At 71.6% G+C, this 113,140-nt stretch carries 104 protein-coding genes and 3 pseudogenes (1 of these 107 only partly in view); 61 read left to right on the forward strand and 46 right to left on the reverse strand.

Features of this window, described 5'->3' with window-relative positions; genetic code table 11:
* Positions 1-138: 138 nt before the first annotated feature.
* Positions 139-447 (forward strand): 4a-hydroxytetrahydrobiopterin dehydratase, encoded by a 309-nt coding sequence (locus ACFYPS_RS26100; protein ID WP_089019073.1) that lies wholly within the window; start codon positions 139-141, stop codon positions 445-447.
* 24 nt (positions 448-471) lie between these two features.
* Here the strand turns inward: ACFYPS_RS26100 and ACFYPS_RS26105 are convergent, their stop codons facing one another.
* Both ACFYPS_RS26105 and ACFYPS_RS26110 read right to left on the reverse strand, forming a co-directional pair.
* On the reverse strand, positions 472-906 hold the full coding sequence (locus tag ACFYPS_RS26105; protein WP_354963682.1) for a VOC family protein: 435 nt from the start codon (positions 904-906) through the stop codon (positions 472-474).
* The gene (locus ACFYPS_RS26110) at positions 903-1,256 is read right to left on the reverse strand and encodes a DUF1801 domain-containing protein (RefSeq protein WP_354963681.1); all 354 of its coding nucleotides are present in this window, start codon (positions 1,254-1,256) and stop codon (positions 903-905) included. Before ACFYPS_RS26110 ends, ACFYPS_RS26105 begins: the two co-directional genes overlap by 4 nt.
* A gap of 118 nt (positions 1,257-1,374) precedes the next feature.
* On the opposite strand from ACFYPS_RS26110, the gene ACFYPS_RS26115 reads away from it, so the two are divergent.
* The 7 genes from ACFYPS_RS26115 to ACFYPS_RS26145 all read left to right on the forward strand — a co-directional run bounded on the left by ACFYPS_RS26115 (position 1,375) and on the right by ACFYPS_RS26145 (position 6,409).
* The gene (locus ACFYPS_RS26115; protein ID WP_354963680.1) at positions 1,375-2,265 is read left to right on the forward strand and encodes a LysR family transcriptional regulator; all 891 of its coding nucleotides are present in this window, start codon (positions 1,375-1,377) and stop codon (positions 2,263-2,265) included.
* Positions 2,262-2,411 (forward strand): hypothetical protein, encoded by a 150-nt coding sequence (locus ACFYPS_RS26120; RefSeq protein ID WP_387327720.1) that lies wholly within the window; start codon positions 2,262-2,264, stop codon positions 2,409-2,411. The genes ACFYPS_RS26115 and ACFYPS_RS26120 overlap by 4 nt, the downstream gene beginning before the upstream one ends.
* A gap of 269 nt (positions 2,412-2,680) precedes the next feature.
* On the forward strand, positions 2,681-3,043 hold the full coding sequence (locus ACFYPS_RS26125; RefSeq protein WP_007464929.1) for a PH domain-containing protein: 363 nt from the start codon (positions 2,681-2,683) through the stop codon (positions 3,041-3,043).
* Positions 3,044-3,272: 229 nt separating this feature from the next.
* Positions 3,273-4,004 carry a class I SAM-dependent methyltransferase gene (locus tag ACFYPS_RS26130; RefSeq protein ID WP_354963678.1) on the forward strand — a complete coding sequence of 244 codons (732 nt, stop codon included), beginning with the start codon at positions 3,273-3,275 and terminating at the stop codon, positions 4,002-4,004.
* A 118-nt stretch (positions 4,005-4,122) separates the two neighbouring features.
* Complete coding sequence (locus tag ACFYPS_RS26135; RefSeq protein WP_354963677.1) at positions 4,123-4,404, forward strand: hypothetical protein; 282 nt, start codon at positions 4,123-4,125, stop codon at positions 4,402-4,404.
* Between the two features lie 64 nt (positions 4,405-4,468).
* Complete coding sequence (locus tag ACFYPS_RS26140; RefSeq protein WP_354963676.1) at positions 4,469-4,843, forward strand: VOC family protein; 375 nt, start codon at positions 4,469-4,471, stop codon at positions 4,841-4,843.
* Between the two features lie 60 nt (positions 4,844-4,903).
* Complete coding sequence (locus ACFYPS_RS26145; RefSeq protein WP_354963675.1) at positions 4,904-6,409, forward strand: hypothetical protein; 1,506 nt, start codon at positions 4,904-4,906, stop codon at positions 6,407-6,409.
* A gap of 14 nt (positions 6,410-6,423) precedes the next feature.
* Here the strand turns inward: ACFYPS_RS26145 and ychF are convergent, their stop codons facing one another.
* The 3 genes and pseudogenes from ychF to ACFYPS_RS26160 form a co-directional block, all read right to left on the reverse strand.
* A complete protein-coding gene (ychF, locus tag ACFYPS_RS26150) occupies positions 6,424-7,509 on the reverse strand; it encodes a redox-regulated ATPase YchF (RefSeq protein WP_354964657.1) in 1,086 nt (361 codons plus the stop codon).
* Between the two features lie 95 nt (positions 7,510-7,604).
* Positions 7,605-8,339, reverse strand: a complete 735-nt coding sequence (locus ACFYPS_RS26155; protein WP_354964658.1) for a peptidase E — start codon at positions 8,337-8,339, stop codon at positions 7,605-7,607.
* A gap of 328 nt (positions 8,340-8,667) precedes the next feature.
* Positions 8,668-9,096: pseudogene (locus tag ACFYPS_RS26160) on the reverse strand (hypothetical protein); the annotation flags it as partial.
* Between the two features lie 137 nt (positions 9,097-9,233).
* On the opposite strand from ACFYPS_RS26160, the gene ACFYPS_RS26165 reads away from it, so the two are divergent.
* The 9 genes from ACFYPS_RS26165 (at position 9,234) to valS (ending at position 22,080) form a co-directional block, all read left to right on the forward strand.
* Positions 9,234-9,743 (forward strand): SigE family RNA polymerase sigma factor, encoded by a 510-nt coding sequence (locus ACFYPS_RS26165; protein WP_354964876.1) that lies wholly within the window; start codon positions 9,234-9,236, stop codon positions 9,741-9,743.
* On the forward strand, positions 9,740-10,192 hold the full coding sequence (locus tag ACFYPS_RS26170; protein ID WP_354964659.1) for a hypothetical protein: 453 nt from the start codon (positions 9,740-9,742) through the stop codon (positions 10,190-10,192). The genes ACFYPS_RS26165 and ACFYPS_RS26170 overlap by 4 nt, the downstream gene beginning before the upstream one ends.
* A 214-nt stretch (positions 10,193-10,406) precedes the next feature.
* Entirely contained in the window at positions 10,407-11,849 is a 1,443-nt protein-coding gene (locus tag ACFYPS_RS26175; protein ID WP_354964660.1) for an FAD-dependent oxidoreductase, read from the forward strand.
* A gap of 101 nt (positions 11,850-11,950) precedes the next feature.
* Positions 11,951-13,447, forward strand: coding sequence for a DNA-3-methyladenine glycosylase 2 family protein (locus ACFYPS_RS26180; RefSeq protein WP_387327727.1), 1,497 nt, complete (start codon positions 11,951-11,953; stop codon positions 13,445-13,447).
* Positions 13,444-13,953 carry a methylated-DNA--[protein]-cysteine S-methyltransferase gene (locus tag ACFYPS_RS26185; protein ID WP_354964662.1) on the forward strand — a complete coding sequence of 170 codons (510 nt, stop codon included), beginning with the start codon at positions 13,444-13,446 and terminating at the stop codon, positions 13,951-13,953. The genes ACFYPS_RS26180 and ACFYPS_RS26185 overlap by 4 nt, the downstream gene beginning before the upstream one ends.
* A 37-nt stretch (positions 13,954-13,990) precedes the next feature.
* Positions 13,991-15,847 carry an ABC transporter ATP-binding protein gene (locus tag ACFYPS_RS26190; protein ID WP_387327730.1) on the forward strand — a complete coding sequence of 619 codons (1,857 nt, stop codon included), beginning with the start codon at positions 13,991-13,993 and terminating at the stop codon, positions 15,845-15,847.
* Positions 15,844-17,721 (forward strand): ABC transporter ATP-binding protein, encoded by a 1,878-nt coding sequence (locus ACFYPS_RS26195; protein WP_354964664.1) that lies wholly within the window; start codon positions 15,844-15,846, stop codon positions 17,719-17,721. Before ACFYPS_RS26190 ends, ACFYPS_RS26195 begins: the two co-directional genes overlap by 4 nt.
* A gap of 127 nt (positions 17,722-17,848) precedes the next feature.
* On the forward strand, positions 17,849-19,408 hold the full coding sequence (locus tag ACFYPS_RS26200; protein WP_387327733.1) for a trypsin-like serine protease: 1,560 nt from the start codon (positions 17,849-17,851) through the stop codon (positions 19,406-19,408).
* Between the two features lie 107 nt (positions 19,409-19,515).
* Positions 19,516-22,080: a valine--tRNA ligase gene (gene valS / locus ACFYPS_RS26205; protein WP_387327736.1), complete on the forward strand. Its 2,565-nt coding sequence runs from the start codon at positions 19,516-19,518 to the stop codon at positions 22,078-22,080.
* Positions 22,081-22,126: 46 nt separating this feature from the next.
* Here valS and ACFYPS_RS26210 read toward each other — a convergent pair whose 3' ends face one another.
* The 5 genes from ACFYPS_RS26210 to ACFYPS_RS26230 form a co-directional block, all read right to left on the reverse strand.
* Positions 22,127-22,771, reverse strand: a complete 645-nt coding sequence (locus ACFYPS_RS26210; RefSeq protein ID WP_354964667.1) for a hypothetical protein — start codon at positions 22,769-22,771, stop codon at positions 22,127-22,129.
* Between the two features lie 93 nt (positions 22,772-22,864).
* Complete coding sequence (locus ACFYPS_RS26215; protein WP_354964668.1) at positions 22,865-23,575, reverse strand: ABC transporter permease subunit; 711 nt, start codon at positions 23,573-23,575, stop codon at positions 22,865-22,867.
* 1 nt (position 23,576) lies between these two features.
* Complete coding sequence (locus ACFYPS_RS26220) at positions 23,577-24,488, reverse strand: ABC transporter ATP-binding protein (protein ID WP_387327740.1); 912 nt, start codon at positions 24,486-24,488, stop codon at positions 23,577-23,579.
* Positions 24,488-25,393, reverse strand: a complete 906-nt coding sequence (locus tag ACFYPS_RS26225) for an ABC transporter permease subunit (protein WP_354964670.1) — start codon at positions 25,391-25,393, stop codon at positions 24,488-24,490. The genes ACFYPS_RS26220 and ACFYPS_RS26225 overlap by 1 nt, the downstream gene beginning before the upstream one ends.
* Positions 25,386-26,300, reverse strand: coding sequence for an ABC transporter ATP-binding protein (locus ACFYPS_RS26230; protein ID WP_387327743.1), 915 nt, complete (start codon positions 26,298-26,300; stop codon positions 25,386-25,388). Before ACFYPS_RS26230 ends, ACFYPS_RS26225 begins: the two co-directional genes overlap by 8 nt.
* Before the next feature lie 252 nt (positions 26,301-26,552).
* Here ACFYPS_RS26230 and cysC point away from each other — a divergent pair, with 252 nt between their 5' ends.
* The 3 genes from cysC to galT all read left to right on the forward strand — a co-directional run bounded on the left by cysC (position 26,553) and on the right by galT (position 30,088).
* Positions 26,553-28,082: an adenylyl-sulfate kinase gene (gene cysC / locus ACFYPS_RS26235; protein ID WP_354964672.1), complete on the forward strand. Its 1,530-nt coding sequence runs from the start codon at positions 26,553-26,555 to the stop codon at positions 28,080-28,082.
* A gap of 108 nt (positions 28,083-28,190) precedes the next feature.
* Positions 28,191-29,015: a DeoR/GlpR family DNA-binding transcription regulator gene (locus ACFYPS_RS26240; protein ID WP_354964673.1), complete on the forward strand. Its 825-nt coding sequence runs from the start codon at positions 28,191-28,193 to the stop codon at positions 29,013-29,015.
* Positions 29,012-30,088, forward strand: coding sequence for a galactose-1-phosphate uridylyltransferase (gene galT, locus ACFYPS_RS26245; RefSeq protein ID WP_354964674.1), 1,077 nt, complete (start codon positions 29,012-29,014; stop codon positions 30,086-30,088). Before ACFYPS_RS26240 ends, galT begins: the two co-directional genes overlap by 4 nt.
* Positions 30,089-30,414: 326 nt before the next feature.
* Here galT and ACFYPS_RS26250 read toward each other — a convergent pair whose 3' ends face one another.
* Positions 30,415-31,632 carry an NADP-dependent isocitrate dehydrogenase gene (locus tag ACFYPS_RS26250; protein WP_354964675.1) on the reverse strand — a complete coding sequence of 406 codons (1,218 nt, stop codon included), beginning with the start codon at positions 31,630-31,632 and terminating at the stop codon, positions 30,415-30,417.
* 138 nt (positions 31,633-31,770) lie between these two features.
* Here ACFYPS_RS26250 and ACFYPS_RS26255 point away from each other — a divergent pair, with 138 nt between their 5' ends.
* Positions 31,771-32,595, forward strand: a complete 825-nt coding sequence (locus ACFYPS_RS26255; RefSeq protein ID WP_387327746.1) for an MBL fold metallo-hydrolase — start codon at positions 31,771-31,773, stop codon at positions 32,593-32,595.
* Between the two features lie 132 nt (positions 32,596-32,727).
* Here the strand turns inward: ACFYPS_RS26255 and ACFYPS_RS26260 are convergent, their stop codons facing one another.
* Both ACFYPS_RS26260 and ACFYPS_RS26265 read right to left on the reverse strand, forming a co-directional pair.
* On the reverse strand, positions 32,728-33,678 hold the full coding sequence (locus ACFYPS_RS26260; RefSeq protein WP_387327749.1) for a malate dehydrogenase: 951 nt from the start codon (positions 33,676-33,678) through the stop codon (positions 32,728-32,730).
* A 150-nt stretch (positions 33,679-33,828) separates the two neighbouring features.
* Positions 33,829-34,689 carry a bifunctional methylenetetrahydrofolate dehydrogenase/methenyltetrahydrofolate cyclohydrolase gene (locus tag ACFYPS_RS26265; protein WP_387327752.1) on the reverse strand — a complete coding sequence of 287 codons (861 nt, stop codon included), beginning with the start codon at positions 34,687-34,689 and terminating at the stop codon, positions 33,829-33,831.
* A 447-nt stretch (positions 34,690-35,136) separates the two neighbouring features.
* Here ACFYPS_RS26265 and ACFYPS_RS26270 point away from each other — a divergent pair, with 447 nt between their 5' ends.
* The 5 genes from ACFYPS_RS26270 to ACFYPS_RS26290 all read left to right on the forward strand — a co-directional run bounded on the left by ACFYPS_RS26270 (position 35,137) and on the right by ACFYPS_RS26290 (position 40,878).
* The gene (locus ACFYPS_RS26270) at positions 35,137-36,735 is read left to right on the forward strand and encodes an ABC transporter substrate-binding protein (RefSeq protein WP_354964679.1); all 1,599 of its coding nucleotides are present in this window, start codon (positions 35,137-35,139) and stop codon (positions 36,733-36,735) included.
* Positions 36,736-36,930: 195 nt separating this feature from the next.
* Complete coding sequence (locus ACFYPS_RS26275) at positions 36,931-37,869, forward strand: ABC transporter permease (protein WP_089019049.1); 939 nt, start codon at positions 36,931-36,933, stop codon at positions 37,867-37,869.
* Entirely contained in the window at positions 37,862-38,818 is a 957-nt protein-coding gene (locus ACFYPS_RS26280) for an ABC transporter permease (RefSeq protein WP_354964680.1), read from the forward strand. Before ACFYPS_RS26275 ends, ACFYPS_RS26280 begins: the two co-directional genes overlap by 8 nt.
* Positions 38,819-38,825: 7 nt before the next feature.
* Positions 38,826-39,863, forward strand: coding sequence for an ABC transporter ATP-binding protein (locus tag ACFYPS_RS26285; protein ID WP_354964681.1), 1,038 nt, complete (start codon positions 38,826-38,828; stop codon positions 39,861-39,863).
* Positions 39,847-40,878: a dipeptide ABC transporter ATP-binding protein gene (locus ACFYPS_RS26290; protein ID WP_354964682.1), complete on the forward strand. Its 1,032-nt coding sequence runs from the start codon at positions 39,847-39,849 to the stop codon at positions 40,876-40,878. Before ACFYPS_RS26285 ends, ACFYPS_RS26290 begins: the two co-directional genes overlap by 17 nt.
* Before the next feature lie 116 nt (positions 40,879-40,994).
* Here ACFYPS_RS26290 and purH read toward each other — a convergent pair whose 3' ends face one another.
* Positions 40,995-42,566 (reverse strand): bifunctional phosphoribosylaminoimidazolecarboxamide formyltransferase/IMP cyclohydrolase, encoded by a 1,572-nt coding sequence (gene purH / locus ACFYPS_RS26295; RefSeq protein ID WP_354964683.1) that lies wholly within the window; start codon positions 42,564-42,566, stop codon positions 40,995-40,997.
* Positions 42,563-43,183, reverse strand: coding sequence for a phosphoribosylglycinamide formyltransferase (gene purN, locus ACFYPS_RS26300; protein WP_354964684.1), 621 nt, complete (start codon positions 43,181-43,183; stop codon positions 42,563-42,565). Before purN ends, purH begins: the two co-directional genes overlap by 4 nt.
* Positions 43,184-43,361: 178 nt before the next feature.
* On the opposite strand from purN, the gene ACFYPS_RS26305 reads away from it, so the two are divergent.
* Both ACFYPS_RS26305 and ACFYPS_RS26310 read left to right on the forward strand, forming a co-directional pair.
* The gene (locus ACFYPS_RS26305; protein ID WP_354964685.1) at positions 43,362-43,661 is read left to right on the forward strand and encodes a CD225/dispanin family protein; all 300 of its coding nucleotides are present in this window, start codon (positions 43,362-43,364) and stop codon (positions 43,659-43,661) included.
* 26 nt (positions 43,662-43,687) lie between these two features.
* Entirely contained in the window at positions 43,688-44,242 is a 555-nt protein-coding gene (locus ACFYPS_RS26310; protein WP_354964686.1) for a DUF4190 domain-containing protein, read from the forward strand.
* Between the two features lie 69 nt (positions 44,243-44,311).
* On the opposite strand, the gene ACFYPS_RS26315 is transcribed toward ACFYPS_RS26310, so the two are convergent.
* Positions 44,312-45,601: a DUF6350 family protein gene (locus ACFYPS_RS26315; RefSeq protein WP_354964687.1), complete on the reverse strand. Its 1,290-nt coding sequence runs from the start codon at positions 45,599-45,601 to the stop codon at positions 44,312-44,314.
* A gap of 201 nt (positions 45,602-45,802) precedes the next feature.
* Between ACFYPS_RS26315 and ACFYPS_RS26320 the strand changes: the two genes are divergently transcribed.
* Positions 45,803-46,069, forward strand: a complete 267-nt coding sequence (locus ACFYPS_RS26320; RefSeq protein ID WP_354964688.1) for a DUF4190 domain-containing protein — start codon at positions 45,803-45,805, stop codon at positions 46,067-46,069.
* Between the two features lie 9 nt (positions 46,070-46,078).
* Here ACFYPS_RS26320 and ACFYPS_RS26325 read toward each other — a convergent pair whose 3' ends face one another.
* From ACFYPS_RS26325 to ACFYPS_RS26340, 4 genes are all read right to left on the reverse strand, one after another.
* Positions 46,079-46,309, reverse strand: coding sequence for a GNAT family N-acetyltransferase (locus tag ACFYPS_RS26325; RefSeq protein WP_354964689.1), 231 nt, complete (start codon positions 46,307-46,309; stop codon positions 46,079-46,081).
* 67 nt (positions 46,310-46,376) lie between these two features.
* A complete protein-coding gene (sucD, locus tag ACFYPS_RS26330) occupies positions 46,377-47,264 on the reverse strand; it encodes a succinate--CoA ligase subunit alpha (RefSeq protein WP_354964690.1) in 888 nt (295 codons plus the stop codon).
* 2 nt (positions 47,265-47,266) lie between these two features.
* Positions 47,267-48,445, reverse strand: coding sequence for an ADP-forming succinate--CoA ligase subunit beta (gene sucC, locus ACFYPS_RS26335; RefSeq protein ID WP_354964691.1), 1,179 nt, complete (start codon positions 48,443-48,445; stop codon positions 47,267-47,269).
* A 431-nt stretch (positions 48,446-48,876) separates the two neighbouring features.
* A complete protein-coding gene (locus tag ACFYPS_RS26340; RefSeq protein WP_074314422.1) occupies positions 48,877-49,281 on the reverse strand; it encodes a cobalamin B12-binding domain-containing protein in 405 nt (134 codons plus the stop codon).
* A gap of 448 nt (positions 49,282-49,729) precedes the next feature.
* Between ACFYPS_RS26340 and ACFYPS_RS26345 the strand changes: the two genes are divergently transcribed.
* Positions 49,730-50,440, forward strand: coding sequence for a M23 family metallopeptidase (locus tag ACFYPS_RS26345; RefSeq protein ID WP_354964692.1), 711 nt, complete (start codon positions 49,730-49,732; stop codon positions 50,438-50,440).
* Positions 50,441-50,713: 273 nt separating this feature from the next.
* Positions 50,714-51,481, forward strand: a complete 768-nt coding sequence (locus ACFYPS_RS26350) for a M23 family metallopeptidase (RefSeq protein ID WP_354964693.1) — start codon at positions 50,714-50,716, stop codon at positions 51,479-51,481.
* 172 nt (positions 51,482-51,653) lie between these two features.
* On the opposite strand, the gene ACFYPS_RS26355 is transcribed toward ACFYPS_RS26350, so the two are convergent.
* A complete protein-coding gene (locus ACFYPS_RS26355; RefSeq protein ID WP_354964877.1) occupies positions 51,654-51,809 on the reverse strand; it encodes a hypothetical protein in 156 nt (51 codons plus the stop codon).
* A 302-nt stretch (positions 51,810-52,111) separates the two neighbouring features.
* Positions 52,112-52,651, reverse strand: a pseudogene (locus ACFYPS_RS26360) (alanine racemase); the annotation flags it as partial.
* 206 nt (positions 52,652-52,857) lie between these two features.
* On the opposite strand from ACFYPS_RS26360, the gene ACFYPS_RS26365 reads away from it, so the two are divergent.
* The 8 genes from ACFYPS_RS26365 to ACFYPS_RS26400 all read left to right on the forward strand — a co-directional run bounded on the left by ACFYPS_RS26365 (position 52,858) and on the right by ACFYPS_RS26400 (position 59,855).
* Positions 52,858-53,514: a response regulator transcription factor gene (locus tag ACFYPS_RS26365; protein ID WP_354964694.1), complete on the forward strand. Its 657-nt coding sequence runs from the start codon at positions 52,858-52,860 to the stop codon at positions 53,512-53,514.
* On the forward strand, positions 53,511-54,080 hold the full coding sequence (locus ACFYPS_RS26370) for a HAMP domain-containing protein (protein WP_354964695.1): 570 nt from the start codon (positions 53,511-53,513) through the stop codon (positions 54,078-54,080). Before ACFYPS_RS26365 ends, ACFYPS_RS26370 begins: the two co-directional genes overlap by 4 nt.
* Positions 54,077-54,670 carry an ATP-binding protein gene (locus ACFYPS_RS26375; RefSeq protein WP_354964696.1) on the forward strand — a complete coding sequence of 198 codons (594 nt, stop codon included), beginning with the start codon at positions 54,077-54,079 and terminating at the stop codon, positions 54,668-54,670. Before ACFYPS_RS26370 ends, ACFYPS_RS26375 begins: the two co-directional genes overlap by 4 nt.
* A gap of 222 nt (positions 54,671-54,892) precedes the next feature.
* Entirely contained in the window at positions 54,893-55,468 is a 576-nt protein-coding gene (locus ACFYPS_RS26380) for a hypothetical protein (RefSeq protein ID WP_354964697.1), read from the forward strand.
* The gene (locus tag ACFYPS_RS26385) at positions 55,465-56,520 is read left to right on the forward strand and encodes a peptidoglycan-binding protein (protein ID WP_387327765.1); all 1,056 of its coding nucleotides are present in this window, start codon (positions 55,465-55,467) and stop codon (positions 56,518-56,520) included. The genes ACFYPS_RS26380 and ACFYPS_RS26385 overlap by 4 nt, the downstream gene beginning before the upstream one ends.
* Before the next feature lie 2 nt (positions 56,521-56,522).
* Positions 56,523-57,230, forward strand: a complete 708-nt coding sequence (locus ACFYPS_RS26390) for an ABC transporter ATP-binding protein (protein WP_387327768.1) — start codon at positions 56,523-56,525, stop codon at positions 57,228-57,230.
* Positions 57,227-58,429 carry an ABC transporter permease gene (locus ACFYPS_RS26395; protein WP_354964700.1) on the forward strand — a complete coding sequence of 401 codons (1,203 nt, stop codon included), beginning with the start codon at positions 57,227-57,229 and terminating at the stop codon, positions 58,427-58,429. The genes ACFYPS_RS26390 and ACFYPS_RS26395 overlap by 4 nt, the downstream gene beginning before the upstream one ends.
* Before the next feature lie 472 nt (positions 58,430-58,901).
* Positions 58,902-59,855, forward strand: coding sequence for a D-2-hydroxyacid dehydrogenase family protein (locus tag ACFYPS_RS26400; RefSeq protein WP_354964701.1), 954 nt, complete (start codon positions 58,902-58,904; stop codon positions 59,853-59,855).
* Between the two features lie 579 nt (positions 59,856-60,434).
* Here the strand turns inward: ACFYPS_RS26400 and pcrA are convergent.
* A complete protein-coding gene (gene pcrA, locus ACFYPS_RS26405; protein WP_354964702.1) occupies positions 60,435-62,840 on the reverse strand; it encodes a DNA helicase PcrA in 2,406 nt (801 codons plus the stop codon).
* 458 nt (positions 62,841-63,298) lie between these two features.
* On the opposite strand from pcrA, the gene ACFYPS_RS26410 reads away from it, so the two are divergent.
* Complete coding sequence (locus tag ACFYPS_RS26410) at positions 63,299-63,604, forward strand: chorismate mutase (RefSeq protein ID WP_354964878.1); 306 nt, start codon at positions 63,299-63,301, stop codon at positions 63,602-63,604.
* A 161-nt stretch (positions 63,605-63,765) separates the two neighbouring features.
* On the opposite strand, the gene ACFYPS_RS26415 is transcribed toward ACFYPS_RS26410, so the two are convergent.
* From ACFYPS_RS26415 to ACFYPS_RS26435, 5 genes are all read right to left on the reverse strand, one after another.
* Positions 63,766-64,782, reverse strand: a complete 1,017-nt coding sequence (locus tag ACFYPS_RS26415; protein WP_354964703.1) for a dipeptide ABC transporter ATP-binding protein — start codon at positions 64,780-64,782, stop codon at positions 63,766-63,768.
* Positions 64,775-65,803 carry an ABC transporter ATP-binding protein gene (locus ACFYPS_RS26420; protein WP_354964879.1) on the reverse strand — a complete coding sequence of 343 codons (1,029 nt, stop codon included), beginning with the start codon at positions 65,801-65,803 and terminating at the stop codon, positions 64,775-64,777. Before ACFYPS_RS26420 ends, ACFYPS_RS26415 begins: the two co-directional genes overlap by 8 nt.
* A gap of 26 nt (positions 65,804-65,829) precedes the next feature.
* Positions 65,830-66,798 (reverse strand): ABC transporter permease, encoded by a 969-nt coding sequence (locus tag ACFYPS_RS26425; protein ID WP_354964704.1) that lies wholly within the window; start codon positions 66,796-66,798, stop codon positions 65,830-65,832.
* A complete protein-coding gene (locus tag ACFYPS_RS26430) occupies positions 66,791-67,717 on the reverse strand; it encodes an ABC transporter permease (RefSeq protein WP_354964705.1) in 927 nt (308 codons plus the stop codon). The genes ACFYPS_RS26425 and ACFYPS_RS26430 overlap by 8 nt, the downstream gene beginning before the upstream one ends.
* A gap of 148 nt (positions 67,718-67,865) precedes the next feature.
* Positions 67,866-69,503 carry an ABC transporter substrate-binding protein gene (locus ACFYPS_RS26435; RefSeq protein ID WP_354964706.1) on the reverse strand — a complete coding sequence of 546 codons (1,638 nt, stop codon included), beginning with the start codon at positions 69,501-69,503 and terminating at the stop codon, positions 67,866-67,868.
* 432 nt (positions 69,504-69,935) lie between these two features.
* Here ACFYPS_RS26435 and ACFYPS_RS26440 point away from each other — a divergent pair, with 432 nt between their 5' ends.
* Positions 69,936-70,199: a PIG-L family deacetylase gene (locus ACFYPS_RS26440; protein WP_354964707.1), complete on the forward strand. Its 264-nt coding sequence runs from the start codon at positions 69,936-69,938 to the stop codon at positions 70,197-70,199.
* Here the strand turns inward: ACFYPS_RS26440 and ACFYPS_RS26445 are convergent.
* Together ACFYPS_RS26445 and ACFYPS_RS26450 are read right to left on the reverse strand one after the other, a co-directional pair.
* On the reverse strand, positions 70,157-70,843 hold the full coding sequence (locus ACFYPS_RS26445) for a response regulator transcription factor (protein WP_172899192.1): 687 nt from the start codon (positions 70,841-70,843) through the stop codon (positions 70,157-70,159). The two genes, ACFYPS_RS26440 and ACFYPS_RS26445, sit on opposite strands and share 43 nt — an antisense overlap.
* Before the next feature lie 2 nt (positions 70,844-70,845).
* Positions 70,846-72,111 (reverse strand): PspC domain-containing protein, encoded by a 1,266-nt coding sequence (locus tag ACFYPS_RS26450; RefSeq protein ID WP_354964880.1) that lies wholly within the window; start codon positions 72,109-72,111, stop codon positions 70,846-70,848.
* 158 nt (positions 72,112-72,269) lie between these two features.
* Here ACFYPS_RS26450 and ACFYPS_RS26455 point away from each other — a divergent pair, with 158 nt between their 5' ends.
* The 3 genes and pseudogenes from ACFYPS_RS26455 to ACFYPS_RS26465 all read left to right on the forward strand — a co-directional run bounded on the left by ACFYPS_RS26455 (position 72,270) and on the right by ACFYPS_RS26465 (position 76,160).
* On the forward strand, positions 72,270-74,141 hold the full coding sequence (locus tag ACFYPS_RS26455; protein ID WP_354964708.1) for a PspC domain-containing protein: 1,872 nt from the start codon (positions 72,270-72,272) through the stop codon (positions 74,139-74,141).
* Positions 74,138-74,386, forward strand: a pseudogene (locus tag ACFYPS_RS26460) (hypothetical protein); the annotation flags it as partial. The gene ACFYPS_RS26455 and the pseudogene ACFYPS_RS26460, both read left to right, overlap by 4 nt.
* Before the next feature lie 520 nt (positions 74,387-74,906).
* Positions 74,907-76,160 carry a phosphatidylserine decarboxylase gene (locus ACFYPS_RS26465; RefSeq protein WP_387327775.1) on the forward strand — a complete coding sequence of 418 codons (1,254 nt, stop codon included), beginning with the start codon at positions 74,907-74,909 and terminating at the stop codon, positions 76,158-76,160.
* 64 nt (positions 76,161-76,224) lie between these two features.
* Here the strand turns inward: ACFYPS_RS26465 and ACFYPS_RS26470 are convergent, their stop codons facing one another.
* The 3 genes from ACFYPS_RS26470 to ACFYPS_RS26480 form a co-directional block, all read right to left on the reverse strand.
* The gene (locus ACFYPS_RS26470; protein ID WP_354964881.1) at positions 76,225-77,163 is read right to left on the reverse strand and encodes a CDP-alcohol phosphatidyltransferase family protein; all 939 of its coding nucleotides are present in this window, start codon (positions 77,161-77,163) and stop codon (positions 76,225-76,227) included.
* Positions 77,164-77,507: 344 nt separating this feature from the next.
* Positions 77,508-78,413: an NUDIX domain-containing protein gene (locus ACFYPS_RS26475; RefSeq protein WP_354964882.1), complete on the reverse strand. Its 906-nt coding sequence runs from the start codon at positions 78,411-78,413 to the stop codon at positions 77,508-77,510.
* A gap of 157 nt (positions 78,414-78,570) precedes the next feature.
* Positions 78,571-79,521 carry an NUDIX hydrolase gene (locus ACFYPS_RS26480; RefSeq protein WP_354964710.1) on the reverse strand — a complete coding sequence of 317 codons (951 nt, stop codon included), beginning with the start codon at positions 79,519-79,521 and terminating at the stop codon, positions 78,571-78,573.
* A gap of 143 nt (positions 79,522-79,664) precedes the next feature.
* On the opposite strand from ACFYPS_RS26480, the gene ACFYPS_RS26485 reads away from it, so the two are divergent.
* Entirely contained in the window at positions 79,665-80,006 is a 342-nt protein-coding gene (locus ACFYPS_RS26485) for a PspC domain-containing protein (protein ID WP_354964711.1), read from the forward strand.
* A 7-nt stretch (positions 80,007-80,013) separates the two neighbouring features.
* Here ACFYPS_RS26485 and guaA read toward each other — a convergent pair whose 3' ends face one another.
* Both guaA and ACFYPS_RS26495 read right to left on the reverse strand, forming a co-directional pair.
* Positions 80,014-81,570: a glutamine-hydrolyzing GMP synthase gene (gene guaA, locus ACFYPS_RS26490; RefSeq protein ID WP_354964712.1), complete on the reverse strand. Its 1,557-nt coding sequence runs from the start codon at positions 81,568-81,570 to the stop codon at positions 80,014-80,016.
* Positions 81,571-81,641: 71 nt separating this feature from the next.
* The gene (locus ACFYPS_RS26495) at positions 81,642-83,342 is read right to left on the reverse strand and encodes an FAD-dependent oxidoreductase (RefSeq protein ID WP_387327780.1); all 1,701 of its coding nucleotides are present in this window, start codon (positions 83,340-83,342) and stop codon (positions 81,642-81,644) included.
* A gap of 146 nt (positions 83,343-83,488) precedes the next feature.
* On the opposite strand from ACFYPS_RS26495, the gene ACFYPS_RS26500 reads away from it, so the two are divergent.
* A complete protein-coding gene (locus ACFYPS_RS26500; RefSeq protein WP_354964714.1) occupies positions 83,489-84,607 on the forward strand; it encodes an LCP family protein in 1,119 nt (372 codons plus the stop codon).
* A 46-nt stretch (positions 84,608-84,653) separates the two neighbouring features.
* On the opposite strand, the gene ACFYPS_RS26505 is transcribed toward ACFYPS_RS26500, so the two are convergent.
* Positions 84,654-86,111 carry a M1 family metallopeptidase gene (locus tag ACFYPS_RS26505; protein WP_354964715.1) on the reverse strand — a complete coding sequence of 486 codons (1,458 nt, stop codon included), beginning with the start codon at positions 86,109-86,111 and terminating at the stop codon, positions 84,654-84,656.
* Between the two features lie 104 nt (positions 86,112-86,215).
* Entirely contained in the window at positions 86,216-87,637 is a 1,422-nt protein-coding gene (locus ACFYPS_RS26510) for a M1 family metallopeptidase (RefSeq protein ID WP_354964716.1), read from the reverse strand.
* A 392-nt stretch (positions 87,638-88,029) separates the two neighbouring features.
* Between ACFYPS_RS26510 and ACFYPS_RS26515 the strand changes: the two genes are divergently transcribed.
* Positions 88,030-89,151, forward strand: a complete 1,122-nt coding sequence (locus ACFYPS_RS26515) for a sugar phosphate isomerase/epimerase (RefSeq protein WP_354964717.1) — start codon at positions 88,030-88,032, stop codon at positions 89,149-89,151.
* Between the two features lie 101 nt (positions 89,152-89,252).
* Here ACFYPS_RS26515 and ACFYPS_RS26520 read toward each other — a convergent pair whose 3' ends face one another.
* Positions 89,253-90,371, reverse strand: coding sequence for a GuaB3 family IMP dehydrogenase-related protein (locus ACFYPS_RS26520; protein WP_354964718.1), 1,119 nt, complete (start codon positions 90,369-90,371; stop codon positions 89,253-89,255).
* A 27-nt stretch (positions 90,372-90,398) separates the two neighbouring features.
* Positions 90,399-91,961 (reverse strand): IMP dehydrogenase, encoded by a 1,563-nt coding sequence (gene guaB / locus ACFYPS_RS26525; RefSeq protein WP_354964719.1) that lies wholly within the window; start codon positions 91,959-91,961, stop codon positions 90,399-90,401.
* Between the two features lie 185 nt (positions 91,962-92,146).
* Here guaB and ACFYPS_RS26530 point away from each other — a divergent pair, with 185 nt between their 5' ends.
* Positions 92,147-92,563 carry a DUF5319 domain-containing protein gene (locus tag ACFYPS_RS26530; RefSeq protein WP_354964720.1) on the forward strand — a complete coding sequence of 139 codons (417 nt, stop codon included), beginning with the start codon at positions 92,147-92,149 and terminating at the stop codon, positions 92,561-92,563.
* A gap of 141 nt (positions 92,564-92,704) precedes the next feature.
* Here the strand turns inward: ACFYPS_RS26530 and ACFYPS_RS26535 are convergent, their stop codons facing one another.
* On the reverse strand, positions 92,705-93,514 hold the full coding sequence (locus tag ACFYPS_RS26535; protein WP_354964721.1) for a LuxR family transcriptional regulator: 810 nt from the start codon (positions 93,512-93,514) through the stop codon (positions 92,705-92,707).
* A gap of 252 nt (positions 93,515-93,766) precedes the next feature.
* Here ACFYPS_RS26535 and ACFYPS_RS26540 point away from each other — a divergent pair, with 252 nt between their 5' ends.
* The 3 genes from ACFYPS_RS26540 to ACFYPS_RS26550 all read left to right on the forward strand — a co-directional run bounded on the left by ACFYPS_RS26540 (position 93,767) and on the right by ACFYPS_RS26550 (position 96,084).
* Positions 93,767-94,150 (forward strand): WhiB family transcriptional regulator, encoded by a 384-nt coding sequence (locus ACFYPS_RS26540; protein WP_354964722.1) that lies wholly within the window; start codon positions 93,767-93,769, stop codon positions 94,148-94,150.
* A 134-nt stretch (positions 94,151-94,284) separates the two neighbouring features.
* Positions 94,285-95,184 carry a LysR substrate-binding domain-containing protein gene (locus ACFYPS_RS26545; RefSeq protein WP_354964723.1) on the forward strand — a complete coding sequence of 300 codons (900 nt, stop codon included), beginning with the start codon at positions 94,285-94,287 and terminating at the stop codon, positions 95,182-95,184.
* A 156-nt stretch (positions 95,185-95,340) separates the two neighbouring features.
* Positions 95,341-96,084, forward strand: a complete 744-nt coding sequence (locus tag ACFYPS_RS26550) for an SDR family oxidoreductase (RefSeq protein WP_354964724.1) — start codon at positions 95,341-95,343, stop codon at positions 96,082-96,084.
* A gap of 121 nt (positions 96,085-96,205) precedes the next feature.
* Here the strand turns inward: ACFYPS_RS26550 and ACFYPS_RS26555 are convergent, their stop codons facing one another.
* From ACFYPS_RS26555 to groES, 4 genes are all read right to left on the reverse strand, one after another.
* Positions 96,206-97,375, reverse strand: coding sequence for a low temperature requirement protein A (locus ACFYPS_RS26555; RefSeq protein ID WP_354964725.1), 1,170 nt, complete (start codon positions 97,373-97,375; stop codon positions 96,206-96,208).
* Positions 97,376-97,436: 61 nt separating this feature from the next.
* Complete coding sequence (locus tag ACFYPS_RS26560) at positions 97,437-99,200, reverse strand: molybdopterin-dependent oxidoreductase (protein ID WP_354964726.1); 1,764 nt, start codon at positions 99,198-99,200, stop codon at positions 97,437-97,439.
* A gap of 124 nt (positions 99,201-99,324) precedes the next feature.
* Complete coding sequence (gene groL / locus ACFYPS_RS26565) at positions 99,325-100,959, reverse strand: chaperonin GroEL (RefSeq protein ID WP_354964727.1); 1,635 nt, start codon at positions 100,957-100,959, stop codon at positions 99,325-99,327.
* Between the two features lie 70 nt (positions 100,960-101,029).
* A complete protein-coding gene (groES, locus tag ACFYPS_RS26570) occupies positions 101,030-101,344 on the reverse strand; it encodes a co-chaperone GroES (protein ID WP_084757526.1) in 315 nt (104 codons plus the stop codon).
* Between the two features lie 336 nt (positions 101,345-101,680).
* On the opposite strand from groES, the gene ACFYPS_RS26575 reads away from it, so the two are divergent.
* The 10 genes from ACFYPS_RS26575 (at position 101,681) to ACFYPS_RS26620 (ending at position 110,252) form a co-directional block, all read left to right on the forward strand.
* The gene (locus ACFYPS_RS26575) at positions 101,681-102,481 is read left to right on the forward strand and encodes a Scr1 family TA system antitoxin-like transcriptional regulator (protein ID WP_387327790.1); all 801 of its coding nucleotides are present in this window, start codon (positions 101,681-101,683) and stop codon (positions 102,479-102,481) included.
* Positions 102,472-102,660: a DUF397 domain-containing protein gene (locus ACFYPS_RS26580; protein ID WP_387327793.1), complete on the forward strand. Its 189-nt coding sequence runs from the start codon at positions 102,472-102,474 to the stop codon at positions 102,658-102,660. The genes ACFYPS_RS26575 and ACFYPS_RS26580 overlap by 10 nt, the downstream gene beginning before the upstream one ends.
* Positions 102,661-102,703: 43 nt before the next feature.
* Entirely contained in the window at positions 102,704-103,906 is a 1,203-nt protein-coding gene (locus tag ACFYPS_RS26585; protein WP_354964728.1) for a methyltransferase domain-containing protein, read from the forward strand.
* A 10-nt stretch (positions 103,907-103,916) separates the two neighbouring features.
* Positions 103,917-104,396: a Cys-tRNA(Pro) deacylase gene (ybaK, locus tag ACFYPS_RS26590; protein WP_354964729.1), complete on the forward strand. Its 480-nt coding sequence runs from the start codon at positions 103,917-103,919 to the stop codon at positions 104,394-104,396.
* Positions 104,397-104,574: 178 nt separating this feature from the next.
* The gene (locus tag ACFYPS_RS26595) at positions 104,575-105,669 is read left to right on the forward strand and encodes a substrate-binding domain-containing protein (RefSeq protein WP_354964730.1); all 1,095 of its coding nucleotides are present in this window, start codon (positions 104,575-104,577) and stop codon (positions 105,667-105,669) included.
* 115 nt (positions 105,670-105,784) lie between these two features.
* A complete protein-coding gene (locus ACFYPS_RS26600; protein ID WP_354964731.1) occupies positions 105,785-106,609 on the forward strand; it encodes an ATP-binding cassette domain-containing protein in 825 nt (274 codons plus the stop codon).
* Positions 106,606-107,868, forward strand: a complete 1,263-nt coding sequence (locus ACFYPS_RS26605) for a sugar ABC transporter permease (protein ID WP_387327798.1) — start codon at positions 106,606-106,608, stop codon at positions 107,866-107,868. The genes ACFYPS_RS26600 and ACFYPS_RS26605 overlap by 4 nt, the downstream gene beginning before the upstream one ends.
* 20 nt (positions 107,869-107,888) lie before the next feature.
* A complete protein-coding gene (locus ACFYPS_RS26610; RefSeq protein WP_354964733.1) occupies positions 107,889-109,070 on the forward strand; it encodes an ROK family protein in 1,182 nt (393 codons plus the stop codon).
* 19 nt (positions 109,071-109,089) lie between these two features.
* Positions 109,090-109,389 carry a DUF1707 domain-containing protein gene (locus ACFYPS_RS26615; RefSeq protein WP_354964734.1) on the forward strand — a complete coding sequence of 100 codons (300 nt, stop codon included), beginning with the start codon at positions 109,090-109,092 and terminating at the stop codon, positions 109,387-109,389.
* Between the two features lie 122 nt (positions 109,390-109,511).
* Positions 109,512-110,252 carry a DUF4142 domain-containing protein gene (locus tag ACFYPS_RS26620; RefSeq protein WP_354964735.1) on the forward strand — a complete coding sequence of 247 codons (741 nt, stop codon included), beginning with the start codon at positions 109,512-109,514 and terminating at the stop codon, positions 110,250-110,252.
* Here ACFYPS_RS26620 and ACFYPS_RS26625 read toward each other — a convergent pair.
* Positions 110,167-111,264, reverse strand: a complete 1,098-nt coding sequence (locus ACFYPS_RS26625; protein WP_387327829.1) for an IS481 family transposase — start codon at positions 111,262-111,264, stop codon at positions 110,167-110,169. The genes ACFYPS_RS26620 and ACFYPS_RS26625 overlap by 86 nt on opposite strands.
* Positions 111,265-111,388: 124 nt before the next feature.
* Positions 111,389-113,140 carry the 3' portion of an ABC transporter ATP-binding protein gene (locus ACFYPS_RS26630; RefSeq protein ID WP_354964736.1) on the reverse strand. 54 nt of this gene lie beyond the right edge of the window, so only the last 1,752 of its 1,806 coding nucleotides appear in the window; its start codon lies off the right edge, out of view — the gene reads right to left on this strand; the stop codon is at positions 111,389-111,391.

Here is a 113,140-nt window from a genome sequence, read left to right on the forward strand (position 1 = left end):
CGTCCGCTAGGCCAACAGAACACGGAAGTGTGGGCGTGGACACCCCTTCCGAGCGACGACAGACTAGAGGGCACCGACAAGACACGGGATGGCGACGATTTGGCCACAAGCCGGCAACGGCGCTTGGGGGGTGCGGTTATGCGCGTGCTGTTCAACAGCCGGGCCAAGCACGACTACCTTTCCGACGCGTTGACCTTGCTATCGGGTTGGACGCGTGAGGGCGAGCAGATCCGACGGACTCTGGAGATCGACGATACCCAACACGCGGCGCTGACTGAACGGGTGAAGGTCGTCGCCGACGCGCTGCGTCTTCGTCCCGAGATCAGCCGCCGGTCAGACAGTACCCAGATCCGGGTCGGGCACGGTAACGGCGAACCGTTGACCGAGGGCGAGGTCCTGCTGGCGGCCCGCATCGAAGACGCCTACCGCGCGGTCACCGAGTCCTGACCGCTCGTTGCGAGGCATTTTCCGTTAAGCACCGGCGCGGGCGTCCTGCGGATACCAGCGCAGCTCCACCGAGTTGCCGTCCGGGTCCCGCACGTAGATCGAGGTTGCCGAGCCGCGGGCGCCGAACCGGTTGACCGGCCCGGTCAGCACCGTGAAGACGCCCGAGTCGATCACCTGCGCCCAGTCCAGCGGCGCCACCACCAGGCAGAAGTGATCGACGTTCGTGCCCTGCGGGTCGCCCCGGACGAGGTCGATGATGCTCTCGGGACTGATCCGCACCGACGGGAACGGGACGGTTCCGGCCCGCCACTCATCGACCCGTACCGGCGCGAACCCGAGCCGGCCGCAATAGAAGTCCAGGGCCCGCTCCACGTCCGTGACGGTCAGCACCAGGTGGTCGAAGCCGGTTACCCGCACCGCGCTGCCGTGCCTGCTGGTTCGCTCGCTGCGCTCGCTCACGCCTCCTCCAGCGCGGCCGCCGCACGCAGCCAGTCGGTGAACAGGGCCGGGTCGATGTCCGCGACGCCGTGCAGCTTCACCACCGCCATCGCCCGCGCGGCGGGCACCAGTCGCCCGGAGGGGTCGGCGATCTCCTGCCCCCGCCACAGCCCGAAGGTGACGTAGGACCCGTACCCCTTGAGCAGGCAGACCGGGCGCTGACCGGGCCGGTCGCCCAGACTCCACACCGGGTGGCCGTGCCACATCGCGCCGGTCGCCCCGGGCAGGGCGTCCGCGATGACGGGCGTCAGCTTCTCCCCTATCTCGCGGAGCGGGCCGGCCAGGCCGGCCAGGTAGTCGTCGATGCTCATCTCGCAGCCTCTCAATCGGGCGGGTTTCCTTGCCGACTTCACGATCCGCCGACGGGGGCCGCGGACCAAGACCGGTTGCCGCTACGATCGTTGACCACAGGTCAACGGTGGGAGCGACGTGCTGGAGCGGTACGAGGTCGAGACGTTCCTGACCCTCGCCGAGGAGCTGCACTTCGGCCGGACCGCCGAGCGACTACGGGTCAGCACCGGCAGGGTCAGTCACGTCATCAAGAAGCTGGAGCGCCAGATCGGGGCACCGCTGTTCGCCCGGACCAGTCGGGTCGTCCGGCTCACCCCGATCGGGCGGCAACTCGCCGACGACCTGGCCCCGCACGTGGCCGGGATCGACGAGGCGGTCCGCCGGGCGGTCGACGCCGGCCGGGGCGTCACCGGGACGCTGCGGGTGGCGTTCCTCGGCGAGTGGACGGCGCCGGTGCTGCTCCGTGCGGTGGCCCTGTTCTCCGAACGGCACCCCGACTGCCGGGTGGAGGTGCACGAGGCGCAGTTGTCCACCACCCGGTCCGGCCTGCTCGACGGCTCGACCGACGTGCTGATCGCCTCGTACCCGTTCGACGGGATGGTCAACGGCCCGGCGCTGCTGTCCGAGGACCGGATGCTGGCGGTGGCCGCGGATCACCCGCTCACCCGGCAACGGTCCGTGTCGCTGGAGGTGCTCGCCGACCATCCCGTGGTGCAGTACCCGTCGGTGACGTCGGCGGAGTTCAAGCGGGACCGGACCCCGGAGAGCACCCCGTCCGGCCGGCCGGTGCCGAAGGGCCCCGCCGGGAACACCTTCTCCGAGATGCTGACGCTGGTGGCGATGGGCCGGGGCGTGCTGCCGGTGGGCGAGCACACCCGCCGCTACTACCCACGCCCCGACGTGGCGTACGTGCCGATCCACGACGCGCCACCCATCGAGCGAGGCCCGGTGTGGCTGGCCAGCAACACCACCACCCGGGTACGGGAGTTCGTCCGCGCGGCGACCGACGCGAACAACGCGGACCGATGAGACACGGCGAGTTCGGTCATCCCCGCCCGGTCCAGGTCTACGACGCCGAGTGCGCGTGGGGGCCGGACGACGACTTCTTCCGGGCGGTGGTCGACGAGACCCCGGCCGCCCGGGTCCTCGACCTGGGCTACGGCACCGGGCGCTGACGCCCGGCGGCTGATCAGGCTGCCGGACGGCGACGGCACGGTCAGCTTCACCCACCACTACCGCTTCGCCGACGGCGCGGAACTGCTCAGCTCGGCGTCGCTGCGCTTCCGCTCCGAAGCGCAGCTCCGCGACTCCCTGGCCGCCGCGGGTTTCACCGTGGACCGGATCCACGGCGGCTGGCACCGTGAGCCCGTCGGCCAGGGCGACGGCGAGTTCCTGGTCGTCGCCCACAGCAGCCGGCTGGCGCCGGTTGCCTAGCCTGGTCCGCATGGCGAACATCGCGTACGACCGCAAGGAGCAGGTCCAGCAGATCGAGAGTGGACTCCTCGACGGTGAGCAGATCATCGCCGTCTACGACGCTGTCGGCACCGGCACCGGATTCATCGGGCTGACCGACCGGCGCGTGATCATCCAGGACCGCTCGTTCGTCGGGAAGCGGCATGCGATCACCAGCATCCCGTACTCGAAGATCACCAGCGTGAGCGTGGTCAGCAACAAGTCCTGGGGCGGCACGTTCTTCTCCACCGGGGCGATCGCCATCCACGTCGGCACGCACACCTACGAGGTGGAGTTCCGTGGCGCGCAGAAGAGCCACCACGTGCACAACGTGATCCTGCACCACATCTCCTGACCAACCCGGTCTGCCGTGGCCCCGGCTGAGGTAAATGCCTTGCCGGGCCCGGCAGGCGCTGCTGTCTTGACTCGACAGCCGCGCGAAGGGAGCAGCCGCCATGCCCGACACAGCGAAGTCCCCCCGACCGAACGTCATCCGACCTGAGGAATCGAGACTTCGTGAGCACACCTGTTCCCCTGACCACGGCGCTGCTGGGCGCCACTGACACCAACCCCGGAGGCCGCTAATGTCGGTCTTCGACGATCCCGGCCTCTTCGGCCGGCTGTGGGCCGCCGGCTACGACGACGGCACCAACCCCGACCCGGCGCCCGCCGTGGATTTCCTGGCCGATCTGGCCAACGGCGGTCCGGTCCTCGAACTGGCGATCGGCACCGGCCGGGTCGCGCTGCCACTCGCCGGGCGTGGCCTCGGCGTGCAGGGCGTTGAGGCGTCCGAGGAGATGATGGCGCAACTGCGGGCCAAGCCCGGCGGCGACCAGATCCCCGTGGTGGTCGGTGACATGGCCGACGTAGGAGTGCCGGGCCAGTTCCAGCTGGCGTACCTGGTCTTCAACACGCTGTTCAACCTGGTGGACGCCGAGCGGCAGGCGGACTGCTTCCGCAACGTCGCCCGGGTGCTGTCGCCCGGCGGCGCGTTCGTCGTCGAGGCGTTCGTGCCCGACCCGCGCAGCTTCGACCGGGACGAGCAGGTGCAGGTCCGCGCCGTGACCGAGGACTCCGCGACGATCCGGCTGCACCGGTACGACCGGCCGGCGCAGCGGTTCATCCGGCAGACCATCACCTTCGACGGCGACGGCGTACACCTGAAGCCGTTCGCGATGCGATACGCCTGGCCGCACCAGATCGACGCGATGGCGCAGCAGGCCGGGCTCCGGCTCACCGAGCGGTACGCCGACTGGCACCGGCGACCGTTCGAGGCGGACAGCACGGCCCACATCTCCGTCTACCGAGCGGAGTAGCGGCGGTTGGTCGACTCCGGGGCCGGAAGCCGGTGGTGTCGATGTGTCACGGTGTCACTGACACCCGACCTCCACGGAACCGGAGTCGACCTCCGTCAGCGGAAGCGAGGTTCCCGCCATGAGCAGACGGACCCGCCTGGTCGTCAGGGCACTGTCGGTGATCCTGTTGGTCGTGGGCCTGGTCGTGGAGGGGTCCAACGACGGCCCGGTTTACTGGATCGGCTGGGGGCTGGTAGCCCTCGCCTGGGTGGGCGTCATCGTCGCCGGCATCCGCCCGAACCGCCGCGCCGCACGCGAGAACGCCCGCCTGCGGGCGGCGCTACTCGGCGGCGAGAGCCCACCGCGAGCAGACACACCTGCTGACCGTCCTCGCGTTGAGGACGACCACCCGGACCGGTGATCGCGCGCACCTGGGGGCCTGCGCCGCACTGGCCATGTCGTACCCGGCGGGCACGATGCGGAGCATGTCTGAGTCATCTGCGCACCAACACCACGCCATCGACTATGTGGAGTTCACGGTCACCGACCTCGACCAGGCCAAACGCTTCTACGCCGAAGCGTTCGACTGGCAGTTCAACGACTACGGCCCGGGGTACGCCGGCATCCGGAGCCCGCAGGGCGACTCCGCGCCCGAGGTCGGCGGCCTGCGCGTGGACCAGGCAGTCCGGGCGGGCGGCCCGCTGGTGCTGCTCTACTCGGCCGACCTCGACCGGTCGGTGCAGGCGGTGAAGGCCGCCGGCGGGCAGGTCGTCAATGGGCCGTACGAGTTCCCCGGTGGCCGGCGATTCCACTTCACCGACCCCAGCGGCAACGAGCTGGGTGCCTGGGCCGAGCGGTAGCACCGGGTCACCCGCGCGGCGGCAGCCCACGAGCTTGACCGGTCGCCTTACGATCCGCGCATGCACCGTGAGGAGATAGATGGAGTTACGGTCCTCCAACGAAATCTGCCGGGCATGCTGGCCGCATCGCTGACGTTCGGCTGTGGCACCCGCGACGAAGAGATCGACTCCGTCGGCCTGAATCATCTGGTGCAGCACCTGGTGGAATGGTCCGATCCTCACGTCGCGGAGAAATACTCGAACGACACCTGGGTGAACGAGACGTCGTTCCTCGCGGCCGGCACTCCCGAGCAGATCGCGGAACACTTCACCGCCATCTGCTCGGCTATCAGCGATCTTCCGCCGGAGGACCTGTCCGATGCTGTCGCGGACGTCGAGGCAGACAGCCGGGACATCTTCAACATCGACGAGGGCGTGCTCGACCCCTGGGGAGCACTGCTCGCGCGGCGTTTCGGGTCGCGCGGACATGGCCTGTCGCGCTGGCCCGCGGTGGATTACCGGCTCTTCACGGCTGACGAGATCAGACAACATGTGGAGAGGTTCTTCACTAGCGGCAACGCCGTCCTCGCCGTGACCGCCGAAGCGCCTGGGGCGATGCGACTTCGATTGCCCGCTGGTCCGCGAATCACCCACGGCACACACCTCGTGAACCACCAATCGGGTCCGGTCTGGTACGCCGATGAGGTTCGCGGGGTCGCGCTGGTCGTCGGTGCCGCACCCAGCGTGGAAGCGCTTCTGCTGATGCGGGCGCTGCAGTTGCGAGTCGGCCAAGCAGTACAGCGGGCCGGGCTCGGCAACGGCGCTGAACTCATGTTCGAGGTCGTCGACAGTACGCGGCACCAACTCGGGCTGAGGGTCACCCCGCAGGACGACAGGAAAGCCAAGAATTTCGAAGCTGCTACCGCGGCGGAACTGCTCTGGGCCGAGCTGCGAAGACTTGTGCACGAAGGGCTCGACCAGGTGGACATGGCCAACCCGGAGGCGATTAGGAACCTGGCCCTACCCGCGGTCCTCGTGCCCACGTATGAGGCGCTGGCCTGGATGCGGCCGATCCAAGAGCTCGAACCCGCGACCCACCTGGAGTTGTTCGGCACAACCGAGCATTACTACTCCGATTCACTCACCGAGCTGACTGGCCTCACTCCGACAGCGGCGCGGGACGTCATGTCGGACTGGCTCTCATCCGCCATGATCGTCGTGCCGTACGGATCGCGACCGGATCTTCTTGGCACCACCGATGTCTCCTGCCCCAGCACCCGCTTCGTGCCGGCAGGTGAGGTGGTCAGGCCGACGCTCATGAAGCGGTTCGGCAACAAGGGCTCGCTGATCATCGGCACGGACGCGATTTCCACGGTGGATGGTGACGGCAACGTGCACACCGTTCCGCTGTCTCAGGCGCTCGTCGCCGAGCGGGACGGCTCGCTCTGGCTCGCCCACATCGGCCATGGCTGCGTCACCGCCATCTCCGACTTCGCTCAGGCAGCCGACAAGCTCCGGTCCGTCCTGCCTCCGCGACGGTTCCGCCGAGCGACAGGGCGGGAGTCAGGATCGATGCGGCCGAGATAGCCGGTCCAGCCAATTCAGACGTTGAAGCGGAACTCCACCACGTCGCCGTCCTGCATGACGTACTCCTTGCCCTCGATGCGGACCTTGCCCGCCGCCTTGGCCGCCGCCATCGAACCGGCCGCGACCAGATCGCCGTAGGAGACCACCTCGGCCTTGATGAAGCCGCGCTGGAAGTCGGAGTGGATGACGCCCGCGGCCTCCGGCGCGGTGGCGCCGACCGGAACGGTCCAGGCCCGCGCCTCCTTCGGGCCGGCGGTCAGGTACGTCTGGAGCCCGAGGGTGCGGAAGCCGACCCGGACGAGCTGGTTGAGGCCGGGCTCGTTCTGCCCGATCGACTCCAGCAGCTCGCGGGCCTCGTCCTCGGGCAGGTCCACCAGCTCGGATTCGATCTTGGCGTCCATGAAGACGGCCTCGGCGGGAGCGACCAGCGCGCGCAGTTCGTCGAGGAACGCGGCGTTGGCCAGTTCGGCCTCGTCGACGTTGAAGACGTACAGGAAGGGCTTGGTGGTGAGCAGGTGCAGCTCGCGCAGGTGCTCCAGCTCGATCTTGGCGGCGGCGGCCCCGGAGTACAGGGTGGTGCCGCCGTCGAGCACCTCGATGGCTGCCTTCGCGGCGGCGACCGCTGCCAGGCGGTCCTTGCGGAGCTTGGCCTCCTTCTCCAACCGGGGCAGCGCCTTGTCCAGGGTCTGCAGGTCGGCGAGGATCAGCTCGGTGTTGATCGTCTCGATGTCGTCGGCCGGGGAGATCTTGCCGTCGACGTGCACCACGTTCGGGTCGGAGAAGGCCCGCACCACCTGGCAGATCGCCGAGGCGTCCCGGATGTTGGCCAGGAAGGCGTTGCCCCGGCCCTGCCCCTTCGACGCGCCGCGGACGAGGCCGGCGATGTCGACGAACGACACCGGCGCCGGCAGCACCTTCTGCGAGGAGAAGATCTCGGCCAGCTTGCCCAGCCGCTCGTCGGGCAGCCCGACCACGCCGACGTTGGGCTCGATGGTGGCGAACGGGTAGTTCGCCGCCAGCACGTCGTTCTTGGTCAACGCGTTGAAAAGCGTGCTCTTGCCGACGTTGGGCAGGCCGACGATGCCGATGGTGAGACTCACGACGGGCCAGCTTACGCCGGTGCTGGACGGGCCGGCCCACGCGGCTCGGTTTTCGACTCCAGCCGGCCCGTGCCGGCGGGGGTGAAGGGCGGCCGTCAGCCGAGCAGGCGTGGGGCGATGACCGCCTCCCGGACGCTGCCGTCCGCGCCGCGGCTGACCTCGTACGCCGAAACGCCCTCGCGGTCGGCGACCGCCTCGGCCAGTCGGGTGCCCCGGTAGACGAGCCCGACCCCGTCGTCGGTGCAGTGGCTGGTCGGCAACGTCTCGTCGCCGACCAGCTCGTGCATCAGCGGTCGCCGCTGACCCTCGCTGTCGTAGTGCACCCCGTTGCCGTACGGCAGCCAGCCCAGGCCGTCGGTGAAGCCGCGCAGCCGGGGGCCGAAGCTGTCGGTGGCGCCACCTACATTCCAGCAGATCGAGCCGGCGGAGACGCCGCCCAGCACCACGCCGGCCTGCCAGCACTCGTGCAGGATCTCGTCGAGCCCGTGCACGCGCCACAGCGCGACAAGGTTGGCCACGCTGCCGCCGCCGACCCAGATCACGTCCTGGGCGAGCAGGTGGGCGCGGACGTCCTCGACGTTCGGCATCGGGAACAGGGCGAGGTGCGACAGCCGGAAACGGGTGTCGGCGAAGGCGCCGTAGATGGCCGTCAGCGAGGTGGGCTGGTCCCCGACGGCCTGCCCCAGGTAGCAGATGCGCGGCTGCGGGCCGGCCTCGGCCAGCTCGGCCGCCAGCTCGAACACCGGACCGGGGCGCAGGTCGGTGGGGCCCCGGTCGCCCCGGAAGAAACCCATGCTGGTGGCGAGGATGGTCGGTTCGCTGGCGGGCATGCGGGTCCTTCCGTCGGTGCGGGACGGCCTTCATCCTGCCGCAGCCGACCGCGGGCCAATCACCCCGGCCACGGCGGCGCGAACCGATGCCAGCTCAGCCAGCGCGTCGCTGACGCGGCACCAGGGCCATCGCCCCGGCGGTCCTCCCGATCGGCTCGCTGCCGGCCACACGGCCCGGCGCGGGCTCAGCCGACGGGTCGGACTCGGCCTGCCGGTTCGGCTCCGACCCGGCGGGATGCCCCTCAACCGGTTTGGCGGTGCGCTGGCCCTCGGCCGGCTCGCTCTCCGGCCAGTGACCCGGGGGCAGCTCCCCGAACGGCCGTTCCTCCGGGGGCAGTTGCGCGGCGGCGGCCCGAGGCAGGGTGAACCGTTCGGCGGCGGCCGGGCCGGCCGAGACCGACTCGCGCAGCATCCAGCGCACCTCGTCGGCCGTCCAGCCCAGCCCCGGCCGGACCGCGATCTCCTGGACCAGCCGCCGGCCAACCCGGGTGTCGTCGTCGTAGAAGCGCATGCACCAGTGGTGCGTCCACATTCCGAGCGCACGCAGGCCCGCATCGTCGAGTGAGCGGGCCAGCCTGCCGCAGGCGGTGTCGGCGAAGGCCCGCTCGACGTCGGCCGCCCGGTCCCGCTCGATCGCGCCGACGGCGGCCGGCGCCACGGCCCGCATCCGGCGGTAGAAGGACTGCACCACCGCGCGGGGCAGCGGCGGGAACGCGTCCCGTGTCGATGCCGCCGCCCGACCCGCCACGCTCGCCATCACCGCACCCCTTCTTGAGTTGGTGGCCGGACGTTACCCGCCACGACCGACACTTCCGGGCGGAAAAGCCGCACCGAACGTGGATAGCGAGGATGACCTGGGGCGTCTGTATGGGTGACAACGAAACGGGGTGGTGGGTGGACGAGGACGAGCGCGCCCGGTTGGCCGAGTTCGTCGCCAGCCGGACACCGGCGTTGCTGCGGGTCGCGTACCTGCTGACCGGGGATCGCAACGCCGCCGAGGATCTGTTCCAGTCGGCGCTGGCACGGACCATCCCGAAGTGGGGAACCATCCGGCACGCCGACCCCGAGGGGTACCTGCGCGTGGTGATGTACCGCGAGCAGATCAGCTGGTGGCGGCGACTGCGGCGGTGGCGGGAGACGCCGCTCAACCCGGCGGACGAACCGGTGGGCGCCGACCCGAGCGGCGGGTCGGACGTGCGGCTGGCGATGCGTGCCGCACTGCGCCACCTGCCACCGGCGCAGCGGGCGGTGGTGGTCCTGCGCTACTACGAGGACCTGCCCGAAGCGCGGGTGGCCGAGCTGCTCGGCTGCTCGGTGGGCACGGTGCGCAGCCGCACCCACCGGGCCGTCAGCCGACTGCGGGAGCTGCTGCCGGAGGTCGCAATGCTGGAGGTACGGCGATGACCGATCCCTTCGAGCGCCTCATCCGCTCCACCCTCACCGACCTGGCCGAGGAGGCACCGATCGTGCATGACCAGTTGAGCCGAGCGGAACGGCGGGTGCGCAACCGGCGCCGTGCCACCGTGACCATGGGGGCGGTGGGCACCCTCGTGGCCGTCCTGATCGCCGCCCCGTTCGCCCTCGCCGGGACCGGGTCGGACCAACCCCGGCCGGCCGCGCCCAGCCCGAGCCCTTCGGTCGTGCCCAGCCTGCCCGCGCCCACCCCGTCCGCGCCGGACGCCGTACCCAGCCCGCCCGGCGTACCCGGCGAGCCGACGCCGGCGCGTCCGACCGTCGAGCCGAGTCCGCCCGGCCCGCCCGGGGTACCCGGGTTGCCGACGCCGACGCCGGCGCGTCCGACCGTCGAGCCGAGTCCGCCCGGTCCGCCCGGGGTACCGGGCCGGCCGAGCTGATCAGATCCGGTCAGGTCGGACATTGCCGCCCGATCTGACCGGCCGGCCGCCATCGCCCACCAGCTCCGTGAGCCGCCGTGCGAGCGGTCAGACCGAGATCCCGGTCACCCTCGCGCGGTTGTTTCCCGAACCGGCGCGCTCCCGCATCCCGGCGAACAGGCTCAATGGCCAACGCGAGTTTGTCGGGGCAGGTGCGACCGCCCACTCTTGGGCCATGACCGATTCAGGACACCGGCCCGCCTCCGGTCTGCGCCGCGCCCTGGCCCGGGTGCCCGACTCGCTCACCGGGCAGATCGTCACACCAGGCGACCGCAGGTACGCGCAGCTGCGCTCGACGTACACCACGACGGCTTCGCCGGCGGGCGTCCTGCTGCCGAAGAACGCCACGCAGGTGGTCGCCGCGATCCGGTACGCGCGGGAGCAGCGGTTGCCGATCGCCGTCCGCAGCGGCGGACACGGCCTCTCCGGCGCCTCCTCCAACAACGGTGGCCTGGTCATCGACCTGTCCATGCTCAACCGGGTGCGGGTTCTCGACGAACGGTCCGGGTTGGTCCGGGTCGAGGCCGGCGCCCGGTGGGCGAACGTCGCGGCGGCGCTGGCCCCGTACGGTCTGGTGATCAGCTCGGGTGACCACGGCAACGTCGGCGTCGGCGGCCTGGCCACCGGCGGTGGCGTCGGCTGGCTGGTCCGCTCCTACGGCCTCACCATCGACCGCGTCCGTGCCGTGGAGGTGGTGCTCGCGGACGGGACGCTGGTGCGCGCGGACGCGGAGCACGAGCCGGAGCTGTTCTGGCTGGTGCGGGGCGCCGGTGCGGGGGCGGGGATCGTGGTGGCGTTCGAGATCGAGGCCACCGAGCAACGCAACGTCGGGGTGGCGCAGCTCGTCATCGAGGCCCACCCGGACGGCCGCACCGTCCGGGAGTGGGCGGGCTATCTGGCGCAGGCCCCCCGGGAGCTGTCCGCGGCCGCCGTGCTGTTCGCGGAGGGGCGGTCGGCCCTCATGTCCGTCACCGCCGTGGTGGCCGCCGAGAGCCTGCGCCGGGCCCGGCCCCTGGTGGAGCCGCTGCTGGCCATCGGGAAGGTGCTCGAACACCGGACCGACCTGCTGCCCTACCCGACCCTGGTGCCGACCGCGCACCTGCACCCGAACGTCGGGCAACAGCGGGGCACGACCACCAACGGTCTGTTCACCGAGCTGGGCGAGGCCGGTGCGCGGGCGGTGATGCGGGCGGTCACCGGGCGGGCGGTGATCCAGCTCCGCTCGGTGGGCGGAGCGGTCAACGACGTCGCCCCGGAAGCGACCGCCTACCCGCATCGGCACCAGAGCACCCTGGTAATCGCCTCGGTGTTCCCTCCGCAGGGTGGCGCGGCGTTGGACGCCGCCTGGCGGGGTGCCGCCGGCCGGGCCGACGGCGCCTACCTCAACTTCGAGAGCCGGCCGGACCCGGCGGCGTTCGCCCGGATCTACCCGGGTGCGACCGGTGCCCGGGTACGCCGGCTGTGGCGGCGGTACGACCCGGACGGCGTGTTCCGGCCGGCCCTGCTGAGCGCCAGGCCCGCCCCAGTCGAGCGGGTGGCCCGGCCCGACCCGGCCGAAGGGGCCGGACGGTCCGGCCGGTCCGGCCGGTCCGGCCAGCCGCATCGGCGCCGCCGCTGAACGCTGGGCGGACCATCGGTTGATGCCGGTGTTCGGGGCCCGCATGGCCACGTCCGATTCCCGCCAGCCGATCGCCCGGGGATCGGGGCATCATCGGTGACGTGGAGATGGACTTCGAGCGGTGCTACCGGGCAGTGGACAGCCGTGACCAGCGGTTCGACGGCTGGTTCTACACCGGCGTGACGTCGACCGGGATCTACTGCCGGCCGTCCTGCCCCGCGACCACCCCCAAGCGGCGGAACGTCAGGTTCTTCCCGTCCGCGGCTGCGGCGCAGGGCGCCGGGCTGCGCGCCTGCCGCCGCTGCCGCCCGGACGCCGCACCCGGCTCGCCCCAGTGGGACGTCCGCGCCGACGTGGTCGGCCGGGCGATGCGACTGATCGCCGACGGGGTGGTCGACCGGGATGGCGTCCCCGGGCTGGCCGCCCGGCTCGGCTACACCGAGCGGCACCTGCACCGGATGCTGCGCGCCGAGATGGGCGCCGGGCCGCTCGCGCTGGCCCGGGCCCAGCGGGCGCAGACCGCCCGGATCCTGATCGAGACGACCGGCCTCGGGATGGCCGAGATCGCGTTCGCCGCGGGCTTCGGCAGTGTGCGGCAGTTCAACGACACGGTCCGCGAGGTGTACGCGACCGCCCCGTCCGAGCTGCGGGCGGCCCGTGGCCGGCACCAGGCGCCGGCCGGCGCGGGGACGATCACGCTCCGACTGGCGTACCGTCCGCCGCTGCACGCCCGGGCGCTGCTGGACTTCCTCTCGGTGCGGGCGCTGCCCGGGGTGGAGGAGGTCCGCGACGGGACGTACCACCGGGGGTTGCGGTTGCCGCACGGTGCCGGCCAGGTGGCGCTGACCCCGGCGGACGGGCACGTGGCGGCGACGCTGCGCCTGGCCGACCTGCGCGACCTGGCACCGGCGGTGGCCCGTTGCCGCCGGCTGCTCGACCTGGACGCGGACCCGGTCGCCATCGACGCCACGCTCGCCGCCGACCCGGCTCTGGCCCCGGCGGTCGCCGCCGAACCCGGCATCCGGGTCCCCCGTGCGGTGGACGGCTTCGAGCTGGCGGTCCGCGCCATCATCGGCCAGCAGGTCTCGGTCACCTCCGCCCGCACCACCCTCACCCGCCTGCTGGCCGCCCGCGACCGCACCGACCATGAGGTCGGCGGGCCGGACGGAGATCGAACCCCCGGCCCGCCTCATGACCAACGCGGTGAGCCTCCGGGGAGTCTCCGCGGCTTTCCCACCGCGGAGGAGCTGCTGGGGGTGCCGGATGCGGGGTTCGGGATGCCGGCCGGGCGGCGGGAGACGGTACGCACCCTGGCGCGGGCCGTGACCGACGGGGAGCTGGACCTCGCGTCGGGCGGCGACCGGGAGGAGACCGCCCGGCGGCTGCTCGCGCTGCCCGGCATCGGCCCGTGGACCGCCGGCTACCTGGCCATGCGCGCCTTCGGCGACCCGGACGTCCTGCTCCCCACCGACCTGGCGGTCCGGCGCGGCGCGACCGCGCTCGGCCTGCCCGACACCTCGAAGACCCTCGACGCGTACGCCGAACGTTGGCGCCCCTGGCGGTCCTACGCCACGATCAGACTCTGGAGAGCGGCATGAGCATCGACAGCACCGTACTGAGCACACCGACCGGCCCGCTGAGCATCATCGCCGGTCCGGACGGTGAGGTCCGGGCGGCCGGCTTCACCCCCGATCCGGCGGCGCTGCTGCCCCTGGTCCACCCCACCCTGCGGGCGCCACTACGAGCGCGGGCCGACCTCGGCCCGGTCAGCGTGGCCGTCCGGTCCTACCTGGACGGTGACCTCACCGCCATCGACGCGGTGCCGGTGCGGCAGAGCACCGGTGGCGAGTTCATGGCCCACGCCTGGCAGGTGCTGCGCGAGGTCCCGCCGGGCACCCCGGTCACCTACACCGGGTACGCCGCGCTGGCCGGCCGGCCGCCGGCGGTGCGGGCCGCCGCGGCCGCCTGCGCCCGTAACGCCGTGGCGCTGTTCGTGCCCTGCCACCGGGTGCTGCGTACCGACGGCACGCTCGGCGGCTACCGCTGGGGGCTGGACGTGAAGAAGTGGCTTCTCGGTCATGAGCGGCGGTTGACAACAACCTGACACAAGCATCGACACCCATTGACGCTACCGTCGGGTAGTGCCTGTGGAGAGCGACGGCGACCCGGCCGCCCGGGTCGCCGCGGGCCCCCACCCCGTGCACAACCTCTGGCGGCTGCGCCGCTACCTGCGCCCGTACACCACCGAGTTCGCCTGGCTGTTGGTCGCCGGGCTCGCCGGCACCGCGGCCGGAATCGCCGTACCGCTGGTGGTGCAGCGGGTGGTGGACGGGCCGGTGGCCCGGCACGATCCCGCCGGCCTGCTCCAGCTCGGTGGCCTGGCGCTGCTGCTCGGCGTCGTCGAGGCGGTGCTCATCTTCATCCGCCGCTGGGTGCAGTCCTCCTCGGCGGTGGGCATGGAGGCGGCGCTGCGCGCCGACGTCTACGCACATCTGCAACGGTTGCCGGCCAGCTTCCACGATCGCTGGCAGTCCGGCCAGTTGCTCTCCCGGATCACCAGCGACCTCTCGGTGATCCGGCGATTCCTCTCCTTCGGCGTGTTCTTCCTGGTGCTCAACCTGACCACCTACCTGGTGGTGGTGCTGCTGCTGATCCACCTGCACCCGGCGCTCGGGCTGCTGGTCGCGGCCAGCGCGGTGCCACTGCTGCTGATCAGCCGCCGGTTCGGCCGGCAATACCACGCCGCGTCCCGCCGGATGCAGGACCAGCAGGGCGACGTGGCGACCCTGGTCGAGGAGACCGCGCAGGGCCTGCGCACCATGAAGGCGTACGGCCGGGGGGTCGAGCTGGCCGCCCGCTTCGCCGGCGGCGCCCGGACGCTGCACGACACCGGCGTGGCCAAGGGCCGGTTGCTGGCCAACACCGCGGCGCTGCTCGACCTGGTGCCCAACCTGACCCTCGGCGTGGTGCTGGTGGCCGGGGCGGCCGCCGCCGCGCGGGGCGCGCTCACCATCGGCGAGCTGGTCGCGTTCGTCAGCCTCCAACTGATGCTCATCTGGCCGGTGCAGTCACTGGGTTGGATCATCGCCAACGGCCAGGAGGCCGCCACCGCCGCCGACCGGATCCAGGAGGTGCTGGACACCCCGCCGCAGATCATGGACGCCCCCGGAGCGCTCGCCCTGCCCCGCGACGCGGTCCACGGCCGACTCCGCTTCGAACGGGTCGCGTTCCGCTACCCGGGCTCGACCACGCCGGTGCTGCGCGAGATCGACCTCAGCATCGAGCCGGGCGAGACGCTGGCGCTGGTCGGCGCCACCGGCAGCGGCAAGAGCACGCTGCTCTCCCTGGTGCCCCGGCTGCACGAGGTGACCGGCGGTCGGATCACGCTGGACGGTCACGACCTACGTGAGCTGCGGCTCGACTCGCTGCGCCGACTGGTCGGCGTGGCGTTCGAGGAGCCGACGCTCTTCTCCATGTCGGTGCGGGAGAACCTCACCCTGGGGCGCCCGGACGCCGGCGACGACGAGGTCCGGGCCGCTCTGGCGCTGGCCCAGGCCGACTTCGCGTACGACCTGCCGTGGGGGTTGGCCACCCGGGTGGGTGAGCAGGGGTTGTCCCTCTCCGGGGGCCAGCGCCAGCGGCTGGCGCTGGCACGGGCGGTGCTCGGTCGCCCGGCGCTGCTGGTGCTGGACGACCCGCTGTCCGCCCTCGACGTGCACACCGAGGGGCTGGTCGAGGCGGCGCTGCGGCGGGTGCTGCGGAACAGCACCGCGCTGCTGGTGGTGCACCGGCCGTCGACGATCGCACTGGCCGACCGGGTAGCCCTGCTCGACGGCGGGCGGATCACCGCGATCGGCCGGCACTCCGAGTTGCTGGCCACCGTACCGGCGTACCGTGCCCTGCTGGCTGCCGAGCCGCCGGCCGGGCAGCCGCCGCCAGCCGGAGCCGCCGCGCCCGCGGCGCCCACCGCGGACGGGCGGGGGCTGGTGCGTTCGTGAGCGTGCCGGAGCAGGCCGATCCACCCGGGGAAAAGCCGGAGTTGGCCCGCTGGCGCGGGACGGCCACCGACCCGGAGGCCGACCGCAGCCGGGCCGAGGAGAGCACCCCCGAGGCGGTGGCCCGGCTGCGCCGGCACAGCCGGGCACTGCTGGCCGACCTGCTCCGCCCGCACCGGGGGCGACTCGCCGCCGCGGTCGGCCTGCTGCTGGCCCAGAACGCCGCCGCGATGGCCGGCCCGTACCTGGTCATGATCGGCATCGACCGGGCCATCGCACCGCTGCGGGCCGGCGACCCCGGCCCGCTGGCCGCCGTCGCCGGGGCGTTCGCCGCCGCCGCGGTGACCGAGTACGCGGCCCGGCGCGGCTTCCTCACGCTGTCCGCCCGGATCGGCCAGGCCGTCCTGCTGGACCTGCGGCAGCGGGTGTTCGGGCACTTCCTGCGGCTGTCGGTGGGCTTCCACGAGCGGTACACCTCCGGCCGGATGGTCTCCCGACTCACCAGTGACCTCGACTCGATCGCCGAGCTGGTCGACGGCGGGATCGACAGCCTGGTGCTCGCCGGGCTGTCCATCCTGTCGGTGGCCGCCATCCTGCTCTGGCTGGACCTGCCGCTGGCCGCGGTGACGCTGCTCGCCTTCCCTTTCCTGTTCTGGCTCTCGCGCTGGTTCGCGCGGGCGTCGGCCAGCGCCTACCGGCGGACCCGGGAGGCGGTCGCGCTGGTCATCGTGCATTTCGTCGAGTCGATGCGGGGCATCCGGGCGGTGCAGGCGTTCCGCCGGGAGCCGCGTAACCAGCGGATCTTCGAGGCGCTCGGTGACGACTACCGGTCGAGCAGCCTGCACGCGTTCCGGCTGATCGCCACGTACTCCCCGGCGATCAAGCTGATCGGTAACGTCGCCGTGGCGGTGGTGCTCTGCTACGGCGGCTGGCGGGTGCTCGGCGGACGGACCGAGGTCGGGGTGCTCGCCGCGTTCCTGCTCTACCTGCGTCGCTTCTTCGAGCCGATGCAGGAGCTCAGCCAGTTCTACAACTCGCTCCAGTCGGCCACCGCCGCGCTGGAGAAGCTGGCCGGGGTGCTGGACGAGCGGCCGGCGGTCGCCGAGCCGGCCCGACCGGTGCCGCTGCCGAACGGCGCCGGCCGCGGCGAGCTGACCTTTCGGGCGGTCTCCTTCGGCTACCGCGCGGACACCCCGATCCTCGCCGGGCTGGAGCTGACCGTGCCGGCCGGGCAGACCGTCGCGCTGATCGGGACGACCGGCGCGGGCAAGTCGACCATCGCCAAGCTGGTGGCCCGGTTCCACGACCCGGACGCCGGCACGGTCCGGCTGGACGGGACCGACCTGCGCGAGGTGAGCGACGCCGACCTCCGGCGGGCGGTGGTGCTGGTGACCCAGGAGAACCACCTGTTCAGCGGCACCGTGGCGGAGAACATCCGGTTCGGCCGACCGGACGCCGACGACGCCGCGGTGCAGGCCGCCGCCCAGGCGATCGGCGCGCACGAGTTCATCGCCGCGCTGCCCGAGGGGTACGGCACCCAGGTGCACCGGCGCGGCGGCCGGCTCTCCGCCGGGCAGCGGCAGCTGGTCGCGTTCGCCCGGGCGTTCCTGGCCGATCCGACCGTCCTGATCCTGGACGAGGCGACGTCCTCGCTGGACGTGCCGACCGAGCGGCTGGTGCAGCGGGCGCTCGGCACCATCCTGCGGGACCGGACCGCCCTGGTGATCGCGCATCGACTCTCCACCGTGGAGACCGCCGACCGGGTGCTCGTCCTCGACGGCGGACGGATCGTCGAGGACGGCCCGCCCGGCCAGCTCGCCGACGCCGGTGGCCGGTACGCCGCCCTGCACCGGCAGTGGCGGGAGTCGCTCCTGTAGCTACAATCACGGCTCGTCTATCTCGGTTTCGCCCGGCGCGGTCGGCAACGACGACTGCTCTGTTCCGGCCGGGCACCGACGAACGCACGGGGAGGGCACGGGGGTGCGCACACGGGGACGCATGATCGTGGCTGGACTGGCTGTCGCCGGCCTGGTCGGGGCCACTGTCGCGGTGACCAGTGGGGACGCGGCCGAGCGCCGCGCGGTGACCGCGGTCGCGGCCGAGGAGGGGCTGGGCAGCGCGACAGCCAGCGGACCGACCGCGCCACCCGGCGCGACCGCGTCCGGTGCAGCCGCGCCCGCACCGGACACGAAGACCGCGACGGAGTCGAAGGCCGTTTCCGGGCCGGTACGCTCCCGACCGGCCAAGGTGGTGGCTGAGGCGGCGCCTGCCTCGGTCGCGTACCTGCGGGACCGCTACCGGATCTCCGCGACCGAGGCGGCACGCCGGCTCGCCCTCCAGGAGCTTTCCGCGCCCCTGGACGCGCGGCTGACCGAGCAGGTCCCGCACTCGTACGGCGGCATGTGGCTCGACCAGGCGGCCGGTGGCGTGCTCACCATCGGAGCGACCGACGTCGCGGCGGTCCAGGCGGCCGTGGCCGACGTACCGGACCCGGCGCACGTCCGGGTGGTCGCCGTGCGGCACACGCTGAATCAGCTCGTCGAGGCCGCGGCCGGTGTCGCCGCCGCGCTCGACGCGTCCCCCTCGGACGTGGTGGTGGATCATCAGGCCAACGAGGTCGTGGTGCTCACCGGCGACCGGATCACGGCGGACGAACCGCGGCTGGCCGAGGCGCGCCGCGCCGCCGGGGTGCCGACCCGGACCCAGGCCCGGACCCCCGCGACCAACGTGCAGAAGGCGTGCGACCCGCGCTACTGCCCGCAGGGGCCGATGCGCGGCGGCATCCGCCTGGACGTGCCGCGCGACGACGGCACCGTCGGCGGCTGCACCACCGGCTTCAACCTCATCGTCGGAGTGCGCGACGCGTACGTGCTGACGGCGGGGCACTGCGTCGTCGGCGGACGGCACCAGCAGGTGGACCGGACCTGGCACCAGTTCCTCGGCCCGAAGGTGCCGGTGAACGTGGAGGCGCCGAACCCGAGCCTGGCCGAGAACGCCTACCCGTACGACTACGCGATCATGCCGTACCAGCCCGGGGCTCTCCCCCGGTGGGCGTACCCGCGCGGCGCCACGAGCACGCCCAGCCTGGTCAACTACTGGTGTGTCGCGGACAACCCGCGGTGCGCCACCAGCGGCAGCCGGGACGTGCGGATCACCGGCTACGTGCCGTGGAGCGCCATCCAGACCGGTTGGGTGGTCTGCGCGACCGGCTCGGCGTACACCCCGAAGTCCGGTGAGCAGTACGTCGACTCCGGCGCCGGCGCCGGTTACGTGCCCGGCACCCGGTGCGGCGAGATCACCGGCAAGAGCAGCGGTGGCATCGACGTCCGGATCTGTGCCCGGCCGGGCGACAGCGGCGGCCCGCTGTTCACCGAGGCCGACGGCAAGGCGCTGGGCATCCTCTCGAACGGCGACCCGGGAGAGGGCGCCTGCACCAACGAGAACGAGCGGAACTCCTACGCCCCGATCTCCACGATCCTGGAGCGGGCGAACGCCCGCAGCGACGGGAGGCTGCGGATCCGACTGGCCACCTCCGGCCCGGTCGCCGGCCCGGTCGCCCGGTGACGGGGCCGACCCCCTCCCTCCGGTCATTGGAGGCGCAGGCACGAAATCCATCGTGGCACGCGGGTTAACCCGTGGTCCGGCCGTTGGAGCCTGCCTACGATCGCAGGATGACCGAAACGGCGAGGACGGCCCGCGCCGGCGTCCCCGAGCGTCCGACCCTGGACGGGCTCGAGGAGAGCTGGGCGCGCCGCTGGCAGGAGGAGGGCACGTACGCGTTCGACCGCTCGAAGAGGCGTGTCGACGTGTACTCGATCGACACCCCGCCGCCGACCGTATCGGGCGAGCTGCACATGGGACACGTCCTCTCGTACACCCACACCGACACGACGGCGCGCTACCAACGGATGCGTGGCAAGGCGGTCTTCTACCCGATGGGCTGGGACGACAACGGCCTGCCCACCGAGCGTCGGGTGCAGAACGTGTACGGGGTCCGGTGCGATCCGGCGCTGCCGTACGACCCGGTGTGGCGGCCACCCGCGACCCCGGTCGACGAGGCCGCCCGCCGCGACCCCACCCCGATCTCGCGGCGCAACTTCATCGAGCTGTGCGAGCGGCTGACCGTCGCCGACGAGCAGGTCTTCGAGGCGCTCTGGCGGCGCCTCGGGCTCTCCGTGGACTGGTCCCTGACGTACACCACGATCGGCCGGGTGGCTCGGGCGACCAGCCAGCGGGCGTTCCTGCGCAACCTGCACCGGGGTGAGGCGTACCAGGCGGAGGCGCCGACGCTGTGGGATGTCGGCTTCGCCACCGCGGTCGCCCAGGCCGAACTGGAGGACCGGGAGCGGCCCGGCGCCTACCACCGGCTGCGGTTCACCGCGCCCGGCGGGCGGGAGGTGCTCATCGACACCACCCGGCCCGAGCTGCTGCCGGCCTGCGTGGCGCTCGTCTGCCATCCCGACGACGAGCGGTACGCCGACCTGGTGGGCGGCACGGCGCGCAGCCCGCTGTTCGGCGTCGAGGTGCCGGTGTACGCCCATCCGCTGGCCGACCCGGCCAAGGGCACCGGCGTCGCGATGGTCTGCACGTTCGGGGACCTGACCGACGTGACCTGGTGGCGTGAGCTGCGGCTGGACACCCGGGTGGTGATCGGCCGGGACGGCCGGCTGCTCCCCGAACCGCCGGCCGGGGTGCCGGCGCAGCCGTACGCGGCACTGGCCGGGCAGACCGTCAACGGCGCCCGCCGGGAGATCGTCGGAATGCTCGCCGACGCGGGCGACCTGCTCGGCGAGCCACGCCCGATCACGCACCCGGTCAAGTTCTACGAGCGTGGCGACCGGCCACTGGAGATCGTCTCGACCCGGCAGTGGTACCTGCGCAACGGCGGCCGGGACGACGAGTTGCGGGCGACGCTGCTGGCTCGGGGCGAACAGCTGCACTGGGTGCCGACGCACATGAAGCACCGCTACGACAACTGGGTGGGCGGCCTGACCGGCGACTGGCTGGTCAGCCGGCAGCGCTTCTTCGGGGTGCCGGTGCCGGTGTGGTACCGGCTCGACAACGCTGGCGAGCCGGACTGGTCCCAGCCTCTCACGCCGGACGAGTCCGCGCTGCCGGTCGATCCATCCACCGATCCGGCACCCGGCTACGACGAGTCGCAGCGCGGCCGGCCGGGTGGTTTCGTCGGCGACCCGGACGTGCTGGACACCTGGGCCACCTCGTCGCTGACCCCGCAGATCGTCGGCGGTTGGGAGACCGACCCGGAGCTGTTCGCCCAGATCTTCCCGATGGACCTCCGCCCGCAGGGGCAGGAGATCATCCGGACCTGGCTGTTCGACAGTGTGGTCCGCTCGCACTTCGAGCACGGCGTGCTGCCCTGGCGGGACACCGTGCTCTCCGGCTGGATCCTCGACCCGGACCACAAGAAGATGGCCAAGTCCAAGGGGAACGTGGTCACCCCGCTGGCGCTGCTGGAGCAGCACGGCTCGGACGCGGTGCGCTACTGGGCGGCCAGCGGCAAGCCCGGCATGGACCTGGCGTTCGACCCGGCGCAGATCAAGGTCGGCCGGCGGCTGGCCACCAAGCTGCTCAACGCGTCGAAGTTCGCGCTCGGGTTGGGGGCCGCGGACGCGCTGCGCACCCCGGCGACCGCGCCACTGGACCGGGCCATGCTCGCCGAGTTGGCCACCGTGGTCACCGCCGCGGGCGCCGCCTTCGACTCCTACGACCACACCGCGGCGTTGCAGGTGACCGAGGCGTTCTTCTGGCGGTTCTGCGACGACTACATCGAGCTGGTCAAGGAGCGCGCGTACGGCACCGGAGCGGCGGCCGACTCGGCCCGGGCCGCGCTGGCCTCGGCGCTGTCGGTGCAGTTGCGGCTGTTCGCCCCGGTCCTGCCGTACGTCACCGAGGAGGTCTGGTCCTGGTGGCGGTACGGCTCGGTGCACCGGGCGCCCTGGCCCACCACGCACGAGGTGGCCCGGACGATCGACGGAACGGGCGAACCGGCGCTGCTTCGGCTGGCCGGCGACGCGCTGAGCCAGGTGCGGCGGGCCAAGTCGGAGCGGAAACTGTCGATGAAGGCGGAGGTGCCGCTGGCCGAGGCGCTCGGCCCGGCGGCGCTGCTGGACCAGCTCACCCTGGTCGCCGACGACCTGCGCGCGGCTGGCCGGATCGGCAAGCTCGATCTGCTCCCCGATCGCACACCGGAACTCGTCATCGCCTGCGCCTTCTGACCGGTGCGGAAGGTGCCCTCCGCGGGGAGGGCACCTTCCCAGCAGCTCACCAGCCGCGCAGGAAGCGCAGGCCGAGCAGGAACGAGACCACCGCCGGCCCGACCAGCAACGTGATCGCCTGGAGCCGGTACGGCATCCGGTGCCGGGTCAGTTCCACGGCGTTGCCCAGCACGATCGCCCCGGCCAGCATCAGGAACGCACCCCACCAGCCGGTCTCCAGGTGGATCAGATCCACCCGGATCAGTTGCAGGGTCAGACCGAGCAACGCGCCGGTGAGCGCGAGCAGGGCAACCGCCCGGTGCAGGCCACGGGCCAGCGGGTGGGCCGCCCGCCACAGGTAGGTGCCGGCGACCGCCAGGCAGGGCAACGTCACCAGCACCGGCCAACCCCGGCCCATCACGCTGAACATCAACAGCGCGCCCACCGCGAACACCAGCGCGCCGACGCAGGCGATGACGTACCCGGCGAAGGCCCGGCCCCCACCCCTGGCCAGCAGCGGCCCTCCGCTGGCCGCGATCAGCGCGCCCGGGATCAGGATGAAGCCGGCCCACCAGTGGAACCGTCCGCTGCCCTGGGCGGCCGTCGCGACGGTGGCGCAGGCCAGTCCGGCGACCGCCAGGCTGGTCAGCCACGGCCGGCTGCTCCGGGAGTACGGCTCAGCCAACGACACTCGCTCCGCTTCGACGCTCACGCCCACCAGCCTGGCGCGCGACGCCCCGCCCGGTCCATCCGGCCAGCCCTACCGCCGGACGGTGGCTGGCCGGAAGACCGCGCCGCACCGACCTCAGCTCGTCTCGCCGGCCACGCTGAACGAGCGCAGACGGTCGATGGCCAGCACGGTGAAGCCGATGCTGACCAGCGCGGTCATCACCGCCGCCACCGGCACCGACACCGTGGTCTCCAGCAGCCCGGTGGGGGCGAGCCGGTCGGCGAGGGCGATCACGTACTGCTGGATGGAGAGCACCTTGGTGCCGCTGACGAAGTTGCCCAGCAGCCCCTCCCAGATCAGCACGTAGACCAGGCCGAGGAGCACCGGCCGCCGAGTGACCAGGCTGAGCGCGAGGAACAGCGCCGAGTACGCCAGCGCGCCGAGCGCCGCCGCGGCGGCCAGCGCCAGGCCGAGGCGTACCGAATCGGCCAGCACGCCCGCCACGTAGAGCGGCACCGCGACGGTGACCGCGGTGACCCCGGCGGCCACCGCGAGCTTGGGCAGCACGATCTGCCACCGCGGCAACGGCTTGGTCAGGATGTGCACCACCGTGCCGTCGTCGATCTCGGCGCCCAGCACACCGGTGCCGATGATCAGCGCCACCACCGGCAGCACCACCGCCAACCCGAGGCCGACCAGCACCGGCGGGCCCCACTCGCCCGGGTCGACGCCCAGCGACCGGCAGAGCACGGCCAGCCCGAGCAGCACCAGCGGCAGCGGGAGCAGCAGCAGGAACCGCCGCCGGCCGAACAGGCCGCGCGCGGTGATCCAGGTAATGGTCGACATGTCAGGCCTCCACCAGGTAGGAGAAGACGCTCTCCAGGGACTCGTCGGACGGCACCAGCTGGCGCACCCGGATGCCCCGGGTCAGTGCGATCCGGGGCAGCGCCCGGGTGAAGGCGCCGTAGTCGCCGGCGCGCACGGTCAGGCCGGTGCGGTCCAGCTCCACGCCGCTCACCGAATCCTCGGCGATCAGCGCGACGGCCAGCGCCCGGTCGTCGGTGGAGCGCACCGCGAAGACGTGCGGGCGATTGGTCATCAGCCGCCGGATGGTCCGGAAGTCGCCGGAGGCCGCCAGTCGGCCGGCCACCATCACCTGCACCGTCCCGGAGACCTGCTCGACCTCCTCCAGGATGTGCGAGCTGAACAGGATGGTCCGGCCGGCGTCGCCAAGCGTGTGCAGCAACTGCATCATGTGCAGTCGCTGGCGCGGGTCCAACCCGTTGAACGGCTCGTCGAGCAGCAGCACCTGCGGGTCGTGCACCAACGCGGCGGCCACCCGCGCCCGTTGCCGCATGCCCTTGGAGTACGTGCCGATCCGGCGGTCCTGCGCGGACTCCAGCTCCACCAGGTCGATGGCCCGCCGGGCCGCCGCCGCCGGATCGGCCAACCGGTGCAGCTTCGCGCTGGCCAGCACGAACTCGTACGCGGTGAGGAAGCCCTGCACCGCCTCGCGCTCACTGACCAGCCCCAGCCGGCGGTAGACGCTCGGGTTGCGCCAGGTCGGCTCGTCGTCGAGGGTCACGGTGCCCCGCGACGGGGCGAGGAACCCGGCCATCATGTGCAGGAGCGTGGTCTTGCCGGCGCCGTTCGGGCCGAGCAGCCCGGTCACTCCCGGCCCGAGCGCCATGCTGATGTCGTTGACGGCGACCACGTTGCCGTACCACCGGGACACCCCGGTCAGGCTCAGCGTGCTCATCAGGAGGCGACCTTCCGGTAGCGGGCCAGCAGGAGGGCGGTCGCGCCGGCGACCAGCAGTAGCGCGGCCAGGGCGTAGACCGGGCCGAAGCCGCCGATCGACGGGCCGCCCTGGTCGCCCTCCACGAGCAGATCGCCCAGCGACCAGATGCCCACGCCCTGCACCAGGGTGGAGGGCGAGGCCAGCCCGGCCAGCTCGTTGGCCGTACGCGACGGCAGGATGCTCAGCGTGCCCACGATCGGGGTGGTCATCAGGAAGACGGCGACCACACCACCGGCGGCGAACGCGCGCTTGCCGGTCAGCGACGCGACCAGCAACCCGACCGAGGCGAAGACCACCGCCCACAGCCCGGCGTAGAGCAGCCCGGGCAGCAGGTCGAGCAGCTCGTTCCAGACCCCGCGCATGCCGTCCTTGGTGGTGAACGCGGCGCCCAGGAACATCACCAGCTGGGGCCCGCCGAGCAGCAGCCAGAGTGCGGTGACCAGCGCCAGCAGCTTGGCCACCGCGTAGTCACCGCGCGGCAGCGGTCGGGAGAAGTACAGCGGCAGCACCCCGCTGCGCAGGTCCCGCGAGACCAGCTCCGGCGCGGCCACCGCGACGAAGAAGAGGACCAGCCAGCTCATCGAGTCGGCGAACTGGGCGTACGTGGCGACCGGTTCGCCGATCTGGCTGCGTACGGCGGCCAGGGCCACCGCGACCAGGGTGACGATGCCGACCACCAGCCAGGGGAAGATCTTGGCCTTGGCGCTGCGCCCGAACCCGAACGCGGTGCGCAGCCCGTGCAGATAGAGCGCGCCGAAGACGTGCCGGCGGCCCAGCCGCGGACCCTCGTAGCGCTGGTAGCCGATGTCGTGGATGACGCCCGTCGGCGTGGAGCGCACCGCGGCGGTTGACAGCTCAGGCATGGGAGAGCTCCCTCGTGGCGAAGAGTTCGGCCACCCGGTGCCGGCGCTGGTCCAGTCGGTGCAGCGGCAGGTCCAGCTCGGCGACCGCGCCGAGGATCAGGTCGTAGGTGCTGTCGTCGGCGAGTGGCACGAGCAGCAGCCGGCCGTCCCGCGCCACCGGCAGGTCGAGCGCGGCGAGCCGGGCGGCGAGTTCCTCGGTGCCCTCGCTGACCTCCACGGCGAGCACGTCGGTGGCCGAGGTCATGGCGGAGATGTGGTCGGCGCGCAGCAGCCGGCCGCCGTCGATGGCGATCAGCGTGTCGCAGATCCGTTCCACCTCGCCCAACAGGTGCGAACAGACCAGCACGGAGATGCCGAACTCGGTGCCGATGCGGTGCACCAGCGCCAGCATGGCGTCCCGGCCGGCCGGGTCGAGGCCGTTGGTCGGCTCGTCGAGCAGCAGCAGGTCGGGGTCGTGCACCAGCGCCTGCGCCAGCTTGACCCGCTGCTTCATGCCGGTGGAGTAGCCGCCGACCGGGCGGTAGCGCTCCTCGTAGAGCCCGACGTGCCGCAGCGCCTCGGAGGCCCGCTCGCGGGCCGCGGTGCGCGGCAGGCCGCTGATCCGGCCGAGGTGGGTGACCAGCTCGGCGGCGGACAGGTCCGGCGGGAGGCAGTCGTGCTCGGGCATGTAGCCGACCCGGGCGCGGACCGCCGCCGGGTCAGCGGTCGGGTCGAAACCGATCACCGAGACCTGACCGCTGGTCGGGGCGATCAGGCCGAGCAGGATCTTGATCAAGGTGGATTTGCCGGCGCCGTTCGCGCCCACCAGGCCGATGATCCCCGGCTCGACGGCGACGGTGAGGTCGGCGAGCGCGGTGACCCGACCTCCGTACGTCTTGGTGAGCGACTGGGTCGCGATCAGTGTCACGATGCCCAGCGTAGGGAGTCGATGCCCCCCGCGGACACCGGCGCGCCCCCTGCACTCCCCTGATCTCGCGGCGGCCGACCCCTAGGGTGCGCCGCCCCGATTCCGCGACGAGCGGTGGATCTGGAACCGACTGCGGTCGGCGGTGGGTCGCCGGATCCGCCGCTGACCGCCCGCCGGGTCGTGGAGTGGCGGCCTCGACCGATCGGCGGTCGGCTGCGAAACTGTGTGCCGGTCAGCGAGTGGGGGGTGTGGATGAGCAACGGCTGGGTGCTGCCCGACGAGGTGCTCCGGGACGCGCCGGCGTACACGCCGCGTCCGGGCGAGCTCGCGGATCTTGAGCTGCTGCTGACCGGCGCGTACGCCCCCCTGACCGGCTTCATGACCCGCGCCGATCTGGTCTCGGTCAGCCGACGCGGGCGGCTGGCCGACGGCACGCCGTGGCAGGTCGCGGTGGCCCTCCAACTGCCCGCCGCGCTGGCCCAGGGTTTCGATCCGCGCGATCCGGCCCGCCGGGCGCTGGTGCTGACCGACGGCGAGGGCGCGCCGGTGGCCGCCTTGGACGTGGCGGACGTCTGGCCGGTACGCGACGGCGTGGCCGGGGTGGGCGGCCAAGTCCGGCGGCTGGGTGACGGTGGCCACGGGCCGTTCCAGCGACTGCGCCGCAGCCCGGAGGAGGTCCGCGCGCTGCTGCCGCCGGGCCGGGTGCTCGGAGTGATCGCCGACCGGCCGCTGCACCGGCCGCAGCTTGCCCAGATCGCCCACGCCGCGCGCACCCTGGCCGCGCACCTGCTGGTGATGATCCCGGTCGGTGAGGGTGGCGTCGCCGGGCTCCCGCCGGAGGCTCTGGTGCGCAGCATCTTCGCCGCCCGGGACCGGATGCCGCCGGCCACCCTGGTCGCGGTGCCACTGTCGCACCGTCGGGAGGAGATCGCCGATGCGCTGCTGCGCGCACGGGTCTCCGCCGCGTACGGGGTCACCCACCTGCTCTCCACCGGGGAGATGCTCTCCGGAGCCGGGCTGCGGGTGCTGGTGCCGCGCGAGCTGGCGTACGACAACCGGGACGGGCAGTGGCGCTGGCGGGAGGACATCCCGCCGCGCAACCGCCGTCTCGCGCTGACGCAGGAGGAGATCGACGACCTGCTGGACCGGGGCTTCCCGCTGCCGGAGTGGCACACCCCGCCCGCGGTGGCGAAGGAGCTGGCCCGGGCCCGGCCACCGCGCCGGCACCGGGGCCTCGTGGTCTTCCTGACCGGGCTCTCCGGCTCCGGCAAGTCGACCATCGCCCGGGGCCTGGCGGACGTGTTGCGCGAGAGCGGCGACCGCACGGTGACCCTGCTCGACGGGGACGTGGTGCGCCGGGAGCTCTCCGCCGGGCTGGGCTTCAGCAAGACGGACCGGGATCTCAACGTCCGACGGATCGGCTGGGTGGCCGCGGAGATGGCCCGGCACCGTGGGGTGGGCATCTGCTGCCCGATCGCCCCGTACGCGGCGGCCCGCGCCACCGCTCGTGAGATGGCCCTGGCCGCGGGGGCCGGTTTCGTGCTGGTGCACGTCGCCACCCCGCTGGAGGTGTGCGAACAGCGAGACCGCAAGGGCCTGTACGCGCGCGCCCGGGCCGGCCTGCTCACCGGCATGACCGGCATCGACGACCCGTACGAGGAGCCGACGGACGCGGACCTGGTGGTGGACACCACCGATCTGAGCGTGCCGGAGGCGGTGCAGGCCGTGCTGCACCACCTGACCGAGACCGGCTGGGTGGAGATGAAGACCCCGTCCGCCTGAGCCGGCCGTACCCCGTTCCTTCCACCGCTACCGGCTACGCGCTAGTGTTCATCTTTGTTGGAACACGTTTGACCGCGTGAGAGTACGTGGACCCGGGAGGCACGGCGGATGCTCGCTCAGCAGCGGCAGGCGGCCATCCTGGAGCGGGTCCGGTCGACGGGCGGCGTCCGGGTGACCGAGCTGGCCACCGAGTTCGGCGTCTCCGACATGACCATCCGGCGCGACCTGGAGGCGCTGCACGAACGCGGCCTGCTGGCCAAGGTGCACGGCGGCGCCACGGCGGCCGGCCCGAGCTCGACCGACGAGCCGGGCTTCCACGCCAAGTCGGTCCGCCAGCTGCCCGAGAAAGCCGCCATCGCGGACCGGGCCGCCCAGTTGGTCCGGTCGGGTGCCGCGGTCGCGCTCTCCGCCGGCACCACCACCGCCGAGCTGGCCCGCAGGCTGGTGGACGTGCCCGGCCTGACCGTCGTGACCAACTCGCTGCCGGTGGCCGAGATCCTGCACGCCGGCGGCCGGCCGGACCAGACGGTGGTGCTCACCGGCGGCGTACGCACGCCCTCGGACGCGCTGGTCGGCCCGCTCGCGGTCGACGCCGTCCGGACGCTGCACCTGGACCTGCTCTTTCTCGGAGTGCACGGCATCAGCGAACGGGCCGGCTTCACCACCCCGAACCTGATGGAGGCGGAGACCGACCGGGCACTGGTCGCGGCGGCGGACCGGTTGGTGGTGCTCGCCGACCACACCAAGTGGGGCACGGTGGGCATCTCCTCGATCGTCGAGCTGGCCGCGGCGCACGTCCTGGTGAGCGACGACCGGTTGCCTCCGCCCGCGCGACAGGTACTCGAGGAACAGGTGGGCGAATTGATCATCGTGAAGGCGACGGGGGCGGGCCGCATGACGCGCACGCCGACGAGTGAGGGGACGGCGCAGTGAAGCGCACCGCGATCGACCTGGCCGACGGCCGGGAGCTGATCTACTTCGACGAGCGCGACGACGCTGTCCGCGACCAGGCGGACCGCCGGCACCTTCCGCCGCCGCCCCCCGCGTCCCAACTGCGCTACGACCCGCTGACCGACGAGTGGGTGGCGGTCGCCGTGCACCGGCAGACCCGCACCTTCCTCCCGCCAGCGAACGAGTGCCCGCTCGACCCATCGGTCGGCGACCGCCTGACCGAGATCCCGGCCCCCGACTACGACGTGGTGGTCTTCGAGAACCGCTTCCCGTCGCTGAGCGGCCGGGTGACCGACGAGCCCGGGGAGATCACCCCGTTCACGCCGGCCCGGCCGGGCCTCGGCCGGTGCGAGGTCGTCTGCTTCACCTCGGACCACAACGCCTCCTTCGCGAGCCTCCCCCCGAGCCGGGTCCGCACCGTTCTGGACGCGCTCGCCGACCGGACCGAGGTGCTCGGCGAGCTGCCCGGCGTGGAGCAGGTGTTCTGCTTCGAGAACCGGGGCGTCGAGATCGGTGTCACGCTGCACCACCCGCACGGGCAGATCTACGCGTACCCCTTCGTGACGCCGCGCACCCGGGCGCTGCTGGCCGCGGCACGCCGGCACGCCGAGCGGACCGGCGGAGGCAACCTCTACGCGGACGTGCTGGCCGCCGAACGCGCTGCCGGCGACCGGGTGGTCGTCGAGAACGAGCACTGGACGGCGTTCGTGCCGGCGGCGGCCCGCTGGCCGTTCGAGGTGCACGTGGCGCCGCGCCGCGTCGTGCCGGACATCCCGGCGCTCAGCGACAGCGAGCGGGACGCCTTCGGGCCGCTCTACCTGGACCTGCTGCGCCGCTTCGACGGGCTGTTCGACATGCCGATGCCGTACATCGCCGCGTGGCACCAGGCGCCGGTGCGGATCGACCGCGAGCTGGGCCACCTGCACCTTCAGCTGTTCAGCATCCGACGCGCCAAGGACAAGTTGAAGTACCTGGCGGGCTCCGAGTCCGGGATGGGCGTCTTCATCAACGACATCTCCCCCGAACGCGCCGCCGACCTCCTGCGCGCCGCCTGAAGGAAGGGCCCCTTATTAACGCCGGGTGCATAGGAAGGGGCCCTTCCTAACGCCTGACACCCGGGAGACAGGGCGCGGGGGGCCCGGGACAGGGCCCCCCGCAGGGAAGGGACGGCTGGCTGTGCTCGACACAGCCGGGAAGGCTGGCTGATCGGCACGCATGCCGCGGGTCGACCGCGGTCAACCTTCCTGGACGCGACTGGCATCTCGTCCACCCTGGTCAACGAGGCGCGCCGGCCGGGGTGACGCGGGCGGTGTGTCGACCACGGACACGCCGGAGCCCGCCGGCGGGTGCCGACGGGCTCCGTTGCTGCGGTACGCGTGGATCAGGCGCCGATCTTGCGCGCCAGGTTCTCGTCGAGCGCGTTCATGAACTCGTCGGTGCTCAGCCACGGGGCGTCCCGCGAGATGAGCAGCGCGAGGTCCTTGGTCATCTGGCCGCCCTCGACGGTGTCGACGATGACCTGCTCCAGGGTGTTGGCGAACTCGGTCACCGCCGGCGTGCCGTCCAGCTTGCCCCGGTGGGCGAGGCCCCGGGTCCAGGCGTAGATCGACGCGATCGGGTTGGTCGAGGTCTTCTCGCCCTTCTGGTACTGCCGGTAGTGCCGGGTGACCGTGCCGTGCGCGGCCTCGGCCTCGACGGTACGACCGTCCGGGGAGAGCAGGACCGAGGTCATCAGACCCAGCGAGCCGAAGCCCTGCGCGACGGTGTCCGACTGCACGTCACCGTCGTAGTTCTTGCAGGCCCAGACGTAGCCGCCCTCCCACTTGAGCGCGGCGGCGACCATGTCGTCGATCAGCCGGTGCTCGTAGGTGATGCCGGCGGCGGCGAACTCGGCCTTGAACTCGTTCTCGAACACCTCGGCGAAGATGTCCTTGAACCGGCCGTCGTACGCCTTGAGGATGGTGTTCTTGGTGGACAGGTAGACCGGGTAGTTGCGGTCCAGGCCGTACCGGAACGAGGCCCGGGCAAAGTCCCGGATCGACTCGTCGTAGTTGTACATGCCCATGGCGATGCCGCCGCCGGAGAAGTTGGCGACCTCCATCTCCATCGGCGCGCCGCCGTCGGCCGGGGTGTAGGTGACGGTCACCTTGCCGGGGCCGGGGACGACGAAGTCGGTGGCCTTGTACTGGTCACCGTGGGCGTGCCGGCCGATGATGATCGGCTTGGTCCAGCCGGGGACCAGCCGCGGCACGTTGGACATGATGATCGGCTCACGGAAGACGACGCCGCCGAGGATGTTGCGGATGGTGCCGTTGGGCGACCGCCACATCTTCTTCAGGCCGAACTCCTCCACCCGGGCCTCGTCCGGGGTGATGGTCGCGCACTTGACGCCGACGCCGTGCTCCTTGATGGCGTTGGCGGCGTCGATGGTGACCTGGTCGTCGGTCTCGTCACGGTGCTGGATCGACAGGTCGTAGTAGTGCAGGTCGACGTCGAGGTAGGGCAGGATCAGCTGCTCCCGGATCTGCTTCCAGATGATCCGGGTCATCTCGTCGCCGTCGAGCTCCACGACCGGGTTGTTTACCTTGATCTTCGCCATCGGCCGGCGCTCCTCTCGGGGGACACGTGCTCAAGCAGTACGAGCGTACTGGAAACAGGCCGGCGGCCCCCAGCCGGCCTCGACCGGCCGGCGGAAACCGGGCTGCACGGCGCAGAAGTCTCCTGACATCATCGCCCGATGCCACTGAGCCGCACCCTCGGGTCTATCACGGTCACCGCGCTCACCGACTCCGAGGGTGCCTTCTTCCAGCCCCGGACGGAGGCGTTTCCGCACGCCACAACGGCGCACTGGCGGGAAGCCGACCGGCGCGACCCCACCTCGGTGACCGCCGACGGGCAGTGGTGGCTGTCCTTCCGCAGCTTCGCCGTCCGGGCCGGCGACGGGCCGGTGACCCTGGTCGATGCCGGGATCGGGCCGGCCGACGCGCCCGCCGGGAGCTGGGCGCCCGTACCCGGTCGGCTGCCCGCCGAACTGGCCGCCGCCGGCATCGACCCCGCCGACGTCGACACGGTCGTGCTCACCCATCTGCACAGCGACCACATCGGCTGGGCGGTGACCGGCACGCCCGGCCGGCCGTACTTCCCGAACGCGAGCTACCTTGTGCAACGCGCCGAGCTGGACGCCGCGGAGACGATCAGTCCCGGGCTGCCGGCCGGCCTGGTCGCGCCGTTGCGCGCCGCCGGCCAGCTCCGGGTGGTCGACGGCGAGACCAGCCTCACCCCGGCGGTACGACTGCTGCCCACCCCGGGACACACCCCCGGCCACCAGTCGGTGCTCCTGACGGCGGCCGACGAGCGGATGCTGCTCACCGGCGACCTGCTGGTGCACGCCGCGCAACTCGTCGACCCCAACCTGGCGTACGCCCACGAGGTGGACCCGGAACTCGCCCGCGCCTCCCGGCTGGCCGCCCTGCGCACCCTCAACCCCACCCTCCTGGCCACCCCCCACCTGGGCACTCCCTTCACCCCCTTCACCCCGCTCCCCCCGTTCCCAGCTTGTTGATCAAGAGGTTTGCGTCAGGAACCGCGGTCGCGGTGACGCAAACCTCTTGATCACGGGGGTGGATCGGGGTGGGGGGACAGCGAAGGGCGCGCCGGCTTCGCCGGCGCGCCCTTCGCGGAGCGGTGGTTCGGGTCACATGTTCGCGACGTCGCCCTGCTTGGCGCGGACGGCCTCGGCGGCCGCCAGGAGGCTGGCCCGCTCGTCGGCGTCCAGGTCGGTCTCGACGACCCGCTTGACGCCCTCGGCGCCGATCTCGGCCTCGACGCCCAGGTAGACGCCGTCGATGCCGTACTCGCCGTCGACCCACGCGCAGACCGGCATGACCTCGCCGGAGTCCTCGGCGACGGCCGTCGCCATCCGGGCCGCCGCGGCGGACGGGGCGTAGTACGCGGAACCGGTCTTGAGCAGCGCGACCACCTCGGCGCCACCGTTGCGGGTCTTGACCACCAGCTCCTCGATCTGCGCCGCCGGCATCGCCTCCCGCAGCGGCTTGCCGTTGACCGTGCTCTTCGAGGGCACCGGGACCATGGTGTCGCCGTGCGAGCCCAGGGTCAGCGTGCGGACCGACGCCACCGGCACGTTGAGCGCCTCGGCGACGAAGTTGCTGAACCGGGCACTGTCGAGCATGCCGGCCTGGCCGAGCACCCGGTTCTTCGGGAACTGGGTGGCGAGCTGCGCCAGGGCGGTCATCTCGTCCAGCGGGTTGGAGACCACGATGACGACGGCGTTCGGGGCGTACTTGGCGACGTTCTCGGCGACCTGCCGCACGATCTTGGCGTTGGTCTCCAGCAGGTCCATCCGGCTCATGCCCGGCTTGCGCGGCAGGCCAGCGGTGATCACCACGACGTCGGAGCCCTCGATGGCCTCGTAGCCCTCGCCGTTCGGGCCGGTGGTCGCGCCGACCACCTTGGTCTCGAAGCCCTCGATGGCCCGCGACTGGTTGAGGTCGAGTGCGAGACCCGCGGGCTTGCCCTCCACGATGTCGGTGATCACTACGGTGTCGAAGACGTCGTACTCGGCCAGGCGCTGTGCGGTGGTGGAGCCGTAGAAGCCAGCCCCGACGACAGTGACCTTCTTACCCATGGTCGTCCCACTCCCTGATACCAGTCGGTTTTCCGGACCGTATCAGTCATCCTGGCACCGATCAGGTCAGGGGCGGATGGTTACGGCCTGGTTCGACACGGAACGTCCGCTCACCCGCACGAGCGTCCGCAGGGTGCCCTTCGTTACACCTCAGCCGCGCTCGGCGCGTTCGACGACGTTGCTGAGCAGCATCGCCCGGGTCATCGGGCCGACGCCGCCGGGCATCGGGACCACCGCGCCGGCCGTCTCGGCCACGCCCGGGTCCACGTCGCCGGTGTACCGGCCCTTGCCGTCCGCGCCGATCACCCGGGTGATGCCGACGTCCACCACCACCGCGCCAGGACTGATCATGTCGGCGGTGAGCAGGCCCGGTACGCCGGCCGCGACGATGACGATGTCGGCGGCCCGGGTGTGCGAGGCGAGGTCGAGCGTGCCGGTGTGGCACAGGGTGACGGTGGCGTTCTCACTGCGCCGGGTGAGCAGCAGCCCGAGCGGACGGCCGACGGTGTTGCCCCGGCCGACCACCGCGACGGTGGCGCCGCGCAGCGCCACATCGTGCCGCCGGAGCAGCTCCACGATGCCGCGCGGCGTGCAGGGCAGCGGGCCGTCGTAGCCGAGGACGAGCCGGCCCAGGTTGACCGGGTGCAGGCCGTCGGCGTCCTTGGCCGGGTCGATCAGCTCCAGTACCCGTTGGGTGTCCAGGTGGGCCGGCAGCGGCAGCTGGACGATGTAGCCGTGGCACGCCGGGTCGGCGTTCAGCTCGGCCAGGACGTCGTCGACCTGCTGCTGGGTGGCGTCGGCCGGCAGCTCCCGGCGGATGGAGGCGATGCCCACCTCGGCGCAGTCCCGGTGCTTGCCGTTGACGTACGCCTGGCTGCCCGGGTCCGCCCCGACCAGCACCGTGCCCAGCCCGGGGGTGATGCCACGCTCCGCGAGCGCCTTCACCCGTATCCGCAGCTCATCCTTGATCTCCGCCGCGGTCGCCTTGCCGTCCAGAAGCGTCGCCGTCACGACCAGATCGTCTCACGGCCACCGCCGACCGTTCGGACGACCTCAGTCCGGGACCGGCTGCCGAGATCCCTGCCACTCGCCGCCGGTCACGAACTGTGACGTGTCGCTAGTCACTCTCCGTGACGTTTTGTGGAGCTGATCACCGCCGAACCGGACAGGTCGGCACAGCAGGGTGGGGGGCGGCATTCGACCCAGAGCAGGCCAGCGAGGGCGGAGACACCACAACAGGCGTGAAATCGACCGGCGAAAAAGCAGGTCAGTCCGGTTAAGCCCCGTCTGGGGTAGCAGGCCTCCCCGCACTCGGCAAGGAAAGCCATCCCGGACCGTTATGCAGCCGCAACCGGCTCGTTGCCGAAGGCGGTTGCCCGACCTACCGTTACCCCTTGTTGCGCAGCGTAAACCCAGCGTCGGGCTTGACTGCGCAGCGTGAGGAGATGAGGAGGCTCAATGCGAGTTCGTAGGCTCGCCGCCTGGACCGCCCTCCCGCTCGCGGTGACGCTGGGCCTCGCGGCCTGCGGCAGCGGCGGAGACGGTGGGTCCAGCAGCGGCAGTTCAGCTGTCAGCATCCAGATCGCGGAACCGAAGCACCTGGTTCCGACCAACACCACCGAGACGTCCGGTGCGCAGGTGCTCACCGGCCTGTTCTCCCCGCTCGTCGACTACGACGCCCAGAACAAGCCGTACGAGGTCGCGGCCGAGTCCGTGACGTCGTCGGACAACAAGGTCTGGACGGTCAAGCTCAAGGACGGCTACACCTTCCACAACGGTGAGAAGGTCACGTCCGAGGACTACATCAACGCCTGGAACTACGGCGCGTACGCCCCCAACGGGCAGGACAGCAACTTCTTCTTCGAGAAGATCGCTGGCTACCCGGACCTGCAGGGCAAGGCGCCGAAGGCGAAGGAGATGTCCGGTCTGAAGAAGGTCGACGACCTCACCTTCCAGGTGACGCTCGCCGACCCGTACATCGACTTCCGGACGATGCTCGGCTACACCGCGTTCTACCCGATGCCGGAGGCCGCGTTCTCGGCCCCGGGCGTGCTCAAGGACTCCTACGAGCAGGCGCCGATCGGGCAGGGCCCCTTCAAGATGAAGGGCACCTGGCAGCACGACAGCAAGATCGTTGTCGAGCGGTACGACGCCTACCCGGGCGAGAAGCCCAAGGTGAAGGACGTCGAGTTCCGGATCTACCAGCAGCTCACCGCGGCCTACGCGGACGTCCTGGCGGACAACCTGGACGTGCTGCCCACGATCCCGACCGAGAGCCTGAGCACCGCTCCGACCGACCTGGGTGACCGGTACAAGACCAGCCCCATGTCGTCGTTCCAGTTCCTCGCGTTCCCGACGTTCGACAAGGACTACAGCAACCCGGACGTGCGCAAGGCCATCTCGATGGCGATCGACCGGGACGAGATCAGCAAGTCGGTCTTCAAGGGTTCGCAGCAGTCGGCCCGCTCGTTCGTCTCGCCGGTGCTGCCGGGCTACCGGGACAACACCGCTGGTGCGGCCGGGGAGTTCAACCCGACCGAGGCCAAGAGGCTCTACCAGGCCGCCGGCGGCCCGTCGAAGATCGTCATCTCCTACAACGGGGACGGCGGCCACAAGGACTGGGTCGACGCCACGGTCAACCAGCTGAAGACCAACCTGGGTGTCGACGTCGTCGGCTCGACCGAGCCGAAGTTCGCCGACCTGCTGACCAAGGTCGAGAAGAAGCAGCCGGTGGGCATGTTCCGGATGGGTTGGGTCATGGACTACCCGACCATGGAGGACTACCTCGGCCCGCTGTACAGCACCAACGGTTCGTCGAACTACTACGGCTACAGCAACCCGGAGTTCGACAAGCTCGTCAAGGAGGGTTCCGCCGCCAAGACGCAGGACGAGGCGATCGCCAAGTACCAGCAGGCGGAGGACATCCTGGCCAAGGACATGCCGGTCATCCCGCTCCGCTTCGGCGAGAACGTGTTCGGCCACTCGTCCAAGGTCAAGAATGTCGAGATGGACCTGTTCCAGCGGGTCAACCTCGTCAAGATCGAAGCAGCCAGCTGAGCTGACCATGGTGCGGGCCACCCGGGCGATGACGCCCGGGTGGCCCGGACCGCGCTCCCCGGGCCCGGACAACGGACCCGGCATCGGTAGCGCCGGCCATCCCCGGGCCGAACGGCAGGCATCCCGGATATTTCGGGTACGACCAGAGATGCCGTCCTGCGACCCTTTCGCACATTTCCGGAGAGACTGCTAAGCATGTTCCGCTACATCTTGCGGCGCCTACTGCAGATGGTCCTGGCGTTCTTCGGGACCACCCTGATCGTCTACGCGCTGATGTTCGCCGGCCAGGGCGACCCCATCCAGGCGCTCGCCGGCGAGCGCCCGGTGACCGAAGCCCAGCGGGCCTACCTGACCGAGAAGTACCACCTGGACGCCACCGGCGTCGGCGGCTTCTTCTACCGCTACTTCGACTACGTCAAGAGCCTGCTCCAGGGCGACCTCGGCCAGTCGCTGACCGGTCGCCAGATCGGCGACATCCTGCAGGCTGCCTGGCCGGTCACCGTGAAACTCGCGCTCATCGCGCTCGCCGTGGCGATCATCTTCGGAGTCACCGCCGGCGTGGTCGCCGGCATCCGCCGGGCCAGCATCTTCGACAACTCGACGCTGGTGCTGACCCTGCTGGTGCTGGGCATCCCGACCATCGTGCTGGCGCCCCTCGCGCAGTACTTCCTGGGCGTCAAGTGGCAGCTCTTCCCGCCCACCGCCGGCTCCGAGCCGACGTTCTACGCGCTGCTGCTGCCGGGCATCGTGCTCGGCTCGCTGTCGCTGGCCACCGCGCTGCGACTGACCCGCACCTCGGTGGCGGAGAACCTGCGCGCCGACTACGTACGGACCGCCCGGTCCAAGGGCCTGGTCAAGCGCCGCATCGTCACCGTGCACGTGCTGCGGAACTCGCTCATCCCCGTGGTCACCTTCCTCGGTGTGGAACTGGGCAACCTGATGAGCGGCGCGATCATCACCGAGGGCGTCTTCAACATCCCCGGCGTGGGCTTCAACCTCTTCCGCGGCATCCGCACCGAGGACGGCCCCCTGGTGGTGGGCATCGTCAGCGTGCTCGTCGTGGTCTACCTGGTCTCGAACCTGGTGGTGGACGTCCTGTACGCCGTACTCGACCCGAGGATCCGCTATGAGTGACTTTGAAACTGTGGCGGCCACCGAGAACCAGGCCGCACGCCGTGGCCCCTCGGGCGAGCCGGGCACGCCGAACCAGATCGGCGCGGCGAACAAGGCCCGCAGCCTGGCCGGGGACGCCTGGCGCGACCTGCGCCGCAACCCGATCTTCTGGATCTCGCTGGCGCTGGTCGTCGTTTTCACCCTGATGGCCCTGGCCCCCGGGATCTTCACCGCCAACAGCCCGAACGACTGCGTGCTCTCCCGGCAGCACGCCGGACCGTCCGGAGGCGCGATCTTCGGGTACGACTTCCAGGGCTGCGACACGTACTCCCGGGCGGTCTACGGCACCCGGGCCTCGCTGCTGGTCGGCGCGCTCTCCGCGCTCGGGACCGGGGTCATCGCGCTGGTGGTCGGCATGGTGGCCGGCTACTTCGGCCGCTGGGTCGACGCGGTGCTCTCCCGGGTGATCGACGTGGTGCTCGGCATCCCGCTGCTGCTGGCCGCGATCGTGCTGCTCAAGCGAGTGTCCAGCGACAGCGTGAACGCCCGGATCGCCGCGGTGATCTTCGTGCTGGCGATCCTGGGTTGGACCACGGCCGCCCGGGTCGTGCGCTCCTCGGTGATCACCGCCAAGGAGCAGGACTACGTGGCGGCGGCCCGGATGCTCGGCGCCGGCCACGGCCGGATCATGTGGCGGCACATCCTGCCGAACTCGCTGGCCCCGGCCATCGTCGTGCTGACCATCGCGCTCGGCTCCTTCATCGCCGCCGAGGCGACGCTCTCGTTCCTGGGCATCGGCCTGAAGGCGCCGACCATCTCGTGGGGCCAGGACATCGACACCGGCCGCATCCACATGCGGGAGGCGGCCACGCCGCTGATCGTCCCGTCGGCCTTCCTCGCGCTGACCGTGCTGGCGTTCATCATGCTCGGCGACGCGATCCGTGACGCCTTCGACCCGAAGCTGCGGTGAACCTCTCATGACCCACTCCACCGTCCAACCCACGCCCGCCTCCGCCACGCCCGAGGGCGGCCACCTGCTGGAACTCCGGGACCTGCACGTCGAGTTCCGGACCAACGAGGGTGTGGCCCGGGTGATCAACGGCGTGTCCTACCACCTGGACGCCGGGGAGACCCTCGCCGTACTCGGCGAATCCGGCTCCGGCAAGTCGGTCACCGCCCAGGCGATCATGGGCATCCTGGACACTCCGCCCGCGGTCATCCGCTCCGGCCAGATCCTCTACCAGGGTCAGGACCTGCTCACCCGCTCCGAGGAACAGCGCCGGCAGGTCCGCGGCAAGGAGATCGCGATGATCTTCCAGGACGCGCTCTCCGCGCTGAACCCGGTGTTCCCGGTCGGCTGGCAGATCGGCGAGACGCTGCGCCAGCGCGACGGCATGTCACGAACTGACGCCCGCCAGCGTGCCATCGAGCTGATGGACCTGGTCAAGATCCCGGGTGCCGCAAAGCGGATCGGTGACTACCCGCACCAGTTCTCCGGAGGCATGCGGCAGCGCGTCATGATCGCCATGGCGCTGGCGCTGAACCCGAAGGTGCTGATCGCCGACGAGCCCACCACGGCGCTCGACGTCACCGTGCAGGCCCAGATCATGGACCTGCTGGCCGACCTGCGCCGGGACCTGAACATGGCGATGATCCTGATCACCCACGACCTGGGCGTGGTCGCCGGCGTCGCGGACCGGATCGCGGTCATGTACGCCGGCCGGATCGTCGAGCACGCCGACGTCCGCTCGCTCTACAAGGCGCCGGCCCACCCGTACACCAAGGGGTTGCTGGAGTCGATCCCGCGGATGGACGTCCGCGGCCAGGAGCTGTCGACGATCAAGGGGCTCCCGCCGAACCTGATGCGCATCCCCTCCGGTTGCCCGTTCCACCCCCGGTGCCCGTACGTGCAGCAGGTCTGCGTGGACGCGGTGCCGCACGACCTGGTTCTCGGCGACGGCCGGACCAGCGCTTGCCACTTCGCGCAGGAGGTCCGTGATGACAGCGCCCGCTAGCTCCACCAAGGTCCGGGGCGAGACCATCCTCTCCGTCGACAACCTGGTCAAGCACTTCCCGATCAGTCAGGGCGTGTTGTTCCAACGGCAGATCGGCGCGGTCAAGGCCGTCGACGGCGTGAGCTTCGAGCTGCGCCGCGGTGAGACGCTGGGCGTGGTCGGCGAGTCCGGCTGCGGGAAGTCCACCCTCGCCCGGCTGCTGATGCGGCTGGAGACGCCCACCTCCGGGAGCGCCACCCTCGAGGGCAAGGACCTCTTCAAGGCGTCCGGGGCCGAGCTGCGCCGGCTGCGCCGCAACATGCAGATGGTCATGCAGGACCCGTACACCTCGCTCAACCCGCGGATGACCGTCGGCGACATCATCGGTGAGCCCTTCGAGATCCACCGCGACGCCGCGCCGAAGGGCAGCCGGGATCGACGGGTCCAGGAACTGCTCGATGTGGTCGGGCTCAACCCGGAGCACATCAACCGGTACCCGCACCAGTTCTCCGGCGGTCAGCGCCAGCGCATCGGCATCGCCCGGGCGCTCGCGCTGCGGCCCGAGGTGATCGTCTGCGACGAGCCGGTGTCGGCGCTGGACGTCTCCATCCAGGCCCAGGTGATCAATCTGCTGGAGCAGCTCCAGGACGAGTTCGGGCTCTCGTACATCTTCATCGCCCACGACCTCTCCGTGGTGCGGCACATCGCCGACCGGGTCGCGGTCATGTACCTCGGCCGGATCGTCGAGACCGGCACCGAGGACGAGATCTACGAGCGGGCCACCCACCCGTACACCCAGGCGCTGCTCTCGGCGGTGCCGGTCCCGGACCCGGAGGCGCGCGAGCAGCGCAACATGATCCGGCTGGTCGGCGACGTGCCCAGCCCGGCCGACCCGCCGAGCGGCTGCCACTTCCGGACCCGCTGCTGGAAGGCCCAGGACATCTGCGCCGTCGAGGATCCGCAAACCGTGCCCCGCGCCGCAGACCCACACCCGTCGGCCTGCCACTTCGCCGAACTCCGCCCAACCGCTGCCTAACCCCACCCGGGCCCCGGGCGCCCAGCGCCGTTGATCATGAAGTTATTGTCCCGACACGCCGATCAGCCGCGCAATAACTTCATGATCGCCGGGCCGGGGACCGGCCCGGCCGGTGGTTAGTGGAAGAAGTGGCGGGTGTTGGTCAGGTACATGGTGACGTTGGCTTCCTTGGCCGCGGCGATGACCTCTTCGTCGCGGATCGAGCCGCCGGGCTGCACGATGGCGCGGACGCCGGCGTCGATGAGGATCTTCGGGCCGTCGGCGAACGGGAAGAACGCGTCCGACGCGGCGACGGACCCCCGGGCCCGGTCGGCGCCCGCCCGGCTGACCGCCAGCTGAGCCGAGTCGACCCGGTTGACCTGCCCCATGCCGACCCCGACGGTGGCGCCGCCCCGGGCGAGCAGGATCGCGTTGCTCTTCACCGCGCGGACCGCCCGCCAGGCGAACGCGAGGTCGCGCAGCAGTTCCTCGTCCGCCGCCTCCCCGGTCGCCAGCCGCCAGCTCGCCGGGTCGTCGCCGGGGGCGTCCACCCGGTCGGCGACCTGGGTCAGCACGCCACCGGTCACCGGCCGCCACTCGACCCTCGCCGGGTTCCAGGCCGGCGCGCGCAGCAGCCGGATGTTCTTCTTGCCCTGCAACACCTCCACCGCGCCCTCGTCGAAGCCGGGGGCGACGACCACCTCGGTGAAGATGTCGGCCACCTGCCGGGCCAGCTCGACCGAGACCGACCGGTTGACCGCGATCACCCCGCCGTACGCCGACACCGGGTCGCAGGCGTGTGCCTTGCGGTGCGCCTCGGCCACGTCCGCGCCCACCGCGATGCCGCACGGGTTGGCGTGCTTGATGATCGCGACGGCCGGCTGGTCGGCGAAGTCGTTCGCAGCCCGCCAGGCGGCGTCCGCGTCGACGTAGTTGTTGTAGGACATCTCCTTGCCGTGCAGCTGCTCGGCCTGGGCCAGCCCCGCCGGAGCGTCCGGGTCGGTGTAGAGCGCGGCCGGCTGGTGCGGGTTCTCCCCGTAGCGCAGCACGGCGGACTTGCGCAGCGCCTGCCCGGCGAACGCCGGCCAGGAGTCGTCGGCCGGTGCCAGCTCCTGCGCGCACCACTGGGCCACCGCCACGTCGTACTCGGCGATGTCGGCGAACGCCCGGGCGGCCAGCGCGCGGCGCTCGGCGAGGGTGAACCCGCCCTCGCCGAGCGCGGCGTGCAGCGCCGGGTACCCGGACGGGTCGGTGAGCACGGCTACCGACGCGTGGTTCTTGGCGGCGGCTCGGACCATGGCCGGGCCGCCGATGTCGATCTGCTCCACGCACTCCTCGACGCCGGCGCCGGAGGCGACGGTCGCCTGGAACGGGTAGAGGTTGGAGACCAGCAGGTCGAACGCGGCCACTCCCAGCTCGTCGAGCTGCGCCACGTGGGTGTCCTTGCGCAGGTCGGCGAGGAGACCGGCGTGGACCTTCGGGTGCAGGGTCTTCACCCGGCCGTCGAGCACCTCGGGGAAGCCGGTCACCGTCTCCACCGGCGTCACCGGCACGCCGGCGGCGGCGATGGTGCCCGCCGTGCTGCCGGTGGACACGATCTCCACACCGGCCGCGTGCAGGGCCTGGGCCAGCTCGACCAGCCCGGTCTTGTCGTAGACGCTGACCAGCGCCCGCCTGATCGGGCGGCGCCCGTCCTGAGTGGAACTCACGGAACCGTGACCTTCCTTCCGGTGATGGTCCAGCCTTCGCGGACCAGACGGCCGACCTGCTCGACGAGCTGGCGCCGCTCGGCTTCCTTGATGCGCTCGGTGAGCGCCTCCACGTCGTCGGAGTCGAGCACCGGAACCGCGACCTGCGCCACGATCGGCCCGGTGTCCATGCCGGCGTCGACGAAGAAGAGCGTGGCCCCGGTGAGCTTCACGCCGTAGGCGAGAGCGTCGCGCGGGCCGTGGATGCCGGGGAACGCCGGCAGCAGGGTGTTGTGTGTGTTCAGGTAGCGGTCACCGAAGGTGGCGAGGAAGTGCGGGCCGACCAGTTTGAGGAACCCGGCGGAGATGACCAGGTCGGGTTGGTGCTTCGCGACGTGCGCGGTGAGCGCGGCGTCCCAGCCCTCCCGGGTGTCGTGGTCGCGGACCCGCTCGACGAACGTCGGCACGCCGGCGGCCGCGGCCCGGTCCAGGCCCGCGATGCCTTCGCGGTCCGCGCCGACCGCGACGACCTGCGCGCCGTACGCGGGGTCGGCGGCGGCGTCCAGCAGCGCCTGCAGGTTGCTTCCGGAGCCGGAGACGAGGACGACGATGCGGGCGGCGGACGCGGGCTCGGTCACCGGGCCACCCTATCGGGCAGGTCAGGGCGCCCATCGGCTGGGCGGCGCGCCGATCTTTGACAGTGCTGACGGGCATCGACCCGGTACGCTGCCGGTCGCTCGGGCTGGACGCTGTGCCGGCCCGCACCCCCGTCGCTGATCCGGCACGCCAGCCGTGTCGTTGGAATGAGGAGCACCCGTGCAGCCCGGTTACCACCCCCAGCAACAGCCGCCGCCGATCAACAACAACATGACGATGTCGATCGTCGCCATCTTCCTCTTCTGGCCGCTGGCCATCCCGGCGATCATCAACGCGTCGAAGGTCAACCCGCTGCTCCAGCAGGGTGACTTCGCCGGGGCCCAGGCGGCCGCGGCGGAGTCGCGGAAGTGGTCGAAGTGGGCCCTGATCGTGGGCATTGCGTGGTATGCCATCTTCTTGGTGTGCTGTGCTTTGGGCGGTCTGGGCGCGATCATGAGTAGCGACAACAGCAGCTACTGACGAAACCAGTCCAAGGAGCTTCTCGAATGCAGCCCGGTAACCCCGGTCAGGACCCGTACGGCCAGCAGCCCAATCAGGACCCGACCGCCCCCCAGCCGCCGCACGACCCGTACGCCCCGCCGCCGGCCGCCCCGTACGGCCAGCAGCCGCAGAACCCGTACGGCCAGCAGCCGGCCGCCCCGTACGGCCAGCAGCCCACCTCGGGGCAGCCGTACGGCCAGCAGCAGCCGTACCAGGACCCGTACGGCCAGCAGCAGCAGCAGCCGCCGTACGGCACGCCGACGTACCCGAATGCCGGCTACCCGCAGCAGCAGGGACAGAACAACACCCTCGGCCTGGTGTCGATGATTCTCGGCATCGCGTCGATCCCGCTGCTCTGCTGCTTCTACCTGGGCATCCCGCTCGGCATCGCGGGCGTGGTGACCGGGTACCTGGCCCGGCAGAAGGTCGCCCAGGGCCAGGCCAGCAACGCCGGGCAGGCCAAGGCCGGCCTGATCTGCGGCGCTGTCGCTGTCGGGCTGGGCATCCTGCTGATCATCCTGAGCGTCGTGGCGCAGGTCAATCTGCCGACCCAGCCCTGACCGGTTCGGTCGTGACGGGGCGCTCCGGATTCGTCCGGGGCGCCCCGCGGTCGCACCGGCGGCGCGCGGCTACTGAGCTGGGACGCGGGTGAGTGCGCGGGTGGCGGCGGCGCCGAGCAGCGCGCCAACCGCGATGACACCGGCCGTCACGAGCCCGACCTGCCAGGCCACCGGCCCGAGCTGCGCCAGCCGGCCGGCGCCGAGCGGACCGCCGGAGATCTCGGCGGCCACGCCGACCAGCACGCCGGCCACCGGCCCGGCCAACGCTGCTGGCGTCAGCAACTGGGCCCAGCGCCGCGGGGCCCGCTCCGGGCCGGCGACCCGGGCCACGCGGCGGGCGAGCAGCCAGCCGGCGACCATCCCGGCCAGCACCGGCACCGCGAGCAGCAGGGCGCCGAGGCCGTCCACCGGGCCGCGCGGCAGGCCGGCGAGCAGCGGTACGGCCGGCAGTGCGCCGACCGACACCTCGCTGGTGCGGACTGCGGTGTCGGTGCCGACCGCGAAGCCCGGCCCGAGCAGATAGCTCGTCGACCAGATCGCGGCGTTCGGCGCGTACGCCACGCTGACCAGCGTGATCCCGGCCTGCCCGGCCACGCCGGTCCGGTACGCCCCGATCATGTCGGCCGCGTCTCCACCGCCGGTGGCCACCGCCAGGCCAGCCGCGCCGGCACCCGCCCCGAGCAGCAGCAGCACGGCCACCAGCCCGGTGCGCACGCCGTCCCGTAGTGGCCGCGGCATCCGGGCGACGAGCAGCCGGGTGACGGCGGTGATCCGGGTCGCGCCGACCAGCGCGGCGAGCGTGCCGACGACCGCGAACGTGGCCGCCGCCCGTACCGGGGACACCGCCGGCCCGCCGGCGCCGACCAGCACCGCCGCCAGGGCGCCGAGCAGCGCGTACGCGATGCCGACCGCGCTCGCGGCGAGCAGTGCCCGGGGTGGTGAGCGGGTGTCGCGGGCGCCGATCGCACGGCTGACGTGCACGCCGGCCCGGGTGAGCCGCCAGAGCGCGAGCACGGTCAGCGCCAGCGGGGCGAGCGCGAACGGGCCGGACTCGGTGCGCAGCGGCACACCGTGCCCGAGGAGCCAGCCGGCCAACGCGGTGCGCAGGGTGCCGCTCAACGTCGCGGAATCCGCGCCGAGCCGGACCAGGCCGAGCACGATGGCGACCGGCAGGTACGAGGTGAGTGCGGCCCAGCCGGCGGCCACCCCTGCGGCGACGGGCAGTGGTGCGCGCCCGCGCGGCGACCCACCGGCGCGGGGCGCGGGCACCCGCCGGGCCGGCGCGGCACGGCCGACGGGCCGGTCGTCGGCGCTCACACCGCCGGCACGGCTGGGATGGTCAGGGGTGACGGGGGACATCGGCTCTACTCTGGCACGTCGCGGGTGCGGGAGCAGTCCGTTAACTCACCCCGAAGGGCGGCGAGTTGACCGAATCCGGCTTCGGGACGCCCGGCCCGGTCTAGCCTCGGCCCCGAGGGGTCGGCTGTCACCGCCGCCCGGGTCGGGTCCGCCGGTCGCGGTCCAGGTCGGCCCACCGCCCATGACCGCCGGGAGGACGCCGTGACGAGCGCATACCCCCCACCCCCACCCCCACCGGCGAGGGGACGGGACCGGACCACCCTCTGGGGCGTGCTGGGCATCGTGCTGGGCCTGATCTGCTGCGGCATCCTCGGCATCGTCTTCGGCTACCTGTCCATCCGCGACGCCCGGCGGTACAACCAGTCGCCGGTCCTCGGCTATCTCGCCATCGCGTTCGGCGTGATCAACATCATCGGAGGAGCGGTCCTGCGCTCCACCGGCAACTACCCGTTCTGGAACAACGACTGAGCGGACTGGTCAGCCGACGAGTCGACGCTCGTACCGCAGGCCGGGGCGGCCGTCGCCACGGATCTCGCCCGTCACGGTGAATCCGGTGCGTGCCAGCACCGCCTGGGACGCCGGGTTGTCGAGGGTGGTCACCGCGGTGAGCACGGCGAGCCGGTAGTCGGTGGCGGCCAGATGGCACACCTGCTCGACCGCGGCCCGCGCCACGCCCCGGCCGGCGGCCCGCTCGCATACGGAGCGCAACCACGCAGTGGTACGCGCAGGGGGCCGACCGGAACCGGTCGACCCCCTGCGGTGTTGCCTGGTCTGCTCAGCTGCCGGACATGATCTCGCGCATCAGGCGGGCGGTCTCGGTCGGCGTCTTGCCGACCTTGACTCCGACCGCCTCCAGCGCCGCCTGCTTCGCCTCGGCGGTGCCGGCCGAACCGGAGATGATCGCCCCGGCGTGGCCCATGGTCTTGCCCGGAGGCGCGGTGAAGCCGGCGATGTAGCCGACGACCGGCTTGGTGACGTTCGCCTTGATGAACTCGGCGGCCCGCTCCTCGGCGTCACCGCCGATCTCACCGATCATGACGATGGCGTCGGTCTCCGGGTCGGCCTCGAACGCCTTCAGGGCGTCGATGTGGGTGGTCCCGATGATCGGGTCGCCACCGATGCCGACACAGGTGGAGAAGCCGATGTCGCGCAGCTCGTACATCATCTGGTAGGTCAGCGTGCCGCTCTTGCTGACCAGACCGATCCGGCCGGAGCCGGTGATGTCGGCCGGGATGATGCCGGCGTTGGAGGCGCCCGGCGAGGCGATGCCCGGGCAGTTCGGCCCGATGATCCGGGTCTGCTCGCCCTGCGCAAGGTTGTACGCCCAGAACGCGGCGGTGTCGTGCACCGGCACGCCCTCGGTGATCACCACGGCCAGCGGGATCGCGGCGTCGATCGCCTCGACCACGGCGGCCTTGGTGAACTGCGGCGGGACGAAGATGACCGTGACGTCGGCCCCGGTCTCGGCCATGGCGTCCGCCACGGACGCGAAGACCGGCAGCTCGGTGCCGTCGAAGTCGACCTTCTGGCCCGCCTTGCGCGGGTTGACGCCACCGACGACGTTGGTGCCGGCGGCGAGCATCCGCCGGGTGTGCTTGGAACCCTCGGAACCGGTCATCCCCTGCACGATGACCTTGGAGTCCTTGGTCAGCCAGATAGCCATGATCAGACCCCCGCAGCTGCCAGCTCGGCGGCCCGCTCGGCCGCGCCGTCCATGGTGTCGACCCGCTGGATCAGCGGGTTGTTCGCGTCGTCGAGGATCGCCCGGCCGGCCTCGGCGTTGTTGCCGTCGAGCCGGACGACGAGCGGCTTGGTGACCTTCTCGCCACGCTGCTCGAGCAGGGCCAGCGCCTGCACGATGCCGTTGGCGACCGCGTCGCAGGCGGTGATCCCGCCGAAGACGTTGACGAAGACGCTCTTCACCGACGGGTCGGAGAGGACGATCTCCAGGCCGTTCGCCATCACCGCGGCGCTCGCGCCGCCGCCGATGTCGAGGAAGTTCGCCGGCTTGACGTTGCCGTGCCGCTCACCGGCGTACGCGACCACGTCGAGGGTCGACATGACCAGACCCGCGCCGTTGCCGATGATGCCGACCTCGCCGTCGAGCTTGACGTAGTTGAGGTCCTTCTCCTTGGCGGCCTGCTCCAGCGGGTCCACCGAGGCCTGGTCGACCAGGGCCTCGTGGTCCGGGTGCCGGAACGCGGCGTTCTCGTCGAGGGTGATCTTGGCGTCGAGCAGCAGCATCCGCCCGTCGCCGTTCTTCGCCAACGGGTTGACCTCGACGAGGGTGGCGTCCTCGGCGACGAACGCCTGCCACAGGCCGACGGCCACCTCGACCACCTGGTCGGCGACCTCGGCCGGGAAGCCGGCGGCGGAAACGATCTCCCGCGCCTTGGCCTCGTCGACACCGACGTTCGCGTCGATCGAGGCCTTGACCACGCGATCCGGGGTCTCGGCGGCGACCTGCTCGATGTCCATGCCGCCAGCGACGCTGGCGATGCAGAGGAAGGTGCGGTTCGCCCGGTCGAGCAGGTACGAGAAGTAGTACTCCTCGGCCACGTCCGCCGTCACCGTGATCATGACCTTGTGGACGGTGTGGCCCTTGATGTCCATGCCCAGGATGTCGGTGGCCCTGGCCACCGCCTCATCCGGGCCCTCGGCCAGCTTGACGCCGCCGGCCTTGCCTCGGCCGCCGACCTTCACCTGCGCCTTGACGACCACCCGACCGCCGAGGCGTTCGGCGATCGCGCGGGCCTCCTCCGGGGTAGTGGCGACGCCGCCGGCAAGCACGGGCAAGCCGTGCCGCTCGAACAGGTCCCGCCCCTGGTACTCGTACAGGTCCACGATTGCGCGTCCCGTCCCGTCTCCGCGGCGCGCCGTCGCGCCGCCACCAGCGTTCAGAAAACAGTTTGACGCCTGTCATCACTTGACACAGGCCATTGGCCGCAGCCTAACGAGGTGGGCACGACCGGCAACCGAGCGGGTGCGCGGTGTGCGGTAATGCACAACCAGGCGTCGGACACGGCCGGTTCCCGGCGCGGCGCGGGCGGCGTCAGCCGTCCGGGCGATGTTGCCGGGGGTGCGTAACCCGGCCGTCGGGGCGTCGTTGAGTCAGGTGTCGGAGCGCTGATCAGCGCGATGACGGGAGACGGCCGATGCCCTGTCGGTCGAGGGGTGGCGGCGGGGCATCGTGCATAGAGGGGCCGGACGTGTGAGGGGTGCGTCCGGCCCCTCCCCCGTGCCCGGCCCCGTCCGACGACCCGTTCCGGCGCGCCTCAGGCGACCGGCTGCGCGACGTTCTGCCGGACCCACTCGACGATCGACTGCGTGGTGGCGCCCGGCGTGAAGATCTTGGCGACGCCCAGCTTCTCCAGCTCGGGGATGTCGCCGTTGGGGATGATGCCGCCGCCGAACACGACGATGTCCCGCGCGTCCCGCTCACCGAGCAGTTCCAGCACCCGACGGAAGAGCGTCATGTGCGCGCCGGAGAGAACGGAGAGACCGACGGCGTCCGCGTCCTCCTGGATGGCGGTCTCCACGATCTGCTCGGGAGTCTGGTGCAGGCCGGTGTAGACGACCTCCATCCCAGCGTCCCTCAGGGCCCGCGCGACCACCTTGGCGCCCCGGTCGTGGCCGTCCAGGCCTGGCTTGGCGACGACGACCCGAATACGAGAGCTCATCAGCGCACACCTTTCACCGGCTCCACGGCCTTCACCTGAACGAACGGTAACCCGGCCGGCCGGGCCCGGGAAATCCGGGCCGGAAAACGCGCCCGGCGCTGCGGCACCGCCGGGGGCTCGGTCACGGGGAGTACGGGTGAGCGCGCGGGCGGATGCCGACGACCCTCGCCGTCAAGCCGGACGACTCCGCCGGACCGGTCACGGTCGGCGACGAACGGGCAGTAACGAGGGCACCGAATGACGTCACGAGGCATGACAATCACGGACGCAAACGGACAGATCGACACGCCAATTCGGCGCTTTGGCTTGTGACTCGCCTGGTGGTTGGCTAACGTGTCCACGGTTGTCATCGAGTCCAAGGACGGGTGACGACGCGGTCAGCGGACGTTCAGCAGAGCTTCACGAACGTCCACCGGTCGCCTCGGAACCCCGACAACGGAGGGTGTGCGTGCGCCAGCGCCTGTCGTCTGAGCCCGATAGATATCGCGGTCGTCGCCGCGTACCCACCCCCCCGCGTAGCCGTTACGCCGCGGTCGTCACCACCGCCTTCGTCGGAGCCGGCATCGTCGCGCTCGGCGCCAGCGCCCTGCCGGACGCCAAGGACGTCAGCCCGTCGGTGCTCGACGAGCTGAAGCAGGCGTCGGTCACCAGCCAGGACGCCGTGGCCCGTGCGGACAACGCCGACCGCGCCTCCCGGGACAGCCGGAGCACGGACGAAGCCGAGCCCGAGCTCTGGTTGCTGCCGCTGCAGGGCTACGACTTCAACTCTCCCTACGGGGTGCGCTGGGGCAAGATGCACACCGGCGTGGATCTGGTGGTTGCCGAGGGCACGCCGTACGTGGCGATCCACGACGGGCTGGTCACCAAGGCCGGCTGGTTCGGCGGGTACGGCTACGCGGTGATCGTCCAGCACGCCGACGGCAGCGAGGCCATCTACGGCCACTCCTCCGCGCTGAGCGTCAAGGAGGGGCAGAACGTCAAGGCGGGCGACCAGCTCGGCCTGGTGGGCCAGACCGGTCACGCCTACGGCACCCACCTGCACCTTGAGATCCATGTCAAGGGCGAGCCGATCGACCCCGTGCCGTTCCTGCAGGACCGCAGAGTGGACATCAAGCTGGGAGTCGAGGCAATAATCTACAGCGAGGTAGCCGCGTCCTGACGCTGCGTACTGGCCGTTGACCGCCCGGATCTGTCAATCCGGGCGGTTTTTTGTCGCTTGCGCGGGGTGATTGTCTGCTGGATCACAGAACGAACTGTGGTCGACGACACTGCCCGACAAGATCAGTTTTCCGGATGGATCACACCTAAGCAGGTCATATCCGGGCAGGCGGTACCCGACCCGTCGGCCTACCTCCCGGTCCCCGTACCTGCCCCGGCTCGGCCCGACACCAGTATTTCGAGGTCAAGTGCCCCTCGACTGTGAAGGTCCGCCGTGCAGGAAGACAGCCCCGTCCAGAACGAGAACACCCCCGACACCGCCGCCGAGCAACCGCAGCGCGCCGGCCGGCGGAACCGCCTCATCGTGCTCGGCGCGGCCGCCCTGGTGGCCCTCGGCCTGGGCGGCGTCGCCGTCGCCACCACCGGCCCGGACCGCCCGGCGCCCACCGCCGTGTCCCTGGACGCGCAGTCCCGGGCCGAGGCCGCCAGCCGGGCGGACCGCTCCGCCCGCGAGTCGAGCACGCCAATCTCCCCCTCGGCCAGCCCGACGGCGAGCCCGACAGCGGCCAGCGCCATCCCCACGCCGACGAAGACGGCCACCGCGAAGCCGAAGCCCAAGCCGAAGAAGACCACGAAGCCGACGCCGGCCTGGGTCGACCCGATGCCGGGCGCCTCGGTCACCTCCTGCTACGGCCAGCGCTGGGGCACCCTGCACGCCGGCATCGACCTGGCGCTGCCCTCCGGTACGCCGATCCACGCCGCGGCCGCCGGCACGGTCGTCCAGGCCGGTGACGCCTCCGACGGGTACGGCAACTCCGTCTTCGTCGACCACGGCAACGGCTACCTGACCCACTACGCCCACCAGAGCCGCATCGCGGTCACCGTGGGCCAGAAGGTCAAGGCCGGCCAGGTGATCGGCTACGAGGGCGCCACCGGCGACGCCACCGGCCCGCACCTGCACTTCGAGGTGCACCAGGGCATGTGGAACCAGATCGACCCGGCTCCGTTCATGCGGGCGCGCGGCATCGACCTGGGCTGCTGAGCGCTGGTTCTCACTAGATCTTTCGGTTTCGGCCGACGTCCCCGGGCCGGCGCGAGGTGTCCGCCGGGCCGGGCCCTACCCCGAGTGGCCCGGCCCAGCGGCGTCCCGGTGCCGCCTGGCCAGGGCGGTCAGGGAGCGGGCCGCCGTCGCGCCGCGGTGTTCACGAGCGTGTTCAGCAGGTCGGGGTATGACATCCCGACGGCCTGCCAGATGCGCGATACTGCGACGCGGCGGTGAACCCCGGGAACGTGTTGACCTCATTGAGGACCGGCTCGCCGCCGTCGGCGGGCAGGAAGAAGTCGACACGCAGCAGGCCGCGGCACTCCAGCGCGGCCGAACGCCTGCAGCGCCCGGCAGTGCAGCAGCGCGGTGACCCACGGGTCGAGCCGCGCCGGGATGTCGAACACCACCTCGCCGGCGGTGTACTTGGCGTCGTAGTCGAAGAAGTCGTGCCCGCCCTCGACCCGGATCTCCAGCGACGGCCCCGCCTGCAGCGACCCGTCCGGGTGCTCCAGCACCGCCATGTCGGAGGGTGAGCGCCGGCCGCAGCCCGAAGCGGCGCTGCGGCACCGGCTCGACCCCGTACACCGCGATGCCGGCGCGGACCAGGTCGAAGTGGGTCGGCGGGGCGGTGAAGGCGGCGGCCGAGTTGGCCAGGTGCAGCAGCGTCGGGTCCAGCCCGGCGTCGCGGGCGTGCCTCACTGCCTCGGCGAACGCGGCCGTCTGCACGGTCACGCCGTAGGGCGAGGAGTCGGCGGTGGCCAGGTGCGACCACACGCCGCGCACGGCCAGCACGCCCTCCCGCTCGTACTTGCGGCCCCAGGCGACCAGCTCCGGCCAGCCGTCGGCGGTCGCGCCGTGCCGCGACACGCCGGTGTCAATCTTCAGGTGGACCTCGGCGGTGCGGCCGGTGCCGCGGGCCGCGGCGGCGACCGCGTCGAGCAGCTCCGGGGCGGCCACGGACACGTCCACGTCGGCGGCGGCGAGCGCGGCGAAGTCGGTGCCGGGGCCGTGCAGCCAGCTCAGCACCGGCGCGGTGAGCCCGGCGGCGCGCAGCTGCAGCGCCTCGGCGGCGCTGGTGACCCCGAGCCAGGTGGCGCCGCCGGCCAGCGCGGCCCGGGCCACCGGCACCGCGCCGTGGCCGAACCCGTCCGCCTTCACCACGGCCATCACCGCGGCGGTCGTGGCCCCGGCGATCCGTTCGACGTTGCCCCGCGACCACCGCGAGATCGACGACCGCCTCGGCCAGCTTTCCAGTCACGCTCGGTAGCCAACAGCAGGGGGTGTGAGCGTGCCGACAGGGAATTCACTAACACCCTGCTAACGACGCCCCGTGCATACTTGGCGGTCGGTCGGTCGGTCGAGGAGGTGGCGGGGTGCGGGTCCTGGTCGTGGAGGACGAGGAGCTGATGGCCGAGGCCGTCGCCGAGGGGCTGCGGCAGGAGGCCATCGCCGTCGACGTCGCCTACGACGGGGCGGCGGCACTGGAGAAGCTCGCCGTCAACGCGTACGACGTGATGGTCCTGGACCGCGACCTGCCGCGGGTGCACGGCGACGAGGTGTGCCGCCAGGTCGTGGCGCAGGGCCTGGACGTGCGCGTGCTGATGCTCACGGTGTCGGTGACGGTGGCCGAGCGGGTCGCCGGGCTCAGCCTCGGCGCCGACGACTACCTGCCCAAGCCGTTCGCGTTCGCCGAGCTGGTGGCGCGAGTGCGGGCGCTGGGCCGCCGGGCCCGCCCGGCAACGCCGCCGGTGCTGGAGCGGGCCGGGATCCGGCTCGACCCGCACCACCGGGAGACGTACCGTGACGGCCGCTACGTGAGCCTGTCCCGCCGCGAGTTCGCGGTGCTGGAGGAGCTGCTGCGGGCCGAGGGCGCGGTGGCGTCGGCCGAGACGCTGCTGGAGAAGGTCTGGGACGAGCACATGGACCCGTTCACCACCATCGTCCGGGTCACCATCAGCGGCCTGCGCCGCAAGCTCGGGGAGCCGCAGCTCATCGAGACGGTGACCGCAGTGGGTTACCGGTTGCGATGAACGGTTCCTGGCACGGCAGCCTGCGGGTCCGGCTGACCGTCGTGTTCAGCCTGCTGTTCGCCCTGGCGGGCAGCGTGGTGCTCGGCGGCGTGCTGATCCTGGTCGACAACAGCATGGAGTACAGCCTGAACGCCTTGTACGAGGAGAAGTACGCGGTGCTCCCGCCGGAGGAACAGGCGGCCGCGGGTGAGCACATCGGGCAGAGCTTCGCCTCCAAGCAGGCGATCATGGATTCGATGCAGGCGAACCTGCTGTTCAAGGGCGGGATGACGCTGCTGGTGGTGTGGGTGGTGGTCACCGCGGCGGGCTGGTTTGTGTCGGGGCGGCTGATGCGCCCGCTTAGCATGATCACCGAGACGGCGCACCGAATCGCGGGGCGCACCCTGCACAAGCGCATCGACCTGGACGCCCCGCCGGGTGAGGTGAAGAGCTTGGCCGACTCGTTCGACAGCATGCTGGACCGCCTCGACGGGGCGTTCGCCGGGCAGGGCCGTTTCATCGCCAACGCCGCGCACGAGCTGAAGACCCCATCGCGCTCAACCGCACCCTGGTCGAGGTTGCGATGAGCCGCCCGGACAGCCCGGCCGAGGTCAGGCAGCTCGGCGATAACTTGCTCGCGGTCAACCTGCGCCACGAACGGCTGATCGACTCGCTGCTCACCCTGGCCAGGGCAGACGAGGCGGTCACCGACCGGCGGTCGGTCGACCTGGCACAACTGGCGGGGTATGCGCTCGAGGTCACCGCGAAGGCGGCCGCGGAGCAGCGGGTGCAGGTCCAGGCGCAACTCGCGGCGGCGCCGGTGGTCGGCGACCCGATCCTGCTGGAGCAGTTGATCCGCAACCTGGTCGACAACGCGGTCCGCTACAACCGCCCGCACGGCTTCGTGTGGGTGCAGATCCTGGCCGAGGTCCGGCAGGCCGAGATCATCGTGACCAATACGGGCGCGCTGATCTCGCCGCACGAGGTGCCGGTGCTGTTCGAGCCGTTCCGCCGGCTCACCGACCGGGTGGGTTCGGCCAGGGGCAGCGGTCTGGGCCTGTCCATCGTGCGTGCGGTCGCCCAGGCCCACGGCGGCGACGCGCTGGCCACCCCCCGTCCCGACGGCGGCCTGTCAGTGCGCGTGATCCTGCCCCGCAGTGACGCCCCGCGGGCATGAACCCACGCCCACACCCGAAGAATCAGTAAATCAATCGACTTCATATGATGTTAACGGGATGTGAGGAATTCTGCTCACCGCCCCATAACACCACCTCTGGTGGGCTGTGTACCGAGACGGCCGGCGAACCCCTCCGGCGTCCAGCACAGGCCTGGCGGCGACGTTCCCGCCGGGACGGACACGTCGTACGCGATGCGAAACCTAGCTCCAGAGGAGAAGTAGATGCCGATCGACGGCAGACGTGTGGGCCAGCGTTCAGGGCGTGGCATCCGGTACGCGGCACTGGCGGCATGCGCGCCGTTGCTGGTGGCGGTGTTGACGGCGTGCGGGCCGGGCCAGTCGGAGACCACCGGCGAGGCGAACTCCGGCACCGCCGGCCAGTGGGACGCCTACGACAAGCAGAAGCAGAACCTCGCGACGTGCCTGAACGAGAAGGGCCTGTCGGTCCGCTACCTCGGTCACGACAACATGGTGGATTTCTCGGGCCTGCCGGAGGGCGAGCTGACTCCCGAACTGGTCGAGTGCTTCCAGAAGTGGCCCGCGCTGGACCCCCCGGTAAAGGACACGCCCCGCAAGCCGACCGAGGAGGAACTGCGCGAGCGCCGGGAGATCGCGGCGTGCATGCGCAACAACGGCGTGCCGGACTACCCCGATCCTGATCCCGACCCTGCCCCGATCGACGGGGCCACCGCGAAACGCATGAAGGACGAACTCAGGGCCCGGATGGCGAACCCGACGTACAAGGCGGCGACGGAGATCTGCATGCCCAGGGCCACCGACGGGCCGGGTGTCGGATGAGCCCCCGATGGCGCCGTGTGCTCTTCGGTGTCGTCGCCGCCGCGGTGGTCGCCGCGGCGGCGGCGATGTCCGCCGGGGTCTTCGCCGGGGGCGGGGACGACAGCCCCGTCGGCGCTCCCGCGGTCGGCACGGTCAAGGTGACACGCTCCACGATCACGGCGGCCACGGTCGTCGAAGGCGAGATCGGCTACGGCCAACCGTCGGCGGTCACGTCCAAGGCGGTCGGCACCCTGACCTGGCTCGCGGCGGCCGGCAGCACGGTGCGGCGCGGACAGCCGCTGCTGCGTGCGGACAACAACCCGATCGTGCTGCTCTACGGCGAGCTGCCGTTCTACCGGGTCCTCGCCGGCGGGGTCAAAGGCCCGGACGTCGCCCAGCTCGAGGCGAACCTGGTCGCGCTGAAGTACACCGGCTTCGAGGCCGACACCTCTTACTCCGCGTCGACCGCGGCCGCCGTCAAGCGGTGGCAGAAAGACCTGGGGCTGCCCGTCACGGGCACCGTGGCGCCGACGGACGTGATCGTCGCACCCGGCGCGCTGCGGATCGCCACCCAGACCGCGCGGCTCGGGGCGCCGGCCGCCGGTGACATCCTCGCCGGCCCGACCACCCTCATCGTCACCGCGAAGGTGCCGGCCACCGAACCGGACCTGGCCAAGAAGGGCGTCAAGGCCACCGTCACGCTGCCCGACGGCGCACCGGTGGAGGCGACCGTGCTCGGCGTGGTAACACCCGCGTCCACCGGCGGCGCGCCCGCGGATCCGCCGCCGGGTCAGGGAGAGCCCAAGGTCACCGTGCAGCTGGTCCTGAAAGCCACCGCCGAGCCGGAGCCCGGGCCGGTGACGGTCCGCTTCGTCACCGCCGAGCACGCCGACGTGCTTGTCGTGCCGATCCAGGCGCTGCTCGCCATCGGCGAGCGCGGCTACGGCCTGGAACTGCGTGACGGCGTGACCAGCCGGGTCGTGCCAGTGCAGACGGGGCTGTTCGCCGGCGGCAAGGTCGAGATCAGCGGCGACGGCATCGCCGAGGGCGTCACCGTGGGGGTCGCGCAGTGAACGTGGTCGAGCTGACGGACGTCACCAAAACCTACCCCGGCGGAGTACGGGCCGTACGCGGGGTCAGCCTCGACATCGGATACGGCGAGGCGGTCGCCGTCGTCGGGCGTTCCGGATCGGGCAAGTCCAGCCTCCTCAACCTGATCGGCACCCTGGACCGCCCCACCAGCGGCCAGGTCCGCATCGGCGGGCACGACGTGGCGGCCCTGTCCGACCGGCAGCTGTCCGGCCTTCGGGCCGCCACGATCGGCTTCGTCTTCCAGCAGTTCCACCTGACCCCGGGCGTTGCGGTGCGGGCCGCGGTGGCCGACGGCCTGCTCTACTCGAGCGTGGCCGCCCGGGAGCGGCTGCGGCGGGCCGACGTCGCGTTGGAACGGGTCGGCCTGGGCCACCGGCTGCACCACCGTCCGCACGAGCTCTCCGGCGGTGAGCGGCAGCGGGTGGCGATCGCCCGGGCGCTGATCGGCGATCCGCCGCTGCTGGTGGCCGACGAGCCCACCGGCAACCTCGACTCCGCCTCGGGCGAGACCGTGCTGGGCCTGCTGACGGAGCTGAACGCGGCCGGCACCACCGTCGTGGTCATCACCCACGACCGGGAGTTGGCGGCACGGCTGCCGCGGCGGGTCGAGGTCTCCGACGGGCTCATCGTGCGCGACGAGCGCGAACCCGGCGTGGTGCCGTTCGCCACACGGATCGGGGCGGCCGTATGAGCGCCCCGCCCCGCCCCGGGCGGCTGTCGCCGGGCGATGTGCTGCGGGTCGGCGCGGCCGGGCTGCGATCGCGCCGACTGCGGGTGTTCCTGTCCGCGCTCGGCATCGCGATCGGCATCGCCGCGATGATCGCCGTGGTCGGCATCTCCAGCTCCAGCCAGGCCGAACTGGACCGGCAGCTGGACGACCTGGGCACCAACCTGCTGACTGTCGAGCCGGGCAGATCGTCGGACGACACGCCGACGCACCTACCGGACGAGGCGATCCCCATGATCGCAAGAATCGCGTCGGTGGAGGCGGTGTCGGCGGTCGGACGGCTGCCCAACGTGTACGCGTACCGCAACGAGCACGTCAACCCCGCGCAGACCGGCAGCCTCGCCGTCTATGCGGGCCGCCTCGACCTGCCGGAAACGGTCGGACTCAGCCCGGTCAGCGGGCGCTGGCTGAGCCTGCCCACCGCCGACTTCCCCACCGCCGTGCTGGGCTGGACCGCGGCGCAGCGGCTCGGCATCGACGACGCCGCAGCACAGCCGCAGATCGTGCTCGGCAAGCAACGCTTCACCGTGGTGGGCGTGCTGCGGCCGGTGCCGCTGGCCGAGGAGCTGGACCGCGCCGTGTTCATCGGCTGGTCGGCCGCGGCGGCCTACCTCGGCTTCGACGGGCACGCGACGACCGTCTACACGCGTACGGCGGAGGACGCGGTGGTCGAGGTGCGCATGGCCCTTCCGCGCACCGTGAAACCGACGGCGCCCACCGAGGTCCTGGTCTCGCGGCCTTCCGACGCACTGGCCGCCAGGACGATCACCGAGAACACGTTCAGCGGTCTGCTGCTGGGCCTCGGCGCGGTGGCGCTCCTGGTCGGCGGCATCGGCGTCACGAACACGATGGTCATCTCGGTACTCGAACGCCGGTCGGAGATCGGCCTGCGCCGGGCGCTCGGGGCCACCCGCGGCCAGGTCCTGCTGCAGTTCCTGGTGGAGTCGCTGCTGCTGTCCGCGCTCGGCGGCCTCGGCGGCATCCTGATCGGCGTCGTGGTGACCGGCGGGTACGCGGCCACGCAGGACTGGCCGGCCGTGGTGCCGCTGTGGGCGACGGCGGGCGGGTTCGCCGCGACGCTGCTGATCGGCACGGTCGCGGGACTTTACCCCGCCGTGCGGGCCGCCCGGCTCACGCCGACGGAAGCGCTGGCGGGCGTCTGAGCCGACCGGCCGACGGCGTCCCGATCGGGGTCGCTAATCAAGCGTTCCCCACAGCGGCTGCGATAACGCTGCCGCTAACCCCAAACGCCACGATCAGAGTCAGGCAGTGCGTGGGCCATCAAGATCATCAAGAAACCGACAGATCGGTGAGAAGAACCTGCCGACAAGCCAGTGAGAAACCAATGCAGGTCTCCAGGCCAACGCACCGAGCACCGACAACTCTGCTGAGGACCTACAGCTGGGCGCCGACGTGGCCAGGTTCCGGTGGCTTGGTCGCGAGATGCGGTCGCACCAGATGGTCGCGGCTCCTGCAGCGGATCGATACACCGCTCCGCGTACCAGCACAGGAACAACCGCAGGTCCGAGGTGGTGTGCGCTTCGACTCGCCCCTGTATATGCCGTCCTGCTCGCAAGCGGGACTCCAGCGCCAAAGCAGCGATGAGCTGGAGCAGGGGGCGTACGGTCCTTCGTCATGTCCACTGATCTGCGCTGCGCCGTGCTGGACGACTACCAGGGGGTGGCGCTCGGGCTGGCGGACTGGTCCCGGGTCCGGGTCACCAGCTTCCGCGAGCACTCCACGAGCACCGACGAGCTCGTGGCGGCCATCCGCGACTGCGAGGTCGTGGTCGCCATGCGGGAGCGCACGCCGTTCCCCGCCGAGGTGTTCGACCGGCTCCCCCACCTGCGGCTGCTCGTCACCACCGGCATGAGCAACGCCGCCATCGACCTGGAGGCGGCGCGGGCGCACGGCGTCACGGTGTGCGGCACGGGCGGCGGCTGGACCTCGACGGTCGAGCTGACGTGGGCGTTGATCCTCGGCCTGGCCCGCCACCTGGTGTCCGAGGCGACCGCGCTGCGCACCAGCGGTCCCTGGCGGCACACCCTCGGCACCGACCTGCACGGACGCACCCTCGGGCTGCTCGGCCTGGGCAGGATCGGGTCGCAGGTCGCGGCCGTCGGGCGGGCGTTCGGCATGGACGTGCTGGCCTGGAGCCAGAACCTGACGCGCGAGCGGGCCGAGGAGGGCGGCGCGCGGCGGGCCCCCGACCTGGACGCCCTGCTCGCCGGCTCCGACGTCGTCTCCGTTCACCTGGTGCTCGGCGACCGGACGCGCGGGCTCGTCGGCGCGCGGGAACTCGCGCTCATGAAGCCCACCGCCTACCTGGTCAACACCTCGCGGGCGGCGATCGTCGACCAGTCCGCCCTGGCGTCCGCACTGCGCGAGGGGCGGATCGCGGGGGCCGGGCTGGATGTGTTCGACGAGGAGCCGCTGCCCGCCGGACATGAGTTCCGTACGCTGCCGAACGTGCTGGCCACGCCGCACCTCGACTATGTCAGCGAGCTGAACTACGCGACGTTCTTCCGCGACGCCGTGGACGACATCGGCGCCTTCCTCGACGGCAGCCCGATCCGCGTGCTGACCTGACTCACTCGACCCTGGTCCTGGCCCGGAAGCCAGCGGTCTTGACGCGGTCACCACCGCGGCAGCCGACCCGTCCGAGATTCAAGCAGCGGCCCCTTGATTCGGCGCGCTCACGCGGCTGGTGCACCTGCTCGATGGTGAGTGGGAGTCTGCAGCCGGTGCAGACTCCTCCTTGAAGACCCATCAGAGCGGTCAGCGGATGAGGGCGCGGGTGAGGAGGTGCTGCAGGACGTCCTGCTCTTAGGGGGCCCGAGAACCAGCGCAGAGCTCCAGGCTCACACGCCGATCACCGACATCTGTGGTGAGGACCTACTGCCGGCTGTAGGTTCTCGTACAACACCGGCGCTTTCCCGCGGAGGCGCACCGCGCCGACGTCACCGCCAAGCTCGCTGAGCTACAGGAAAACCTCAAGAGTGAGCTCGCAGTAGCCGATTGGACCGGTCACACCTCGACCGGGTACTGATCCACACGACATCACGGAAAGAGTGGCGTCCGCGCTGCCGGAGGCCACTCTTTCCGCAACATAGTGCGATCTTGGGCGGGCGGGCCAGATACGCCGGGCGACGTCTCGGCCCGGCCGGGTCAGAGCTTGTCGATCGGGGCGTGCCGCAGCACCAGCCACATGGTCTGGTCACCGAAGTCGATCTGCGCGCGGGCACCGGGGCCGTGCCCCTCGACGGCGACGACCCGCCCCAACCCGTACCGCTGGTGGTTGACCCGGTCGCCCGCCGACACCTTCGGCCCCTGGGGCAGCTCGCTGGCCGTGGTCAGTCGGCTGCCGTCCACCCCGAGGCGCTTGGCCAACTGCGCCGCCTTCGGCGTGCCCCCGCTGAAGGTGCCCCGCACGCCGGGCGCGCGGTCCGCACGACCACCGACGCCGCCGCCCCCACCGGCCCATGAGGTGTACGACCCCTCGGTGCGCTCCCAGTGCACCAGCTCCGGCGGCAGCTCCTCCAGGAACCGCGACGGAGGGTTGTAGGCCGGCTGCCCCCAGGCCGAGCGGGTCACCGCCCGGGAGAGGTAGAGCCGCTGTCGGGCCCGGGTGATGCCGACGTACGCCAGCCGGCGCTCCTCCTCCAGCTCGCGGGTGTCGCCCAGCGAACGCAGGTGCGGGAAGACGCCGTCCTCCAGCCCGGTCAGGAAGACCACCGGGAACTCCAACCCCTTGGCGGTGTGCAGCGTCATCAGGGTGACCACGCCCTGATGGTCGGGGTCGTCGGAGGGGATCTGGTCGGCGTCGGCGACCAGTGCGACCTGCTCCAGGAAGCCCGCCAGGGTGGCCCGCTCGCCCTCGGCGCCGGTCGCCTCGATCCGCTCGGTGAACTCCCGGGCGACGCTGACCAGCTCCTGGAGGTTGTCCACCCGGCCGGCGTCCTGCGGGTCCAGGCTCTCCTCCAGCTCGCTGAGGTAGCCCGAGCGGGTCAGCAGCGCCTCCAGGACCTCCTCCGGAGTGCCGGTCTCGGCCAGCTCCCGGGCACCATCGAGCAGCGCCACGAAGTCGGCGATGCCGTTGGCCGCCCGGCTGGAGATGCCCGGCGCCTCGCGGGCCCGGCGCAGCGCCGCGCCGAAGGAGATCCGGTCGCGGCTGGAGAGCGCCTCGACGCACGCCTCCGCTCGGTCGCCGATCCCCCGGCGCGGGGTGTTCAGCACCCGCCGCAGGCTCACCGTGTCGTCGTCGTTGACCACCGAACGCAGGTACGCGAGCGCGTCGCGGACCTCCTTGCGCTCGTAGAAGCGCACCCCGCCGACCACCTTGTAGGGCAGGCCGACCCGGATGAACACCTCCTCGAAGACCCGGGACTGGGCGTTGGTGCGGTAGAAGACGGCGACGTCGCCGGGGCGGGTCTCGTCGGCGTCGACCAGCCGGTCGATCTCCCGGGCCACCCAGTCCGCCTCGGCGTGCTCGGTGTCGGCCACGTAGCCGACGATTTGCTCGCCGGCGCCAGCCTCGCTCCACAGCCGCTTCGGCTTGCGGGAGGTGTTCCGGTCGATCACCGCGTTGGCCGCGTTCAGGATGGTCTGGGTGGAGCGGTAGTTCTGCTCCAGCAGGATCGTCCGCGCGTCGGTGAAGTCCCGCTCGAACTCCAGGATGTTGCGGATCGTCGCGCCCCGGAACGCGTAGATCGACTGGTCGGCGTCACCGACCACGCACAGCTCGGCCGGCTCCAGCCCCTCGGTGCCGGAGACCAGCTCCTTGATCAGCGTGTACTGCGCGTGGTTGGTGTCCTGGTATTCGTCGACCAGGACGTGCCGGAACCGGCGACGGTAGCTCTCGGCCACGTGTGGATGAGACTGGAGCAGGTGCACCGTGGTCATGATCAGGTCGTCGAAGTCGAGCGCGTGCGCCTCGCGCAGCCGCCGCTGGTAGAGCGTGTACGCCTCGGCGAGCGCCCGCTCGTTGGGCCCCTTGGCCCGCTGCGCGAACTGCTCCGGGTCGACCAACTCGTTCTTCAGGTTGGAGACCTGGGCGGCCAGCCCGCGCGCCGGATAGCGCTTCGGGTCGAGGTCCAGCTCGCGGGTGACCAGCTGCATCAGCCGGCGTGAGTCGTCCGCGTCGTAGATCGAGAACGTGGACTTGAGCCCGGCGTGCTCGTGCTCGGCCCGCAGGATCCGGACACACGCGGAGTGGAACGTCGACACCCACATCAGCCGGGCCCGCGGGCCGACCAGCGCGGCCACCCGCTCCTTCATCTCGCCGGCGGCCTTGTTGGTGAAGGTGATGGCGATGATCTCGCCGGGGTGCACGTCCCGCGCGGCGAGCAGGTAGGCGATCCGGTGGGTGAGCACCCGGGTCTTGCCCGACCCGGCACCGGCGACGATCAACAGCGGAGAGCCGGCGTGGGTGACCGCGTCGCGCTGCGGCCCGTTCAGCCCGGCGAGCAACTGCTGCGGATCGAGGCGGACGGCGGCCGGCCGGGGCCGGTCCGGACGGGCCGGCGCGGACTCCGGCGCAGGCGAGGACGCGGGAATGTCGAAGAGAGGATGCATCGCGCGACAAGTCTATGCCGCCGGCCAGACACTTCCCGACCGCGCGGTGTCGTCGCCGGCGCGCCCGCCCCCCGACGGAGAACGATGACGGTGGAAGCAACGTGGTGGTCACACCAGGGCCCGCCCGCAGAACGTGCCGGAGCCGAGGAGGTGCCTGTTGACGCCGATTCCTTGCGCACAGGCGGGTGGCATGGGCATACTCGACGGCGTGTTCGCTCAGCGCTACTACTTTTACTACGGCACCGGGAGTCCGGCAGCCGTAGGTCGCGCCTGATCGATCAGACCTGCGAAAGCCCCGGGCTCCTGGAGCCCGGGGCTTTTTCGTCCCGGGATCCGGGCACCGGGCACGACAGTGCGAGAGGTACCCGATGATGACAGACGTGGCGGAGCAGAGCGGCGGGCCGGTCCGACCAGGGGCTGAGCAGCCCCCGGTCAATGGGAGCGAGCCCCCGGTGGGAATGGCGCCACCGGCCGAGGACGGCGGGCCGACCGAGGCACGGACCGGCACCGCGGAGCCGGCCGCCGCCGCACGGATCGTGCAGATCAGGGAACGCATCGACGAGATCGACGACGCGTTGATCTCGCTCTGGCACGAGCGGGCCACGCTATCTCAGGAGGTTGGGGCGACCCGGATGGCGTCCGGCGGGACGCGCCTGGTGCTCTCCCGGGAACGGGAGATCCTGGAGCGTTTCCGGGTCGCGCTCGGCGCCGACGGCACCCAACTGGCACTGCTGCTGCTCCGAGCGGGGCGCGGCCCACTGTGAGCCGCACGGGCCGGCCCCGGCTCGGGCGGCCGCCGCTCGACGGCCCACGCTGCGACCGGTCCGACGCCACCGCTCGGCTCCGAAGCAGGCAGCCGGGCGCCCCGGACAAACGAAACCGCCTGCCGTCGTCGTGGTGACGTCGGCAGGCGGTTCCGGGTGACTCAGGCGGCCTCGTGGCTCGCGACGATCTCGCGCTTCTCCGCGAAGTGGCAGGCGCTCGGGTGATCCGAGCTCCGCCGGATCTCCAGCAGCGGGACCTGCTCGGCGCAGACGTCCTGCGCCTTCCAGCAGCGGGTCCGGAACCGGCAGCCCGAGGGCGGGCTGATCGGCGACGGCACGTCACCGGTGAGCCGGATGATCGTCTTGTTGTTCCGCTGGGTCGGGTCCGGCACCGGCACCGCCGAGAGCAGCGCCTGGGTGTACGGGTGGGTCGGCCGCTCGTAGATCTCGTCCTCGGTGCCGATCTCAACGATCTTGCCGAGGTACATCACCGCGACGCGGTCCGAGAGGTGGCGGACCACCGACAGGTCGTGGGCGATGAAGACGTACGAGAGCCCGAACTCGCCCTGCAACTGCTCCAGCAGGTTCATCACCTGGGCCTGGATGGACACGTCCAGCGCCGACACCGGCTCGTCGCAGACGATCACCTCGGGCCGCAGCGCGAGCGCCCGGGCGATGCCGATGCGCTGGCGCTGACCGCCGGAGAACTGGTGCGGGTACCGGTTGATGTGCTCCGGGTTGAGCCCGACCAGGTCGAGCAGTTCCCTGACCTTCGCCCGACGGCTGCCCTTCGGCGCCACCTCCGGGTGGATCTCGAACGGCTCACCGAGCAGGTCACCGACGGTCATCCGCGGGTTGAGCGAGGTGTACGGGTCCTGCATCACCAGCTGGATCTGCCGACGGAGGCGCCGCAGCGCACCGCCGGAGAGCTTGGAGATGTCCTGGCCCTTGTAGACCACGCTGCCGGCGGTCGGCCGCTCCAGGTTCATCAGAACCCGGGCGAGGGTCGACTTGCCGCAGCCGGACTCACCGACCACACCCAGCGTCTCACCGGCACGGAGGCCGAACGAGACCCCGTCGACCGCCTTGACCTGACCGACGGTCTTCTTGAACACCACGCCCTGGGTGACGGGGTAGTGCTTGACCAGGTCACGGACCTCGATGATGTTCTCAGACACGGTTCACCAGCTCCTCGGCGAAGTGGCAGGCGCTGGCCCGTGCGGTGCCCACCTGCAGCAGCGGCGGGAGCTTCTCCCGGCACACCGGCTGAGCCATGGGACAGCGCGGGTTGAACGGGCAGCCCGGCGGGATGTTCATCAGGTTCGGCGGGAGGCCCTTGATCGTCCGGAGCTGCTGCCCCTTCTCGTCCATACGCGGAATCGAGTCGATCAGACCCAACGTGTACGGGTGCGCCGGCTTGGCGTACAGGTCGTACACGTCGGCTTCCTCGACGATCCGGCCCGCGTACATGACCGCGATCCGGTCCGCGACGTCGGCGACCACGCCGAGGTCGTGGGTGATCAGGATCATGCCCATCTGCCGCTCACGCTGAAGCTCGGCGAGCAGGTCCATGATCTGGGCCTGCACGGTCACGTCGAGCGCGGTGGTCGGCTCGTCCGCGATCAGCACCTCAGGGTCGAGCGCCAGCGACATCGCGATCATGGCGCGCTGCCGCATACCGCCGGAGAACTGGTGCGGATAGTTGCTGAACCGGTCCTTGGCGTTCGGGATCTTGACCTGGTCAAGCATCTCGATGGCGCGCTTCTTGGACTCCGCGCGACCCATGCCCCGCCGGACCCGGAACTGCTCGGCGATCTGGAACCCGACGGTGAAGACCGGGTTCAGCGCGGAGAGCGCGTCCTGGAAGATCATCGCGATGCCCTCACCGCGGATGCGGCGGCGCTCCTCGTTGGACATGCGGAGCATGTCCTTGCCGTGGAAGCGGACCTGCCCACCGGTGACGAAGCCGGGCGGGGTGTCGAGGATGCCCATGATGGTCTGCGCCGTGACGCTCTTACCGGAGCCGGACTCGCCGAGCACGGCGAGGGTCTCCCCCGCGTCGACGTGGTACGTGACCCCGTTGATGACCTTGGCGACGCCGTCCCGGGTACGGAACTCCACCCGCAGGTCTTCGACCTCGAGCAGCCGGCCGGAGGGACGTCCGGAGCCGCCGGTTCCCGGCGCGGACTGCTCAGACACGAGAATGTCGGACAACTGGATCTCCCCTAGCGGAGTTTCGGATCGAGGGCCTCGCGGACCGCCTCACCGAGCATCACGAAGCTCAGCACGGCGGTGACGAGGAACGCGGCGGGGAAGAACACCAGCCCCGGCGCGACCCGGATGAACTGCTGCCCGTCGCTGATCATGATGCCCCAGGACACCACCGGCGACTTCAGGCCGACGCCCAGGAACGACAGGGTGGCCTCGGCGCCGATGAACGAGCCGACCATGATCGTGCCGTAGACCAGCAGCGGGGCCAGGCAGTTCGGCAGCAGGTGCTTGAGGATGATCCGGCCGGTGCCGGCACCCAACGCGCGTGCCGCGACGATGTAGTCGGCCTCCTTGGTGGCCAGCACCGAGGAACGCATCAGCCGCATCACGACCGGCCAGCTCAGCACCATCAGGGAGGCGATCACCAGGCCCATGATCTGGGCCTTGCTGTTGCCGGAGTTCGAGCCGTTGAACGTGGTCAGGATGACGATCGCGCCGAGCACGAAGGGCAGGCCGAAGAAGACATCGGCGATCCGGCTGAGCAGAGCGTCCACCCAGCCACCGCGGTAGCCGGCGATGATGCCCATGGCACCACCGACCAGCAGGGTGCCGAGCACGGAGAGCACGGCGACCACGATGGAGGCACGCGCGCCGTAGATGACCCGGGCGTAGACGTCCCGACCCTGCACGTCGTAACCGAACCAGCCATCAGCGGACGGCTTGTTGAGGCTCCGGGACAGCGTGCCGTTGACCGCGTCGCCCGGGGCGAACAGCGCCGGGAAGGCCGCCATCAGCAGGAAGATCACGATCAGCGTGGCCGAGATCCAGAACAGCGGCTTGCGCCGCAGGTCCCGCCAGGCGTCACCGAGCAGGCCGCGCGGCTTCTCGTTGCTCTGCGGCAGGCCAGCGGTGGTGGGGGCGCCGGCGTCGGTCGGCTGCGCGGGAGGGGTGCTGACGATCGATGCGGTACTCGGGTCACTCATAGCGGATCCTCGGGTCCAGGGCGGCGTAGAGCAGGTCAACCAGCAGGTTCATCACGAGATAGACCAGCACGAGGACGACCACGATCCCTACCACGGTAGCGCTTTCCTTGGTGACGATCGCGCGGAAGACCTGGCGGCCGATTCCGTTGATACCGAAGATGCCCTCGGTGACGATCGCGCCGCCCATCAGGGCACCGAGGTCGGTGCCGAGCAGGGTGACCACCGGGATGAGCGAGTTGCGCAGCAGGTGCACGCCCACCACCCGGCGCATCGGGAGGCCCTTGGCGATGGCGGTACGCACGTAGTCGGCGCGGCGGTTCTCCGCGATGCTCGTTCGTGCCACCCGGGCGATGTACGCCACTGACGCGCTACCGAGCACGAAGCCCGGCACGATCAGCTCGGAGAGCCGCATCTCGGAGGAGACGGTCGGCTTGATGATGCCCCACTGCACGCCGAGCAGCCACTGAAGGACGAAGCCGACGACGAAGACCGGCAGCGCGATCAGGAACAGCGTGGAGACCAGGACCAGGTTGTCCAGGAACCCGTTGCGCCGCAGACCGGTCAGCACGCCGGCGCCGAGGCCGATCACGGCCTCGATGCTGAGCGCCACCAGGGCCAGCTTCAGCGTGTTCGGGTACGACGTCAGGATGATGTCACTGATCTCGCGCTGCGAGAACGTCTGACCGAAGTCGCCCTGGAGCAGGTTCTTCATGTAGTTCGCGTACTGCACGAAGACGTTCTGGTCCAGGTGGTACTTCTCGGTCATGAAGGCGATGTACTGGTCCGGGCAGCGGCGGTCACCGCACTTGCCGGCGAACGGATCGCCCGGAACGGCCCAGACGAGGGCGTAGATCATGAACGTCGTACCGATGAAGACCGGCACGAGTTGGAGCAGCCGTCTCAACAGATAACGGCCCATGGGGTGGTCCTCCAGACAGGGGGCGCGTCGGACGGCCGACACGGTGGTGACAACGTGGCGAGTGGATGTTGTAACACTCACTCGCGGAACGGCCCCGGGTCGGGCTCACCGGATGTGGCGAGCCCGACCCGGGGTCAGACCGTTCGGATCAGAGCTCGACCGAGGTGATGTCGAGTTCGCCGACGTTGTTCAGCTCGAGCTTCTTGACCTTCTCCGAGTGGCCGGACTGCTGGCCGTAGAAGTAGACCGGGATGCTCGGCACGTCCTGGTCGACCAGCTCGACGGCCTTGGAGAACTGCTCGTGCGAGGCCTCCAGGCTCGGTGCGGCACCGGCGGCCTTGGCCAGGGTGTCGACCTGCGGGTTGCTGTAGAGGCCGTCGTTCGAGGAGCCACCAGTCACGTAGAGCGGGTTGATCCAGTTCTCCACGTCCGGGTAGTCCTGCTGCCAGGCGGCGCGGTACGGGCCGGTCATCTTGTGCGCGTTGACCTGCTGGCGGAAGACCGCGAACGTCGGCATGCCCTCTGCGCGAGCCTCGATGCCGAGGTTGGTCTTGACCTGCTGCGCAACAGCGTCCATCCAGTCCTTGTGGCTGGAGTCCGTGTTGTAGTAGAAGACCATCTCGCCCGTGAAGCCACCGGCCTCGGCCAGGAGCCGCTTGGCCTCGGCGGCGTCGAACTTGCAGGCGGTGCAGTTACCCGGCTTGGCACCCGGGGTCAGCGGGTTCGCCCAGCTGTCGGCCGGCTTGCGGGTACCGAAGAAGATCTTGTCCGTGACCTCCTGGCGGTTGATCGACAGCGACACGGCACGACGCAGCTTCGGGTTCTGGAAGCGCTTGTCGTAGATCGGGAACGCGATCAGGCCGGTCGTCGGCGTGGTGGTCGACAGGCCCCGCTCGCCGAGGTCGGTCTTCCACTTGTCACCGGCGAGCGCCGAGGTGGGGATCGACTCCAGGAAGTCCAGGTTGTTGGCCAGCAGGTCGTTGTAGGCCGCCGTCTCGTCCTGGTACAGCTTGACGTCGACGTCCTTGACCTTCATGGTGTCGCGCAGGTTGTAGTCGTCGAAGCGCGTCAGCTTGATGAGGACGTTGTCGTCCCACGACACGAACTTCACCGGGCCGTTGCCGATCGGCTTCTTGCCGAACTCCTCGGGCTTCTGGGTGAAGAACACGTCCGGCAGCGGCATGAAGGCGCTGTAGCCGAGCTTGGTCGGGAAGACCGCGGTCGGGGCCGCCAGGGTGACCTCGAAGGTCTGGTCGTCGACGACCTTCAGGCCGGACAGCTTCTCGGCCGTCGGCGCCGGAGCCTTCTTCGGGCCCTCGCCGTCCGGGTCCGACGTGTAGGTCTTGTCGAAGCCCGCGATGTCCGAGAAGAAGGAGCCGTTCTGCGCACCGTTCGGCGAGTAGGCGGCCCAGTTCCAGGCGTCGACGAAGTTCTTCGCCTTCACCTCGGTACCGTCGTGGAACTTGGTACCCTTCTTGATCTTGATCGTGAAGACCTTGGAGTCCGTGGTGTTGATGGACTCCGCCAGCGCGTTGCGCGGGGCCCCACCGTCGTTCGGGTACTCGACCAGGCCGGTCCACATCCAGTCGATGATCTTGCCACCGCCGGTCTCCGTCGTGTTCGACGGGACCAGCGGGTTCTCCGGCTGGACGCCGTGGATAACGATCGAGCCGTCCTTGCTGGCGGCGGCGTCGCCGTCACCGTCACCGCTCGAGCAACCGCTCGCGACAAGCGCGGCAGCCGCGCTGAGCGCGATCGCGCTCGTCGCCCGCTTCGAGACTCTCATTCCGAGGGGCCTCCTCTTTCTAAACCTGGTTCCGTCGTGGGTTTCACGCACGTCTGGGGGTGACACCGCCCGACCACCCCGGGGCGCGGGTCGCCGGGTTCACAGGGAAGCTGGAGACACCCCTGATGTTCCGATCCGCCGGGCTCCCCCACCGACGAGGTACGACCCGACGCAGGCGACACAGCCACGAACCGGCCGCGAAATAGCGGAGGTCGTGGTCGTGGGCCGTACGGAGTGCCGCACACCGAGGGTGAGGTGCTGCCACTGTGACACTCACTTGCCGCTTCCGTGAAGGTGCCGTTATCAAGCCGTTAGTTGCCCGCCACGTTGCCGATACCTGAAAAATGATCAGAAACCGGTTGGGTCGGGCAGCTCTGAGCAGGAAATACGTGGCCCAGCCGGACACCGCCGCCGCGCGCGGGGTCGGGATCTATGAGCTTTCCCGCGTCCGCTCCGGTGCTGTCCGACGGCCGGCCCGCGCCGGCCGTCTTTGCCCATCCGGACGATGCCGCCTTCGGCTGCACAGGCAAGATTGCCGGCTGGGTGGACGAGGGCGCCGACGTCGCTTTTCTGATCATCACCCGGGCGACGCCGGCGGATTCGACGACACAGACCGGGCCGAGATGCACCGGCTGCGCGTGGCGGAACCCGGGTCACACGAGGCGGCGGTCCGCCGCCCATCGCGAGAGTTCGTAGCGGTTGGACATCTGGAGCTTGCGCAGCACGTTCGACACGTGCGTCTCCACCGTCTTGATGGAGATGAACAGCTCCTTCGCGATCTCCTTGTACGCGTACCCCCGAGCGAGCAGCCGGAGCACCTCCCGCTCCCGGTTGGTGAGCTGGTCCAACTCCGGGTCGGCCACCGGGGCGTCCGGCCGGGCCGCGAAGGCGTCCAGGACGAACCCGGCCAGCCGAGGGCTGAACACCGCGTCACCGTCAGCGACCCGACGGATCGCCGCGGCCAGCTCGTCCGGCGAGATGGTCTTGGTGACGTAACCACGGGCGCCGGCCCGGATCAGCCCGATCACGTCCTCCGCCGCGTCGGAGACGCTCAGCGCCAGGAACTTGACCTGCGGATGGCTGCGCCGCATCGCCTCCAGCACCGCGCGCCCGCCGCCGTCGGGCATGTGCACGTCGAGCAGCACCACGTCCGGTCCGGTCGCGGCGATCCGGGTGACCGCCTCGGCCACCGTGCTCGCCTCGCCCACCACCTCGACGTGGGCGCCCAGCTCCGCGCGCACCCCGGCCCGGAACATCGCATGGTCGTCCACCAGGAACACCCGCAGCCGCTCGGGGCGGGCGTCCGCCGGGTCGAGGTGCTCCATCGACTGCTCGGCCATGGTCATCTGTTCCTCTCCGCTGCGGACGAGTCCCGGGAGATCGGCAGGATCAACCGGACCTCTGTCCCCTCCCCCGGGCCGGACCGGATTTCGGCCCGTCCGCCGTGCCGCTTCATCCGCCCGATGATCGAGCCGCGTACGCCGTGCCGGTGGTCCTCCACGGTATCCGGGTCGAAGCCCGCTCCCCGGTCCCGGACGAAGACGCTGACCTGATCGGGCTCCACCTCGGCGTACAGGGACACGGTCTGCACCCCCGCGTGTCGGGCCGCGTTCACCAGCGCCTCCCGCGCGGCGGCGACCAGCGCGCCGACCCGCTCGTCGTTCTCCCGGTCGCCGACCACCACCGCCTCCACCGTGATCGCGAAGGTGTCCTCGACCTCGGCCGCGGCCTGCTCGAGCGCGGCCGCGAGCCGCTCGTTCGGCGACGCGGTGGGCTTGTAGAGCCAGTTGCGCAGCGAACGTTCCTGCCCCCGGGCCAGCCGCTGCACCGTCTTGACGTCACCGGCGTTGCGCTGGATCAGGGCCAACGTGTGCAGCACCTGGTCGTGCACCATCGCGGCCAGCTCGGCCCGCTCCTGCTCGCGGATGCGCCCCTCGCGCTCCGAGCGGAGCTGGCTGTACGTCCGCCAGAGCACCGGCGCGGCGACCACACCGACCCCGGCCAGCCCGACCAGCGCGAAGATCACGCCGTTGATCACCGCGTCGAAGTTCTGCGCCGGCGAGTAGACCGCCGCGACGCCGATGATGCCGACCGCAACCAGCACCCCGCCGCCGATGAACCGGAGCACGAAGGCCCGCCGGTCGCTCTCCTCGACCACCGCGCCGAGCCAGGGCACCGGCATCGTGTCGCCCCACCGCCGCCGCCGCTCGGGCGCGGACTGGTGCCAGATGACGCCGGCGCCGACCGCGATGATGGCCACCAGCCAGCCGGCGGTGCCCGCCGCGCCGACCGAGTCGAAGACCATCACCTGGATCAGCAGAACCCCGAGCCCGATCCCCACGAACGGCAGGAGCTGGGCCACGTCGCGCCGGCGCGGCACCGCGGTGTCACCGGGCCGTAGCGGCACCACCGCCCAGAAGGCCGCGTAGAGCAGCAGGCCGAGCCCGCTCAGGCCGAGCAGCACCATGAACGCGACCCGCACCCGCAGCACCGAAATGCCGAGGTGGTCGGCGATGCCGGCGGCGACGCCGGCGGCCATCCGGTGCTCGGGGGCGCGGTAGAGGCGCGGGGGCGGTGTCACGATGCTGATCGGAGGCTCCCTGGTCACGGTGGCGGGTCGGGCGAGGTCGGTGGATCCGATCGTCACACGCTGCGGCGTACCGCGACCACGGGGACGCCCCCGACATTCCGGCCGCCCGGATCTCAGGGTGGGGTCAGGGTCGGGTCCTGAGGTCGCTCGGGCCCACCTGGCAGCAGGATCGAGGCATGACCGAGGAAGCTGCCCCGCCGCCCCGACCCGGGTCGGCACAGCCGGGCGGTTCATCACCGCCCTCACCAGCCGCGACACCCGCCGGCTGGGCCGAGCCCACCCAGTTCGGCCCGCCCACCGGCGCCACCACCGGCTTCGACGCGGGTCCGGCCGCCGACCCCACACCGGGCGCTCCGGACAGCGGCTACGGGCCCGGCGGCGCGGGCTACGGGCCCGGCGCCGGCTACGGCGCCGGGTACGCGGCCGGCACCGGCTACGGGGCGGGCGGGGCCGGGGGTACGCCACCCGGGCCGGGTGGTCCCGGGCCGTCGGCGCCGCCGCTGGGCGGGGCCGGCTTCACCTCGCGGTACGGGCTGGTCCGGCCGCGTGAGGGGCGCTACCTGGCCGGGGTCTGCGCGGCCATCGGACGAGCCACCAACACCGATCCGGTGCTCTGGCGGGTGCTGCTCGCGGTGCTCGGGTTCTTCGGCGGCATCGGCATCCTGGTGTACGTCGCCGCCTGGCTGATCATCCCCAACGAGGGCGACACCGCGTCCCCCGTGGAGTCCATGCTCGGACGCGGCCGGTCCAGCATGTCGCCGGTGACCGTGATCATCCTGGGCATCCTGGTCGCGGCCAGCTTCGGCTACATCGTCACCGACGCCTTCCGCGCGGTGCTGCTCGGGGCGGCCATCCTGATCGGCGGTGCGCTACTGCTCAACCGGGACAGCCGAGGGCCACAGCCCGGTGTCCCCGGTGGGGCGGCGCCCTCCGGGCCGATGGGTACGCCGCCCGGGCCCGTCCCGCCGGTCGCCTGGCCGGCGCCGGCCTCCGGCGCCGTGCCGCCCACCGGCCCGCTGGCGACCGCACCGCTGGCCAGCGGCGATCCGGCGTACGCCGGCGCGGCTCCGGGCGGGACGCCGACCCCGCACGCCCCGGTGTACGACGCGCCGGCCGCTTCCGCCCCGCAGCCGGTCACCAGCGCGCAGCCGGTGTCCGGAGTGGGTCCGGTGTCCGGGGGCCCGGCCGCCACGACGGCGCCGCAGGCCGCCTGGCCGGCACCACCGTCCACCACGCAGGGCTGGCCGAGCACCGGCACGCCCAGCGGGGGTTGGCCGTCGGCGCCGGTGACCGGTGCGCCCGCTGCCGGCTACCCGGTCACGCCACCGGCACCGGCCGGATACCGCCCTCCGTTCGCGCCGCACGGGCCGTACGCCGCGCCGGCCGCGTACCCCCCGCGCAAGCCACCGAAGCCGCCGAAGCCGCCGAAGCGACCCCGGGAGCGGTCGCCACTCGGCGCGGTGACGTTCTCGCTGATCTTTCTGGCACTCGGCGTCGTCGCCCTGCTCGACCTGCTGGACGTCTTCGACGTCGGCGCCTCGGCGTACTTCGCCGCCGCGTTGGCCACGATCGCGCTGGGGCTGCTGGTCGGCACCTGGTTCGGCCGGGCCCGCTGGCTGATCGCGCTCGGCCTGGTGACCGCCGCCGCATTGGGAACTGCCACGGTGGCCGAGTCGTACGACCGGATCCGCGGCGTCGACGGCGCGGTCACCTGGGCGCCCACCGACTACCGCGACCTCGCCGACCGGTACGAGAACAGCTTCGGTGACGCCGTGCTCGACCTGCGCGGGATCGACTTCGCGAAGCGGGACAGCCAGGTGACCGTGGCGATCAACTTCGGCCAGGCGACCGTGGTCGTGCCCCCGAACGTGGACGTCACCACGGTGGCGGACGTCAACGCGGGCGACGCCACCATCTTCGGCAACCGGTCCGGCGGGCTGGACGGGCGCCTGCGCGAGTCCACCGACCTGGGCGCGGACGGACCCGGGGGCGGGACACTGCGCCTGTACATCCACGTCAATGCCGGCAACCTGGAGGTGACCCGGTGAAGGCTCACCGTACGGACCTGGTGTCGTTCGCCTTCGGGTTGGTGTTCCTGGGGCTGTCCGCCTGGTGGCTGCTCGCCCAACTGCTCGGGCTCGCACTGCCGCCGGTCGGCTGGTTCCTGGCCGGCGCACTGATCCTGATCGGAGTCTTCGGGCTGGTCGGCGCGCTGCGCTCCGGCCGGCCGGCCCAACCGGGACCGACCGCTCAGGACGCCGTCCCCGCCGAGTCCGCCGTGCCGGTCTCCGGTGCGTCCGCGCCGATCTCCGGCGCGGGCCTGCCGTCCTGGGACGCCGAACGCTCCACCTGGGACGCTCCCACACCGGGACCGGTGGCGGAGACGACCACCGAGATGCGGGCACCGGAGACGCCGACGGCCGAGATGCGGGCACCGGAGACGCCGACCGCCGAGGTGATCCACCCAGCCTGGCTGGCCCACCCGCCGTCGGAGCCGGAGACCACCTCGGTCTCCGATCAGCGCGCCGACGGGGGCGACGAGCCGACCACCGGCCTCCTCGCCGGCCCGGCCGGGGCGGAGGCCGACGAGCCGACCCGGGTCGACCACCCGGCGGACGAGCGGGACGACCAGCGGCGCGAGCCCTGACCCGGCGCCTGCCCGCGCCGGCCTTCTCCACCGCTCCGGCGGTGCGGCCGGCGCGGGCAGGCGCATATGCTGAGCGGTGGAGATCTCGCCTCCGCCGGCCGGCCCGTCCCGCCATGGCGGGCCCCGCCGCGATTCCCGTCTCTACCCCGTCAGGAGCCCGTCCGACATGACCCAGTCCCCCGCCGTGCGTACCACCGGTCGGTCCGGTCCGGTCCGCATCGGCGAGCGAGCCGCCCGTACGCTCGTCACCGAGCTGGCCCGGATCAACGATCCCAAGGTCGCCCTCCTGGTCGGCGCGAGCCCGGAGTCCGCGGTGCTGGCCGCGGCGATCGAGGCGCTGCTCCCCGGTGACCGGCTCACCGTGGTACCCGCCGAGTCGTCCGGCGTCACGGTGCTGCGCGAGCACGTCACCGCCCAGGGCCGGTGGGTCGCCGACCGGGTTCGCGTGATCGACTCGCTGGCCGAGGCGGAGGTCGCCGGGGTGGTCATCGCCGGCGAGGCGTTCACCGGCACCGCCGAGGACACCCGCGGCACCATCGAGACCCTGGTCAAGCACCTGGCCGACGGCGCGGTGCTGAACGTCGCCACCGCCGCCACGCCCGGTCGGACCACCGGCGCCGCCGCCGAGTTGGCCCGGCAGGACGCCCTCTACGGCGTCGGCGCGGACCTGGTGCTGCGCAACTCGCCGCCGGTCCGGATCTACCGGCTGCGGTTCACCGCGGCCAGCCCGGCCGCGGCCGACCGGTTGGCCCCGGCGCACCGGCCGTCGAGCGTTCCGCTGACCCGTGGCATGCACATCGACTCCAACGGGGTGGCCGCGGCCGGCATCACGCTGGGCCTGGCCGTGCTGGCCCGGGTGGCACGTCCGTCGTCCAAGCTCTGGCTGTTGCCGGCGCTGGCCGCCGGGCCGGTCGCCGCGTTCTTCCGCGACCCGCAGCGCGACGTGCCGGAGGACCCGGCGGCCGTGGTCGCCAGCGCGGACGGGCAGGTCCTGTCGGTGCAGCGACTGCACGACGAACGTTTCGGCGATGGTGAGTGGCTGCGGATCGCGGTCTTCCTGTCCGTGCTGGACGTGCACGTCAACCGGGCGCCGGTCGCCGGCAAGGTGGTGGACTACTTCGTCGCCGACGGCGGCTTCGTCAACGCGATGAAGCCGGACGCCGAGCACAACGTGGCCGCGTACACCGTGCTGGACACCAGCCGCGGCACGGTGGTGGTCGCCCAGCGGACCGGGCTGATCGCCCGCCGGATCGTGCAGCGCGCGCCGATCGGCGCGCTGCTCGCGAAGGGCGAGCGCTTCGGGCTGATCAGGTTCGGCTCCCGGACCGACGTGTACCTGCCGGCCGAGGCCGCCGAGCCGCTGGTCGGACCGGGCGACAAGGTGGTCGGGGGTTCCACGGTCATCGCCCGCTGGCGCTGACCCCGTCCAACGAGAAACGGGGCGCCCGCCGGTCGGCGGGCGCCCCGTTTCCTTTGCGCGCGAATCAGGCGGTACGACGCTGCCGCAGCCAGAGCACCGGCCCGCTGACCAGGTAACCCACCACGATCAGGGCGAACGTGAGCCGGATGTCGACCAGCGCGCCGATCACCGGGGCCAGCCAGAGCCACGGCGGCAGCTTGACCAGCCGGGCGAGCTTGGCGTACGGGAAGCTGGAGACCATCGCGAAGGCGAGCAGCGCCACCCCGGCGACCAGCACGAGGCCGGGGACGGGCAGACCGATCGCGACGGTCACGGCGAGCACCGCGGCCGCCATGGTGGTGGGCACCCCGCAGAAGAAGCGGCCGTCCTTCGGCGAGACGTTGAAACGGGCCAGTCGGATCGCGGCACACGCTGCGACCAGGGCGCAGGCCACCGCCGCCGCGGCCGTCGACACCGAGCCGGCGAGCGAGGCGTAGACCACGACCGGCGCGGCGAGACCGAACGAGCACATGTCGGCCAGTGAGTCCATCTGTGCGCCGAACGGGCTGGCCACACCGAGCCGGCGGGCCAGTGCGCCGTCCAGACCGTCGAAGGCGACACAGGCGATCAGGCAGAGCGCGGCGAGGCGCACCTCACCCTGCATGGCCTGGAAGATGGCGAGCATGCCGAGCATCAGGCTGGCCAGCGTGCACGCGTTGACCAGGCCGAACTTCATCCGGCGGGCGACTGTGCGCTCGCCGGGGAGCAGTGGGATCGACCGGGCCGAAGCCTCGTCGGCGTGCGCCATCGGCGGCAGCGCCGGGCTGACCGGCATGACGGCCTCGATCTCCGACCGCCTGACGTCGAGCGATGAGCGGCCGAGGCGGTCCAGGCCGTAGCGGCGGCGCTGCCGGTCGGCGTACCGGTGCTCGGGCAGCGCCAGGTCGGTGGTCCGCAGGTCGCCGTCGCGGCGGCCCACACGGACCAGCAGCACCTGACGGGCGAACGTGCTGCTGCGGCGCAACCGGCCCGCCCAGCGACGCCCGGCGGGGCGCGGACTGTCAGTCGTACGACGCCGGCGCCATAGGGCTCTCGGCACGTTTCCTCCATCACCGGATCGGCTGCCGCCGTGGGGCGGGTGTCCGGCTGTCTCGTGCCGGACCTTGGGTGGCCCGGCAGCCGTTTTGCGGAGTACACCATCGCATAGGGGAACGGGACTTGGCGATAGCTGCCGGCGGTACTTATATCTGGCTTAAACCGCGCGAACCGCACTCTTGTTCCCATGCCGGGCCTCATCGCCCGTTTCCTCCATCATTCCCGCCATCGACTGTACCGGAGGGTCACCATCTCGGCTCACCGAGCGTGGGGCTATCGACCCGACTGTCCGATTGCCGAGGCAGCGATCCCGGTCAACGGCAGGTCGGCGGCCTCGGCCGGGGTGAACCAGCCGGCTCGGGCCGTCGAACCGCCGGCAGACTCGGTGACCACCGCATCGGTAGGTACGTCCACCAGCACCCGATAGATCACTCGGACGCCATGCCAGTCCAACGGCCGACCCTCCGGGCCGAGCGCGGCAGGGTTGTGCAGATTGTCCACGCCGAGCAGCTCCACCACCCGGCCCAGCTGACCGCCCTCCTCGACCAGCTCACGGAGCAGCCCGGTGGTTGGTTGCTCGCCGTGATCGGTGCCGCCACCCGGCAGGTGCCACCTGCCCGCTCCCGGGTAGCCGTGCGCGATCTGGGTGAGCAGGATCCGCCCGGCCGGATCGGTGACCAGCCCGTACGCCCCGAAGCGCAGCCGACGGTCGGGGTGCGCCGGCGGGAACGGCTCGGCGGGCCGGTGGACACCGGTCGGGAGCGGGGTGACCGGCAGGCCGAGCAGCTCGGCGCTGAACGGTGCCAGCGGGAGGCGGGCCGCCTCGGCGGTGGTGACCCAGCGAGCCCGGTCGGTCGGGCCGTCCCCGGCGTCACGCAGCGTGCCACCACGCGTGCTCAGCTCGAACGCCAACCGGTCGGTGTGCAGGGCGATGCCGTCCTCCGGGTAGGTGGTCACGTCGGCGACGGCCGCCCGCAGCCGGTCCACCGTCACGGTCAGCCCGGTCTGCCCGGCGACCTCGCGCTCCACCGCGTGCTCCGGATGCTCGGCATGCGCCACCGCACCCCCGGGCACCCGCCAAACCTCCGGCCCTTCGTCCCCACCCCGCTCCCGCACCACCAACACGCGCCCCGAGTCCCACAGAACCCCGTAGACCCCCACACCCCGCCGCAGCTCCATCCCGCTCCCCGCCATCCCCGCCATCCCCCGCCATCCCCCGTCGATCATGAAGTTATCGCCATCCATCTCGGCGTGTCCTGACAATAACTTCATGATCAACGCAGGGATGGGCGGGTCCGGGGGGCCGGGGAGGGGGGTGGGAGAGGGAGGGAGCGGGTTAGGTGAGTTGGGCGGCTTGGACTGCTTCGGCGGTCACCTCGGTGAGGTGGTGGGTGGGGAGGGCGCCCAGCTCCTCGCGGGCGAACCAGCGGGCCTCGCAGGTGGAGCCGCCCACGTCGGCCACCGTCAACGGGTTGGGCTGGTCGACCACCACCCGGTAGAACGCACGCACCCCGTGCCAGTCGATCGGGTAGCCCTCCGGGCCGAGCGAGGCCGCGTCGCGGTGACTGGCCACGCCGAGCAGCTCGACCAGTCGGCCGGTCTGGCCGGTCTCCTCGACCAGCTCCCGGATCAGCGCCGCGCCCGGCTGCTCGCCGTAGTCGGTGCCGCCGCCGGGCAGGTGCCAGCAGCCGGCGCCCGGGTAGCCGTCGGAGACGCGGGTGAGCAGCACCCGACCGGCCGGATCGGTGCACACCGCGTACGCGGCGAAGCGCTGCGCCCGGTGCAGCCCGTCCGGGCCGGGCACCGCGTAGAAGGAGGGGAACTCCGGCGCCTCGTCGGGCACCACGTCGGCCGAGGAGGCGGGCAGACCGAGGGCACGCGCGGTGAACGAGCGCAGCGGAAGCTGCCGGGCCTCGTCGAGGGTGTACCAGCGGGCCAGATCGGTGGGGCGCTCGCCGACCCGGTCTGCGAGGGTGCCGCCGCGCACCGCCACCCGGTAGATCAGCCGGTCGGTGTGGATCGTGATGCCGCGCTCCGGCAGGGCCCGCATGTCGGCGAGCACGTCGGCCAGGCCCGAGACGGCGACCGAGAGGCCGGTCTCGGCGGCGGTCTCCCGGACCACCGTGTGGTTCGGGTCCTCGCCGTGGTCGACCGCCCCACCGGGCAGCGACCACGTGCCGGGTGTGCCGGAGCGCTCCGATGCACGGACCAGCAACACTTGGCCGTCTGGGTCAGCACAAACTGCGTATGCCGCGATCCTGCGGAGCGGCTCCAGCAAGGTGGTCACGGAAGCAAATTCTCCCCGGGCCGGGTTACCGGAACGGAAAAGAGTCGGATTCCTGACTGTCTGACCCCGATCAGGGATCGGTCAGGGTAAGGATCCGGGCGGTCACCGAGGTCGGGCCGGGCACCGGCGCGGAGTGTGGAGGCATGACATCCACCACCGCTCCCCACGCCCCGTACAAGCAGCTCCGGCGACCCACCACCGACCGCATGGTGGCCGGTGTCGCCAGCGGCCTCGGTCGCTACTTCGCCGTCGACCCCACCGTGGTCCGGGTGATCTTCGCGGTCAGCGGCCTGCTCACCGGCGGGTTGGCGCTGTTCGCGTACCCGATCATGTGGTTCCTGATGCCCGAGGAGCCCACCGGAGCGCCGGCCTGGCCGCACCCGACGGGCGTCGCGCCGCAGGGCCCGCCGCCCACCGCCGGGCCCGCGCCCGGCGTGCCGGACCCGGGGTACGCCCCGACGCCGTCCTATCCACCGACCGCGTGAGGCGCGCTCACTCCCACTCGATGGTGCCCGGCGGCTTGCTGGTCACGTCCAGCACCACGCGGTTCACCTCGGCCACCTCGTTGGTGATCCGGGTGGAGATGCGGGCCACCACCTCGTAGGGCAGTCGTGACCAGTCTGCGGTCATCGCGTCCTCGCTGGAGACCGGGCGCAGCACCACGGGATGCCCGTAGCTGCGCCCGTCGCCCTGCACGCCGACGCTGCGCACATCGGCGAGCAGCACCACCGGGAACTGCCAGACGCCGCGGTCCAGGCCGGCCGCGGTCAGCTCCTCCCGGGCGATCAGGTCGGCCCGGCGCAGCAGGTCGAGACGCTCCCGGTCGACCGCGCCGATGATCCGGATGGCCAGGCCGGGGCCCGGGAACGGGTGCCGCCAGACCATCGCCTCGGGCAGGCCCAGCTCCAGGCCGAGCGCGCGGACCTCGTCCTTGAACAGCGTGCGCAGCGGCTCGACCAGCGCGAACTTCAGGTCCTCCGGAAGGCCGCCGACGTTGTGGTGGCTCTTGATGTTGGCGGTGCCCGTGCCGCCGCCGGACTCGACCACGTCCGGGTAGAGGGTGCCCTGGACCAGGAACTCGACATCGCCGTGCGAGGCGATCTCGCGGGCGGCGGCCTCGAAGACCCGGATGAACTCCCGACCGATGATCTTGCGCTTCTGCTCCGGATCGGTCACCCCGGCCAGCGCGCCCAGGAACCGGTCCGCCGCGTCGACCACCTTCAGCTTGATGCCGGTGGCCGCCACGTAGTCCTTCTCGACCTGCTCCGCCTCACCGGCACGCAGCAGGCCATGGTCGACGAAGACACAGGTGAGCTGGTCACCGACCGCCCTGTGCACCAGCGCGGCGGCGACCGCCGAGTCCACCCCGCCGGACAGGCCGCAGATGACCTCCTTGTCGCCGACCTGGGCGCGGATCCGGGCCACCTGCTCGTCGATGATGTTCTCGGCCGTCCACGTCGGCTCGATGCCGGCGATGTCGTACAGGAAGCGGGTCAGCATCTCCTGGCCGTGCGCGGTGTGCCCGACCTCCGGATGGAACTGCACGCCCGCCCGGCGACCGGCCAGGTCCTCGAACGCCGCCACCGGCGCGCCCTCCGACTCGGCGGTCACCGTGAAGCCCTCGGGCGCCTCGGTGACGCAGTCGCCGTGACTCATCCAGACCGGCAGGTCGGCCGGCAGGTCGCGGAGCAGCACGCCGGGCTCGAGGAGACGGGGGCGCAGCGGCGTGCCGCCGTACTCACGGCTGCCCGTCCTCGCGACCGTCCCACCGAGTGCCTGGGCCATCGCCTGGAAGCCGTAGCAGATGCCGAAGACCGGCACGTCGGCGGTGAACACGCCGGCGTCGATCTGCGGGGCGTCCGGCGCATAGACGCTGGACGGGCCGCCGGAGAGGATGATCGCGGCCGGGTTCTTCGCCAGCATCTCGGCGACCGGCATCGAGTGCGGCACGATCTCCGAGTAGACGTTCGCCTCGCGGACCCGGCGGGCGATGAGCTGGGCGTACTGGGCTCCGAAGTCCACCACGAGGACGGGGCGAGGCAGGCTCATGTGCACAAAGCCTACCGACAGTCACCGCCGCCCCCGGCACCGGCTCGCCCCCAGCGCGCCGCCGGGGTGGGTCAGGGGGGGCGCAGGGCGGCGGGAGCGTCCGCCGGGACGGCGGGGTTGTGCGGTGCGACCGGGTCCACCCGGCGGTACGGGCTGCCGAGCGGGGGTCGCGGGTCGGGGTGGTCCCTGTTGGGCCAGAGGGACATGGCCCGCTCAGCCTGCGCGGTGATCGTCAGCGATGGGTTGACGCCGAGGTTGGCCGAGACCGCCGCGCCGTCCACCACGTGCAGCCCCGGGTGCCCGTACACCCGATGGTAGGGGTCGATCACCCCGTCCGCCGGGGTGGCCCCGATCGCCGCCCCGCCCAGGATGTGCGCGGTCACCGGGATGTCGAACGGCTCGGTGAGCGAGCCGCCGGGCGTACCGCCGATCTCCTCGGCGAGCAGCCGGGCCGCGGTGTTGCCGGCCGGGATCCAGGTCGGGTTGGGCGCGCCGTGGCCCGGGCCGGTGACCAGCCGGCGGCCGAGCGCGCCACGCCGCCACCGGGTGGTCAGGGAGTTGTCCACCGACTGCATCACCAGGGCGATCACCGTGCGCTCCGACCAGCCACGCACCGAGAGCATGCCGGCGGCCAGCCCGGGCTGCCGCACGATGCTGCCCAGCCAGCGCCGGACCCGGTGCGGACCCCCGTCGACCAGCAGCGACTGGAGCAACCCCATCGCGTTGGAACCGCGTCCGTAGCGGACCGGCTCGACGTGCGTCTGCGGGTCGGGGTGGAACGAGCTGGTGATCGCCACCCCCTCGGTGAAGTCCAGCCGCTCGGACCGGGCACGCTGGCGCGGCACCGAGGCCCCCAGGATCGCCTCCGAGTTGGTCCGGGTCAGCTCGCCCAGGCGCGGCGAGAGCCCCGGCAACGCCCCATCGGCCTTCATCTCGTGCAGCAGCCGTTGGGTGCCGAGCGCCCCGGCCGCGAAGACCACCTCGTCGGCCTGGATCACCTGGCGACGGCGACGCAGCCAGGCCCCGGTGCGGAGGGTGTGCACCTCGTACCCGCCGCCGGCGGCCGGCCGGACGGCGGTCACCGTGGTCAGCGGGTGCACCGTGGCGCCCAGCCGCTCGGCGAGCCAGAGATAGTTCTTGACCAGGGTGTTCTTCGCCCCGTGCCGGCAACCCGTCATGCACGAGCCGCAGTGCAGGCAGCCGGTGCGCTCCGGGCCGGCGCCGCCGAAGTACGGGTCGGCGGCCCGCTGGCCGGGGCGGCCGATGTGCACGCCGACCGGGGTGGCGTGGAAGGTGTGCCCCACCCCCATCCGCTCGGCCACCGCCCGCATGGCCCGGTCCGCTCCGGTGTCCACCGGGTACGTGGTGACGCCGAGCATCCGCTTCGCCTGGTCGTAGTGGCGGGCCAGCTCGTCGCGCCAGTCGGTGATGTCCCGCCACTGCGGATCGCTGTAGAAGGCTGGCAGCGGCTCGTAGAGGGTGTTCGCGTAGACCAGCGAACCGCCGCCCACGCCGGCTCCGGAGAGCACCAGCACACCGCCGCCGGATCGCCGGTCGGCCGGACGGAGCAGGGTGATCCGCTGGATGCCGTAGCAGCCCAGCTTCGGCGCCCACAGGAACCGGCGGGCCCGCCACGACGTCTGCGGGAACTCGTCGTCGGCGAACCGTCGGCCCGCTTCCAGCACGCCGACCGAGTAGCCCTTCTCAGCCAGCCGGAGCGCGGTGACGCTGCCGCCGAAGCCGGACCCGATGACGATCACGTCGTACCGCATGAACGCATCATTACCGGTGAGTAGCGCTCGCGCCAGCGGCAGTTTCGCGCGATCATGCTCCGGCCGACCGACCCGGTGCCTTCCGGCCGCAACCCGGAGCACCCGTCGGAGCGTTGTTCCGGATACGGGTGGAAGGGAATTCGAAGATGGTTCTCGGATCGATGGCACCACGCCGGCGGTGGCTGCTGCTGGGGCTGGCGGCCCTCGCCATCGTCGCGCTGGTCGCGGCCGGGGCGGTGGTGGTCACCCGGCTGACCGGCGACGACACGCCGGACCGTTCGGCACCGGCCGGCTCGCCGAGCGCGCTGCCGGCCGGCACGCCCAGCCCCAGCCCGACCGGGCCGCCGCCGGGCGCCAACATCACCGGACCACTGAACCTGCTGCTGGTCGGGGTGGACACCCGGGTCAGCGTGCCCGGCTGGGAGCCGCACGCCGACTCCGTGCTGGTGCTGCACGTGCCCAAGGGACTGGGCCGGGCGTACCTCTTCTCGCTCCCCCGCGACCTGCTGGTGGACATCCCGGCGTTCCCGAAGGCCGACTACGCCGGCGGCAAGACCAAGCTCACCCACGCGATGAGCTTCGGCAGCCGGGTGCCGGGCAAGCCCAAACAGCCGAGCACCGCCCAGGGGTACGAGCTGCTGCGCAGCACGGTCAGCGGGTACACCGGCCTGCGCATCGACGCTGGCGCGGTGCTCACCTTCACCGGGTTCGACCGGCTGGTGACCGCCCTGGGTGGGGTGGACATCTACGTCGACCAGCGGGTCGCCTCACTGCACCGTCGGCCCGACGGCAAGTACCGGGAGAGCGCCCCGGGCGGGTACACCGGACCGCAGATGGTCTACGAGAAGGGCGACCGGCACCTCAACGGCTGGCAGGCGCTGGACTACGCGCGGCAGCGCTACATCACCGGCGGCGACTACGCCCGGCAGCGCCACCAGCAGCAGCTGATCCGGGCGCTGACCCGCAAGATCCTGGACGAGGGCCTGGCCCGGCAGCCGGAGCGGGTCGACCAGGTGGTCGCCGCACTGGGCGACACCCTGGTCTACGTGGGCGGTCGCCGCATCGTGGACCTGGCGTACGCGCTGGGCGGGGTGCCGGAGGACCGGTTCGTGCTGGTCGGCCTGCCCGGCTCTGGCGTCGGCAAGGGCAGCGCCTACCGCGGCGAACAGCTCACCAGCGTCGGCCGGAAGTTCATCTCCGAGCTGCGCGCCGGCCGCGCCGACGCCTATCTGTCCGCCCACCCCACGCTGCGCGTCAAGACCTGACCCGGGGTCCCCGCGATCTGACCGGATCGCGGGGACCGTGGCGGGATCAGAGGGGCTTGGGGGTGGGAGGCTTCTTCGTGCCGTAGAGCCAGGCGTCGAAGACCTTGTCGAGTTGCTTGCCGGAGATGCGCTCGGCGTGCGCCACGAATTCGGCGGTGGTGGCGGTGCCGTTGCGCTTCTCCGCCGCCCAGGTCTTGACGATCTCGAAGAACGCCTTGTCGCCGACGGCGACCCGCAGCGCGTGCAGGGTCATCCCGCCGCGCTGGTAGACCGACTCGCTGAACAGCCCCTTCACCCCGGGCTTGCCGGGCGGCGTCGTCCACACCTGCGCCGGCACCTGGGCGTACCGGCTGTCGAACGCCTGCTCGGCGGTGTACTCCCTGGTGTGCTCGGCCCAGAGCCACTCCGCGTACGTGGCGAAGCCCTCGTTGAGCCAGATGTCCTCCCACTTGGCCAGCGCCACGCTGTCGCCGAACCACTGGTGGGCCAGTTCGTGCGCGACCACCTCGGTGTTCTCGCCCTGCCGGAAGAAGGCGGCGGAGTAGACCGGGCGGCTCTGGGTCTCCAGCGCGTAGCCGATCCGGCTGTCGGAGACCACCACACCGCCGTACGCGTCGAACGGGTAGGGCCCGAACACGCTCTCCAGGTAGTCGGCCACCTTGACGGTCTTCGCGATCGAGGCGTCCGCCGCACCCTTGGCCACCTTCGTGGTGACCGCGCTGTACACCGGCCTTCCCTTGTGCTCGGAGGTGGTGATCCGGAACTTGCCGATCACCAGCGTGCTCAGGTAGCTGGCCATCGGCGACTTCTCCGACCACTTCCAGGTGGTCCAGCCGTCCTTGCTGGTCTTGCCACCCGGTACGCCGTTGCTGACAGCGGTCACACCGTCCGGGACGGTGATCTCGAAGTCGTACGCCGCCTTGTCCGAGGGGTGGTCGTTGACCGGGAACCAGGTGCTCGCCGACTCGGGTTGGCCCAGCGCGATGGCACCGTCCGAGGTGTGCAGGAACCCGCCGTCGCCGAGCACCTCGTTCTTCAACGGCTTCGGCTGCCCCTCGTACCCGATCTCGGCGACGAATCCGTTGCCGTTGATCAGGCCGGCGGCCGGCTTGATCACCAGTTCGTTCTTCTGCCGGGTGTGGGTGGCCGGGGCGCCGTCCACGGTGACCGTCCTGACGGTCAGGCCGGCCAGGTCGAGGTTGAACGCCGACAGGTCGGCGGTCGCGGTGGCCTGCACCGTGACCTTGCCGGTCAGCTGGTCCTTCGCCGGGTCGTAACGCACCTTGACGGTGTACCGGCCGACGTCGTAGCCGCCGTTGCCGTAGGTGGGGAAGTAGGCGTCACCGACCCCGGCCGCGCCGGGGGCGAACGTCCGCGACGGCGTCGGGGAGGCACCTATGGGCGGCGCCGCCTCCGGGGTCGAAGAGTCGCATCCGGACAGTACGAGCGCCGCGGTCACCAGCAGACCGGCAGACACCCGCAGCCTGTGCCTCGTCACCCACATCACGAGCCCTCCCCCGTACGGCGGCGGCCTGCGCCGCCCCACGCGAACGGCGTCCGCCCGCCGGCCGCAGGGCGGCAGCCTATCGACCGACCATCACGGCCCCGTCACGGCAGGGTGGGTGCCGCACCGCCCACCAACCACGCGTCGAAGAGTGGGCGCAGCTGCCGGTTCGCCACCCGCTCGGCCAGCGCGACGAAGTCGGAGGTGGTGGCGTTGCCCCCGGCCCGCTCGGCGGTCCAGGTACGCAGGATGCGGAAGAAGGTGTCGTCTCCGACGGTCCGGCGCAGCGCATGCACGGCGAGCGCTCCGCGTTTGTAGACGGCGGTCCCGAACATCCGTTCCCGGCCCGGCTCGACCGACGGCTGCGACCAGTCGGTCGCCGCGTACTGGAGCTCGAAGTTGCGCTGCGCGGTGCGACCGCCGTCGTGCTCCTCCCACAGCCACTCGGCGTAGCTGGCGAAGCCCTCGTTGAGCCAGATGTCGCCCCACCTGCTGAGCGAGACGCTGTCGCCGAACCACTGGTGGGCCAGCTCGTGCGCGACCACACCCGGGTTGGGCCGGTCGTCGTCGAAGAAGGCGGGCCCGTAGACCGGGCGGGACTGGGTCTCCAGCGCGTAGCCGATCCGGTCGTCGGCGACGACGATCCCGCCGTACGAGTCGAACGGGTACGGGCCGAAGCGGCTGGCCAGGAAGTCGACGATCTCGCCGGTACGGGCCAACGAGTCGGCCGCGCCACCGGTCGCCGGAATGCTCGCCGCCACCGCGGTGACCATCGGCCGGCCGGCGTGACTGCCGCTCACCACCCGGTAGTCGCCGATCACCAGCGTGGTCAGGTAGCTGGCCATCGGTGTGCGCTCCGACCAACGCCAGGTGGTCCAGCCGTCGGCGCTGCTCTTCGGCCCGGGCACCCCGTTGCTCAGCACCGACAGGCCGTCCGGGACGGTCACCGCGAGGTCGTAGCTGGCCTTGTCGGACGGGTGGTCGTTGACCGGAAACCAGGTGGCGGCGGAGTCCGGCTGGCCCAGGGCGACCGCTCCGTCGGCGGTGTGCAGGAAACCGCCGCTGCCCAGCTCCCCGTCGGCGATGGCGGTGGGCACGCCCGCGTACTCCACCGCGACCGTGAACGCCCGGCCGCGCGGCAGCCCGGCGGGCGGTGTCACCACCAGCTCGCCGTCGTCGCGGCGGTGCTCGGCGGGGGCGTCGTCGACGGTGATCGCGCTGACCTCGAGCCCGGCCAGGTCCAGGTTGAACCGGGACAGGTCCTGGGTGGCCGTCGCCGTGATGGCGGCCCGGCCGGTCAGCCGGTCGGTCGCCGGGTCGTAGCGGACGTCCAGGCCGTAGTGCGTGACGTCGTAGCCGCCGTTGCCACGGCCCGGGACGTACGGGTCTCCGGCGTCGGCGGCACCGGGCCGGAACCCGTCGTCGTCGTGGGTGCAGCCGGCCGTGGCCACCGCGATCGCACAGGTCAGCGCGGTGACGGCGGCGGCGAGCCGGCGGCGGGCCGATGTCCGTCCGGTCACGACCATGCACACTCCTCCTGCGGCCTCCCGGGTCACGACGAGCCTAGCCAGCACCACCGGGCGGGAAGCCGGTATCGAAGACCATCAGCTGCTTTCGTTGAATCAAACAAAAGTTGGCTCTGATCAATACTTTCTTTCGGCTTCGATCGACGTTACTGTCTGTCACCAAGATGTAATGCGTTCGGAACATTCACGCCGGTCGCGCTTGAACGGGACGACCGTCCCTTGCCACCCGCCGTGACGGCGGCGTGGACCTGCCCCTTCGACCTCGCGGCACCCGCACGCTCCCGGCCGCCGGGAATGCGGAACGGTCACTCGGCGGCGCCCCGCGACCTGACCCTCGTCGCACGTCTGCTGATCGACATCGACGGCAACCGCCGTCGCGAAAGGTGGAACAGATGCCAGACCACACCGCACCCGACGCCTCCTCTCCCGGCCGGCTCAGCCGTCGGTCACTGCTCGCCGCGTCCGCCGGCGCGGCCGCCGCACTCGGCGCGGCCGGCCTGCCGGTCCTCGCCACCGGCACCCCGGCGCTCGCCCACCGCAAGGACAAGGGGAAGAGCAGGCTTCGGGTCGAACCGCTGATCCCGTCGAGGAACCGCGGCATCATCCTCTACAGCGTCCGGGACCGGATCACCGCCGCGCCCGACGACAGCGGCGTGCCGTACGGCTTCGAGCGAGTTCTCGCCCGGCTCGCCGAGATCGGCTACAAGGAGATTGAGTTCGCGGGCTACACCCAGAGCACCGACATCCTCGGCCGGCAGATCACGCCCCGCGAGATCCGCAAGATCCTCGACGACAACGGCCTGGTGGCCAACGGCACCCACGCCTCGATCCAGGCGGCCACCTTCCAGCAGCAGCTGGACATCGCCGAGGAACTCGGCATGAAGAACATCGGCACCGGCAGCGACCCGACCAACAGCGCGTACAAGGCCGACTGGGACGCCGCCGCCGACACCTGGAACGAGCTGGGCCGGCAGGCCCGGGCCCGGGGCATGCGGCTCTACACGCACAACCACGACGTCGCGTACAGCTTCCTGCTCGACTCCGGTCCGCTGGACGACCAGGGCCGACCCACCCGCTCCTCCGGCGTCCGGCGGCTGGAGTACTTCTTCGGCAGGACCGACCCCCGGTACGTCTTCTTCGAGCTCGACATCTACTGGGCCTACGTGGCCCGCTACAAGCACCAGAAGTACGTCGACCCGGCGGGCCGCGAGGTGACCGACCTGTTCGACCCGATCCTCACCGTGGCCGACCGGACCACCCGATTCCCGCTCTTCCACGCCAAGGACGGCGACCGGGACACCAGCGTGCCCAACGGCTACCAGATGACCCCGCTGGGCGAGGGCGACCTCAACTTCCAGCAGTTCTTCCAGACCATCGGCGAGCGGGACTTCCACCACGCCAACTGGGAGATGGACACCGCCCCCGGCGGCGCCGCCAACCGGGGCCAGTCGCTCGACTTCGCGGCGACCAGCTACCGCAACATGTCCGACCTGACCATTTACCTCAAGAAGTGACGCCGGCGCGGCCCGAGTTCACCGAGGGCTGACGCCCCCGGTACGACGAAGGCCGGCCCCGCAGCGTGGCGGGGCCGGCCTTCCGGCGTACGGGAGACAGGTCAGCGGTCGAGGACCAGCCCGACCTTCTGGAACTCCTTGAGGTCGCGGTAACCGCACTTGGCCATCGCCCGGCGCAGCCCGCCGAACAGGTTCAGCTGGCCGTCGGCCTCGTCGGCCGGCCCGAAGAGCAGCTGCTCCATCGAGCCGATCGGCTCACCGGCGACCTCGAACGCGCCCCGGGGCAGCGACGGGTGACTGGCCGCCGAGTGCCACCAGGCACCACCGGCGGGCGCCTCCTCGCAGAGCGACAGCGGCTCCCCGAGCATCACCGCGTCCGCGCCGCAGCCGAGCGCCTTGGCGATGTCACCCGAGGTCTGGATGTCGCCGTCGGCGATCAGGTGCACGTACCGGCCGCCGGTCTCGTCGAGGTAGTCCCGGCGGGCCGCCGCGGCGTCGGCGATCGCGGTCGCCATCGGCACCCGGATGCCCAGCACCGATTCCGTGGTCGACCACTCGTCGCCACCGATGCCCACGATCACGCCGGCCGCACCGGTACGCATCAGGTGCAGCGCGGTCTTGTAGTCCGTGCAGCCGCCGACGATCACCGGCAGGTCGAGGTCGGCGATGAACTCCTTGAGGTTCAGCGGCTCGTCGGTGGTCGACACGTGCTCGGCCGAGACGATGGTGCCCTGGATGACCAGGATGTCCACTCCGGCGTCCAGGATCACCGGAGCCAGCGCCAGGGTGTGCTGCGGGGACACCCGCACCGCCACCGTGCCGCCACCGGCGCGCAGCTCGCGGACCCGCTCAGCGATCAGATCCGGGCGGATCGGCTCGGCGTACACCTCCTGGAGCCGCTTGGTGGCGCGGGCGTCCTCGTCGAGGCCGGCCAGCTCCTCCAGCACCTTGGTCGGGTTCTCGTAGCGGGTCCACAGCCCCTCGACGTTGAGCACGCCGAGGCCGCCGAGCTCACCGAGCCGGACGGCCGAGGCCGGGCTCATCGTGGCGTCCGAGGGGTGCCCGACGCACGGGATGCCGAACGGGTACGCGTCCAGCTGCCACGCGGTGGAGACGTCGTCGACGTCCCGGGTCCGGCGGCTCGGCACGATGGCGATGTCGTCCAGGTGGTAGCCGCGCTGCGCGGTCTTGCCCAGCCCGATCTCGACCACGTCACGCATGGGGGACTCCAGGTTGTTGGGGGATGGTCAGCGGGTGTGGTAGTTGGGCGCCTCGACGGTCATCTGGATGTCGTGCGGGTGGCTCTCCTTGAGCCCGGCCGCGGTGATCCGGATGAGCTGGCCGCGGTGGTGCAGATCGGGGATGTTCTCCGCACCGGCGTACCCCATCGCCAGGCGCAGCCCGCCGACCAGCTGGTGGGCCACCCGCGAGAGCGGCCCCCGGTAGGGCACCTGACCCTCGACGCCCTCGGGCACGAGCTTGTCGTCGCTGAGCACGTCCTGCTGGAAGTAGCGGTCCTTGCTGTACGACTTGGCCTGGCCCCGGGACTGCATCGCGCCGAGCGAGCCCATCCCGCGGTACGCCTTGTACTGCTTGCCGTTGACGAAGATCAGCTCGCCGGGGCTCTCCTCGCAGCCGGCCAGCAGGCTGCCGAGCATCACCGTGTCGGCGCCGGCCACCAGCGCCTTGGCGATGTCGCCCGAGTATTGAATGCCGCCGTCGCCGATCACCGGCACGCCGGCCGGACGGGCCGCCCGGGCGGCCTCCATGATCGCGGTGATCTGCGGCACGCCGACCCCGGCGACGATCCGGGTGGTGCAGATCGCGCCCGGCCCCACGCCGACCTTCACGCCGTCGGCACCGGCCTCGACCAGCGCTTTCGCGCCGGCGTACGTGGCCACGTTGCCGCCCACGATGTCGATCGTCACGTCCTTCTTGAGCCGGCGGACCATGTCCAGCACCGCCCGCTGGTGGCCGTGCGCGGTGTCCACGATCAGCACGTCCACGCCCGCGTCGACCAGGGTGCGGGCCCGCTTGTACGCGTCCTCGCCGACACCGATCGCGGCGGCCACCCGCAGCCGACCGGCGTCGTCCTTGGTGGCGTCCGGGTACTGCTCGCTCTTGGTGAAGTCCTTGACGGTGATCAGCCCACGCAGGCGGCCCGAGTCGTCGACGATCGGCAGCTTCTCGACCTTGTGCCGGCGCAGCAGGTCCAGCGCCTCGTCCTTGCTCACCCCGACCCGAGCGGTGACCAGCGGCGTACGCGTCATGATCTCGTGCACCGGCGTGTCCGGCTCGGAGACGAAGCGCATGTCGCGGTTCGTGACGATGCCGACGAGCTGGCCGTCCCCGTCCACCACCGGCACACCGGAGATCCGGTACCGGCCGCAGAGCTCGTCGACCTCGCGCAGGGTGTCGTTCGGGCTGGCGGTCACCGGATTGGTGATCATGCCGGACTCGGAGCGCTTGACCAGGTCGACCTGGAGGGCCTGGTCCTCCAGGGACAGGTTGCGGTGCAGCACGCCGATGCCGCCCTGGCGGGCCATGGCGATCGCCATCCGCGCCTCGGTGACGGTGTCCATGGCGCTGGAGAGCAGCGGGATGGTCAGTTCGATCGTGCGGGTGAGCCGGGTACGGGTGTTCACCCGGCTGGGAACCACGTCCGACTCGCCCGGCTGCAGCAGCACGTCGTCGAAGGTGAGCCCGAGTGGAACCACCCGGGCCGAGCCGGCCGGCAGCTCGGGCAGGTGGCCGCCCAGCTCGGCGTGCTCGGCGCCGGCCGGAAGGTCGGTGCTGGGCGAATTTTCCACGATTGCTCCCCTGAGCTGCTCGGATGGGCTTCAGCGAGGTGGCGCGGGCGGGCACCGGAACGCGCCACGGTGCCGGCGCGTCGTCCCATCGTACCCAGTGAGCTGGGCGACTCCTCCGGTGGCGGGCCGGCCCGGCGCGGGGCCGGGGGCGGACGCTCCCACCGACTTGGGTCTACGGTGAGGGGGTGCACGACGAGCCCATCGACCCGTTCAACGGCGACCCGGCCGACCCGACCGCGGGGCTGGACGATCCGGGCGACGACGCGACGCCGGATCCGCTGACCGACGTCGAGCGGCAGGATGTGCTGGAAGACCTCGCCGACCTGGAGATCTACCAGGCGCTGCTGGCGCCCATCGGGGTCCGCGGGCTGGTGATCGAGTGCGAGGACTGCCGGGAGCCGCACTACTTCGACTGGGACCTGCTCCGGGGCAACCTGCGACACCTGCTCAACTCGGGCCGGCCGCGGGTGCACGAGCCGGCGTACGACCCGGACCCGGACCACTACGTGACCTGGGACTACGCCCGCGGGTACGCCGACGGGGTGCACGACACCCTGACCGAGGGCACCGAGGACGAACCGGGCACCCCCGCCGCCGACTGACCCGGTCCACCCGCTCGTTCGGCCCGGTGTTCGAGCCGGCAAGATCGTGCTGCAACAAGGAAACAGTGGCTTCCCGGTTCGAGGAAGCCACTACATCCTGGATCGAGCACGATCAGGCCCGTGTCGCGTCGGAGTGGTGGATCAGGCGACCAGGCCGGCGCGGAACCCGGCGGCCACCGCGTGCGCCCGGTCCCGGGCGCCGAGCTTGCGGAACAGCCGACGGGCGTGGGTCTTGACGGTGTCCTCCGAGACGAACAGCTCCCGGCCGATCTCCGCATTGCTCTTGCCCTCGGCCATTCCCAGCAGCACCTGGAGCTCCCGCTCGGTGAGTCCGACCGCCCGGGCAGGCCGGGCGCTCGGGGCGGGGCTGGGCGGCTCGGTCTGGTCCGCTTCCGGCTCACCGGTCGCCGGCTCGACCTCGTCGTCGCCCCGCTGCACCGGCACCGACGGCACACCCGCCGGGCCCTCGCCGGGCGCGGCGCCCCAGCCGGGCTCGCCCGAGCCGCGCAGCGACGGCGCGGAGCGCCCGCCGACCGCCGCGGTGTCCCGGGCCGGGTCGGTGATCCGTTGCCGGGACGCCCGGCCGGGCGCGGTGAGCAGCAGCAGAGCCTTGGCCACCGCGCTGGTCAGGTCATGGTCGGCGTTCTGGATGAGGCCCCGAGCGCCAGCGCTGATGGTCGCCGCCGCCGCCTCGGACTCCTCGGCGCCGAGCAGCACGACCGCCGCCTGCGGCGCGCGGGCCAGGACCCGGCGGACGAAGCCCGCGCTGTCCGGCCGGGTGAGGGCCGTGTCGGCCAGCACCACGTCGGCCGGTCGCTCGGCCAGCCGCAGCATCACCTCGGGATCGGAGACGGCGGTACGAACGATCGCGGACAGCCCCAGCCGCGCGGCGGCCGAAGTCAGGTGCTGGGCCGCGAGTGGTGTCCGAACGCACACAAGAACGGTACGCACTGTGATCTCCTCTCCGCCAACGAGCAGACCATGACGGGGTCGGCTGAGGAGGGGGTTCCGGGCAATCCTCCGAACTTTTCCGACAGATAGGACAAAAGCCGCAACATCTGGGGCGTTCTCGATCACAGACGTGTGAGCCGGGGAAAGCCCGGGTACCGAGACATCCAGGCCGGGAACGGTGCGCCTGCGCGGCCCGCCGCCCGGAAGCCGGCCAAAAGGATCTCGCGGTGCCGCGCGGGAGGAGGGGTGCTGATGTCGAACGTACGTAGACTGCCCGGACCCATCGTCGACCTATGGGACTGGCAGCGGCTCGGTGCCTGCCGAGGGCGGGACAGTGCCCAGTTCTTCCACCCCGACGGCGAGCGGGGTTCCTCCCGGCTACGTCGGGAGTCCGCCGCCAAGACCGTCTGCCGCGCCTGCCCGGTCCGCGCCGAGTGCGCCGCGCACGCGCTGTCGGTCCGCGAGCCGTACGGCGTGTGGGGCGGCTTCAGCGAGTCGGAGCGGCTGCGGCTCCTCGCCCTCGGCTGGGAGGACCTGGCGGACCGCCGGCAGGCCCGTGTCGACGTGGCCCGCCTGGAGGCCCGGCTGGGCCGCCCGCACAAGTCCACCGTCCCGGCCCAGCGCAACGTCGCCTGAGCGGCCTCACCTCCGCGACACCGACATGCGACGCCGCGCCTCTGCACCGGGGCGCGGCGTCGACGCACATCGCGGAGCAGGCACCCGAGGGCTCGCCGCGCGAGGGGCATCGGCCTGCGTGATGTGATGGGCGGGTGGAAATACGGGAAATGCGGGCGTTCGTCGCGGTCGTCGAGGAGGGGAGTCTGTCCGCGGCCGCGCGCAGATTGCACGTGAGCCAGCCCGCGCTGTCGCAGAGCATGAACGCCTTGGAGCGACAACTCGGCGTGCAGTTGCTGATTCGTGGCAGCACCGGAGTGCGGGCCACCGAGGCGGGCATGACGTTGCTCGACGAGGCTCGCGCGGTGCTCGCCCGGCACGACCAGGCGGTCGCCGCCGTCGCCCGGCACACCTCCGTCGGCGACAGCGTGCTCAGGCTCGGGATCCCGCTGGAACTCCCCACCGACGTACTCTCCCGACCGCTGGCCGATCTCGCCGCGGCCTACCCGGGCACCCGGGTGCAGGCTCGCCACATGTCCACCGCGGCGCAGGTCGCCGCACTGCGGGCCGGCGACATCGACGTCGGACTGGTCCGAGAACGCCCGGTCGGCCCGGACCTGGACGCTGTGCTGGTCATCGAGGAACGGCTGGGTGTGCTGCTGGCCACCGAACCGGCCGCCAAGATCGCCGGGCCCGACGGGATTCGCCTGGACGCGCTGGCCGGGCTGAGCTGGGTGGGCTTCCCCCGCTCCGGGAGCCCCGCCTGGTACGACGAACTCACCGCGATCCTGCGCAGCCATGGACTCGATCTCGGGCCTGTCGCGCCGGAAGGACAGGAACTCATCCCCGCGGTGAAGCTCGCCGCGGTGACCGCCGGCGCAGCCTTCGCGTTGGCGCCACCCGACTGGTCACCACCGATTCCCGACCCGGTCACCTGGTCACCGCTGGTCGGGCATCCCCTGGTCCGGCGTACCTGGGCGGCCTGGCCGGCCGACTCCCACCGGCGCGACCTCGGTCATTTCATCGCCGCGCTGGAACTGCGGGACCCGGAGTAGCTCCGGCAGCTGCACGACCGCGGTGCTTATGGCGGCCATAAGCAGCCCGCAGAGGGCGATGGGAAACGCTGAGCCCCTGGACGACTTGCACCCACTGGTCGGGACAGCCCCGACCGAAGCCGCCGATTGACGGAACTGAATGTGGGTGGAGAAACGATGACAGACCTTCGAGGAAAATCGGCGCTGGTGACCGGTGGCAATAGCGGCATCGGCAGGGCGACCGCGATGGCGCTGGCCACGCTCGGTGCCCACGTGGTGATCTCCGGGCGGGACGAGACCCGGGGCGGCGACGTGGTCCGGGAGATCCGTGCGGCAGGCGGGCGGGCGGACTTCCTGGTCGCCGATCTGCGTGACGAGGCGTCGGCCCGGTACCTGGCCGCGCGGACCAGGGAGCTGGTCGGGCAGGTGGACGTACTGGTCAACAACGCCGGTATCTACCCGTTCGGCCCCACCGAGCAGACCACCGAGCAGGACTTCGACTCGGTGTTCGCGCTGAACGTGAAGGCCCCGTACTTCCTGGTCGCCGAACTCGCGCCAGAGATGGCGAAGCGCGGCCACGGCGCGATCATCAACCTGACGACCATGGTCGCCGAGTTCGGTCAGGCGGGGATGAGCCTCTACGGGTCGAGCAAGGCCGCGCTGGTCCTGCTCACAAAGTCCTGGGCCGCCGAGTACGGGCCTCAGGGCGTCCGGGTGAACGCGGTAAGCCCCGGCCCGACCCGCACCGAGGGCACCGCCGGCATGGGGGACAACCTTGACCAGCTGGCCACCATGGCACCGGCCGGCCGGCCCGGCTCGGCCGAGGAGATCGCCGAGGCGGTCGCCTTCCTGGCCACCGAGCGGTCGAGCTTCGTGCACGGCGCGGTGCTGCCCGTCGACGGTGGACGCATCGCCGTCTGACGTGCCCGGCACCACCTCGCGGCCCGCTTCACGGTGCTCCAACCGTGGGGCGGGCCGCGGCCAGCCGAGTCGGGCCGACCCGAGCGTGACCAGCGGTCGCGGCACCACGGCGGGAAGGCCGTCAGCGTGACCGGCCCGACGCGGCACCCTGTTCGACGACCGCCAGCACCACCCAGGCCGCCGCGATGAGCCACACCGCCACCAGCGGCGGCAGTCCCCCCAGCGCGACCACCAGCGCGACGAAGCCCACCCCGGCCTGAGCCAACGCCACCCGGCGGCTGACCGACAGGCTGATTCCCCGGTAGATGATGACGCAGCCGGCGATCATCGCCAGCTGACTACCGCCCAGCAGCCGCCCGGCCACGTCATGTCCGGGCCCCCGGTGGGCCGCCTCCTCCGCCGCCAGCTCGACGGCGACACCCGCGGTCACGATCGCCGCGTAGACCAGCAGGTGCCCGTAGGCGTAGAGGTAGCTCCGGACCACCGCCTGCCGCCCGGCACGCAGCGCCCGGTTTCCCGCCTCGCTGTCGAACGTGGCGATGAAGTACACCCACCACACCCCGCTGGCGATGACGAAACCGCCGATCCCGGTCGCCACCGAGACACCTCGCCACCCCGTGGCGTCGATCCCGTTCGCGACCGACAGGACCGCCTCCCCGAGCACGACGATGGTGAACAGACCGAACCGCTCGGGCATGTGGGACTTCTGCGTCGGCGCCCGGCGCACCACGGCGTAGGCCAGCGGTCCGGCGATCGTGGCGTTGACGACGAGTGCGACGCTCCAGACCCCGTACCGCGCGGGTGGGGCCACCAGGAGCGAGCCACACCAGAGCCCGGCGGCGGCCAGGAAGCCGGCCGCGTTCCACCAGCAGAATTCCCGTGCCTCGACATCGAGCCAGCCCACGACTGCGTACATCGCGGTGAGCAGCGCCAGCAGCAGCCCGTAGATCACCGCGAAGCGGCTGGCGTCGGCAGCGGCGTCACCGGGGAGGGAAGCTGCCAACGCGAGCACCCCCAGCATCGCGGTCAGCTGCGCCAGGCGGCTCGGTGGGCGGTCGTCGTCGAAGAGGTCGGCGAAATAGGAGAAGCTGAACCACAACCACCAGATCGCGCTGATCAGACCGGCGAAGACCAGCACTCCGCGGGCCGACGGATCGTCCACCAGCCGCTGGCCGAGCCGGAACACGGCGACCACGAACACCAGGTCGAAGAAGAGCTCCAGCCAGCTGGCTCGGCGCGCAACACCGTAGCCATGGATCAGGGAGCGCCTGCCGCCACGCCCTGCCTCCACCGGCTGAGGTTAACGGGGACTGGTGTCCGGTTGACCCCGGTTGGCCAGCATGCCACCGCGGTCAGCGGACGGTGACGGTGACCGTGTGCCAGCCGGTGGCGCCGTCCGGGACGACGCCCTGGGTGCGCTCGGTCTGGGTCTCGCCGGTCGCGTCGGTCGCCCGGACCTGGAGCCGGTGCTCGCCCGGCGTGGCGTCCCAGCGCCACGACCACTGGACCCAGGTGTCCACCGACACCGTCGGGGCGAGTTCCGCCTCCTGCCAGGGCCCGCCGTCGACGCGTACCTCGACCCGGCGGATGCCCCGATGCTGCGCCCACGCCACGCCGGCCACGGTCACCGGGCCGGTGGTCAGGCGGTTGCGTGCCCGGGGCGCGTCGATCCGCGACTGGGTCTTGATCGGCCCCTGGGCCGACCAGCCCCGCGGCACCCAGTACGCGTCGAAGTCGGCGAACCGCGTCAACTCCAGCTCGGTCACCCACTTGCAGGCGGACACGTAGCCGTAGAGGCCGGGCACCACCACCCGTACCGGGAAGCCGTGCTCGACGGGCAGCGGCTCACCGTTCATGCCGATGGCCAGCAGCGCGTCCCGCCCGTCGCGCAGCAGGGCGGTGGGGGTGCCGCACGTCCAGCCGTCGACCGACCGGCCGACGACCTGGTCGGCGTCCGCCTCCGGCTCGACCTCGTCCAGCAGCTCGCGCAGGGGTACGCCGAGCCAGCGGGCGTTGCCGATCAGATCCCCGCCCACCTCGTTGGAGACGCAGGCCAGCGTGATGTACCGCTCGACCAACGGCCGGGCCAGCAGGTCGGCGTAGCTGTAGGTGCGCTCGGTACGGACCCGCCCGTGGATCCGCAGCCGCCAGGTCGCCGGGTCCACCTGGGGCACCACCAGCGCGGTGTCGATCCGGTAGAACCCGAAGTTCGAGGTGACGTACGGCGCGAGCTGGGCCATCGAGAGGTCCGCGCCCGCCGGCAGGGCCGGTGCGGGGACAGCCGGCGCGGGCAGCCGGATCGCCTCCCGGGCGGCGGACACCCCGCGTCGCCCGGCCAGCCAGCGCCCGCCGAGACCGGCCACCGTGGCCGTGCCGAGCAGCAACCCGGCGCCGGTGAGGAACCGTCGCCGTGACTCCGGATCGACCCCCTCGCCCGGCGCCGCCGACTCCGGGGGCGGCACGGCCGACCCCGGCGAGGCAGACGAGACCGGCGGCACGGCCGCCCCCGGCGAGGCCGACGACACCGGCGGCACGGCCGGTTCCGGCGAGGCGGACGGCACCGGTGGGGTGCCGGGCACCGCGCGGCCGTCCGCCGCCGAAGGGCCGGCTGGCGACACCGGTGCCGGTGTCACCGGCTGATGGGACGCGAGTGGGCTGGGTGGGGACCAGGGCCAGGGGTCCAGCTCCAGCGGACCGGCAATGAACAGCCAGAGCACCAGGGCGCCGAGGCCGCCGCCGACCACCGACGGCAGCGCGTCGGCGGCGTCCGCGCCGGAACGGGTCAGGGCGGCGGCCGCACCGACGGCGGCGAACGCCGCGATCCCGGCCAGGCCGAGGGCCAACCGGCGCACCGCCAGCACCCCGAGCAGCGCGGCGAACGCGCCCAGCAGCAGCGCGGTGCCGACCAGCAGGGCGATCTTGTCGGCGGTGCCGAAGATGTCGATGGCGAGCTGTTTCAGCGACTCCGGGACGGCGTCGACGACCACCCCGCCGACCGCGACCAGCGGCGCCGACCGGGGCCCGGTCAGCACCGCCACCGGTTCCGCGATCCCGATCGCGATGGCGGCGGCGGTGACTCCGGCCAGCGCGGCGTACCGGCGCGACGTGGTGCTCATCGGCCCAGTGTGCGCGATCAACTCGGCGGGTCGCCAACCATGTCAGGGTGCGGTAATGATTTGGAGACGGACCGGGGCACACCGCCGTACGACGGTGTGCCCCGGAACGGGTGTCGCTACCGGATCAGAAACCCGGGCCGTGCTGGTGGCCGTGGCCGTGCCCGCCGGCGGCGGCCGGCTCGGCCTGCTCCGGCTTCTCGACCACGAGGCTCTCCGTGGTGAGCAGCAGACCGGCGATCGAGGCGGCGTTGGTGACCGCGTTGCGGGTCACCTTCACCGGGTCGATGATGCCGGCCTTGACCAGGTCGACGTACTCGCCCTTGGCCGCGTCGAGGCCGTTGCCCCACTTCATGTCGGCGACCTTCTGGGTCACGACGTAGCCGTCGTGACCGGCGTTCTGCGCGATCCAGCGCAGCGGCTCGACCAGCGACTTGCGCACGATCGAGACGCCGACCTTCTCGTCACCGGTGAAGCCCAGGTCGTCGTCGAGCACCGGGAGGATCTGCACCAGGGCGGCGCCGCCGCCGGGCACGGTGCCCTCCTCGACCGCGGCCTTGGTCGCCGCGATGGCGTCCTCGATGCGGTGCTTGCGCTCCTTCATCTCGACCTCGGTCGCCGCGCCCACCTTGATCACGGCGATGCCGCCGGAGAGCTTCGCCAGCCGCTCGGCCAGCTTCTCCCGGTCCCAGTCGGAGTCGGAGGCCTCGATCTCCTTGCGGATCTGGGCCACCCGGTCGGCGACGTCGGCCTTCTGGCCGCCGCCGTCGACGATCGTGGTGTTCTCCTTGTCGACCACGACGCGCCGGGCGGTGCCGAGCACCTCCAGGCCGACCTGGTCGAGCTTGTAGCCCAGCTCCGGGGCGACCAGCTCGGCGCCGGTGGAGATCGCGATGTCCTGGAGCATCGCCTTGCGCCGGTCGCCGAAGCCCGGGGCCTTCACGGCGCAGACCTTGAGGGTCTTGCGCAGCGAGTTGACCACCAGGGTGGAGAGCGCCTGGCCGTCCACGTCCTCGGCGATGATCAGCAGGGGCTTGCTGTTCTGCAGGACCTTCTCCAGCAGCGGCAGCAGCTCCTCGATCGCCGAGATCTTCTGGGTGGTGACCAGGATGTACGCGTCCTCAAGGACGGACTCCTGACCCTCCAGGTCGGTGACGAAGTTCGGCGAGATGAAGCCCTTGTCGAACTGGAGACCCTCGGTCACGTCCAGTTCGGTGGTGAGCATCGAGCCCTCCTCGACGGTGATGACACCGTCGCGGCCGACCCGCTCCATCGCCTCGGCGATCAGCTCGCCGATGGTGGAGTCCTGCGCGGAGATCGTCGCCACGTTCGCGATCGACTCCTTGCCGGTGACCTCCGCGGCCCGACCGAGCAGCGCCTCAGAGATCTTGGTGGCCGCCGCGTCGATGCCCCGCTTGAGCCCGGCCGGGTTGGTCCCGGCGGTCACGTTGCGCAGGCCCTCGCGAACCATGGCCTGGGCCAGCACGGTCGCGGTGGTGGTCCCGTCGCCGGCGACGTCGTTGGTCTTGGTCGCCACCTCCTTGACCAGCTGCGCGCCGAGGTTCTCGTAGGGGTTGGTGAGCTCGATCTCCTTGGCGATGGTCACACCATCGTTGGTGATCGTCGGCGCACCGAATTTCTTGTCCAGGACGACGTTGCGCCCGCGCGGGCCGAGGGTGACCTTGACCGCGTCCGCGAGGGCGTTGACACCGTGCTCCAGCAGGTGCCGGGCGTCGTCCGAGAAGCTCAGGATCTTCGCCATGAATGTCCCTTCGAAGCGCCACTGCCCCGGCCCGGCGAGCCGGACCGGGGCAATGGCACTGATCGGTTGCTTACTTCTCGATGACCGCGAGGACGTCGCGGGCGGAGAGCACCAGGTACTCCTCGCCGGCGTACTTGACCTCGGTGCCGCCGTACTTCGAGTAGAGAACGGTGTCGCCGACCTTGACGTCGAGCGGCACACGGTTGCCGTTGTCGTCGATCCGGCCCGGGCCGACAGCGAGGACAGTGCCCTCCTGCGGCTTCTCCTTGGCGGTGTCGGGGATCACGATGCCCGACGCCGTGGTGGTCTCAGCCTCGTTCGCCTGGACCACGATCCGGTCCTCGAGCGGCTTGATCGCAACCTTGGTCGCGGTAGTCACGGGCATACCCTCCTGGGGTATTGGTTTCGTTGCTGGCCGGCGGGGCCGACCAGCGTCAATCTGCCACATGCCACCGGGCGGGGCCGTCGTCGCGGGTGCCGGTCCGCCTGGCGTTTCGCACCCGGGTCGTGAAACCCGGAAGCTGGCACCCTCAGGGTGAGAGTGCTAATCGCAGGTTATTCCGTGGCTAGCACTCCGTCAAGGAGAGTGCCAACGCACCGTTCGCCGTGTCGCCACAGATCCGCCAGTCGTTACCGCAACACGCCGGGAACACCTCGCCACAGAGTGGCCATCTCCCTACCGTCGGTTGCCTCCACCAGAAGCCGCGGAAAGGGGAGCCGAGTGTCCCGGATACCGACACTGACGTTCCTGCACGAACAGCTACGCCGCGCACGCCAGGCGCGCGGGCTCAGCCAGGAGGAGCTGGGCAAACTGATCAACTATTCATCGTCGTACGTGAGTGCGGTCGAGACCGGGCAGAGCCCGGTCAAGCCGGACTACGTCGGCCGCATCGACTCGACCCTGGACACCGGCGGTCTCTTCGTCGGCATGCTGGAGCTGATCCGCTTCCACGCCGCGCCGGACTGGTTCCGCCCGTGGGACGAGAATGAGCGGGAGGCGGCGGCGCTGCGCTGGTACGACCCGACGGTGATCCCCGGCCTGCTCCAGACCGAGGGGTACGCGCGGGCGATGCTCGGCGTGGGCGGCGAGCTGACCGCCGACGAGGTGGAGACGCGGGTGGTCGCCCGGCTCGCCCGGCAGTCCCTGCTGGCCGCCGAGCCGCGTCCGCACCTCGTCGCGGTGCTGGAGGAGCACACGCTGCGCCGGCAACTCGGCGACCGGGAGACCATGCGCGAGCAGCTACAGCATTTGCTGGTTGTGGGCACCGAGCCGAACGTGCAGGTCCGGGTCGTGCCGGCCGACGCTCCCTGGCATGTCGGGCTCAACGGCCCGTTCATCCTGGCCCGGCTCCAGAACGGGGCCGAGCTGGCCCACCTGGACAACCAGCTCCGGGGGCAGACCGTGGACAGCCCGAACGACGTTGCCGCCCTGGAGCGGCGCTGGGAGACTGTGACCGGCGAGGCGCTGCCATGCCGGCAGTCCGCCCGGCTGATCGAGGAAGTGGTGCAGACATGGACCTGACCCACGCCACCTGGCGCAAGTCCTCCCGCAGCAACAGCAACGGCGGCGCCTGTGTCGAGGTCGCCGACAACCTGCCCGGCGTGGTCGCCGTGCGCGACAGCAAGGACCCGGCCGGGCCGGCGCTCACCTTCCCCCCGGCGAGCTGGCGGGCCTTCGTCGCCGCCACGCCCACCGACTGACACCACTGTCCGGCCAGTCCGGTCGGCCCGGGACAATGCTCGGGTGGATCTCGACCAGTTGGCGGCGCTGCGTACCCCCGAGGGGTCGGCCGCGCTCGCGGCGGCGGCCGGGCTGGCCGGCGGTGACCCGCTGGTCGCGGCGTCGGCCCTGCGCGCGACCGGTGTGCCGCCGGCACTGGCCTCGGCGGCACTGACCCAGGCCGAGCTGCGCCATCGGGCGGTCGGCAAGTTCGGCCCGGCCGCCGCCGGGATGTTCCTCACCCGCGCCGGGCTGGAGCAGGCCACCCGCCGGGTGGTCGCCGACCGCCGGGCCGCCCGGCTGCGCGCGGCCGGCGTGCGTACCCTGGCCGACCTCGGCTGCGGGCTCGGTGCCGACGCGCTCGCCGCGGCCCGCGCCGGCATCCGGGTGTACGGGGTGGAGGCCGATCCGGTGACCGCCGCGATGGCCGCCGCCAACGCCGCGGCGCACGGGCTGGCCGAGCTGTTCACGGTCGAGTGCGGCGACGCCACCACGTTCGACGTCTCCCGGGTCGACGGGGTCTTCTGCGACCCGGCCCGTCGCCGGGCCGGCACCGGGCGGCGGATCTTCGACCCGCGCGCCTACTCGCCGCCGTGGGACTTCGTCACCGGGCTCGCCGAGCGGGTGCCACGCACCGTCGTCAAGGTGGCGCCGGGCCTGGATCACGCGCTCATCCCGGCGGGCGCGGAGGCCGAGTGGGTCGGCGTGGACGGCGACCTGGTCGAGGCCGCGCTCTGGTGCGGCGAGCTGGCGGAGGTGCCCCGCCGCGCCACGCTCTACCGGCAGGGAGCGGACGGCGACGAGACCCGCCGCCACGAGCTCACCGGCTCGGGCGCCGCCGAGGCTCCGGTCGGCCCGACGCGCCGCTACCTGTACGACCCGGACGCCGCGGTGGTCCGCGCGCACCTCGTCGCCGAGCTGGCCGGCGAGCTGGACGCCACCCTCGGCGACCCGAGCATCGCCTACCTCTACGCCGATCACCCGACCCGCACCCCGTACGCGCGCTGCCTGGAGGTGACCGACGTGCTGCCGTTCTCGCTCAAGCGCCTGCGGGCCCTGCTGCGGGACCGCCGGGTCGGGCGGGTGGAGATCCTCAAGCGGGGTTCCGCGCTCACTCCGGAGCAGCTCCGGCGGGACCTGCGGTTGACCGGTGACGCGGCGGCGAGCCTGGTGCTCACCCGGGTCGCCGGGGCACCGACCGTTCTGATCTGTCAGCCGGTCGACTAGGTTCGCTGACGTGGCGGGACAGGGCACTCCGGCAACGGCACTGCTGGTCAAGCGCGGGATCGCGCATCGCACCCACCCGTACCGGGTGTCGCCGGACGCGCCGAACTACGGCGCGCTGGTGGCGGCGGCGCTCGGCGTACCCCCGGAGCGGGTGTTCAAGTCGCTGGTGACCGAGGTCGACGGCGCGCTCACCGTCGCGGTCGTACCGGTCACCGGCGAGCTGGACCTCAAGGCGCTGGCGGCGGCGGTCGGCGGCAAGCGGGCGACGCTGGCCGAGCGGGCGGTCGCCGAGCGGGCGACCGGCTACGTGCGGGGCGGGATCAGCCCGCTCGGGCAGCGCCGGCGACTGCCGACCGTGCTGGACGACTCCGCGCTGGGCCTGCCGACGATCTATGTCTCCGCTGGCCGGCGCGGTCTGCAACTCGAACTGGCCGCGACGGATCTGGTGGCGTTGACCGAGGCGCGCACGGCGGCTTTGCAGGCCCGCTGACGGCTGCCGTCCATGGTCATTTCCCCTGGATGATCAGGGAGTGACAGTCGCGTTGCTGAATTGTTATCGCTCCCAACAAACTTGACGCTCCGCCGGTCTTGTGAACCGTGCGCGGGGCGCAATACGTTGCCGGGCACAACAAAAGAACACCTTCCCCCACCCCGAAAGGACCCTGCACATGCGTAAGGGGCTCCTCACCATCGCCGCCGTGGGCCTGCTCACGACCGGCAGCATGACCGCCTGTGGCGGCGACTCCGGCGACGACCAGGCCAGCTCCGCCAAGACCCCCAAGATCGGCGTCATCCTTCCGGACAGCAAGTCCTCCGCCCGCTGGGAGAGCGCGGACCGTCGGTTCCTGGAAGAGGCGTTCAAGGCCGCCGGCGTCCAGTACGACATCCAGAACGCCCAGAACGACAAGACCGCCTTCCAGACCATCGCCGACCAGATGATCACCAGCGGCGTCACCGCCCTGATGATCGTCAACCTGGACTCCGGCACCGGCAAGGCCGTGCTCGACAAGGCCAAGTCGCAGGGCGTCGCCACCATCGACTACGACCGGCTGACCCTGGGCGGCTCGGCCCAGTACTACGTCAGCTTCGACAACGAGACCGTCGGCAAGCTCCAGGGCGAAGGTCTGGTCAAGTGCCTGACCGACCAGAGCGCCAAGAACCCGGTCGTGGCGTACCTCAACGGCTCCCCCACCGACAACAACGCCACCCTGTTCAAGAACGGCTACGACTCGGTGCTCAAGCCGAAGTTCGACGCCAAGGAATACACCAAGGGCCCGGAGGACGCCGTACCGGCCTGGGACAACGCGCAGGCCGCCACGATCTTCGAGCAGCAGCTCACCAAGGCCAACGGCAAGATCGACGGCGTGCTGGCCGCCAACGACGGTCTCGGCAACGCGGCCATCTCCGTGCTGAAGAAGAACAAGCTCAACGGCAAGGTGCCGGTGACCGGGCAGGACGCCACCCCGGAGGGCCTGCAGAACATCCTCGCCGGCGACCAGTGCATGACTGTCTACAAGGCGGTCCGGGAAGAGGCCAAGGCCGCCTCCGACCTGGCCGTCGCGCTCGCCAAGGGTGAGAAGAAGGAGACCGGCCAGACGGTGAAGGACCCGGAGGGCGGCCGGGACGTCCCCTCGGTGCTGCTCACCCCCAAGGCCATCTACAAGGAGAACGTCAAGGACGTCATCGCCGACGGCTACGTGACCAAGGAAGAGGTCTGCTCCGGGACGTACGCCAAGCTCTGCGCCGACGCCGGCATCAGCTGACCGACTCCGCAGTACCCGCCGGGACGACCATCGCCGCCCGGCACGGGAGCACCCCTCCCGTGCCGGGCGGCGCCCGCCGGACGGGCCCCGACCTCCCTTGAGAAGGAGACCCCCCGTGTCCGCGACCCCCCTGCTGGAAGTACGCGGGATCGACAAGAGCTTCGGTCCCGTCCAGGTGCTCCGCGACGTCGCCCTCACCGTCCACCCGGGCGAGGTGACCGCACTGGTCGGCGACAACGGCGCTGGCAAGTCGACCCTGGTGAAGTGCATCAGCGGCATCCACCCCACCGACGCCGGCGAGTTCCTGTTCAACGGCGAACCGGTGCACATCGGCAACCCGCGCGACGCCGCCGCGCTCGGCATCGAGGTCGTCTACCAGGACCTGGCGCTCTGCGACAACCTCGACATCGTGCAGAACATGTTCCTCGGCCGGGAGAAGCGCAGCGGCATCGTGCTGGACGAACCGACAATGGAACAACTCGCCGCCGAGACGCTGGCCGGGCTCTCCATCCGCACCGTCACCTCGCTCCGCCAACACGTCTCCAGCCTCTCCGGCGGTCAGCGCCAGACCGTGGCCATCGCCAAGGCGGTGCTGTGGAACAGCAGGCTGGTCATCCTCGACGAGCCGACCGCGGCGCTGGGTGTGGCACAGACCGCCCAGGTGCTCGAACTGGTCCGCCGTCTCGCCGACAACGGCCTGGCCGTGGTGCTCATCTCGCACAACATGAACGACGTCTTCGCCGTCTCCGACCGGGTCGCCGCGCTGTACCTCGGCCAGATGGTCGCCCAGGTGAAGACCACCGACATCACCCACGCCCAGGTGGTCGAACTGATCACGGCCGGGCGCTCGGGCGGGCTCGGCCTCGCCACCGACGCGGGCACAGGCGGCAACGGCAACGGCGCACAGCCGGCCGACTCGAACTCAGGAGGCGACCGATGACCACCACCGCCGTGCGGAAGGGCGGCCCCGCGGCCGTCACACCGGCGCCGACCGTCGGGGGCCACGTCCGCAACTACTGGAGCCGGGTACGCGGTGGCGACGTCGGCGCGCTACCGGCCGTGCTGGGCCTGATCGTGCTCTGCACCGTCTTCGCGGTCATGCGGCCGTCGTCGTTCCTGTCGGCCGGCAACTTCGCCAACCTCTTCACCCAGGGCGCGGCGGTCACGCTGATCGCGATGGGTCTGGTCTTCGTGCTGCTGCTCGGCGAGATCGACCTCTCCGCCGGCTTCGCCAGCGGGGTCTGCGCGGCGGTGCTGGCCAATGTGGTCACCGTGCTCGGTTACCCCTGGTGGGTGGCCGTGCTCGCCGCAGTCGCCACCGGTCTGGTCATCGGCACCGGTCTCGGTCTGCTCGTCGCGAAGATCGGAATTCCGTCCTTCGTGGTCACCCTCGCCGGCTTCCTCGCCTTCCAGGGCATCGTCCTGCTGCTCGTGAAGGAGGGAACCAACATCTCCGTCCGGGACGAGGTGCTGGTCGCCATCGCCAACCGCAACCTCAGCCCCGTCCTGGGCTGGGTGCTGGCCGCCCTCGCGGTCGCCGGGTACGGGACGGTGCAGCTGCTGCGGCACCGCAACCGGGTGGCCCGCGGTCTGATCACCGACCCGATCGCGGTGGTGGCGCTCCGGATCGGCGGGCTGGCCGTCATCCTCGGCACGGCGGTGTACGTCCTCAACCTGGAGCGCAGCCGCAACGTACTGATCGTCTCGCTCAAGGGTGTGCCGATCGTGGTGCCGGTCATCGCGGTGCTGCTGATCGTCTGGACCTTCGTGCTCCAACGCACCAGCTACGGCCGGCACATCTACGCCGTGGGCGGCAACCGGGAAGCGGCCCGCCGGGCCGGCATCAACGTCGACCGGATCCGGATCTCGGTGTTCGTGATCTGCTCGTCCATGGCCGCCGTCGGTGGCATCGTGGCGGCCAGCCGGGCCAACTCGGTCGACCCGAACACGGGGGGCAGTAACGTACTGCTCTACGCGGTCGGCGCGGCGGTGATCGGCGGCACGAGCCTCTTCGGCGGCAAGGGCCGCGTCCTCGACGCCGTGCTCGGCGGCGCGGTGGTCGCGGTCATCGAAAACGGAATGGGCCTGATGGGGTACAGCGCGGGAGTCAAGTACGTGGTCACCGGCGTCGTGCTGCTGCTCGCCGCGAGTGTCGACGCCGTCTCCCGCCGCCGCGCGGCGGCCACCGGCACCCGCTGACCGCGGGAGGTAGCACCGCGATGCGCCCGGCACCAAGCCAGGACGAGGTCCGACGGCAGAACCTCGGAGCTCTGCTGCGGCACGTGCACGTCCACGGGGCGACCACACGTGCCGAACTCACCACCACGCTGGGCCTGAACCGCAGCACCATCGGCGCACTCACCGCCGACCTGGCCGGAGTCGGGCTGGTCAGCGAGGAAGCACCGAGGGAGACCGGCCGGGCCGGACGACCGTCGCTGGTCGTCCGGCCCGAGTCGGACCGGGTGTTCGCGTACGCGTACTCCGTTGAGGTGGATCGGCTGCGCGCCGCCCGGATCGGCCTCGGCGGCGCGGTGCTGGACCAACGGGAGCTGGACCGACCGCGCGGCCTGCTCGCCGCGGAGGCGGCGCCGCTGCTGGCCGGCGCGGTCAAGGAGATGCAGCAGGGCGTACCGCCCGACGCGATCTGCGTGGGCGCCGGCGTCGCGGTCTGCGGCATGGTCCGCCGCGACGACGGCCTGGTCCGACTCGGCCCGACCACCGGCTGGGTGGACGAGCCGATCGGCGCGGCGCTCGGCGCCGAACTGGGCATCGACGTGCCCATCACGGTGGGCAACGTGGCCGACGTGGCCGCGTTCGCCGAGCACGCGCGAGGTGTCGCCGCCGGCTGCGACAACGTCATCTACCTGTACGGCGACGTCGGCGTGGGCGCCGGCATCATCGCCGGCGGGCGTCGGCTGACCGGGCACGGCGGGTACGGCGGCGAGGTCGGCCACATGAAGGTGGTCCGCGACGGCATGCCCTGCGAGTGCGGTTCCCGGGGCTGCTGGGAGACCGAGATCGGCGAGCACGGCCTGCTCCGTGCCGCCGGGCGCTCCGACGCCCGGGGCCGGGACGCGCTGCTGGCGGTCTTCGACGCCGCTGACCGGGGCGACGCCCGGGCTCAGACGGCGGTCCGCCAGGCCGGTGACTGGCTCGGTTTCGGGGTGGCCAACCTGGTGAACGTCTTCAACCCCGAGATGGTCATCTTCGGCGGCACCATGCGCGACCTCTACCTCGCCGCGGCAGCCCAGGTCCGCAGCCGGCTCAACTCCAACGCGCTCGGCGCCTGCCTGGAGCACGTCCGGCTGCGCACCCCCAAACTGGGCAAGGACGCGCCCCTGATCGGCGCCGCCGAGCTGGCCTTCGAACGGCTGCTCGCCGACCCCCTCGATGTGGGCTGATCCGCGTACCCTGTCCGGCGTGGATGTCGAGCTGCGCGCCTCCGACGACGACCGCAACCGGGTGGTCGCCGAGCTGCACCGGCACACCACGGCGGGCCGGCTCACCCTGGACGAGTTCTCCGACCGGGTGGGCGCGGTGTGGAGCGCCCGCACCCTCGGTGACCTGGCCGCACTGACCCGCGACCTGCCGGCCCTGGCCGCCGACGCCTCGGCCGGCGGCGACCCCACCGGGCACGGCCGCCGGGAGCTGCTGGTGCTCTTCGCCGTCGCCGCGCTCACCCTGCTGCTGCTCGGCGGCTTCCTCGCCGTCACCCGCTGACCCGCTGCCCCAACCGGTGAACTGATCGGGCGGTCAGTCCGTACCAGTGGACGGACGGGCAGTCGGCACGCGACTGCCCGGTCCAGACGCGTTTCGGTCCGGACCGAGGAGGCACCGCAGACATGGCACCGCTCAGATCCGCCCGTCGCCGGCCGGGCAACCGGACCCACCGGGCGGCGATGCTGCTCATCGCCGTCATCGCGGGGGTCGGTGTCCTGCCCGGCGTGGCCGTCGCCGCACCCGCCGGCGGGCAGCAGCTCAACGCCGCCGACATGACGCTGCTCAACGGGGTGCGGCTGGCCGGGCTGTGGGAGATGCCGGCCGGTCAGATGGCCGCCGAGAAGGGGCAGTCGGCCAAGGTCCGGGAAATCGGCGCGGGCATCGCCAACGAGCACCAGAAGCTCGACCAGCTCGTCGTGGACGCCGCCAACAAGCTGGGCGCGAGCATCCCGTCCGAGCCGACCGCCGAGCAGAAGGGCTGGCTGTCGGAGATGCAGAAGGCCTCCGGCGCCCGGTTCGACCAGATCTTCGTCACCCGGCTCCGGGTGGCCCACGGCAAGATCTTCCCGGTGATCGGCGCGGTGCGGGCGAGCACTCGGGACGCCACCGTCCGCAAGCTCTGCGACGACGCCAACAGCTTCGTGCTGCACCACATGCAGATGTTGGAGAGCACCAATCTGGTCCGCTGGCCGGAGCTGCCGCCGGCGGCTCTGCCCGCCCCCGGCAACGACGGGCTGCTGGCGGCCGCCGCCGCGAACACCGGCCCGCAGGTCGGTGTCAGCAGCACCGTCGTCTGGCTGGTCTTCCTCGCCGCGCTGGGCACCGGCGGGATCGCCACCTACCGGATGCTGCGCCGCAGCTGACCGTCGGTGCTGCACACCTGTGCTGTCCAGGGACGTTGGTCAACCTGGTGATGGGTGGTAGGCCGCCGGTGGCGGTGTGGGGTCGGTGGTGATTGTAGTGATGCAGGAAGGCCGGTAAGGCCTTCCTGCGGGCTTGTTCGCAGCTGTAGAAGCGGGCGATGGCCCAGCCGTCGGTCAGGGTCCGGTGGAACCGTTCGACCTTGCCGTTGGTCTGCGGCCGGTAGGGGCGGGTCTTCTTCGGCGTGATCCCGAGTTCGGCGCAGGCGTCGCGCCAGGCATGCGACTTGTAGGCCGAGCCGTTGTCGGACAGGACGCGTTCGACGGTGACGCCGCGGGCGGCGAACCAGCCGACCGCGTTGCGCAGCACCTCGATAGCCGTGGCGGCTTTCTCATCGTCACGGATCTCGGCGTAGGCGACCCGGGAGTGATCATCGACGACGGTGTGCACGAACGCGGTGCCCATCTGCGGTTCGTAGACGCCGTTACGTGCCCCGGTCCGTCGTGCGGTGGCCTGACGGTTGCGCCCGCCTTGCTGGCGGCCGACGAAACGCCAGCCGCCGCCGTCAGGGATGTTGCCGTACTTGGTGACATCCACATGCAGCATCGCTCCCGGATGCGGGTGCTCGTAGCGGCGGATCGGCTCCCCGGTGACCCGGTCGATGTGGGACAGCCGCTGCAGTCGACACCGGGTCAGCACCGCGTGCACGGTCGAGGCCGGCATGCCCAGACGCCCGCCGATCTGCACGGGTCCCAGGCGTTGCTTCCACCGCAGGTGCACAATCTTGCGCACCACCGGCCCCGTTGTCTTCGCGGGACTGCGGTGCGGCCGCGACGAACGGTCCTGCATGCCCTCGACGCCCTGCTGCCGGTATCGCTGCGCCCACCGGTCCGCGGTGCGCCAGGACACCTCGTAACGACGCGCTGCCGCAGCGACCGGCCAGCCCTCATCCACGATCAGACGCGCCAAGCGCAGACGTGCGCGAGGAGTCAAGGCAGCGTTAGCGTGGGACACGAAGGCCTCCTGGTTGGCGGAGCGGTTCCTCGACAGCTCCACTCCACAACCGGAGGCCTTCACCTACCTACGACATCAGATCGTGTCGTCACACAACCTCGACCAACCTCCCTGGACAGCACACCTAGCTCGTGGCGGGTCGGTCGTCGGGCGCGTCGCTGTGGTGCCAGGAGCGCCACAGCGCCGCGTACGAACCACCGGCCGCCACCAGCTCGTCGTGCGGGCCCAGCTCGGTGATCCGGCCGTCCTCCACCACCGCCACCCGGTCGGCGTCGTGCGCCGAGAAGAGCCGGTGCGCGATGGCGATCACGGTACGGCCGGCGAGCACGGCGGCCAGGGAGCGTTCCAACTCCCGGGCGGCACGCGGGTCGATCAGCGAGGTCGCCTCGTCCAGCACCAGGGTGTGTGGGTCGGCCAGCACCAGCCGGGCCAGCGCCACCTGCTGCGACTGCGCCGGGGAGAGCGGGTGGCCACCGGCGCCGACCACGGTGTCCAGCCCGTCGGGAAGCGCGTCGGCCCAGTCCAGGGCGGCGACCGCGGCGAGCGCCGCCCGCACCTGCGCCGGGTCGGCGCCGGGCCGGACCATGGCCACGTTCTCCCGCAGCGAGCCGATGAAGACGTGGTGCTCCTGGGTGACCAACGCGACGTGCGAGCGCAGCTCGTCCAGCGGCAACTCGTCCAGCCGCCGGCCGTCCACGGTCACCGAGCCGCTGCGCGGGGCGTGCACCCCGGCCAGCAGGCGACCCAGGGTGGACTTGCCGGCGCCGGACGGCCCCACCATGGCCAGCTTCTCCCCCGGCCTCGGGATCAGGGTCACCCCGTGCAGCACGTCCCGCCCGGTCCGGTACGCGTACCGGACGTCGCGAGCGGCGAGCTGCTCGACGCCGCCGTCGACGGACGCGGCGGGGGACGGCGCGGTGCCGGCGGGTCGCGCGTCGGCGGCGGGGCTGTCGCCGGTGCGGGCCACCCCCAGCAGCCGGGCCATCGACGCGCCGCCGACCTGGAGCTCGTCCAGCCAGGACAGCAGCCGGTCGACCGGGTCCACCAGCTGCTGCACGTAGAGGGTGGCCGCGGTGACCTGACCGAGGCTGACCCAGCCCCGCAGGTAGAACCAGCCGCCGATCAGCAGCGTGGCGACCACCGGCACCACGTACCCGATCTCGGCCACCGGGAAGAAGACGGTCCGCAGGTTGAGGGTGTACCGCTCCGCCGCGTACGACCGGCGGACGTCCACGTCGGTGCGGGCCCGGCGGCGCGCCTGCTGCCGCAACGCCTCGGTGGTCCGCGAACCCTCGACGGTCTCGCTGATGCCGTCGGTGATGTCCGAGTAGGCGGCGTTCTCCCGCAGGTAGCCGGCGGGTGCGCGGCGCAGGTACCAGCGGGTGCCGGCCCAGAGCAGCGGCACCGCCAGCAGGCAGGGCAGCGCGAGCAGCGGGCCGATCAACAGCAGCGCGCCGATCACGAACCCGGTGGTGACCACCGCGATCAGAGTCTCGGGCACCGCCAGGCGGACGGTCCGCGACAGCGCGGAGACGTCCCGGGAGGTACGGGTGAGCAGATCGCCGGTGCCGGCCCGCTCGACGGTGGCCAGTGGCAGGTCGAGGATCCGGTCCACGAACTCCTCACGCAGCTCGGCGAGGACCCTCTCACCGAGTCGGGCCGAGGCCAGGTGGGCGAACCGGACCAGCACCGACTGGGCCAGCACGAAACCGCCGATGAGCAGCGCGGCCCGGTCCACGGTGGACTGACCGACACCTCGGGCGATGCCCTCCACGATGTCGCCGAGCAGCCGCGGCGCGGCCAGCCCGGCGGCTGCGGCCAGCGCGTGCAGGCCGAGCGCGGCGGCCAGCGCGCGCGGGTGCCGGCGGACCAGCGT

Source organism: Micromonospora sp. NPDC005087, assembly GCF_042872965.1.
In the GTDB taxonomy this organism is placed as follows: Bacteria; Actinomycetota; Actinomycetes; order Mycobacteriales; family Micromonosporaceae; genus Micromonospora.

Coding starts and splice junctions, on each gene's coding strand:
- ACFYPS_RS26445 (WP_172899192.1), bottom strand. CDS start 70,843: ATGGCCGAGCAGTCGATGGAGCACCTCGACCCGGCGGACGCCCGCCCC.
- ACFYPS_RS26510 (WP_354964716.1), bottom strand. CDS start 87,637: ATGGTCGTGACCGGACGGACATCGGCCCGCCGCCGGCTCGCCGCCGCC.
- ACFYPS_RS26425 (WP_354964704.1), bottom strand. CDS start 66,798: ATGAGTGACCCGAGTACCGCATCGATCGTCAGCACCCCTCCCGCGCAG.
- ACFYPS_RS26375 (WP_354964696.1), top strand. CDS start 54,077: ATGAGCCGCCCGGACAGCCCGGCCGAGGTCAGGCAGCTCGGCGATAAC.
- ACFYPS_RS26465 (WP_387327775.1), top strand. CDS start 74,907: ATGACCCAGTCCCCCGCCGTGCGTACCACCGGTCGGTCCGGTCCGGTC.
- ACFYPS_RS26380 (WP_354964697.1), top strand. CDS start 54,893: ATGCCGATCGACGGCAGACGTGTGGGCCAGCGTTCAGGGCGTGGCATC.
- ACFYPS_RS26110 (WP_354963681.1), bottom strand. CDS start 1,256: ATGAGCATCGACGACTACCTGGCCGGCCTGGCCGGCCCGCTCCGCGAG.
- ACFYPS_RS26155 (WP_354964658.1), bottom strand. CDS start 8,339: ATGCCCGCCAGCGAACCGACCATCCTCGCCACCAGCATGGGTTTCTTC.
- ACFYPS_RS26485 (WP_354964711.1), top strand. CDS start 79,665: ATGACATCCACCACCGCTCCCCACGCCCCGTACAAGCAGCTCCGGCGA.
- ACFYPS_RS26120 (WP_387327720.1), top strand. CDS start 2,262: ATGAGACACGGCGAGTTCGGTCATCCCCGCCCGGTCCAGGTCTACGAC.
- ACFYPS_RS26250 (WP_354964675.1), bottom strand. CDS start 31,632: ATGGCGAAGATCAAGGTAAACAACCCGGTCGTGGAGCTCGACGGCGAC.
- groL (WP_354964727.1), bottom strand. CDS start 100,959: ATGGCGAAGATCCTGAGCTTCTCGGACGACGCCCGGCACCTGCTGGAG.
- ACFYPS_RS26430 (WP_354964705.1), bottom strand. CDS start 67,717: ATGGGCCGTTATCTGTTGAGACGGCTGCTCCAACTCGTGCCGGTCTTC.
- ACFYPS_RS26580 (WP_387327793.1), top strand. CDS start 102,472: ATGGACCTGACCCACGCCACCTGGCGCAAGTCCTCCCGCAGCAACAGC.
- ACFYPS_RS26225 (WP_354964670.1), bottom strand. CDS start 25,393: ATGCCTGAGCTGTCAACCGCCGCGGTGCGCTCCACGCCGACGGGCGTC.
- ACFYPS_RS26285 (WP_354964681.1), top strand. CDS start 38,826: ATGACCCACTCCACCGTCCAACCCACGCCCGCCTCCGCCACGCCCGAG.
- ACFYPS_RS26175 (WP_354964660.1), top strand. CDS start 10,407: ATGACCGATTCAGGACACCGGCCCGCCTCCGGTCTGCGCCGCGCCCTG.
- ACFYPS_RS26220 (WP_387327740.1), bottom strand. CDS start 24,488: ATGAGCACGCTGAGCCTGACCGGGGTGTCCCGGTGGTACGGCAACGTG.
- pcrA (WP_354964702.1), bottom strand. CDS start 62,840: ATGCATCCTCTCTTCGACATTCCCGCGTCCTCGCCTGCGCCGGAGTCC.
- guaA (WP_354964712.1), bottom strand. CDS start 81,570: ATGAGCCTGCCTCGCCCCGTCCTCGTGGTGGACTTCGGAGCCCAGTAC.
- sucD (WP_354964690.1), bottom strand. CDS start 47,264: ATGGCTATCTGGCTGACCAAGGACTCCAAGGTCATCGTGCAGGGGATG.
- ACFYPS_RS26255 (WP_387327746.1), top strand. CDS start 31,771: ATGCCACTGAGCCGCACCCTCGGGTCTATCACGGTCACCGCGCTCACC.
- ACFYPS_RS26145 (WP_354963675.1), top strand. CDS start 4,904: ATGCACCGTGAGGAGATAGATGGAGTTACGGTCCTCCAACGAAATCTG.
- ACFYPS_RS26475 (WP_354964882.1), bottom strand. CDS start 78,413: ATGGAGCTGCGGCGGGGTGTGGGGGTCTACGGGGTTCTGTGGGACTCG.
- ACFYPS_RS26540 (WP_354964722.1), top strand. CDS start 93,767: ATGTCGAACGTACGTAGACTGCCCGGACCCATCGTCGACCTATGGGAC.
- ACFYPS_RS26370 (WP_354964695.1), top strand. CDS start 53,511: ATGAACGGTTCCTGGCACGGCAGCCTGCGGGTCCGGCTGACCGTCGTG.
- ACFYPS_RS26400 (WP_354964701.1), top strand. CDS start 58,902: ATGTCCACTGATCTGCGCTGCGCCGTGCTGGACGACTACCAGGGGGTG.
- ACFYPS_RS26340 (WP_074314422.1), bottom strand. CDS start 49,281: ATGAGCTCTCGTATTCGGGTCGTCGTCGCCAAGCCAGGCCTGGACGGC.
- ACFYPS_RS26455 (WP_354964708.1), top strand. CDS start 72,270: ATGACCGAGGAAGCTGCCCCGCCGCCCCGACCCGGGTCGGCACAGCCG.
- ACFYPS_RS26500 (WP_354964714.1), top strand. CDS start 83,489: ATGGTTCTCGGATCGATGGCACCACGCCGGCGGTGGCTGCTGCTGGGG.
- ACFYPS_RS26185 (WP_354964662.1), top strand. CDS start 13,444: ATGAGCATCGACAGCACCGTACTGAGCACACCGACCGGCCCGCTGAGC.
- ACFYPS_RS26515 (WP_354964717.1), top strand. CDS start 88,030: ATGCCAGACCACACCGCACCCGACGCCTCCTCTCCCGGCCGGCTCAGC.
- groES (WP_084757526.1), bottom strand. CDS start 101,344: ATGCCCGTGACTACCGCGACCAAGGTTGCGATCAAGCCGCTCGAGGAC.
- ACFYPS_RS26100 (WP_089019073.1), top strand. CDS start 139: ATGCGCGTGCTGTTCAACAGCCGGGCCAAGCACGACTACCTTTCCGAC.
- ACFYPS_RS26610 (WP_354964733.1), top strand. CDS start 107,889: ATGCGCCCGGCACCAAGCCAGGACGAGGTCCGACGGCAGAACCTCGGA.
- ACFYPS_RS26140 (WP_354963676.1), top strand. CDS start 4,469: ATGTCTGAGTCATCTGCGCACCAACACCACGCCATCGACTATGTGGAG.
- ACFYPS_RS26260 (WP_387327749.1), bottom strand. CDS start 33,678: ATGGGTAAGAAGGTCACTGTCGTCGGGGCTGGCTTCTACGGCTCCACC.
- ACFYPS_RS26240 (WP_354964673.1), top strand. CDS start 28,191: ATGCTCGCTCAGCAGCGGCAGGCGGCCATCCTGGAGCGGGTCCGGTCG.
- ACFYPS_RS26520 (WP_354964718.1), bottom strand. CDS start 90,371: ATGCGTGACGTGGTCGAGATCGGGCTGGGCAAGACCGCGCAGCGCGGC.
- ACFYPS_RS26125 (WP_007464929.1), top strand. CDS start 2,681: ATGGCGAACATCGCGTACGACCGCAAGGAGCAGGTCCAGCAGATCGAG.
- ACFYPS_RS26280 (WP_354964680.1), top strand. CDS start 37,862: ATGAGTGACTTTGAAACTGTGGCGGCCACCGAGAACCAGGCCGCACGC.
- ACFYPS_RS26550 (WP_354964724.1), top strand. CDS start 95,341: ATGACAGACCTTCGAGGAAAATCGGCGCTGGTGACCGGTGGCAATAGC.
- ACFYPS_RS26270 (WP_354964679.1), top strand. CDS start 35,137: ATGCGAGTTCGTAGGCTCGCCGCCTGGACCGCCCTCCCGCTCGCGGTG.
- ACFYPS_RS26505 (WP_354964715.1), bottom strand. CDS start 86,111: ATGTGGGTGACGAGGCACAGGCTGCGGGTGTCTGCCGGTCTGCTGGTG.
- ACFYPS_RS26605 (WP_387327798.1), top strand. CDS start 106,606: ATGACCACCACCGCCGTGCGGAAGGGCGGCCCCGCGGCCGTCACACCG.
- ACFYPS_RS26290 (WP_354964682.1), top strand. CDS start 39,847: ATGACAGCGCCCGCTAGCTCCACCAAGGTCCGGGGCGAGACCATCCTC.
- ACFYPS_RS26435 (WP_354964706.1), bottom strand. CDS start 69,503: ATGAGAGTCTCGAAGCGGGCGACGAGCGCGATCGCGCTCAGCGCGGCT.
- ACFYPS_RS26410 (WP_354964878.1), top strand. CDS start 63,299: ATGGCGCCACCGGCCGAGGACGGCGGGCCGACCGAGGCACGGACCGGC.
- ACFYPS_RS26620 (WP_354964735.1), top strand. CDS start 109,512: ATGGCACCGCTCAGATCCGCCCGTCGCCGGCCGGGCAACCGGACCCAC.
- ACFYPS_RS26395 (WP_354964700.1), top strand. CDS start 57,227: ATGAGCGCCCCGCCCCGCCCCGGGCGGCTGTCGCCGGGCGATGTGCTG.
- ACFYPS_RS26310 (WP_354964686.1), top strand. CDS start 43,688: ATGCAGCCCGGTAACCCCGGTCAGGACCCGTACGGCCAGCAGCCCAAT.
- valS (WP_387327736.1), top strand. CDS start 19,516: ATGACCGAAACGGCGAGGACGGCCCGCGCCGGCGTCCCCGAGCGTCCG.
- cysC (WP_354964672.1), top strand. CDS start 26,553: ATGAGCAACGGCTGGGTGCTGCCCGACGAGGTGCTCCGGGACGCGCCG.
- ACFYPS_RS26130 (WP_354963678.1), top strand. CDS start 3,273: ATGTCGGTCTTCGACGATCCCGGCCTCTTCGGCCGGCTGTGGGCCGCC.
- ACFYPS_RS26595 (WP_354964730.1), top strand. CDS start 104,575: ATGCGTAAGGGGCTCCTCACCATCGCCGCCGTGGGCCTGCTCACGACC.
- ACFYPS_RS26215 (WP_354964668.1), bottom strand. CDS start 23,575: ATGTCGACCATTACCTGGATCACCGCGCGCGGCCTGTTCGGCCGGCGG.
- ACFYPS_RS26135 (WP_354963677.1), top strand. CDS start 4,123: ATGAGCAGACGGACCCGCCTGGTCGTCAGGGCACTGTCGGTGATCCTG.
- ACFYPS_RS26275 (WP_089019049.1), top strand. CDS start 36,931: ATGTTCCGCTACATCTTGCGGCGCCTACTGCAGATGGTCCTGGCGTTC.
- ACFYPS_RS26560 (WP_354964726.1), bottom strand. CDS start 99,200: ATGAGCACCACGTCGCGCCGGTACGCCGCGCTGGCCGGAGTCACCGCC.
- ACFYPS_RS26440 (WP_354964707.1), top strand. CDS start 69,936: ATGAGCTTTCCCGCGTCCGCTCCGGTGCTGTCCGACGGCCGGCCCGCG.
- ACFYPS_RS26385 (WP_387327765.1), top strand. CDS start 55,465: ATGAGCCCCCGATGGCGCCGTGTGCTCTTCGGTGTCGTCGCCGCCGCG.
- ACFYPS_RS26170 (WP_354964659.1), top strand. CDS start 9,740: ATGACCGATCCCTTCGAGCGCCTCATCCGCTCCACCCTCACCGACCTG.
- ACFYPS_RS26495 (WP_387327780.1), bottom strand. CDS start 83,342: ATGCGGTACGACGTGATCGTCATCGGGTCCGGCTTCGGCGGCAGCGTC.
- ACFYPS_RS26315 (WP_354964687.1), bottom strand. CDS start 45,601: ATGTCCCCCGTCACCCCTGACCATCCCAGCCGTGCCGGCGGTGTGAGC.